Below are 113,667 nucleotides of genomic sequence, written 5' to 3'. Positions count from 1 at the left end.
AGGCGCAAATAATCGTGAATCTCGGTGACGGTGCCGACTGTGCTGCGGGGGTTGTGGCTGGTGGTCTTCTGGTCAATAGAGATGGCTGGAGATAATCCTTCGATGCCGTCCACATCCGGCTTTTCCATCAGGCCGAGGAACTGGCGGGCGTAAGCGCTCAGCGATTCCACATAGCGGCGCTGGCCCTCGGCATAAATGGTGTCGAAGGCCAGCGTACTTTTGCCGCTGCCCGATACACCCGTAATCACGATGAATTGGTCACGGGGAAGCTCTACCGTTACGTTTTTGAGGTTGTGTTCCCGCGCACCACGAACAATCAGGTTCTGCAAGTCGGAAGCTCCTTTGTTTTGACACTTTGAGGGCGGCCAGCACGCGCTTTACGGCAACTGGCAGGTTATGTCGGATGCATAAGGGAGCTGGCCCCCTTCGCTCTAAAACGGGCCATTCTAGCACTTTGGGGCAAGGTGGGGGAATGCCCAACCTCAGGGCTGGGGGTCAGGTGAAGGGGTTGAAGCGGGCCAACAAAAAAGCGCCCCACCCACACAGGGCAGAGGCGCTTTGGGGGAAAAAGCTTAGGCAGCGGCGGGTAGGGGCTGACTCGGCTCGTTGCGGCTTCCGGCTTTTTGCCAGAAGTACACGAGGGCGATCATGCTCAGCGCCCCCACGTTCCAGCTCAGGCTGGTGGGAATGATCAGAATGAACGATGCCACCAGCAGCAAAATAAACTGAACAGGGTTGGTCTTGCGGTGCAGGAAGCGCAGGGTTGCTGCACTGAACGCCACCAGCCCGATGAAGGCAAAGATGATCATGGGCACAGCTTCAGCCCACGGAACAGCACCGAGGGTGGCCTTGCCGTCCACTTCTGCGATCAGCAGCAGCACCGGGTTGAAGAACATCATGTAGGCCAGGAGCGCGGTACGGAGTTCGTACTGGAAGGCCTGAATGCCCGTTTTGAGCGGATCGCCGCCCGAAATGGCCGCTGCCGCGAACGCCGCCAACGCCACTGGCGGCGTACTGTCGGCCATGATGCCGAAGTAGAACACGAACATGTGTACGGGGAGCATCTCAGCGGGATTGCTCGTATCCAGACCCGCGATCTTGGCGATAATCGGCACGATCAGGGCGCTCATGAGGATGTAGTTGGCGGTGGTGGGCAGGCCCATGCCCAGAATAAGAGCGATCAATTGGCCCATGAACAGCACGACCAGAATCCGCAGAAACTCGTTGCTGAACAGGTTGGCGACGTTTTGCACCAGGTCGGCCAGCCCGAAGCCGAGGCCCGTAATGGTCACGATCCCTACGATGATTCCGGCGGCAGCGGTGGCAATGGCGATGCCGATCATGGAACGTGCGCCGCTTTCAAACGCTTCGATCAGTTTCTTGCCCCCGTCCATCAGGCTGCGGGCTGGGCTGCGGCCATCTTTGGTGCCCCAGAATACTTCTTGCAGGAACATCATCACGATCATGATGACGATGGTGGTGAGGGCCACGCGCTCCGGGTTGGCTTCCGGGTTAGAGGTCAGCACGCCGATCAGGTAGCCCAGCGGCACGAGGTAATACCAGCCTTCCAAGAGGGTTTTGCGAACAGGGGGCAACTCGCTTTTGGGCAGGCCCTTCAGGTTCAGTTTCAGCGCCTCGATATGAGACACCACCAGCAGCGCCGCGTAACACAGGAAGGCGGGAATGGCCGCCGCCAAAATCAGGGAGCGGTACTCGATGTTCAGGTTTTGGGCCATGATGAAAGCCGCCGCACCCATGACCGGGGGCATCAGTTGGCCGTTAGAACTGCTGGCGACCTCGATGGCTCCAGCCTTTTCGCGGCTGTATCCTGTGCGGATCATGGTGCCGATGGTGATATTGCCACCCGTGACCACGTTGGACACGGCGCTGCCCGAAATAATCCCGTTCAGGCCGCTGCTGAGGATGCTGGCTTTGGCCGCGCCGCCCCGGTAGCCGCCCAACAAACTCTGGGCCACGCGCATAAACCAGTCGCCTGCGCCCAGTTTGTCGAACACCGCGCCGAACAACACGAACAGGAATACGATTTGGGCACTGACGCCGATGGCCGTGCCGAAAATGCCCTCGGTGTTGGTGGCGAGTTGGCCCATCAGTTGCGGCCACGTGTAGCCGTTATGGAAGGGACTCTGAATAAACGGAATCAGGCCGCGCGATCCCATGAAGGCGAACAAGATGAAGGCCAGCGAGATCAGCGGCATGGCGATACCGAGGGTGCGCCAAGCCGTGAGCAGCAGCATGACCACGAGGGCGCTGCTGGCAATCAGGTCTAAGGGTGCATCGGCACGCAGGCCACCGTTGTTGGCGATGTTGGAATACTCCACAAAAAAGTAGAGTGCTGCAGCCGTCGCGAGGCTTCCCAACACCCAGTCTCCCCAAGGCACTTTGGTTTGAGGATTGCCCGGCGTTTTCCTGAACGGAAAGACCATAAAGGCCAGTGCAAAAGCAAATCCAAGGTGAATAGAGCGCAGCGTCGTCGGCACGATGGTACCCACATAAGCGGCGTACATCTGGAACAGACACCAACCGACTGCGATGACCGTGACCATCTTGGCCTGCCAGCCAAACAGCTTGCGCCCACCTGTCTCGGCGGCTTCCACCATCTCTATGGCGCGGCGTTCGCCTTCGGTCATTTCCTGTCCGGGTGGCGTGAGGCTGGGGTTGCTGCTGATGGGTCTTGTGGGGTCACTCATATTTACCTCATTCTCTTGAAAAAGACAGGGGGCCAGCCGCAGAGAGAGTTGCGACTGGCCCCAACCACTCAGGCCAAGTGACCGGGCCTTATTTGACGTTCAGGCCTTTTTCTTTGAAAAACTTGACCGCTCCGGGGTGCAGGGGCGTGGGCAAGCCCTTAACGGCTTTTTCCAGCGAGTAGTTCAGGCCGAGGCTGGGGTGAAGGGCCTTCAGGTCGGCTTCGCTGCCGAAGGTGGCTTTCATGGCCTTGTACACCGAGTCTTCGCTGACGGCGGTGCTGGTGACCATCACGGCCTGAACCGCCACGCTGGGCACGGTTGCGCCGACGCCCTTGTACGACTTGGCTGGAATGTTGAAGCGCACGTAAAAGGGATACTTCTTAAGCAGGCTGGCAGCTTGGTTGCCGCCCACAGGCACCACGTTCACGTCAACTGTTTGGGCAATCTGAGCAATGGCGCTCGCGCCCACGCCCACCGTGTAGAACAGGGCGTCGGCCCGCTTGTCCTGCATCAGGCTGATGCCCTGTGCCGGAGATACGCGCAGCGTTTGGCCCAGGTCATCAAACTTCAGGCCGTAGGCTTCCAGCACTTGGCGGGCGGTTTGTTCGGTGCCCGAACCCAAATCCCCGATGACCACTTTTTTGCCCTTCAGGTCGGCAATAGAGTTGATCTTGGAATCTTTGCGGGCAATAACGTGCAGCACTTCGGGGTACAGGACAGCCATGCTGCGAATCTTGTTGTTGCCCTTACCCTCGAAGGCGGTGATACCCGTGCCCTTGTAGGCATAGAAGGCGATGTCGTTCTGTGCGATGGCGATGTCAAGCTCGCCGGTGCCGAGGGCGTTCATATTGAACACGCTGCCGCCGGTGCTGCGTGCGTTGGCACGCAGACCTGCGCCTGCATCGTTGATCATTTTGGCCATGCCGGTGGCGACAGGAAAGTACACACCGGTCGTGCTGCCCGACCCGATGGTGAGGATGGTGGTGCCCTGTGCAAAGGCCACAGCGGCGGTGCCGAGAAGCAACAAAGTAGAGACGGTCTTGATGGACTTTTTCATGTGGATTCCTTCCGGTGGCCGACTGAGTGGTCGCCACACGAACGCGTTGAGAATGGCGGAATATTAGCACACTGTAAAAATGCGCCCTCATGCGTCATGCCCATTTGAGATTCAGTCCTTATGTGTGACACGTCACTTTAGGCCGCCTCAACCTCTAGAGACTGTCCGGTGCTCTGAACTTGGCTCACAGCGAACCTTAGCGCACTTTTTGCATAATGTTAAAATATTCCTAGACAAAGTGCAGGCTGGATGCCAGCAGCAAGGCTATACGCCAGAAAATGGTGTAGCCGTCAAGCGTCCCGGCGCAGTTTGCCACAGCGCCACCAGGCCGCCGCACAGAAGGCTGCACTGAGTCCGAAGACGGGGGCGTATCCGGCAGCGTCGGCCAGCAAGCCGCCCAGCACCGGGGCAAACAGCGCCGCGCCCACCAGGGTGTTCAGGGTGCCGATATAGCGGCTTCGGGCATGGGCGGGCGCGATATTCAGCAGATGGTTGGTATGGCCCAGATTGAAGCCCTGCGCGGCCACGCTAGACAGCACAAACACGCCAAGGTAGGCCCAGGAAGTCCAGCCCAGCGCCCCCACCAACAAGGCGTACAGCGGCGCAAGTCCGGCAAAGACGCTGGCATAGCGGATTATTCGGCGCGAGCCTTTGCGCTCTGCCACGCGCTGCCACACGACATTGGACAGCGGGGCGACTCCGGTAAGGGTCATGACAAAAATTCCCAGCGTGGCCGCTGGAAACTGCAACTCACGCAGAGCGTACACGGCGTAAAACGGTTCGGCCATGCTGGCGCCCGCCAACAGCAACCGAACGCTCAGGAAGGCGCGGAAGTGAGGGTCGCGCAGGGTTTCGGGAATGGCCCGCACCTCGGCCCGCACACCTTCGGCGGGGAGCGGCGGGTCGGGCGGTTCGGTCAGGCGGCCAAACAGCCAGTAGCCGATGCTGAACGCGATGGTGCCGAGGGTAAAAATGAGCGCGTAATCATAGGGAAAGGCCAGCCCGGAACCCAGAATCCAGCGCACCAACAGCCCCGCACCAAAGGCCAGCAGCCCGCCGTACAGGTTGCGTGTACCAAAAAATCGTGCCCTGTTTTCGGCGGGAACTGTCTTGCTGACCACTTCCAAAAACGGCAGACCCGACACGCCTGAAGCCAGTGCATTGACCAGCATCGCCAGCACGAACAGCGTGAGGCACAGCGCGGGCGTGTGCCACAGCAGGGCGGCCACCCCAATCATCGAGACGTAGCTGAGGGTACGAATCAGGGCCGCCGAACGGTATACGGGCAGCTTGAACGGCAGGCTGCGAACGCGCGCCGCCACCAGCAATTGCGGCAGCATCCAGCCGCCCCCGGCGATGGCGGGCAGCAGCCCAATAACGGCGTTGGGTGCGCCCAGCCGCGCCGCGAATCCGGCCACGACCACTGTCACATTGAAAAACCCGTCGCCTGTAAAAATAAACCAGCCGTTGAGAATGCCCAGCCGCCCGTTGCGATCCCAGCCGCGAAAAGGATGGATGCCCTTGCTCATGCCGCTGCACTCATATTTTTAGACTAGGCATTTTTAGACTCAGCACTCTAGGCTCCTGGCAATCTCAGCACGCCTTCCAGCGCGGCGTAAGCATCGGGGCGAGCCAAAAACACCAATTCGTCGTCGGTGGTCAGCAGCAGTTCCGGGCGGGGCAGGCGCACAGTGCCGTCCCGCACGATGCCCACGACTTCTACGCCTGGCGGCAACGACAGGATGCTGAGGCGTGCGCCGCGCCAACTGGGAGGCACACCCCGGCGGTACAGTTCGCGCTCGGCTGGCGTAGGGGACGGCATATTTTCGGCATCTGGAGCGTCGTCGGGCTTGGGAGCATCGAAGGGAGTGGCAGGCGCTCCGGCCATGCGGCGCGGAATAAAACGCACGCCTTCGGGCAACAGCGGCACGGTGGCCCCGGCATGAACGGCACTGGCCGCCCGTGACCGTGCCTGCCCCGGCACCAGCCCAGATTCGCCGCTGAGGGCGTGGGCTAATCCTGCGGTCAGGAGCGCGACAGGCAAGATGGCGTCGCCGCCCCACGCCACCGCCAACAGTGCGGCTGCCACCGGCACATTCAGCGTGACCGTGACAAACGCGACCATGCCCACCAGCGCCGCCACTGCCGAATCCACGCCCAGTACGCTGCCCAGCCCCGCGCCAAGCACGCCGCCTATGCCGACCGAGGGCAAGACGCCGCCGCCAAAAGCGATTCGTGCACCGAGTGCCAGCAGCAGCCAGCGCCACAGTCCGCCGCCCAGCGCCTCTGAGCCCAAAAAGCCGGACGCGCCCAGTTGCACCCACCCTGTTCCGTCGCCCAGTACCGCAGGCGTGCCCACCGTGCCGAAGTTGCCCAGTTCCGCCGTACCTGCCCAAGCTACCGCAGCGGTCAGCAGGCCGAACACTGCGCCCAGCACAGGCCGCAGCTGTCCATCCGACCACTGTTCGGGAATGGCGCGGAACGCGAACAAGGACAACCAGCCCAGCAGCGTGACCGCCAAGATGATGCCCATGACCTCTAAAAACTGGGCTGCCGACGGTGCCTGCACATCGGCGATGCTGAAGAGGGGTTGGAACCCGAATGCCAGCCCGTACACCGCGTAGGCCGCCACCGAGGCCAACACGCAGGGCATCAGTACCTCAAATTCAAACTCGAAGCGGCGGTAGAGCACTTCCGCGATCAGGACAGCGGCGGCGAGGGGCGCGTGCAGCACGGCTCCCAGGGCAGCGGCGGCTCCGGCCAGAGTCAGCGTCCGAATTTCTACAGAATCCAGCCGCGTGACCCGGCCCAGCAGACGCGTGCCCAGTTGCCCCACCATCGTAAAGGCCGAATCGCGTCCCACCAGCAGGCCCGCGCCGTAGCCCAGCAACGTTCCGGCCAGCGTGCGAACCTGGATTGCCAGCCCTGGCCACTGCCCCCGCGCATGGTAGCCGCGCACCAGTTGAGTCAGGGGGTCGCCAGATTTGGCTGGAAGAAGCCACGCATAGGCCGCGCCCACCAGCGGGAGGGCCAGCAATCCCCAGGGCAGGGCCGTTCCGAAAGCCATCAGCAGGCCGCCTTCACCGGGCGTACCGGGAGGTGCATATCCGGTAATTTGTGCGCCCAGCCGCAGTAATTCATCTAGCGCCAGCCGCAGCAGGATACACAACCCACCCACCAGGCCGCCCAGCAGCACACTGAGTACCACCACGCGGCCCGTCTCCAAGCGGGTCAGAACAGCACGTGGCAGGGGAGAACGCATCGGCAGCATGCTAACGCAAGGTCACGTGCTGCGGGGCAGGTTGCAGGAAAACGACAGGAGATCAACGGGCCGCCGTCTGCCGAGAGCCTGATGAAGCAAAGGGCCACAAGCTGGACAGTTCCGGCTCCGGTGGGGCAAGCGGCGTTAACAGAGGGGTCAGCGGTGCGCTCCTTGCTGGCCCCATTCCGTCTCCTCTGTGCCCAGAGACTACGGGCTACGGCTTGAGCACTTTTTTATGCGGAATCCTCGCCCTGCATGCGCCGCTGGTATTGCTCCCAGATCAGGTCGCGCATGACCCAACCGCTGCCGGGAAAGCGCAGGCCCAGTCGCAGTTCGCCCAGCAGATATTCGCGCACGTCGTTCAGGGCAAACCCCTGTTCGATCAATTGACCCAAATTGACCTCGCCGTCGAGCGCACGGGCGATGGGATGGATGGAGGCCCGGTTTCCGCCCGGACGCAGGCGCAGGCCGAACCAGGCGTAGCGGTTGGTGGCGTCTACTTTGCCTTCTTTGAGGGCTTCGGCAACCTGCTGCGCCACCTGAAACAGTGGCAGGTCGGCTTGCCTCGCGGCGGCCCGGACGCTGCGGCCCTGCATGTCATTAAACAGCGAAATGTTGCCCTGAAACACCCGGCTGGGGCTGCCGATCACGGCGCAGATCTGCGTCCATTCATCGCTGGCCCGCGCCCAGTCGGTCATAAAGTGATCGTATGGCCCCAGCGCCTTGCCGGTCACAGGCTTCAGCTCAAAGGCGAAGGTGCCGCTGTCGGGCAGCATCGGGCTGGCATGAATGGCGTCCACGCCCATCCAGTCCAGAATGCCGCCTGCCACGACTTCGCCCTGCACGTAGGCGACGGTATAAGGCACTTCGGACTTCACCTCTAGCACGCCCGTTTGACGGGTGCCGTTGATGAGTTCCATCACGCCGATGAGTGGAAGGTCTGAAAGGAGGCCCTGCATGAATGTGCCCAGTGTAGCGGCTGGCGCGGCCCATGCGTGCGGGACGGTTACAGATGGAGCGGTTAAGGCAGTGGGGGGGATGGCGGCAAGGAAACCCCTCCGTTACCTGCGGGCCACCTCTCCTGACCTGGAGGCAAAACGCTTGATTCCCTATCCCTACCTCTAACGGGGGGGTTCGCCTTCCACCACCGCCACCATATCCAACCAAGCCGCGCCCAATTCGCCGCTGACATCGCTGGCGCTGAGGCCGTAGCCATGCCGCGCCCCCGCCCGTTCGCCCGCTCTGGCGTGCAGGGTGACGGCGCACAGGGCGGCGTGTGGCGCACTTAATCCCTGTCCTAGCAGCGCCGCCACCACGCCCGCCAACGTGTCGCCCATGCCCGCGCTGCCCATGCCGGGATGCCCGCCCCGGCTGACCCACAGGCCGCCGCTGTGCGCCACCACGCTGGGGCCACCTTTCAGAATTATTGCGCCACCATACCGCTCTTGCAGGGCGCGGGCCGCTGCCAATGGGTCACGGGCCGCGTCGGCTGTCGTGCAGCCCAGCATCCGGGCCGCTTCGCCGGGATGCGGTGTCCAGACGCAGCTGTCATGTCCTAATCCTGCGAGTTCCGGTTGAAGGGCGTCGGCGTCCAGCACACAGGGTACGCCCCCATTCAGTCCAGCCCAGCCCAAGACAAGGCGGGCCAGAGCGGGCGCGGTTGGCCCCAGGCCCATGCCGATGCACACGGCGTCGGGCAACCCTTGAGCCGCCGCCTTCGCCAATTCACCCGCCAAATCCTCATGCCGCCGGATCATCAGTTCGGGCATCACCAGGGGCACCTCTGCCGCCGAATACACCGTGACCAGGCCCGCCCCGGCCCGCAGCGCCCCCACGCCCGCCAATGCTGCCGCGCCCGCTGTCCCCGGATGGCCGCCCACCACCCAGACCCGGCCCGCCGTGCCTTTGTGGGCGTCGGCAAAGCGCACGGGCAACAATCGCGCCACGTCTGCCCGCGTGGGCCGGGTGGCAAATGCTTCGGCCTGTGCCCAGCCCACCGGTAAACGCAGATTAGCCAGCCTGACCCTTCCAGCCCGGTGCGCGGCGGGGCCGAACAGCAGGGCGGTTTTCAGGCCCGACAGGGTTACCGTCAGCGCGGCCTGAATGGATTCGCCCACCAGATCGGCGCGGGTAGCGTCCAGCCCCGTGGGCAAATCTATCGCCACCACAGGCAGGTCAGATGCATTCACCGCCGCCACGACTTCCGCCAATTCGGGCCACAGCGGGGGCGTAAAGCCTGTTCCCAGCAGGCCATCTACGATCACCGCCGCTGCCCCAGATTCCCGTGCCACTGCCGCCGCACTCAGCGCCGTTGCGCGCACGCCCACCGCGCCCAGCCGTTTCCGGTTGGCCCGCGTCAGGGGATGCCGCGCCGGAGCAGCCAGCACCCGCACTTCCCGGCCCAGCGCCGCCAGATGCCGTGCGGCCACCAGCGCGTCTCCGCCGTTGGCCCCGCCGCCTGCCAGCAGCACCACACGCCCCGCCGGAAAAGTGTTCTGTACGGCGTCGGCTACGGCCCGCCCCGCTTCTTCCATCGCCAGATCCAGCAGGCCTGCCCGCTGCAGCCGTGCATCCAGCGCCTGCACACCAGCGGGCGAGAGGATCGGCTCGGCGGTCAGCGTAGTGTTCGTGTCTTGCACGGTTTACCCCCCAGCACCTCGGAAAATCAGCAGCACGATCAGCACCGCCGCCACCAGCAACACCCAGCGCACCGCCCGCAATTTGGGATTGGCCTTAAATTGCTCGCGCATATCTTCCCGCGTTTCCTGCTGAGACTGGCGCACGCTGAGGCGCTGGGCACGCCGAATAGACCCCACCGATTCGTATACCTTGCCCTGTCGCCGTAGGGCCACCCCCAGGTTGTGGTGCGCTCCCTCGTAGTCGGGGGCCAGCTTCAATACCTCGCGGTAACACACCTCGGCCTCGGCGGGGCGGCCCGCTTCCAGATCCAGATTGCCCAGATTCATCAGCGCCCGGTAATGGCCTGGGTCGGTGCGGCGGGCGTCCTCAAAGGCGCTTCGGGCGGCTTCTGGTTCCTCGCGTAGAGCGTGCAGCACGCCCAGGGCGTTATAGGCCTCGGCCTGCGTCATGGCGTGAGAATGCGCGGGCTTCAGCACCTCGCTCAGTTCGCCCGGATCGGCTATGCCGCTGCCCCCTTCCAGCGCTGCCACCCCTTGCCCCAGCACTTCGGGAGCCACCAGCGATCTCAGCAGCGCCACTTCTCCCACCAAGCCTGCGGCCTCGCCTTCCGTCAGGGCTTGGCTGTAGCCTGCCAGTGCCCGCCGCGCCCCCGGATATTTGCGGGCACGCACATCGTCTTGCGCGGCCACCAACGCGCCCAGTGCCGCCGAAACTTCGGGTCCGGCGGGCAGCAGATGCGCCGCCGCCTGGGCTCTGCGCCACTCGCCGCTGCGGGCAAATGGTTTCCAGTCCAGCGCGGCGGGGGACGGCGGCTGTACAGGTTGGGCTGGCTCCGGGGGCTGGGGCTGCTCCGGTAGGGCTGGCCCAGAGGGTGCGTTACCGTCCGGCACAGCCTTGCCGGGCACAACAGAGAGAACGCCCTTGCGGGCAGGATTGGTCATACGGGCAGTATACTGACGCCGCCCAGCAGACTTTGAGGGTTCCGAGGCGGTCTTTTCAGGCGGCCCGCTCCCGAACTGCTGAACTCCCACACGGCGAGAAGGCCTGCCGCCCGCTGCTCAGTGTGTCTTTCCGGCCCATCGCTTCCCCCATCCTGCCCCCAATGGAGACGTTTTCCCTTGAACAATGACGCCAACCCTGATCTCCCCGAAACAGCCCCCCAGTCTTCCTTACCGCTGTATTCCCCCGCCCGCGTGCGCGAACTGCTGACGCTGCACGGCCTGCGCCCCACCAAAAGCCTCGGCCAGAATTTTTTGATCGACGGCAATATTTTGCGGGCCATTGCCGAGGCGGGCGGGGCCGCGCCCGGCGTGCCTGTGCTGGAAATCGGCCCTGGCCTCGGTGTCCTGACCCGCGAGGTGGCCTCACGCGGGGCAGCGGTGACGGCGCTGGAAAAAGACGAGCGGCTGAAGCCCGTGCTGGCCGACACCCTGGCGGGAACAGGGGTGAACGTGATCTGGGGCGACGCCCTTGATTTCGATTACGCGGGGCTGCCCCTCGGCACCCGCGTTATCGCCAATTTGCCCTACTACATCACGGGTGTGCTGCTGTCACGCTTTATGCAGGCTCCCAACATCCTGTCGGCCACCGTGCTGGTGCAAAAAGAAGTGGCGCAGCGCCTGGCAGCCAAGCCCGGTCAGGACGCCTACGGGTTCCTGAGTGCGTTGGCGGCCCTGTACGGCAGTGTCAAGCACGTGCGCGACGTGCCCAAAGGGGCGTTCCTGCCCGCGCCCGACGTGACCAGCAGCGTGGTGCGCCTCGATTTTGACCGCGACCGGCCCATGCCCGACCCCGCACTGGTGGCTTTTGTCGACGCCGCGCTGCACCACCGCCGCAAAACCCTGCGCAACAATCTGCGTCTGATCGGACACGAGGGTGTGCCTGTAGACGCCGCCATCGCCGGGGCTGGCCTGCGGGCCGACGTGCGGGCCGAAGACGTGGCGCTGAGCGACTTGGAAGCCGTCGCCCGCACGCTAGGCGTGGTACGGTAAAGGCCGTATTACACGCAGGTCTGACCGGGCAAGGGTCTGTTTTTGCCGTTGCGCTTTCCGGTTGGTGTCTGCCGCACACTTTGGCGCACTGTTTAGCCTTTTGCACAGTGTTCCGCACTCTCCATCTATCCTGTTCCAGTCAAGAGGGCCACGTCCCATCCCGGCCCGGAGGTTCTATCCGTGAAGTTCTACGTCATTGGCGACGTTACTGTTGACCACCTGTACCACCTGGATCAGTTGCCCACACCCGGCAGCGAAACCGCCCCCAGCCGCGCCACCATGGAACCCGGCGGCGCGGGCGGCACTATTTCCGTCACGTTGGCCCGGCTCGGCCACAGCGTTATTCTGGCGGCCCGAGTCGGAGACGACCCCTTTGCTGAATACGCGCTAGGCCGCGTGCGCGACAGCGGTGTCTCTGAGGCGGCCATTCAGCGCGACCCTGATCTCCTGACCAGCACCATTACGGTGATGCAGACCCCCGACGGTTTGCGGGCCATGATCAGCGACGGAGCTGCCAACCGCCAACTCGACCCCGCCAAGCTGAAAAAGAAGGACGTGGAAACGAGCGACGCCCTGATCATCTCGGCCTATTCGCTCACCGAAGGGCCGCAGCGCGAGTATTCGCTGAAGGCCATAGAAGCCGCCAAGAATGCCAAAAAGCCTGTGCCGGTCTTCATTGACCTCGGCACCGGGGCCGTGAACAAGGCCGGAACCAAACTGGAACAGGACGTGATCGGCGCGGATTACCTGATGCTGAACCAGCACGAATTGTTGGCGCTCACGGGCACGGGCAGCATCAGTACGGCACTGGCGCAACTCGGCGCAGGTGGGGCGCGGCGAGTCATCGTGAAGGTGGGCAAGATGGGCAGCATCGTCTGGACGCCCGACGAAACCGAACTCGTGGATGCCGTGCCGCCTGAAGGCAACGTCGTAGACAGCACCGGCGCAGGCGATACGTTTACGGCGGCTTTTGCCCACGCTGCGTTGTCCGGTCTTCCTCTGGCCCGCGCCGCCCGCGCTGCCAACGCCGCCGGAGCTTTGGCCGCTACCCGCTTTGGTGCCCAGAGCCGCGAGATTACGCCCGGCGATCTGGAAACGGTGATGTCCAAAAAGTAAGTAGGTTGGAAGCTCCAAGTGGGCCAAAAAACATTGGGTGCGTTCAAAACCTACAAACCCCCCACTGGGCGGAAAGGCTAATGAGGCTTTTCCGCCCTTACTACCAATTTCTGCTCTGTTTGACCCTATCAGCGGGCCGAATCTCACGTTGAGACCGTCATTCTCATGGTTTTCCAGTATTTTGTGACAATTGACCCGCTACACTCCACCTTAGTGAATCTCATTCCATTCAAGTGTCTTTTTTCTTCTGCTCTGAGGCTTTTGCTGGTGCCGTTGGCCCTTGCTGTGCTGGTGCCGCAGGCGTTGGCCGCGCCCCGCATAGGCAGCCACGACGGTTACACCCGGTTGGTCTTCAATCTGCCCAAAGTCGCCACCAGCACAGTCAAGGTAAGCGGCCAGAGTGTCACGGTGCGCCTGAATGTCAGCCTGCCTGCCGAGCAGGGGGCGCTGAACGCTGCTGGTGTCACGGCTTACGCGGTGGCAGGCGGCACGGTCACGGTTACGTTGGCAAAAGGCCATGCCAGCGCCAAAGCCAGTGTCTTGCCCGCCGCTTCCGGGCAGCCCGCCCGCCTGGTTATCGATGTGCCCACCAGCGCCGCCGCTGCACGTGTGCCTGCCACGCCACAGGCCCGCACAACATCCCCAGCACCTCGGTCTACTCCCATCCGCACCACACCAGCCGCTGTGACCCGCCCGGCTGGATCGGGCACGTCCATTCGCCCCCGCGTGGTGCTGGACGCAGGGCACGGCGGCATAGACCCCGGCATGGTCAGCCGTTGGGTCACCGAAAAAGAAGTGACTTTGGCTATTGCTCTGCGTGTCCGGGCCGAACTGGTCAAGCACGGCATAGACGTGGTCATGGTGCGCGAAACAGACCGCCACCTCAGCAGCGATAAGCGCACCGACCTTGAGTCACGTTCCCGACTTGCCACCACTGGAGCCGTCAGCGCCTTCGTGAGCATCCACGTCAATGCGGCCAGCTCCAGCGCACAGGGCATCGAAACCTACTATTTTGGGCAACCGCTGGCCGGAAGTGACCGCAGCCAAGCCGTGCGCGAAAACGGTGGCGGCAGCGTGGGCCAGGAGTTGACCCGGCAGGCCGCCAACAGCGCCCAGAGCCTGTTGGGCGACATTCTGGCTCAGGCCAAGGTGGCGTTCAGCCGTCAGTTGGCCCAAAAAGTGCAGGCCAACCTGATCGCGGCAACGGGGGCCGTGAACCGGGGCGTTCACACCGACACCTTTTACGTGATTCGCAACCCCACCACCGCCGCCATCCTCACCGAAATCGGCTTTGGCTCCAGCCCGGTAGAAGGCCCCCGCCTCGCCAACCCCGCGTACCGTGACCGCATCGCGCAGGCTATTGCACGGGCCATTTTGGATTTCCTCAACACGAAATAACCGTAGGTGGGGAGTGATAAGTGTCAAAAGAGCAGGGCTTCAGCGACGGTTTGGCTGAAGCCCTGCCCGTTCAATTGGACTTACCGCCGCTTCTTCACGTTCCACGCTTCCTCATTGATCCCGCTGCGTTGATTCACGGCGCGGGCCATGATGAACAGCAAATCGGAAACGCGGTTCAGGTAGACCTGAGTGTGAATGTTGGTGTCTTCCTCGTGCATCAGGTGAATCACGTCCCGTTCGGCGCGGCGGGCCACAGTGCGGGCCACCTGCAATGTGGCGGCGGCGGGTGTGCCCCCCGGATGCACGAAGCCCGTAAACGGCGGCGCGTCGGCCTGATAGCGGTCAATCATCGCTTCCAAAAAAGCCACGTCCTCGGCGTCGATTCGGCTCAGGTTCTTTTCATAGATACCGCCCGCACGGGTCGCCAGGTCTGCGCCCAGGTCGAACAGGGCGTTTTGCAGGTATTCCAGATCGGTGTCCAGCGAGGGATCAGGCTTGTGGCTGCGGGTATTGTGCGCCCGCGCCAGCCCCAGCACGCTGTTCAGTTCATCTACCGTGCCGTAGGCCTCCACGCGCACATGCGCCTTACTCACGCGGTCAGCGCCGTACAGCCCAGTCGTGCCGCCATCTCCAGTTTTGGTGTAGAGCTTCATGGCTTACAGGGTAATGGGTTGTGGGCAGCAGGGTGTGGGAAGGGCCAAGATTGGTGGGTTTATCTTCTACCCCAACCTAAAAAGCGGGCTATAGGCACAGGTTTTCCCATATCCTACAGCCCGCGCCCTTCCCCTTCCCTTACGCCAAACGGTTCGTTTCTTCCGTCAGGGCCCGCAACTCTGCCGCCGTTTCGGGCAACAGGTCGCCGCCCCCGTAGCGCCAGGTCCAGTTGTGGTCGCCTGTCGTGCCCGGCAAATTCATGCGGGCTTCGGTGCCCAGATTCAACACATCTTGCAGGGGCACAACCGCCAAATTGGCGCGGCTCTCGAAGGCCATTCGCATCAGCTGGGGCGCGAACGTTTCCTCGCTGGGGTCGCTGCTGGTGTAGGTGCGGAAATTGTGTTTTTCCTGTTCCTCGGCGTGCTGCCACCATCCGCGTGTGGTGTCGTTGTCATGCGTGCCGCTGTACACCACCTGATTTTCTCGCAGGTTTTCGGGCAGGAAGTCGTTCACGCTGAAATCCCCGCCGCCAAAGGCAAATTGCAGCACGGCCATACCGGGAAAGCCGAAATCGTCGCGGAGTTTCTCCACGTCCGGGGTAATCACGCCCAGGTCTTCGGCAATGATGGGCAGCACGCCCAGGGCTTCGCGCACGGCAGCAAACATTTCCTGCCCCATCGCCGGAACCCACTCGCCCTGAATGGCAGTTTCTGCGGGAAACGGAATCTCCCAACTGGCCGCAAAGCCGCGAAAGTGATCAATTCGGACTAAATCGAACAGTTTCAGGCTGCCTTCAAAGCGTTCTATCCACCACTTGAAGCCAGCGGCCTGCATGTTTTTCCAGTTGTACAGCGGATTGCCCCAGAGTTGCCCCGTTGCACTGAAATAGTCGGGCGGCACACCGGCGACCACCGTCGGCTGGCCCTGATCGTCAAAGTAAAACTGATCGCGGTTGCTCCAGACGTCGCTGGAATCCATCGCCACAAAAATGGGGATGTCGCCCACGATCTGCACCTTGCGCTCGGCGGCGTAGGCACGGATGGCCCGCCACTGCTGGAAAAACAAAAACTGAATAAACTTGACGCGTTCGATGGGCGAGGCTAATGCAGCGCGGGCTTTGGCGAGTGCCCCGGCTTCGCGGTCACGGGTGGCGGCTTCCCAGGCGTTCCACGGCAGGCCGCCATGGGCATCCTTGAGGGCCATAAACAGCGCGTAATCGTCGAGCCACGCAGCTTCTTCGGCCTTAAACGCCTCAAATTCCGGCTTAAGGTTTTGCGAGCCGCCATACGCGTAGTGGGCGTAGGCGCGGTCTAACATCTGGTTGCGCCACACATATTGCACCCCGAAATCCACCTTCTTGGGGTCAAATTCAGGAACCACCGTAAAGTCACTGTCTTCCAAGAGGCCGTCTGCGTGCAGGGTTTCCAGATCAATCAGATACGGATTGCCTGCAAACGCACTGAACGCCTGATAGGGGCTGTCCCCGTAGCCTGTCGGCCCCAGCGGCATAACTTGCCAGTAGGCTTGCCCCGCTTCGGCCATCCAATCTACGAATTTCCGTGCCTGAACACCTAGAGCGCCGATGCCGTAGGGGCCGGGCAAACTGGTCGGATGAAGAAGGACTCCGCTGGAACGCTTGATCGTCATGAATCTCCTTTGCAATGCCTGGACTTGGACAACGTGCCTGACCGAACCCAAGTGGAAGTGCTTCCACACTGATCTAAATCTGCATCCCTTGTCTGCGGCCTGTTTAGTTCTGGCCCGATTCTACTGAAGGTCGATGAAAATTGTGCCAAATCCTCAACTCTGTCTGAAGTGGGCTGGACGAGCACCACAATCACTATTCAACCAAAAAATAGAGGCAAGGCACATGGCCCCGCCCCCAGATCAACGCTGAAATTCAGTCGTACTCGACGCTCAGCACCTCAAATTGCATGGTGCCTTTGGGCAACTGTACCGTGACCGAATCTCCCATATGTTTTCCGGCGAGGGCCACACCAATAGGGCTGGCGTCACTGATTCTGCCGTTCAGAACGTCTACTTCGTAGGTGCCGACCACTTCAAACTTGCGCTCCACGCCCTTGGCATCCTTGACCAGCACTTTGGCCCCCAGCCCGATGCCGCCGCTGGCATCTTCGGCCACGATTGTAGAGCGCTCCAACTGATGCTCGATCTCCACGATGCGGCCTTCGTTCTCACTTTGCTGCATGCGGGCTTCATCGTAGGCGGCACTCTCGCGGAGGTCGCCGTCTGCCAGTGCCGACCCCATATACTCGCTGATCTGTTCCCGGCGCGTGGTTTTGAGGTGTTGGAGTGTTTCCTGCAGCTTGTCGTACCCGCGTTGGGTCATGGTGATGCGATCCTTGGTCATAACACCAGAGTATAGAGCGCGGGCGCATGAGTGGGGAGGCGAGCGGTTGCACAGAGGGAATGGCGTGGGCTTTTCCGGCGGGTCACAACTAGAATAGGTCTACCGCCAGACCGTTTTCAGGCCCGCTCCACGACTTCCGACTGCTGTCCTCAGTACGCAAAGCCGGATTTGGTGACCATCAGCTTCAGTTCGTGCGGGCTGCTGGCGTTGTCCATCGCCTCTTCCATCGTGATCAGGTTGTGGCGGTACAGTTCCACCAGGTTCTGATCAAAGGTGTGCATGCCCCGGATATTGTCCTCGATCAGCGCGTCTTTGATGAGGGCCGTTTTCTCCTCTTCCTTGATGTATTCGCGCACCAGTGGCGTTGCCAGCAAAATCTCGGTGCCCAGCACTCGGCCTACGCCATCGGCCCGCTTCAGCAGGCGTTGGCTGACAATACCCACCAGCGACTCGGCCAGCAGCAGCCGGATCTGGTCGCGTTCGTAGGGCGCAAAAAAATCGATGATGCGGTTGACACTTTTTACGGCGTCCTGGGTGTGCAGGGTACTCAGCACCAGATGCCCGGTTTGCGCGGCAGTCAGGGCAGCTTCCACCGTCTCCTTGTCGCGCATCTCGCCAATCATGATCACGTCGGGGTCCTGGCGCATAGAAAACTTCAGGGCCGTGCGGAAGTCGCGGGTATCGCTGCCCACTTCACGCTGCACCACGATGGATTTCTTGTTGCGGTGCAAAATCTCGATCGGATCTTCGATGGTGATGATGTTGTAGGAATAATGGCGGTTGATGTGGTCGATCAAGCTGGCCATCGTGGTACTTTTGCCCGCACCCGTCGGCCCCGTGACCAAAATCAGGCCGCGTGATGCTTCGGCAAAACCTTTCATCACGTCTACAGGCAGACCCAGCGATTCGAAGCCCGGAATAGAGTCTGCGACGATTCGCATGACGATGCCCACCGCGCCGCGTTGCCGGAACACGTTGCAGCGAAATCTGCCCAGCCCCGACACGCTGTAGGCGGTATCGAGTTCGTTTCGGTACTCGAAATCTTCCCACTGGTCGGGCGTCAGGAGCGCCTGCGCCAGCTTCAGCGTATCGGGCGGCATGAGGGACTGGGTGCCGAAGGGCATCAACACGCCGTCGACCCGGCCCATCGGCGGGCTGCCTGCCTGCAAATGTACGTCCGACACGCGCCGGGTCACCATCTCGCGCAGCAGTTCGTCGAGGGTCATGCTTGTGCCTGAGATTCAGACGCCTGAGCCTCCGACGAAAGTGCGGCCATCAGGGGCAAATTGTCGATCAGGCGCACGCCGAACATGCGGGCGGCCAGTAGCACACGGGTCATGTTCCTATTGTCGCCCCCCGTTCTGTCATTCCTGTCACGTTCTGCGTCCTGAACCTCCTGCAGTGAATGCAGCGGATCCACGCTGTCTAGCGGCTGCATTTTCCCGTCCACGATGCTCAGGTAGTCCAGCTCTACGGCTTCATCGGTAGCCAGCACGTCCAGCCCCGCCTGCCGAAGCGTCTGCACCTGCGTTTCGCCGGTGGCGTAGCTATGCTGCACGGCCCGCAGCGCCCTCTGCAGTACGGCGGCCCGCGCTTGCTGCTCTGGTGTCAGATAGGCATTGCGGCTGCTGAGGGCCAACCCACTGGCCGCCCGCACGGTGGGCACGCCGATCACGTCCACATTCACGTTCAGGTCGCGCACCATGCGCCGCAGTACGGCCAATTGCTGCCAGTCTTTTTCTCCCAGATATACCCGGTCAGGGCGCACCAGATTCAGCAGCTTTAAAACTACTGTCGCCACGCCCGTAAAGTGTCCGGGGCGCGAGGCTCCGTCCAGTCCCTCGCTGACCCCCGACACGGTCACGCGGGTGGAAAAGCCGTCGGGGTACATCAGGTCTACGGACGGCGTAAACAGCAAGTCGGCCCCGGCCCCGCCCGCGACGCCCAGATCACGCGGCAGATCGCGGGGATATTTGTTGAGGTCTTCGCCCGCGCCGAATTGCAGCGGATTCACGAAAATGCTGACCACCAACAGGTCGCACTCGGCCCGCGCCTGAGAGATCAGGGTGGCGTGGCCCTCATGCAGGTAACCCATCGTGGGCACAAAGCCGACCCGCCCGCGCCCAGCCAGCACGGAGCGCAGTTCGGCGGGGTCACTTATGATTTGTGGCAGGGTCGTCACGGCGCTGCTCACGCCCGTTTCCCGTCTAGCCCCACAGCCCCAATCACAGCGTCCAGTGCCCAACTGATGACCGCCAGCACGATGGCCCCGATGAACGCCGCGCCAAAGCCTGCCACGTCCAGCACGGTCACGCCCGCCACGATCCACAGCACCACCGCGTTCACCACCAGCGTAAACAGGCCGAGAGTCAGCACATTCACCGGCAGACTAAGTAGCAGCAGCACAGGCCGAATCAGCGCGTTCACGATGCCCAGCACCAACGCGGCCAGAATGACGCCTACCACGTCGGCCCCCGGCGCAAATCGCACGCCGTTGTACACGAGGGTCAGCAGGTACAGCGCCAGTGCATTTACCAGCAAGCGAATTAAGAAGCCCATAGAGACAGCATAAACCGTGCAGGGTGGGGAAGACGCGACAAGAACACGTGGAGAGTGCTTGAACAAGGGTGAAGGGTTGCCGAAATGGTTCGTCCTGTCTTGTCGGGTCAGGTGGCACAACTTCCTCAGCCCCATAAACCTTCTGTCCAATTCTTGAGCGTTGGTACTGAAGGATAGTGGGAGACAGAAAAAGGGCGAAGCAAAAGCAAAAGCTTCTGTTCGCCCTGACTGAATGGCCGCCGTTTACAGCCCAAACCGCCCGTACATATGATCCACATGCCGCAGATAGAACGCCAGATCGAAGGCGGCGTCCAGTTCGGTATCGTTCAGGGGGTTGGCGCCGTCTGCCTTCAATAGATCGCGTAGCCCCTCGCCCGTTTCCCAACTGTGCAGGGCGTTGCGCTGAACGAGTTCGTAGGCGGCTTCACGGCTCATGCCCTTTTCGTCGATCAGGGCGTGCAGCACGCGTTGGCTGAAGACCAGACCGCCGAGGTCATTCATATTCTTCAGCATCCGTTCGGGAAAGACCACCAGATCACGCAGCACCCCAGTCAGGCGGCGGGCGGCGTAACTGGCGGCGGCGGTGGCGTCGGGCAAAATCACGCGCTCGGCGCTGGAATGGCTGATGTCGCGCTCGTGCCAGAGGGCCACGTTCTCCAGTCCGGTGGTCAGGAAGCCGCGCAGCAGACGGGCAAATCCGGTCACGTTTTCGGTCAGGATCGGGTTTTTCTTGTGTGGCATAGAGCTGCTGCCCGTCTGCCCCTTCCCGAACGGCTCCATCGCCTCACGGACTTCGCTGCGTTGCAGATGGCGAATTTCCACAGCGATCCGCTCCAGGGTGGTGCCAAAAATCGCCAGTGCCGACAGGACTTCGGCGTGGCGGTCACGGGCCAGCGTCTGGTTGGTAATCGGCGCGGCTGTCCAGCCCCACGCGGCGGCTACGGCTTCCTCAATTTCAGGACTGACATGGGCATAGGTGCCCACGCTGCCCGACAACATCACCACGCGCACACGCTCACGGGCGGCGGTCAGGCGTTCGGCGTCACGGTCTAACGTTGCCATCCAGTTCAGAAACTTTAGGCCAAAGGTCATCGGTTCGGCGTGAATGCCGTGCGTGCGGCCCACCGTCGGCGTGTATTTGTAAGTCACTGCCTGTATTCGGCACACTTCACGCAATTTGGCGGCGTCGGCCAGAATCACGGTCAGCGCTTCGTCCAGCAACAGATTTTGGGCCGTATCCACCACGTCCGTACTGGTCAGCCCATGATGAATAAAGCGGGCTTCCTCGCCGTAGCGCTCGGTCAGCGCCCGCGTGAACGCCACGATGTCATGGCGGGTCACGGCCTCAATCTCGGCCACGCGCTCGGCAAAAGCCTCATCCAGCGGGTCGGCGGCGGCGCTGGCGGTCAGGGCGGCGTAAGCGTCGGCGGGTACTTCGCCGTGCGCGGCCTGCGCTCCCATCGCGGCCAGTTCCACGCGCAGCCACGCCCGGTATTTGCTGGCTTCGCTCCACAGCGCCTTCATTTCGGGGGTCAGGTAGCGGTCAATCATTGGGCAATCACGCGGGGCAGCGTACCAAGAACAGCGCGTGGGATGTGGGGGAGATGGCGGCGAAGCTAGAAATGACTCCAGATGCCCCAACGCACGCTCGTGCTTTTCCTGCACTCCATTCCCTACACGCCCAACGGCACATCCACGCCCAACTCCGCCAGCACCGTCCGAATCGCCTGCGCGTCTATACCAGAGCGGGCATGCACACTTTCCACGGTGGCATGATCCTGAAACTCGTCGGGAATGCCCAGTACGCGCACGGGTACGCTGAGGCCCATGTCGCTCAGGGCTTCCAGCACCGCACTGCCGAAGCCGCCCAACACGGTGTTGTCTTCCACAGTGACCAGGTTGCGGGCACTCGCGGCCACCTCGCGCAGCATCTCCAGATCCAGCGGCTTCACGAATCGGGCATTGACCACGCCCACGCCCGGCAAGTCGGCGGCGGCTTTCAGGGCGTAGTCCAGCGCCTTGCCGCCCGCCAAAATCACCACGTCCGAACCCGCCTGCACGCGCTCCCAAGTGCCCCATTTCAGGTCAGGCCACGTTCCTTCCGGCACGCGCTCGGTGTTGCCACGTGGGTAGCGGATGGCAAACGGGCCGGGGCTTTCCTGCGCCACCTTAAGCATGCCGCGCAACTCGGAGGCGTCTTTAGGCAGGCCCACGCGCACGTTGGGAATACTCCGCAGATAGCTCAGGTCGAACACACCGTTGTGAGTCGAACCGTCTGCGCCCACGATTCCAGCCCGGTCTATCGCAAACGTCACGTTCAGATTTTCAATCGCCACGTCATGCAGCACCTGATCGTAGGCCCGCTGAAGGAAACTGGAATAGATAGCCACGATGGGCCGCATGCCTTGCAGGGCCATGCCCGCTGCTGTGGTTACGGCCACATCTTCGGCAATCCCTACATCCAGGTACCGCTTGGGGTGCGCCTTGCTGAAGCCCACCAGGCCGCTGCCCTCGCGCATGGCAGGCGTGATCACGAAGGTGCGGGGATCGAGTTTGGCCAGTTCGGTCACGGCGTCGCCAAAGGCCGCACTCCAGGAGTAGGTCGGTTTGCCGCCCGCCGTTTTGGACAGGTCTCCGGTGGCCGGGTCGAATTTGCCGGGGCCGTGCCAGTAGATCGGGTCGGCTTCGGCGTAGCTCAGGCCTTTGCCTTTGCGCGTGACCACATGAAGGATCGTGGGGCCGTCCAGATCAATCAGGCGTTCCATCAGCCACACCAGTTGGCCCACGTTGTGGCCATCCACTGGCCCCACGTAGCGCACGCCCATCGCGGCAAAGGGGTTTACACTGGCGGGGTCGAAGAAGTGGCGAGTGCTGCTCTTGGCACGGCTCATCAGGTCGGCCAGCGGCTTGCTCACGGCCTGCATCGCCTTTTTGCTGGCCCCCTCGCCTTCCTGAAACCACTTCTGCACCTGAAGGCCGCGCATGAATTTGCTCATGGCCCCCACGTTCTCGCTGATGCTCATTTCGTTGTCGTTCAGAACGATCAGCATTTTGCGCTGCACGTCACCGATGGTGTTCAGGGCGGCCAGCGCCATGCCCCCGGTCAGGCTGCCGTCTCCGATCACGGCGGCCACCGTGTAATCCTCGCCCAGCGCGTCGCGGGCCATCGCCATGCCCAGCGCGTTGGCTAAGGACGTGCTGGCGTGGCCCACCGTAATCGCGTCGTGTTCGCTCTCGCTGACCTTGGTAAAGCCCGACAGTCCGCCTTCCTTTTTCACCGTGTGCATCTGGGAACGCCGCCCCGTCAGCATTTTGTGGGCATACGCCTGATGTCCCACATCGAACAGAATTCGGTCACGCGGCGAGTTCAGCACGTAATGCAGCGCCACGATCAGGTCGGTTGCGCCCAGGCTGCTTGCCAGATGCAGCCCACCCACCGAACAGACCCGCGTGATTTCGTCGCGGAGTTCCTGCGACAGCGTGGGCAACTGCTCCCGCGTCAGCCGCTTCAGGTCGGCGGGACTGTTTACGCGGTCTAGCAGCGGCGTGAGGCTGGACGCGGGGGCCACCTCAGCGGGAGCGGGTTGTTCGGGCGTGCGGGTCATGGTTGGCCTCCAGTGGATGGGCTGCTTGCTGGGCTGGCAAAGTTGCGGGCCGTCAGCAGCAGGGCTTCGGGCGTGCGGATATCACCCACAAACGGCGTGAACCAGATTTGCTGCGCCGCTGGGAACAGACTGCCCAACTCGCCCGAAATTTGCCGCGTGATCACCCACACATCAAAACTGCCGCCGGGGGTATTCACGCGCCGCCGATCTTGTACGTCGTAGCGGTAGCGCAGCAAGCCTTCAGACTGCACTTTGCCGTCGTCGCTGCTCACACGGGCAGTGGTCGTGCCTTCCCAGCTCAGGCCCACGCGCCATGCATTCTCGGCGGGCGCTTCTACCCAGGCCGGAGTCAGCGTCACCGTGACTCCAGGTTTGCGGAAGCCCAGCAGCCGGACGCCTGAACTGCTGATCAGCCTGTACCACGTCTGGTCAGCCCCACGCCCGGTCAGTTGGAAGGCCAGCGCGGTCTGACCGCCAAAGATGGTCGGCCCCAACGTGCGCAGCAAATACGGCGCACTGGCAGTACTTTCACCTTCTGGCACATACGTCCAGTTCAGGCCCGTTTCCTGCGGATAAAAGGAGATGCTGGCAGGAACGGTGCTGGACTGCACAGGCGGAGCAACCCGTGCTGGCGCGGGCGCACAGGCACCCAGCATCAACGCCAGCGCGGTCAGGCTCCACGCGGCAGAAAAGCGAATTGGCAAACGGCCAGACATGGCCCCTAGGCTAGAGCTCGGCATTCCACACATTCTGTCAGCATTCATGACGTTCCGTCCTTTGTCGTCCCCCATTGTGTGGCCTGCGTCCGGGTCAGGCGTCCCCCAAAAGCGGGAGGGGTCGGAGCGTGAAGGGTAGGTCAGGTTGGGTGCCTTGGATTCGGGATTGGAGGATGACCGCCCAGTCTGCATCGCAGCCAGCTCCCCTCAAGGGGAGTGCAGGAGCTTTTGTCCTCCGCTCTAAGTGGGGGCGTCGCACAGCAACGGGGAATTCACCGTCCAAGTCAGCGTCCAACAAAGAAGAAAGGCGGCAACATCCATCGTCGCCGCCCCCTTCACATCCTTGATGCTTGCGCCCTATTTTATTCCTGCTCAGTTTTGCTCAAGTTCTGGTTGCCCTGCACTTTAGCCTTCAGGGCCGACATCGCGTCGTCCAGATCCTTGTCGCGGCCCAAGTCTTTCAACTGGGCGTCAAAGTCGTTGTCTTTGCGCAGGTCGCCCATCGCCTTGTTGCGGTCTTCCATGCCCGCCACTTTTTCTTCCATGTCCTCGAAGGCGTCCATTGCGCCGCCTGCTTTGCCAAAGCCCGATACGCGGTCAAGCGTCGCGCCAGCCTGCGCGGTGCTCTGGCGTGCGGCCAGCAAGGTTTTCTTCGATTCCATTTCGTCAATCTTGGCTTCCAGCGCCCGCAGCTGGGTTTTCAGAGCGTCTACGGTGCTGCTCTGCACAGCGACCTGCTCACCAAATCCGGCGGCCAAGTCTTTGTGGTTCTGGGCGCGGCGCAGGGCTTCGCGGGCCAGATCTTCGCTGCCGCCTCGCAGAGCTTCTTCGGCTTTTTTCTCGTACTCGGCGGCCAATTTGCGGTTGGTGCTGGCCTCGCGGTCAAGCTTGGCGTTCTGGCTCATGGCTCCGGCCACTTCGCTGCGGGCGTCGGTGTACGCGGCCCGCATGTCTTGCAGGGCCTGCTCGATAATTTTGGTGGGGTCTTCGGCCTTGCTGATCAGGTCGTTGACGTTGGAGCGGAGCAGACGGGACAAGCGGTCAAGAATAGTCATGGTGGTGCCTCCTGAAGTGGTTGGACGACAAAATGTGGTCAGTAGCCCGGCTATCATTACGCACACACGCCACCTGTGGTTCCATTGGTCGCAGACAACACCAGAGCATCAAGGTAAAGTCAAGGCATGATGAAAGCAGGAGCGGGCAAATCGGGCGGCGGCATGATGCGGGGCCGGGCCGGAATTATCGTGGCCATCACCATTGCCGCGCTGTTGCTGGCCGCCGGAGCAAGGTCAGCGCCCGGCGTCTTCCTGAAACCGATGGAAGTCGGCACCGGCTTCAGCCTGACCACCCTCAGCGCAGCGGTCAGCGTGGGCCTGCTGATGTTCGGCCTCGGCGCACCCCTCAGCGGCTACCTGATGGACAGGCACGGGCCGCGCCGAGTCGCTACGTTTGGCCTGCTGTTGGTCGCCCTGTCGTTCGGCCTCAGCGCCCTGATCCGCACTGAGGCGCATCTGTTTATTCTCTGGGGAGTGCTGAGCGGCCTCGGCACAGGCCTCGTGGGCAGCGTGCTGGGAGCGACTGTGGCGGCCCGCTGGTTTCAGTCGCAGCGCGGTCTGGTCACGGGTGTCTTCGGGGCCGCCACCAGTGCGGGCCAACTGATGTTTATTCCGCTGCTCACTCTGGCCGCCCAGGGAGCCGGGTGGCGTTGGGCCAGTGCAGGCATCGGGCTGCTGGCGCTGCTGCTGACGCCCCTGTTCTGGGCCTTGCTGCGTGACCGTCCGGCAGAAGTGGGCCTTGGTATGGATGGCCGCCCGCTCGATCCTGCCGCCCCGGTGGTTGTGCCTGCCAAACCCGATGGGAGTGTGATGCGCCGGGCGCTGCGTTCGCGGGATTTCTGGTTGCTCAGCATCACTTTTCTGGTCTGTGGAGCCACCAGTAACGGCATCATTGGGACGCATTTCATTGCTTACTGCGGCGACTTGGGCCTCACCGCTGGCTACGCTGCTGGAATGCTGGCCCTAATGGGAGCGTTCAACTTTGTGGGCACGCTGGGCAGCGGCTACCTGACCGACCGGGTCGACCCGCGCCTGCTGCTGGCCGCCTATTACGCGTTCCGGGGCTTGAGTCTGCTGGCACTGCCACTGTTGCCGCCCGGCACAGGTCTGGTGTTTTTTGCCGTGTTGTTCGGGCTGGATTACATCGCCACCGTTCCGCCCACCGTGGCCCTCACCGCCCGTACTTTCGGCACGGCCAACGTGGGCACGGTGTACGGCTGGGTGTTCTTCTCGCACCAGGTGGGCGCGGCTTCTGCTACTGCGCTGGGTGGTCTGGTTCGTGAATCGTTGGGCACCTATGGCCCGGCTTTTCTGGCGGCTGGAGTGCTGGCGATCTTGGCGGCGGGCCTGGCCTTGGGCGTGACCCGGCAGCCGAGCGTACGGGCGGCGGCAGCGTAAACTTCAATGCCGTGAGCTGGGCCGTTTACTTCGCCTGCACCAGATAGCTTTTATCAAGAGTCTGTCAACCCGCCTATGCTCTAAGCTCCGACCATGACGTTTCAACCTGAATTTCCGGTGGCGCGGCGTCCGGTGTATGCGCGGCGCGGCATGGTGGCGACCTCACAACCGCTGGCGGCGCAGGCGGGCCAGAGTGCGCTGGCAGCGGGCGGAAATGCCGTAGATGCAGCCATCGCCACTGCCGCCGCCCTGACGGTGCTGGAGCCGACCAGCAACGGCATCGGCGGCGACCTGTTCGCGTTGGTCTGGGACGCGGGAGAGTTGCACGGCCTGAACGCCAGCGGCGCGGCTCCGGCAGCCCTCAGTCTGGATGCCCTGGAGGAGCGGCACGGGGGCCAGATGCCCAGGCACGGCTGGACGCCCGTGACCGTGCCCGGCGCAGTGCGTGGCTGGGCCGACCTGCACGCCCGCTTTGGCCGCCTGCCTTTTGCGGCGGTGCTGGCCCCTGCTATCGCCTATGCCCGCGAGGGCTATCCGCTGTCGCCTGTGCTGGCGGCGGGTTGGGCGCGGGCCATCCGCCTTTACGGCAGCCTGAATCTGCCCCTGTTAGAAGAATGGTTCCGTACCTTTGCTCCGTCCGGTTTTACACCCACGCCCGGTGCCCTGTGGCGCAGCGAGGCCCACGCCCGCACACTGGAAGCGATTGCCGCCACACACGGCGCGTCGTTTTATGAGGGCGATCTGGCGGCCCAAATAGATGCCCACGCTCGCGCCACAGGCGGGCTCCTCCGCTCCTCCGACCTCGCCGCCCACGAGTCCGAGTGGGTCACGCCCATTTCTGCCGATTACCTGGGCCACCGCGTCCACGAGATTCCGCCCAACGGTCAGGGGATTGCCGCCCTGATCGCGCTGAACGTGCTGGACGGCCTGCCGCTGCCCGACCACTCCGGCGACCCGGCGGGCCTGCATCTGCAGATAGAGGCCATGAAACGCGGATTCCACGACGCCCACGCTTACGTTGGTGATCCGCGCCAAGTGCACATAGACGCCGCCCACCTGCTCTCCAGCGCCAACGCCGCCGCCCACCGCGCCCACATCGGCCCCGCTGCCCACGATCCCAGTACCCACGCGCCCAGCACGGGTGGCACGGTGTACCTCGCCACCGCCGACGAAGAAGGCCAGATGGTCAGCCTGATCCAGAGCAATTACATGGGCTTTGGCAGCGGTGTCGTCATCCCCGGCACGGGCATCGCGTTGCACAACCGGGGCCATAACTTCAGCCTTCAGCCGGGCCATCCCAACGCCCTCGCGCCCGGACGCCGCCCGTACCACACCATCATTCCCGGTTTCCTGAGTCGCACTGACGGCACACCGGTTGGCCCGTTTGGGGTCATGGGCGGATTTATGCAGCCGCAAGGCCAGCTGCAAGTGGTTCTGAATACCGTGCGCTACGGCATGAACCCCCAGCAAGCGCTGGATGCCCCGCGTTGGCAATGGCTGGCGGGCCGCATTGTAGAAGTGGAGCATAGCCTGCCCGCCGCCACCGCCTGCGCTCTGGCTGCACTCGGCCATGACGTGCGTGTGCAGCTCGATTCCGGCTCGTTTGGCCGGGGTCAGATGATCCGCCGCAACCCAGAAACGGGGGTGTTGGAAGGCGGCACGGAGAGCCGGACGGACGGGCATATCGCGGCGTGGTGAGCCGATAGAGCGTGGAAGCGAGGCCGTGTAAAAGGTGTGGTGGCCGCTAGTATACCACTCTGGGAGAAGCTGGAAAAGCCTAAAGCTGTTGGTCGTCAGTACCATCCCTCAGCCGGCCAACACCGCCCCGCCCACATACCGTTCACTCAGCGCCCAAAGCCGTGCCGCCGCGCCGTCATCCAAGGCTTGAGAGGTGGGCAGCGTGTCCCGGCTGTTGCTGTAGTAACGCCCGGTAATGCCGTCGCCCCCCTCTGTTGCCAGATGCACGGTGGTCTTGGCCCCTTCCTCCGGCGAGATGGCAAAGCGGTCTATGACGCCCCACAGCAGGGAAGCCGCGCCGCCGTTGTTGTGGGCAAATCCGCTGCGAACCATGCCGGGGTGCAGGCTGTTGCTGAGCAACTCTGGTTCGCGGCGCGCCAGTTCGCGGGCAAACAGGATATTGGCGAGTTTGCTCTGGCTGTAGGCCGCCCATCCGCTGTAGCCGGTGCGGAACTCGGGGTCTTCAAAGCGGATTCGGCCCATGCCGTGCGCCGCCGACGCCACCGTGATGACCCGTGCGCCCGCCGCGACCCGCAGCAACGGCAAAAGCTCCTGGGTCAGCAAAAACGGGGCCAGATGGTTCAGCGCCCAGGTCAGTTCTATGCCCTCCCGCGATTCCTGCCGCTTGGAGTAAAACGCCCCGGCATTGTTGACCAGCACGTCCAGCGCAGTATTTTTCTCCGCGAACTCGGCGGCGGCGCGGCGCACCTGCTTCAGTTCGCTCAGATCGGCTAAAATCGTGCCCACCGCGTTCACTTCTCGCGCCACCCGCTCGGTTTTGGCGGCGTCGCGCCCCACGATGGTCACCCGTGCGCCCCGGCCCGCCAATTCCCGCGCCGTCACCAGCCCGATGCCGTTGGTGGCCCCCGTGACCAACACTGTTTTGCCTGCCAGATCGCCGTAATTCATAGCAGTAGCATAGGTGGCGCAGACGGCGTGTGGAGCGGGAACCCTGACAATGTGAGGAGAGAGCGAGGCAAACGAGCAGGGCCGTGAACTGAGTAAGAGTTCACGGCCCTGCATCTATCCCGCTTACTTCAACAATTGACGACTGATGATCACGCGCTGAATTTCGTTGGTTCCCTCGTAAATCTGGTTCAGTTTCACGTCGCGCAGCAGTTTTTCTACTGGATATTCGCCCACGTAACCGTAGCCGCCGTGAACCTGAATCGCCTCGTTGGCGGCGTCGAAGGCCATTTCGGAGCAGTAGGCCTTGGCAATGGCGCTCTCGAACCCGTGCGCTTGCCCCTGATCCACCAGCCACGCGGCTTTCTGGTACATCAGGCGGCCCGTTTCTATGCCCATCGCCATTTCCGCGATCTTAAATTGAATGGCCTGAAACGTGGAAATCGGCTTCCCGAAGGCTTCCCGCGCCTTGGCATACTTCACCGATTCATCCAGCGCCCGCCGCGCGATGCCCACCGAACCGGCGGCGACGGGGATGCGGGTCTTGTCCAGCGTCTTCATGGCGATCTTGAAGCCGTCGCCCAATCCACCCAACTGGTTTTCACGTGGCACACGCACATTTTCAAACACCAGTTCGCTGGTCAGGCTGGCCCGCTGGCCCATCTTGTGCTTGATCTTGTTGTAGCTGAAGCCGGGGGCATCTTTGGGCACCACCAGGGCTACGCTGGCTTTATGCCCGCCCTGTCGGTCTGTCGTGGCAAACACTACTGTTACTTCGGCCATGCCGCCATTGCTGATCCACATTTTGGTGCCATTGATGACCCATTCGTCGCCGTCCAGCACAGCCGTCGTGTGCATGGCAGCGGCGTCCGACCCGTTGTTGGGTTCGCTAAGGGCGAAGGCGGCGAGGCTGGCTTTCTCGGTCATCGGCCCCAAAAACCTCGCCTGCTGCTCCTCAGTGCCCCCCACCAGAATCGGCGTAATTCCCAGTTCAGAGGCCATCAGGATGGTGTAGATGCCCATGCAGCCGTAGGCCAATTCCTCACCGATCAGGCATTCGTCGAGCATCCCCAATCCCAGCCCGCCCGCGTGTTCGGGAATGGCCGTGTTCAGCAGGCCCACTTCAAAGGCTTTTTCCACTACCTGCCAGGGCAATTCTTCGCGCTGGTCGTATTCGGCGGCAATCGGAATAATTTCCTTGCGGGCAAAATCGCGGGCAAGTTGTTGCAACTGGCGTTGCTCGTCAGACAAGGTGAAATCCATATACGCTCCTGTAGGTCTGGCTGTATCACGAGATGGGGGAGAAGGTTTTGAACTGAGTTCAATCTATCAGATTCAGGCGTGTGAGAGAGGGGCGTGTGGAGCAGTTGGCACGGAGTTTGGGCTCATGGCAGAGCGCCGTCTTGGAAGTTAGTATGGAATAACAAGTACATAGGCCAATTTATAGGCGAGAGCAGAGGGTTCCGTTCGCTCCTGCCTATAAATTGGCGCTAAGTAGCTCCCGGCCAAAATCATAAAAACATAATTCGGAATAACAGAGAAGAAGCTCCACAAACAAGCATCTCACTGTCACCCGTCACGCCTACAAGCTCAATTGCACCATCAGCCGTTCCATCGTCACATTCGCATCCATCCCGCGCTTCATCGCCAGGTCTGCATCCAGAATCCGGCCCAGATGAGCGCGAATCTTGGTCTCGTTCAGGCGGCGGGCCACGTCCAGTGCCTTCTTCGCCGGGTAGGGTTTCACACCCAAGCGTTGGGCAGCAGCAGCTTCAGTCACTCTGCCTTCCTCCTGCAAAAGCGCCACGCAGCGGGCCACCAGTGCGTATTGCCAGACCACCGCGCCCATCAGCTTAAAAGGGTCTTCCCCCGACGCAATCAAGCGGCGCAGTTGCATCACGGCTTCGCCCGGACGCCCCGCCGTCGCTGCACCCAACATGGCAAAGCTGTCTCCGGGCGGCTCGCGGCCTACCACGCGCTGTACAGCGTCCTTAGCAAATGGCCCGTCTATCAGCGTCAGTTTGGTCAATTCAGACGCGATGCCCGCAAGGTCGGCCCCGAACACTTCGGCCAAATACAGGGCGGCGTCTTTATCGAGCTTGATGCCCATTTTCTTGGCCCGCAGAGTCACCCATCCAGCCACCTCGCCCGCTTTGGCCGGAGCCGCCGACGCGATCTGTTCGCCCACGCTATAAGCCTTCAGGCGCGTGGCAGGCGGAGTTTCATCCAAAATGGCGACGGTCACTTCTGCAGAGGCCAACAATTCCAGCAGCGCCTTATCTGGCTTCACGCCATCAAGATCCACGATCACGCCGCCGTCTCCAAACAGTCCGGGCGACAGGTGGGGGCGCAAAGCTTCAGCAGTCACATCGTCGCCGCCCATTCGAGGCAATTCTCGTGGATTCAGGCCACGCGCGGTCAGGGTGTCGCGCATGGTTTCTTCGGCCAGAAAGCGGTTGCCCGTAAACACCAGCAGGCTCAAGCGGTTTCTCCTACCGTGTCGCCTTGGGTCAGCGCTGTCTCATAAGGCCCACTGACCGAAAAGCCCAACTGCCGCCGAACCGCGCAGAGTTGTTGCAGCATCTCGGCGGCGCTGTTTTGGCGGCCACTGGGGTTACGGTCAAGGGCCGCCAACATCACCGGATGCAGTTCGGGCGGGCCGGGCAAGGCGGCGCGGCGCTCGTGGATGCCCACCAGCCACCCCAGTGCGTCTTCGTAGGGCGGATGTCCGGCCAAACAGTCGAACATCAGCACGGCCACCGAATACAGGTCGCTGCGGGGGTCGCCGCGCACGCCTTTAAACTGTTCTGGAGCCATAAAATGCGGCGTGCCCATCCGGGTGCCGCTGTGAATGTCGAGGGGCAGGCTAAGGGCGTGGCTCATGCCGAAGTCGATGACCCGCACCGAGGCTGCCCGCACTGGCCCGCGCATCAGCAATACATTTTCCGGCTTCAAGTCTTGGTGCGTAACGCCCCGCGAGTGGAGGTGGGCCGTGGCGTGCAGCACGCCCATCGCTACCGCGCTCGCCTCATCTGCTGACATGGGGCCGCAGAGTGCCAGATCCCGCAACGTGCCGCCGGGAATAAAGGGGAACAGCAATTGGGTGGGTGTTCGTGCCAGCAGCGGCACGACCAACGGGTGTTCGAGCATGGCGGCAATCTGGCCCTCATGCTTAAAGCGCTCGCGAACATCAGGATCAGAAGTGAGCAGGGTCTTGACAAAGACACTCTGGCCGCGCCACTCGCCTATTTCGCTCAGGACACCGCCCCGCGCTGCAATAGTGCGCGGGGTTTGGATAGGTTGCGAACCAGATAAATCTAACACTCGTTCTATTTAACCACGAAAAATGTACATGGTAGTAGCACACTGCCCAGTTCAACAGTCTGTACCGCTTTCAACCGTAGGATTGCGGATACACAAGTTCTTGGCAGACCCATCAAGCTCGTTCAGTGAGGAAGATATACGGTCACAAAATGTAGGGTGAACCAAAATTAGAGGATGCGTGAAGCCTACGCCAGAGAGACCGAACTAGCCGCCCCGACGCTGAAGCAGGCCTCGATGCCACACTCAACCTTAGTTGACGCGGATGCTGTTCGCCAGATTCCGCACCACAGCTTCATTTCTACTGTAGTCCTTCACATTGCCGGAAATGGTCACGACGAGCATCCGGCTGCCCGCACTCGTTACCAACAGTTCACGGCGCTGATCGTCACCTTTGCCGGGTGTGGTAAACACGAACTGTGCCCACGACCCACCGCCAAATTGCATCAGGTTGGCTTTCAGCGACTTGATCCCCGTGACCTGAGAGCGAATCACAGCGGGAAACTGCGCGACCAGGCCCTCTATTTCGTTAGCGGCCAGTCGGCTTTCGCGCCATTCAAAGGCCACAGTGACTTTGCGGTCTTCGGTAATAAACACATAGGCCGGGCGGGTGGCCGGATTAGGGAACGTACTCTGGAGGAACGACTGGTTCAGCTCTGCAAGTTTGGCGTTCGGCTCTACCGTTACAGGTAGATTAGGAAGGTTGACGGGCGCGGCGAACGCGAGGCCCATCATCAGGGTCAGGGAGAGGAGCGCGTGCTTCATGTCTCACTACCCTACCCAACCCGGCCAGCCTCCTCATGAATCGCAGGTGAGGAACGTGCGATTGCCATCAAAATTCAGTCAACTGACACCCTGATTCAGCTGTTTTTACCTACAAATTTGGCGGCCCGTGCCCCAATCATCATGCTCGTGGCGTTGGTATTGGCATGAATGATGCGCGGCATCACGGACGCGTCGGCTACCCACAACCCCTGCGTGTCCCGCACTGCCAGCCTCCGGTCGACCACCGCGTCGTCTCCATCCCCCAGCGCCGCTGTTCCCACCGGATGATACAGAGTGGCGCATTCCTGCCGCACATACTCGGCCAACTCTGTATCAGAAGTCGCTGCGTTGCCCGGCAAGACCTCGCCTGTGTTCATCTGCCGCAAGCCCTCACCCGCCCCAATGTCGCGCGCCTGCCGCACGCCTGACACCAGCGCCCGCAGATCGCGCCCATCGCTGAGGTAGCGCGGGTCTATGCGCGGCGCGGCCAACGGGTCAGCACTGATGAGGCCGATGCGCCCACTGCTGTACGGCTCTACCAGCACCGGGCCAACCGAAAAATGCCAGCCGTCTGCCCGCTGAAACCCGTGATCGCGGAAATAGGCCGGGCCGAAGTGATATTGCAAATCGGCGTGTTGCAAGTCCGGCCCAGAACGCACGAACGCACTGGCCTCGGCAACATTGCTGGCGAGCGGCCCGGTGCGGTTCAGCAACCATTGCGCGAAGGCGGCCCCCTCCGAGCCTCCATCCAGCGATTGCACCTTTGACCGGAAGATGACGGGCACGGCCAGATGATCCTGAAGGCCTCCGCCCACGCCCGGCAGATTCACGCGCACACTGATGCCGTGCCGCGTCAGTTCCTCTTTTGGCCCCACGCCCGACAGCATCAGCAGTTGCGGCGTTTGTACCGCGCCCGCCGCCAGCACCACGCCCCCCGCCGGGGCGTCCAGCGTGCGCCCCCGCCAGCGCAAACGCACACCCACCGCCCGCTTGCCTTCCCAGAGCAGTTCCAGCACCCGTGCCCCGGTCAGCACCGTCAGATTCGGATGATTCATCACAGGCCGCAGGAACGCCCGGAACGCACTTTGCCGCTCGCCCCGGTGGTGGTTGCTTTCCAGAATGCCCGCGCCCTCCAGCGTGCCGTGATTGAAACTGGACATGGCTGGCACGCCCAGCACGCCGCTCGCCGCCTGCACGAAGGCGTGGCTCAGGTCATGCGACGCGGCCCGGTGGCCCACCGCCAATTCCCCAGCGTCACCCCGAAACTCACCCGCCTCGCCCGTAAACTTTTCGATGCTGCGGAAGGCGGGCAGCACATCATCCCAGCGCCAGCCTTCGCCCCAGCCGTCAAAATCGGCCTTCGATCCACGAATATAGATGGTGGCATTGATGGCGCTGCTGCCGCCCAGCACCTTGCCACGCGGCCAGTAAAAGCGCCGCCCGCCCGCATGGGGCTGCTCCACGGTGTCGAAGGCCCAGTCCACGCCCGTTTTGAACAGTTTGGGAAAGGCGGCGGGCGCACGGATCAGCAGGCCGGTGCCGGGTTGGGTGTCGGAGCCGCCCGCCTCCAGCAGCAGCACCCGTGCCCCGGCATCCAGCAACCGCCGCGCCAGCACGCAGCCACCCGAACCCGCCCCCACGATAATCACGTCTGCCCGCAAGTCAGTTGCTCCGGTCTGGGTTGTCATGTTGGGGGCGAGTATAGGGCGCGTCAGGGGCGGATTTCTTGGTGACTTGACACGTATGATCGGCCTGTGCAGCTCCCTCACGCTTACGGCTACGTCACCGATCAATTTGTTCTGACTGGGTGAGGTTGGGTATTGATGGTGCGGCTTTCCGACTTAGAGGGCGAAGTGAGCGTCGGAGTTTCGTCCTCTGCGCCAAGTTAGAAACTCGCGGGACGATTATAGTGATGGGGTTAGCGGTTCCGCGCAAGCAAGGCGAGCCTGTGTTTGGCATTGTCATGGCACAACTCCGCAGATACCTTGATTCGCCCCCTGCTTCACCAATACATCTATTTTTCGCAGGATTGATCCCAGGATTGACGATCTGACCAGCCCCCGCAACCGCCCCGCGCCCTTGCTCTACACTCCTTCCCATGCAGTTTCCCAAGGGGTTTCAGGCGGCGGCCATTGCGGCGGGCATCAAGCCGAGTGGCAAAACGGATTTGAGTTGCGTAGTGTCGGACGCAGACTGTGTATGGGCGTTCGCGGGCACGCGCAGTACCACCGCCGCCGCGTGCGTGACGCGCAACCGTGAAGTGTATGCAGCGGGCGGCCCCGTGCGTGCCCTCGTGGTTAATGCCGGAAACGCCAACGCCGCCACAGGCAAACGCGGGGCGGGCGATAATGCCGATATTGCCGACGCGCTCGGCAGCGTGCTGAACGTGGATCAGGACGCCGTGCTGACCGCCAGCACCGGCATCATCGGCCACTTACTGCCGATGGACAAAGTGCTGAGCGGCGTGGAACATCTGCCCGAAGACCTGTCACCGGAAGCCGGTTCCTTTGCCGCCGCCATCATGACCACCGACCTGGTGCCCAAAACGGTGTTGGTCACGCTGTCTACAGGCGCAACCATCGTGGGCACCGCTAAAGGCAGCGGCATGATTCACCCCGATATGGCGACCATGTTCGCGTTCGCGTTCACCGACGCGCAGGTCGACCAAACGGCGCTGCGGACGGCTTTTGGGGGCATCGTGAACCGCACCTTCAATGCCGTGACCGTAGACGGTGACACCAGCACCAACGACATGGCCCTCGTGCTGGCCAACGGGCAAGCCGGGGCGGTAGACAGCGCCGAGTTTCTGGCCGCGCTGGAAGGCGTCATGCGCGATCTCGCCCGCCAGATCGCCGCCGATGGCGAGGGGGCCACCAAGCTGCTGACCGTGCGCGTAACCGGAGCCGGCACCGAAGCCGAAGCCCTCGCCGCCGCCCGTACCTGCTGTGTCAGTCCGCTGCTGAAAAGCGCTCTGCACGGCAACGACCCGAACTGGGGCCGCGTGATTATGGCCGTGGGCCGCAGCGGTGCCGCCGTGAACATAGAAAAAATGGCGGTATCGGTGCAGGGTACGCCCGTCTTCGCAGGCCGCCCACTGCCCTACGACGCGGAAACCGTCAGTGCCAGCATGAAGGCCGATGAAGTGATTTTTGACGTCGACTTGGGCGTGGGCAGCGCGGCAGGAGAAGCATGGGGCTGCGACCTCAGCGCCGAATATGTAAGTATCAACGCCGAATACACGACGTAAGTGGGCGGGGGCCATTATTGAGTCAACACTCACGCGCCCCCACACCAAACCGTCCGGGGAGTAGCTTGGGCTATGTCAGCTCCCGCATCGTCCATGCCGCCTAAATCCGCGTTGGCCCGCCCGATTGACCCGTCTGTGCCTTCCAACCGCTTTGCTGTGGCCGGACTGCTGGTGGGCGTCGTTGCGGCGCGGCTGTCTGGGCGCAGTTGGCCTGCCAGCCTTGGCATTGGCGGAGCCGGATTTACCGCCTGGGCCACCGCCCGCGAGCTTGACCCTGATCATCCTGATACCGCCAACGCTGCCCTACCCCTGGCCGCAGTGGTGGCCCTGTTCGGCGGCTCGGTCAACCCCTTAGCCGGAGTCAGTGTAATGAGCGGCCTGCGTGTGCTGGCGGGCACCACCGGGCAAACACCTACCCCAGCAGACGAGGCGGCCTTGGGTGTGCAGGCGGGTTTGGCCGCCCTGACAGGGGAGAGGTTCTCGGCCTTCGTGCCCGGTTTGGCTTTGCTGCTGTCAGGCAAAGTCCAGCCCCAAGTGGCGGCTCTGACGTTGGCCCCCGCCCTCTCGCCTGCACTGCGACCAGGGCAGGGCCGGAGCGCCGCCGCCGATCTGCTGAGCCTCGCCGCGTTGGGCTTGGCTGCCACCCTCATCGCCCCCGAACGAATTTCCAGCCAGGCCGATCAAGGTGGTCACAAGCTGAACGATGATCAGATTCGATTGACCCGGCAACTGGCAGCGGGTGCGCTGGCGTTGGGCCTGCTGGGGCGGCAATCTCGCTCGTTCGTGCCTTTGGCGGCGGCAGCATTCAGCGTCGGCCTACGCCGCAGCGGGTTCATCAAGATTCCTTAAACTGTCCTTACCCCGAATCTTGCCCTTTCTGACAGCCCCAGACAGTTACTACTGTTTACGATGCGCCCATGACCGGACTTCCCAGACAACTCACACTCTTAGCCGCCACAATTCTGACCCTGGTGATGAATTACCTCAGCAACGCCCTGCCCCTGTTCGGCAACAGCAACGGCGACATCAGCGACAGCCTGCCCAACGCGTTTACGCCCGCTGGCCTGACCTTCGCCATCTGGGGGCACATCTTCCTGGGCTTGCTGGCGTTTGCCGTGTATCAGGCCTTGCCTGCCCAGCGTGGCCTGCGCCATGACCGTTTGTTCTGGCCCTTCCTGCTCGGCAATCTGCTGAACGTAGCGTGGCTGTTTGCCTTCCAGAGCCTGAATTTTGGGCTGAGCGTGGTCATCATGCTGGCGCTGCTGGCGAGCCTGATCTGGCTGTATCTCACAGTGCGCGGCCTGAAACCACAGGGCGCAGAAGTCCTGACGCTTCAACTTCCCACTAGCCTGTATCTGGGCTGGATCAGCGTGGCGACCATTGCCAATATCACTGCCTTCTTGGTCAGCGCAGGTGTTACGCAGGGCGCACTCGGTTTAGGCGCACAGGCGTGGTCAGCAGTCTTGCTGGTCATCGCCGCCCTGATCGGCGTGTTTTTCCTCGCCCGCTTCCGCGATTATGCGTTTGCTGTGGTGCTGCTGTGGGCGTTCTACGGCGTGTACGCGGCCCGCCCAGAAGTGAATACGGTGGTCATAGCAGTAGCGTTGGCTGCGGCGTTGGTGGTCGTGTTGGGCGGCGCGGCTTCTGCACGGCGCGGGCGCAATACGTTGGTTTAAGGCGGAGAAACAGTCTATAAAGCGGCGTTGCTCGTCTGAGTGCGCCGCTCTTTTTTCGCCCCGGTGCCGTACTCTGCACCTATGGCCCGCCGCAACTCCGAATCCACTTGGCCCGAACCTCTCCCCGAAGCCGAACCGTTGGTGTGTGCTCTGTGTCACCGCGAAACGCCTGCGCTGACCCAACACCACCTGATGCCCGTGCTGCAAGGCCGCCGCAAGGGAATGAAGGTGCAGGATTTGCCCACGGTCGGCCTGTGCTCGGCCTGTCACGGCTACGTTCACAGCACCTTTTCCAACGCCGACCTGTCGGGGCCGTACAGCACCCTCGAAGCCCTGAGCGAAAACGAAGGCGTCATCAAATTTGTGAAGTGGGTGAAAAAACAGCCGGTCAGTAAATTGGTGAAGGTGAAGTAGAGCGGTAACAACGAAGAAGAGAGGCGCACCTCATCACGGGTGCGCCTCTCTCTCTTGGTGCCTTACGCCTTTACAGCGTCGGGCCTGATCTTGCGTTTGCGGTTCCATTCTTCAAAGTAGACCACCAGCGGGGCCACGATGTAGATGCTGGAATAGGTGCCGATGAGGATGCCCACCAGCAAGACCATGCTGAAGTCGCGCAGCACGGGGCCGCCGAAAATCAGCAGGCTGACGAGCGGCAGCATGGTGGCCACCGAAGTCATGACGGTGCGCGAAAGCGTCTGGTTGATCGACGTATTCACGATGTCGCGGTAGCTTTTGCCCCGCATTTCGCGGATATTCTCGCGGATTCGGTCAGACACGATGATGGAATCGTTGAGCGAATAGCCGATCAGGGTCAGGAGCGCCGCGACGCTGGCAATCGTAAACTCCAGCCCCAGCAACGAATACAGCCCCATGACGATGGCCACGTCGTGCAGGACGGCCACGATACTGCCCAGACCCATGATGAAGTCGAAGCGGAAGCCCACGTAGATCAGAATCAGGCCGAGGCCCAGCAGCACGGCCTTGATGGTGTTGTCGGTGAGTTCTTTACCTACCGCTGGCCCCACCGTTTCGCTGGACTGCACTTCGCCCTGCGGCAGTTTGACGATGGCCCCGGTGAGGGTCTGCACCTCGGTGCTGGTCAGTTGCGGCACCTTGATGGTGTAGGTTGCGCCGCTGACGCTAGGGGTAATGTCGCGCTGAATGCTGGCATTTTGGGCCGTCACTTTGCCCAGCCCTGCGCCTGCAACGGCGTTGCGAACCTGCTCGGTGGAGGTGGCACTGCTGGTTTTGATGGCCAGTGTGGTGCCGCTGGTAAAGTCCACGCCGTAATTTAAGCCCTTGTTGGCCAGCACGATGCTGCCCGCAATGGCCAACAACACGCTGATAGTGGTAATAATCGGCGCGGCTTTGATGAAGTTGATGTTGGTGGGTTTGATCCACTGCGGCGCGGTCATATTGGGCTTGCGCTTGGCGAGCCATTCCATGCCCCATTTGGCAAACAGCAGGTTAGAGAACGTAGACGCGACCACACCGATCATCAGCGTGACGGCAAAGCCTTTGACTGGCCCGCTGGAATAGTTGTAAAGCGCCAGAGCCGACAGCAAATGCGAGGCGTTGACGTCCAGAATGGTCAGTGTGGAGTGTTCGTAGCCCACTCCGATCGAATTTTTGATGCCTTTGCCTTTGTACAGTTCTTCCTTGATACGCTCGAAGGAAATGACGTTGCCGTCGACTGCCGCGCCGATGGTCAGCACCAGTCCGGCGATACCGGGCAGCGTGAGGGTGGAACCCAGCCCGCCCAGCAGGCCCAGAATGACGATGCTGGAAAACAGCAGGCCCAATGCGCCCACGAGGCCGAACCACAGGCCGTAATAAAAAAACAGCATGACGAACACCAGCCCGATGCCCACCAGCGCGGCAATTGCGCCGCTGCGAATGGCGTCGGCGCCCAGCGTTGGCCCGATGGCGCGTTCGGCTTCGGTTTTGATCTTGATGGGCAGGGCACCTGATTTCAGTACCAGCGCCAACTGGCTGGCTTCTTCAGGCGTAAAGTTGCCGCTGATCTGCACGTCACGGAACAGGCGCTGCTGAATAGTGGCCACACTCTGAATCTGGTCATCCAGCACAACCGCCATCAGGCGTTGCACGTTTTTGCCCGTAAATTCGCCAAAGGTGGCCGCGCCCTTATCGGTGTTCTGGAAGGTGACCAGCCATTGCCCCGACTGAGGATCGGTGGCCGAAGAGGCGTTGGCGATCACTTCGCCCGTGGCCTCGACTGGCCCCAGTTGCGCCAGCGTGTAGCCGCCCGAACGGGGGTTGCTGGCCTGCAATGCGGCGTCGGGCTGTGCGCCCTGCTGCACGATTCGGAATTCTAGGCGGGCGGTGCGCTGAATGATCTCACGGGCACGCTGCTGCACGGCGGGCGTGGCTCCGGGAATCTCCACGACCACGCGCTTGCCGCCGCTGACCGTTACCGTGGGTTCGGCCACGCCCAGCGCATTAATTCGGTTCTCGATCACCGTTTTTACGCGGTCGAGGTCTTCGCGGGTGGCGGTGCCGCTTTCGGGGGCCAGTTCGATTCTCAGGCCGCCTTTCAGGTCGAGGCCCAGCGTAATAAATTGATATTGGTCGTTCCAGACCGTCCAGAGGTTGTTACGGTGTTCCCAGGGCCGCCAGATGTACAGCAAGCTGCCCAGCAGGGCCAGGAGGAGAAGCAGACCCGTCCAGCGGTTCGCGCCGGTAGGGGCCGCCTTCCGTGAATTGGGGCGTTTATTGCGGTTGTTTCGGTTATTGCTGTAAGTCACAGGGAAAACTCCTGATGTGGGTTGTGGAAGGTGGGGTGTGGGTGGTCGGAGAGATTCAACCCGCCCTAACCGCCGTCGGTTTGGCGTCGGCCCAACACAGTCAGGTCGATCCTGTACAGCGGCGCGTCCCACACAGGCAATGCCACGGCCCCGGCATAAGGCGCACGCGGCAGCACCACCGGTTCGGCGGGCGCGGGCGTCAGCGTGGGCGAACCCGGCGACGGCTGAGGCGTGGGGCGCAGTTCCGGCAACACGGGCGCGACACTGCCCGCCGATATTCTGGCTCCGGCCTCGGGCGTGGGCGGCGGCGACCCCAGCAGCACGGCCAATACCGACAGCAACGTCAGCAGTCCCGGCCACGCCAGCACGTGCGACCAGAAATGTTGAGGAAACCCGGAACGTCTCAAAGCGCCGCAGCATATCAAAACAAGTCTGTCGGACTCCTGACCGGGAACGCTTTTAGAGGCAGGCGCATGCCTCCGAACTTTCCTCCTTGTCATTCGCCCCTGTTTAACAGGCCGCCCCCATTATTTGCTCGTGGCCGGGAACAGAGCTTCAGACACACTTCCAGCCGCACCCCCACAGGAGATCACCATGACTAACCGTAAACTGGCCCGCTTTCCCCTGACCGTTCTCGCCGCCCTCTTGCCCCTGACCACCGTTGCCGCTTTTGCCGCCGGAACCACGCCCACCGCCCCCGCTGTACAGACCCAGCGCACCCAGGGCAACCAGCCCCAGCAGACCCGTCCTACTCAGGGCCAGAACAATCAGGCCCGGCCCACCCAGAACAACCAGAATCAGACCCAACAGCCCGGACAACGCGGCGGCCCGCAAGGTGCCCCAACCAACGGCCCCGCGCCGTCATCGATGCCGCCGTTGCCAAAGCCCTCGGTCTGACCGCCGACACCCTGCGCCAGCAGCTCAAAGCCGGGAAAACGGTGGCTGACCTCGCCAAAGCCAAAGGCGTCAGCACGGCCACCCTCCGCGCCTCTGCTCTGGCGGCCCTGAAAACCCAGTTGGCCGGAGAGGTCAAAGCAGGCAAACTGACGCAGGCCAAGGCCGATCAGCGCCTGACCCGCGCTACGGCAGACGCCAAATTTGGTCTGATGGCAGGCGGCCCACGCGGCGGCGCTCACCGAGACGGACGCGGCGGCCCCGACAACGGCCCCCGCAATGGCCCCAATAATGGCCCGGACAACCGCCCCGCCCCTGCTGCTCCCCGTGGAGAAGTGCCCACTGACGGCGCTTAAGCTCTAGAGCAGGTCAATCCAACAAGCAAAGAGAGAGGCGGTGTCCCGGTGGGGATGGCCGCCTCTCTTTTGTGCTACTGGGTCGAGATGTTGATCGCTCTGGCTTACGCCGGAATGACTTCCACCATTTCGCTGGCTTCGATGATGTCGCCTTCCATCACGCCTTCCCAGTCCAGGTTCACTCCGCACTCGAAGCCGTTCTTGACCTCGCGCACATCGTCCTTGAAGCGTTTCAGGCCCACGATAGTGCCCTCGTACACGGTTTCTTTGCCGCGCGTAACTTTGGCTTTGGCGTTGCGCTTAAAGCTGCCGTCGGTAATGTAAGACCCGGCGATGTTGCCGTTCTTGGGGTGACGAATGACCATCCGGACTTCGGCGCGGCCCAGGTATTTCTCCTCGAACACGGGTTCAAGGTTGCCCTTGATCAGGCGGTCTACCTCATCGATCATCTCGTAAATGATCTTGTAGCTCTTGAGGTCGATGCCTTTGTTGTCGGCAATTTTCTTGACACCCGCGGGGGCGGTCACGCTGAAGCACAGGATCGTGGCTTCGGCGGTACTGGCGAGCAGCACGTCGCCTTCAGTGGGTGCGCCGATTCCGGCCAGCATCACGTTCAGCTTCACGGTGTCGGTTTCACGGCGGGCCAAAATGCCCTGAATGGCTTCCACGCTGCCCTGCGAATCGGCCCGCACGATCAGGTTCACGGTGCGGTCTTCGCTCAGTGGCCCCATCATTTCCTCTAGGGTCTTGCGGCGCTGCACACGGGCGTTTTCCACGTCGCGGCGATCCGACTGGCGACTGGCGACCACTTCACGGGCGGCATGCTCGTTCTTGGCGCTCGCCACCTTTTCACCGCTGTTGGGCACGTCGCTGAAGCCCAGAATCTGCACCGGGGTGCTGGGGCCAGCTTCCTTGATGCGTGCGCCGTTGCTGTCGTTCATGGCCTTGATCTTGCCGTAGTTCTCGCCTACCACCAAGAAGTCGCCCACGTGCAGCGTGCCTTCCTGCACCATCACGGTGGTTAGCACGCCCTGCTGACGGTCTACGCGGCCTTCGATGACCACGCCGCCGAAAGCAGCGTTGGGATCGGCCCGCAGGTCTTCAAGTTCCGCCGTCAGGCTGATGTATTCCAGCAGTTCTTCCACGCCGACGCCCGTCTTGGCGCTCACGGGGACAACCACGAGGTCGCCGCCGTACTCTTCGGGCACGAGGTTCAACTGGGTCAAGTCCGTTTTTACGCGGTCAGGATCGGCCTGAGGCAAATCTACCTTGTTGATGGCGATGATCATCGGCACTTTGGCGGCCTGCGCGTGGGCAATCGCCTCGCGGGTCTGGGGCATCAGGCTGTCGTCGGCGGCAATCACGATGATGGCGATGTCAGCGACGTTGGCCCCGCGTGCGCGGATGGTGGTAAAGGCTTCGTGGCCGGGCGTATCGATAAACACGATGCGGCCCTTGCTGGTCTGGGCCTCAAACGCGCCCACATGCTGCGTGATGCCGCCCGCTTCCTTGGCCGCCACCTTGGTCTTGCGGATGTAGTCCAGCAGACTGGTTTTGCCGTGATCGACGTGTCCCATGATGGTCACGACGGGAGCGCGGTGGGGGATTTCGGTAGCAATAGGGGTGGCAGACGCTTCAGCAGGTGCGGACGCGGCGGCAGCGGGCTCAGGAGTTGCGGCGGCTACAGGCGCAACATCGTCGCTGCCTGCTTTGGCGGGGGCTTCCGCTGCCGAAACTGCGAGTGTCGACGCGCTTGGAGTGGCTGCAACGGTGACTTCCGCCGTCACTGCTTCCGGTGCGGTTGCCATACTCTCCGTGCCTTCTTCGGCCAAAATCTGCTTGATCAGGTCTACGGTTTCTTCCTCAATGGTGCTGCTGACGCTCTTATAGGAAACGCCGAGTCCGTCGAGAATTTCCAGCATCCGTTGATTTTCTACGCCAAGGTCTTTGGCGAGGGTATAAATTCGAACTTTCGACATGCTCACCTCCGGTGAGGTTGGTACTAAATGAGATGGGGTCAAGACTGGGGGGGATTCTGGCGTGCTGCAAGCTGTGCGGCCACCTGCACCGCCTGAGTGCCAAACGCCCTCCGCAATTTTTTGTCTTGCCAGCATGCAGGCGAGTCGCTGCACACATACGCGCCGCGCCCGCTGCGTTTGCCGACCTGCACTGCCCATACACCGTCTTGCCGGGTCACGCGCACAAACTCTACTTGCGGGCGTTTGCGGCGGCACGCGACACAACTGCGCTCAGGCGTATGCCTCGGCAGGGTGTCGGTGGTGGGCAGGGCGTCTGGCAAGGCTTATTCTCCGATGTCTTCCGGGCTGGCCGTCGCCACCGACTTGCTGTCCTTAAACAGCGCGTCGAAGGCCGACTGCGCGTTGCCGCTGCTGACGCCGTCCTGCTCGTCTTGCAGGGCCTGCTGCATGGCTGCGTCAAGGTCACTGATGGCCGCCGTTTCGCGTAGGTCGATTTTGAATCCGGTTAACTTGGCCGCCAGACGCACGTTCTGTCCGCCCTTGCCGATGGCCAGAGACAACTGATCGGGCGTGACGGTCACGGTGGATTCGCGGCGATCCTGATGCACTTCGATCAGGCCCACTTTGGCCGGAGACAGCGCGTTGCGGATGAAGTCGCGGGTGTTGGCGTCCCACAAAATCACGTCTACACGCTCGCGGCCCAGTTCGCCAGTGACCGCCTGAATGCGGTTGCCCCGGTGCCCGATGCATGCGCCGATGGGGTCAACGTTGGCGTTGTGGCTGAACACGGCGACCTTGGAACGCTGCCCTGCCTCGCGGCTGATGGCCTTTACTTCCACAATGCCGTTGGCGACTTCGGGAATTTCCTGCTTCAGCAGGTAGTCCAGCAGGCGCTCGTCGGCACGGCTCGCCAGAATGGTCGGGCCTTTGGGCGTTTTCCGCACTTCTTTCAGGTAAATTTTGACGCGGGTGCCGGGCGTCAGTTTCTCGCCGGGAATCTGCTCGCGGGGGGGCAAAATTGCCTCGCCAGCGCCCAGTTCCACGAACCAGTTGCCCTTGTTGTCACTGCGAACCACCTGCGCGGTCAGCACCTGCCCTTCGCGGTCTTTGTATTCGTTGAAGACCACGTTGCGCTCGGTTTCACGCATTTTCTGCGTCAACGTCTGCTTGGCGGCCTGCAACGCGATGCGAGAAAACTTCTCCCGGTCTACTGGGAATTCCATTTCCATGCCGATTTCAACGCCCGGATCGAGTTCCAGCGCGTCGGCGAGGCTGATCTGCATGTGCTCGTCTTCGGCCTTTTCCACGACCTCGCGCACCACCAGCACTTCCAGCTCGCCGCTGCCCGGATCAAGGTGAACCTCGATGCGCTTGTCGGGTTCCACATTGCGCGTGTAGGCCTGTGCCAAAGACTGCTCGAAGGCTTCGATCAACTGCATTTCGTTGATGTTGCGGGCCTGCGCCACTTCACGCAGCGCGTCCGCAAAGTTAAATTCCGGTTGGGTCATATCACGCTTCCTTATTGAACTTGAATGGAGGGTGGCTCATCGGTGACGATCCGGGAACTCGGCGAGGTTGCCCTGAAAAGTGCCCACCTTGAGGGTCACGTCTTCTCCGGACACCTCGAACGTCACCTGATCGCCGTCCACACTCTTGATCGGCGCAGTAAACGCCTGTCCTTCGCCGCGCACACGGGCTTTCAGGCCCAACATGCGTTCGAAGTGTCGGGCCGTAATCAAGGGTCGTTTGGCCCCCGGCGACTCGAATTCCAAGCGGTATTCGCTGGCAATCGGGTCAAGGCGGTCAAACTCCGCTTCGGCGGCGCGGCTCGCCTTCGTCAGATCAGACATGGTCACGGGCTGCTCGTCTAAGCGGTCAATCCTGACCAGCACGATGGGTTGCCCGCCCATGTTCTGCATCTGGACTTCCAAGACCTCTAAGCCCAGATGATCCACCGCTGCCTGTGCGATGGCCTGCAACTTGTGATTGGCTTCCTTCTGACCCGCACTTGCGGGTGCTAAGGGCTGATCGTATGGATTGTCGGCTAAGTGGTCACTGGTGTTGTCGGCTGCGTTGTTATTCATATTGTGTCGGCCAGTGTTGCGGCCTGAAAACCACCCCCTCCACGAAAAAAGGTGGGCAAATCACCCACCCCTCAATCGAGGAATTCTGAAGGCCAGTATACAGGATAGAGGCCGCAGCTCGCAGAAAGGCGTTACAAAGCGCGTGCAGGCCGCTGTGTTCTCGTTATTTTTGCGCGTCTATCACGATCACGCCGTCTTGCAGGCGGGCCAGTTCCGCGCCCTCATGCCCCTCCATGCGCCGCATGTTGCTCAGTGAACTGCCTTCCGGGGCGCGGGCCACCGCGTTCCCAATCCGGATCTGTGGGCTGGCAATCGGCCGCCCCCACACGATGGCTCCCTCGTGGCCGCCGAATCCGGCATGCACCACGCCCCGCAAAGCGCCCATCACGATCACGTCCCCGCCCGCCACGATTTCTACACCTGGATTCACGTCGCCCAGAATCACCACGCTGCCCCGGTATTCGCCCCGGAACCCGGCCCGCAGGTTGTGCGGCACGACTTCGGTGCGGGCCTGTGCGGGGCCAAAGTCTGTGGGTGTGGCGGGATTCGGCCCCGCACCATTCGGCCCAGGCACAGTCACACGCGGCGCACGCACCCGCCCCGGCATTCCGCCTGCTGCCCGGATGGCCGAGAGCGCCGCTACCAGCGCCTCTGGGTCGGCATCACCGTCTACTTCAATGGTCACGCTGGTCGCCAGCAATTCCGCCCGGACGGCCAAAGCCTCGGCCACGTCTGTCCCGGTGTCGCCCGGTTCCAATAAGAGGTTCAATCCACCCAGCGTGCCACGCAACTTCATGATCCTCACTGTAGCGTCAGTTTGCCCCGTGGCGCTCAATTGGTCAGATGTGCCAAATCGGAATGCGGTCTTCACCCATTTGGTGTAAGATGCTTCTCATGCCCTTTCAGGAGTCCAACCTTGGTGCAGCTTGATTCTGGCGCGGTCGCAGAAGGCCGCGTCACACGCGTCACCGATTTCGGTGCGTTTATCCAGTTCGAGAACGGTGAAACTGGTCTTGTGCACATCTCGCAGATCGCCCACTCATTCGTCCGGAACATCCACGATCACGTCCGCGAGGGCGAGAACGTAGAGGTTAAAGTTCTGGGCCGCGACGACCGGGGCCGCCTCGATTTGTCTATCAAAGAACTGCTGGAAGAACCTGAAGAAGTGCCCCGGCCCCGTGCCATTGGCCGTCAGAGTCCTCAGTTCGAAGCCAAGTTACGTTCCTTTATGCGTGATGCTAAAGAGCGCACCACCGCAGGCGGTGGCAAGAAGCCGTCCTCGACCTCCACCAAGCGCAAGAAATAACACTTAGCCGCGCAAAAATTCTCAGATCAGAAGAAGGGCAGCCTAGCGTTGTCCTTCTTTCTTTTGGTGTGTAGGGTCAGGTTGAAGGGTTTAAAGGTCAAGGGTCTAAGGTGTTGGGGCGGGTGCTTCGGTGGGCGGCCCTCCTCCGCAGTTCGGCTAGGGTCTGTAGGCCAAGGGTTGAAATTTGAGGGAATGAGCGTATCTTTTCGTGCTGTGGCGCGAAGAAATCACGGATGAACAGTGGCAACGTCTGGAACCCCTCCTCCCAGCCCGCTTCGGTCTGGGACGTCCTTATTTAGAGCATCGACCCATCGTCAGTGGCATCCTCTGGGTCCTCAGAACAGGTGCGCCGTGGCGCGACGTCCCAGAGCGCTTCGGCAAATGGACCACGATCGCCAGTCGGTTCCGTCGCTGGACTGCCAAAGGCCTTTGGCAGCAGGTCTGGGCCGAATTGCAACGCCAGGCTGACCGGAAAGGTCAGCTTGACTGGTCAATGCATTTTGTCGATGGCACTGTAGTTCGAGCATCCATGTGCTGCAGGCGCACGTGGAGGCCAAGCCGAAGAAGCTCTGGGAAGATCCCGGGGTGGCTTCAGCACCAAGATCCATCTACGTGCAGAAGGGCACGGAAAGCCCATGGCGTTCGTCCTGAGTGGTGGAGAACGGCATGAATCCAAATACCTACAACCTCTGCTGGAGAAGGTGCTGTGGTACGCGCCGGACGGGGCCGCCCGCGGATTCGTCCTGATCGCATCGTGGGCGATCAAGGCTACAGCTACACCACTGTTCGGAAGTATCTGCACAGCCGTGGCATTCGAGTCACGATTCCCAGGCGTAAAGACCAGGGTTCTGATCTGTGCTTCGATCCTGCTGTCTACAAAGAGCGGAACAAAGTGGAGCGCCTGGTCAACCGCTTCAAACACTTTCGCAGGATCGCGACTCGTTATGACAAACGGGCCCGGAGTTATCAAGCATGGCTCCAAGTGGCGGCGATCCTCTTGTGGCTCTGAGATGTGGAGAGCTTGACTGCACCTTCAGTAGCCTGAAAAATTCGGCCGAAGTCTGTCATCGTCAACGCCATGGGTTGTGATCTACGAGCATTTTGAGGTTCGAAAAGACGACGGCTGGAAAAGAATTCAGGTGCTCCCAGATCTGGACTGGGACACGGCCACTCCGGAACAGGAAGAAGCCTACTGGCGCTTGCCGCTGTTTATCGGTCGCGATTACGATCTCTTTGCGATCCTGGGTGGTGTGCGGAACCGAATGAATGTGCGCCCGATCTCCCCGTGCCGTGGGATCCCAGACGACGTGAGTGATGAAGTTCGCGATGCTTGGCGGGCAGCACAGCACTATCCAGAGGTGCACAGTCCATCGTGGCTTTCCCTGCACGAGCTGTTGACGTTTGATTGGGATCCGCCTCTCGTGCGCTTGGAGCCCATTGCTGATCAAGACGCACGAGAGGCTCGGCCGGAGATGGTGACCTACCGTGATGCAGTTGCAGACACGAGGTTTGTGACCGAAGGTTTGACGCAGCTTCAAGCGTTCGTGGACGATCCCCACGATTTGCGAATGGTGTTCTGGTTTGACAGCTGACACAGCTGATGATCCAAACGCAACCCAAAGACGGAGGCGTATCCCTGCCCCTTGGCCTACAGACCCTAGTCCCGCGTGAGGCTGAGGCTTTTGACTTCTCTGCCTCGAAGGCGAGGTGAATGTGGAAGGCGATTGCCCTACTTGGCCCCTCGACCCTTAGACGCCCTTCCCACGCAACCCAAGCCCCACCCTCTTTCATTACGTTCAGGGCAGAACGCGCTATGCTAGTCCCGATGATTGCCGCCCCTGCTCCTACTCTTCACCCGCGTTGCCCTCAGCGGTTCTCCGAATTACAGCCTCACAGGAACTGCACCGGTAAGGCCTCCATTCTCCGCGCCGCTCGGCCAAGTTCACTCTCGTTGCTCGGTCGTCAGGACTGGGAACACCGCCAGTGACGATGACAACTGCCTTGGAAGTCCTGAAATCCGTCTGGGGTTACGATGCTTTCCGGGGGGTGCAAGAAGGCATCGTGCAGACCGTACTGGACGGCGGAAACGCGCTGGTGCTGATGCCTACCGGTGGCGGCAAAAGCCTGTGCTACCAGTTGCCCGCCCTGCTGCGGCCCGGTGTGGGCATTATCGTGTCGCCCCTGATCGCGCTGATGAAAGACCAAGTGGATACGCTGCGGCAACTTGGCGTGCGGGCCGCGTTCCTGAACTCCAGCCTCAGCCTCAGCGAAGTCCGTGATGTGGAATCGGCGCTGATGGCGGGGGAACTCGATCTGCTGTATGCCGCGCCGGAGCGCCTGCTGTTGCCGCACACCCTCGAACTGCTGGAGCGTGTGCAGATCGCCCTGTTTGCAGTAGACGAAGCACACTGCGTGTCTCAGTGGGGGCACGATTTCCGGCCCGAATACCAGCAGTTGTCGGTATTGCCGGGCCGCTTCCCCACCATTCCGCGCCTCGCCCTGACCGCTACTGCCGATGACCGCACCCGCGCCGACATCGTGCAGGTGTTGGGCCTGACCGGCGCGCCTGCGTTTGTCAGTTCCTTCGACCGGCCCAACATTCAGTACCGGGTGGCGGGTAAAGAAAGTCCGAAGTCGCAACTGCTGGATTTTATTCGTGCCGAACACGCCGGAGACGCGGGCATCGTGTACTGCATGAGCCGCAAATCGGTAGAAGAAACCGCCAAATGGCTGGTGGCGCAGGGCATAGACGCCGTGCCCTACCACGCGGGCCTCGCTCCCCGTGAGCGTGAGTACGCCCAGAACCGCTTTCTGAACGAAGAAGGCCTGATTGTGGTGGCAACGGTGGCTTTCGGCATGGGGATAGATAAGCCCAACGTGCGCTTCGTCGCCCATTTAGACCTTCCCAAAAGCATGGAGGGCTACTACCAGGAAACCGGGCGTGCGGGCCGCGACAGCCTGCCCAGCACGGCGTGGATGGTGTACGGCCTGGCCGATGTGGTCAACGTGCGCCGGATGCTGGCCCAAAGTGCCGCGCCCGACGAGGTGCGCCGTGTGGAAGCCGCCAAGTTGGACGCCCTGCTGACTTACTGCGAAACGGCCACCTGCCGCCGCCAGATGTTGCTGGAATACTTTGGTGAAAGCATGGCCGAACCCTGCGGCAACTGCGACATCTGCCTGACGCCGCCGCGCACCCGTGACGCTACCCGTGAGGCGCAGATGGCTCTGTCTGCCGCCATTCGGACCGGAAACCGCTTCGGTGCGGCGCACCTGACCGATGTGCTCCTGGGCCGCGACACCGAAAAAGTACGCGGCATGGGCCACCACCTCCTGCCAACCTACGGCGTGGGCACGGATCACAGCGAAAAAACCTGGCGCAATGTGCTGCGGCAGTTGGTCAGCCTGGGCTACCTGAATACTGATGCCAATGGGCACGGCAGCCTGATCGCCACGGCCAAAGCTCGCCCACTTCTCAAAGGTGAAACCACCCTCAGCCTCCGCGAAGACGTGTTGCGGCCGCGCACCGTCAGCCGTGCCGAACGCCGCCCCAACCGATCGGCCAGCCTCAGTCCTGCCGATCAACCTGTGTTCGATGCGCTGCGGGCCTGGCGACTCGACAAAGCCCGGGAACAGAGCGTGCCGCCATACGTCATCTTCCATGATGCTACCCTGACCGCCATCGCGCAGATGCGCCCTAGCAGTCTGGCGGCCCTGGGCAGCGTGACCGGTGTGGGTGGCCGCAAGCTGGACGCTTACGGAGACGACGTGCTGGCCGTCATTCGTGACCTTGGAAGCGGTTCTCCAACTGGTGGCCCGGCACCAGCTCTCACCCGCCAGCAGGCCGAGGCGGTGCGCGGCATGTCCTCGAACTTGGCCGTCTTGAGTGTTCTGAAGGCTGCACCAGAGACCCCTGCTGCTTCCGCTGTCACGCCCACCACCATCACCAATGCCCTGCGCGAACTCCGCACCAGCCTCAGCCGCGAATCGGGGCACAGCGCGTTCCTGATTTTTCCGAATGCCACGCTAGAAGCCCTGGCCCAGCGCCAACCTCGCAGTATGGCCGATCTGCACGGCATCGCTGGCCTGGGGGAGAAGCGCATTCAGGCCTACGGCGAACGAATTGTGGAAGTGGTTCGTGGCATGACGCCAGATTGATTCTTTGGGATTGGCACTGAACATCATAGGCAGGCCTGGATCGGAGTCTTTACATTGGAATAACTTAGAAGACTAGTAGTTCCAGTATCAAGGTTCAGATTAGATGCCTTCCCCCGGCGTTTTTCGCTGCCGCGCCGTATGGGTGTCTATCTCACGCTGCAAAAAGTAGTTCAGCAGCGTTCGGAGAATAGCAATCGCCGCCAGCTTGCCGATTTCGTCCCAGGTGGGCGCAATGGCCGTCCTAAGAATGTCGGCGGCCAACGTAAATTCCAGCGCTACCGCGAGCCAGCGGGCCAAATCTAGGCGAATTTTTTCTTTGGCAAGGTCAGGCGCGGCGGGGCGGGCGAGGAAAGCCTGTAAAGCCCGCCAGGTAGCGATCAGGGCCGCAATCGTAATGATCAGGGCGGCGGCGGCTTCTACACCCGTCGCCACATATCCTGTCCAGACCTTCACCATGTCTTCCATCTGTTTGTTATAGCGGCCCAAGCGGGCGCGTGATCAGGCGACCTTTGAAGCTCTACAACGTCAGAGCCAGCCGCACGGCTTCTGCCAATCCGCCGTCGTCCACGTGCCCCACGTGGTAGCGGGCGGCCTCACGTGCTGGGGGGTCGGCGTTGCCCATCGCCACCGGATGTCCCACCACACGCAGGGCCGATACGTCGTTTTCTCCGTCTCCGACCATCATCACGCGGTCTAGGGTCAGGCCGTAGCCCGCCGCGATCCGGCGAATGGCGCTGCCTTTGCTGACGCCTGCGCGGGTGGCCGAAATAAACATCACGTCGGGCATCACCGGACTCCCCGAAGGGTGCAGATCCAGTCCGTCATGAGGCTCGCCCACCACTTCTGCCTCCTGCGCTCTGGGCACCACCCACTGCGCCCGAACCCGTGTGCCCACCAACGTTTCGGGTGCACGCGGGGCATACGTCACTCCCAGCAAGGCCGCGTGCCGCTCGGCATAGTCGCCGGGCTGCGTGACTGCCCATTCGGTGTCGGTGTAGACCTCCAGCAGCCGCCCCGTCTGGCGGGCATGGGCGATCAGGTCTTCCAGGGGTTTGTCAGGCATGGGTTCGCTCATGCTTTCGCCGTCTGCAGCATTCACGATGCTCGCTCCGTTCTGAAAAATGTGCCACCCGTCGGCGTCCATGCGCTGGGCATAGGCCAGAGCGTTCCCCACAGCGGGCCGCCCACTGCACAGCGCAATACGGACTCCCTGCGCCCGCGCTCCGGCCAGCGCCGCCCACACATCATCCCGAATCAGGTTGCCAGTTCCCACCAGCGTTCCATCTACATCCACACAGATCAAACCGAGCATATGGCGTGCAGTCTAGGACGTTTTGAGAAGGTGCTGGGTCAGAAATCTAGCAGGGTTGCGGCGTCCACGAGGACCCCACCCCTCCAGCCGCACTGCGTACCCCGTCTGATCGGTGGGGTCTACTCCCGCTTCCAAATCCCTTCTCTATCCAGCACGGCGCAGCCGCCCACATGCACGGCGGTCACGGTCTGTCCGCGCACTTCCACCTCCACTTCCACCTCTCCGGGTGTGCCCAGCGCGTGGCCCTGAAACACCACGCCGCAGGCCCGGTCATGGCGCACCGGCAACTTGCCTTCTGCGGCCAGAAGCGCCATCAACGCGCCCGCCGCGCTACCCGTCACCGGGTCTTCGGGAATGCCCACCGCTGGGGCAAAGTCCCGCGCCGCAAACCGGTTAACCCCCATCGGTGTGTAGGCGTACACACTCACCACGTCCAGCGCCTCCGACAACATCCGAATCTGGGCCAAATCAGGCTCCAGGCCGTCCAGAATTACGCTGTCCAGCAGCGGTACGAACACACTCCAGAGGCCTGTGCTGCTCGCGGCCAGCGGCAAGCCCTTGTGAATCATGCGCACATCTATGCCCAACGCTTCGGCCAAATCGGCGTACAGACTGCGTGGCACGGCCCGCACTTCGGGCAAGCGCTGCCGCATCCATACCCGCGAAGGCACACCTGCGTCACACACCAATTGCAGTGGAATCCGGCCCACCAGCGTTTCCAACACCAAGTCCTGTCCGTCCCAGTGGCCGCTCTGGGCCAGCATCAGTCCCAGCGCCACACTGGCATGGCCGCAAAAATCCACTTCCTGCGTGGGTGTAAAATACCGAACCCGCACCGCGCCGCTCCCCATGCGCGTCACAAACACCGTTTCAGGCGCGTCCAAGAAGGCAGCCAACGCCTGCATTTCCCGCTCCGAGAGGCCGGAAGCGTCCAGCACCACGCCCGCCCGATTGCCGAACCCCGGCGTATCTGTGAATGCACTGACTTCGCTGTACGCGATCATGTCCGGAATCTAGCGTATTCGTGGGTCACGCGTGCGCCACCCAGAAACTGGAGAGAGCGTGGGAGACGGAAAATCTCTGCTGCCTGTGGAATAACTAGATGAGGTTGTACAGCCTATGCCAAGTGTGCCTCCAATAGTTGACTTGGAGGCACACCGTCAGTCTTCAATCCCTATTTCAAGGACGCATCCGCGTCAGCATCCGTGGAAACGGGATCGCCTCACGAATATGGTCGATTCCGGTAATCCAAGCGATCACACGCTCCAGGCCCATGCCGTAGCCCGCGTGTGGCACGCTGCCCACCCGCCGCAGATCCAGGTACCACTCAAAAGCCTCCAGCGGCAACCCCTGCGCTTCAATTCGGCTCTTCAACAACTCGTAATCATGGATGCGTTCGCTGCCGCCAATAATCTCGCCGTAGCCGTCGGGGGCGATCATGTCGTCGCAGAGGGCCAAACGGGGGTCTGCGGGGTCAGGCTGCATATAGAACGCCTTGATCGCCGCCGGATACTTTTCGATCATCACCGGACGGTCAAAGGAACTACCCACAATCGTTTCGTGCGGGGCACCCAGATCGTCGCCCCATTCCACGGGCTGTACATCGGCCTGCACGTTGTCCGGCAAGTCGCCTGCCTCAATTCGGGTGCGAATGATTTCCAGTGCCTTGGTATAGGTCACACGCGGATAGTTGCCTTCCGCTGCGCCCTGCAAGCGGCTTACATCACGGCCCAGCAACTCCAATTCCGTTGTACATTCCGCCAGTACCTGCCGCACAATAAAGCTGATCATCCGTTCCTGCAGGGCCATATTCTGCTCGTGGTTGCTGGGGGCCACTTCCGGCTCAATCATCCAGAATTCCAGCAGGTGGCGGCGCGTTTTGCTCTTTTCAGCTCGGAAGGTCGGGCCGAAGGTATAGACCTTGCCAAACGCCATCGCGCCCGCTTCGGCGTGCAGTTGCCCAGTCTGACTCAGGTAGGCCTTGTCCTCGCCAAACAGGTCAATTTCAAACAGTTCGGTGGTGTCTTCGGCGGCATTGGGGGTAAAAAACGGCGCGTCGAAGCGCACGAATCCCTCGCCATGAAAAAACGTGGTAATGGCCCGCTGCACGCAATCTCGCACCCGCAGTACGGCCCACGGGCGACGGTGCCGCAGCCACAGATGGCGGTTGTCCATCAAAAACTCGATCCCATGTTCCTTGGGCGTAATCGGATATTCCGCGTGGTTCTCGCCAATGGGCGTCACCTCGCGCACGCTGAGTTCCACGCCGCCCGGAGCACGTTCGTCGGCCCGCACTTCGCCCGTGATCCACGCGGCCTGCTCCTGCGTCAGCCGCTTGGCCGCCTCGAACACGTCCTCGGTCACGTCGCCTTTAAACACTGTGCCCTGCACGAAGCCCGTGCCGTCGCGCAGTTTCAGAAACTGAATCTTGCCCTTGCCGCTCTTGTCGGTCAGCCACGCGCCAAGCGTCACGGTCTCGCCGATGTGTAGTTTTAGGTCACGAATAGTGGTGGTTGCAGAGAACTCTAAAGGCATGGCCGGAAGTATAGGCGGGCGGGCTAGACTTCTTCTATGGTTGGCCGATTCGTGTTGCTTCTCCGCGGTGTCAACGTGGGCGGTCACCGCCGCGTGCCTATGGTCGACTTACGCCGCGTGTTGACCGATTTAGGCCTGAGCGACGTGCAAACCTATATCCAAAGTGGCAACGCTGTCTTCAGCAGCGACAGGGGAGAGGCGGAATTGCTGCCCGTCATTTTCATTGCTCTGGAAACGGAATTCGGCTTCCCCATCGTTCTGACCCTCCGCACTGCTGCCGAATGGCAAGCCATGTCAAGTCCTTACCTGGCGGGCAAGCAAACCCATGTAGCCTTCCTGTCTGATCCACCCCAGCCAGAGCGCGTGCTGGCCCTCCAATCTCAAGATTTCGCCCCCGATCTCTGGACGCTCAGTGGGAGAGACCTCCATCTGCATTACCCCAACGGAACTCAGGCGGCGCGGCTGACCCATGCGTTGCTGGAGCGGCGCCTCCATGTGTCTGCAACGGTGCGCAACTGGCAAACGGTGGAAACGTTGAAGGCTCTCATCGGCTGAGGGAACAGACTTTTCACGACTCAGATTTATCGTGAATACTTTCACTTGAAAACTAATCTAGAACCCCGCCAAACCGCAGCGGGGCAGAGACTCAATCTTCCTTACTTCAGAGCGTCATTCATGCCGACGACATCGGCCACTTTCAGGCTTGCGCCGCCCACCAATGCGCCGTTCACATTCGGCTTGGCGCAAATGGACGCAATATTGTCGGGCTTCACGCTGCCGCCGTACAGAATACGGATGCTGTCGGCAGCCTCGCCGTAGAGGGTTCGCAACTCCGCACGAATGGCGGCGGCCAATTCCTCGGCGTCCTCGGCGGTGGCAGTTTTGCCTGTGCCAATGGCCCAAACGGGTTCATAGGCAACCACCACATCGGTGCCTACACCTGCCAGGCTGCCGCGCAACTGGGCAAGCGTGTAAGGCACTTGCTCGCCGCGTTCGCGCACGTCCAGCCCTTCACCCACGCACACAATCGGTGTCAGGCCGCCCGCCTGAGCCTGAGCCGCTTTGGCCGCCACCACTGCGTCGGTTTCGCCGTGATATTCGCGCCGCTCGCTGTGGCCCACCACGGCGTATTTCGCGCCCACATCCTTCAGCATGGCCGCGCTGATCTCGCCCGTATACGCGCCCGATTCGTGGGCCGAGACATCCTGACCGCCGATGGCGACGCCGGAATCTTTCAGAAACCACGACAGGGCTTGCAGGTTGATGGCCGGGGCCATGATCGCCAGTTCGGCGTCCCCCAGCGCCAGCTTGGTCTTCAGTTCCTCGGCCCAAGCGTGGGCTTCCGAGGGCGTTTTGTTCATCTTCCAGTTCAGCGCGAGCAGGTTTTTCATTGGGGCTCCATTCCGTCAAAGACGGGTCTTAAAAAAGTGCGGTCATAGCGGTGCATCAATTCGGGCAATTCTTTGAAGAGGGCTTGACAGACCGGGTCGGCAGCCGACGCTATCCGGTACGTTTCATATGCCGCCAAGCTCGGAAAGGTCAACAGCGCGTAGGCCACGTCGCTCGCGCCCTCGGACGGCATGAAATATCCGTGATGCTGGCCACCGAACCTGCCTACAAGCGTGATCCATTTGCGCCCGTAGACCTCAAAATCAGCTTCGCGCCCAGCCTTGAGTTCGTACCTCAACAAACAAGTAACGGGCGTTATTTCATCGCCTCCACGCCCGGCAGCGCCTTGCCTTCCAGCAGTTCCAGGCTTGCGCCGCCGCCCGTGCTGATGTGGCTCACGCGGTCAGCCTGCCCACTCTTGTTGATGGCGCTCACGCTGTCGCCGCCGCCGATCACGCTGTAGGTATCTGGCCCCAGATCGGCCACGGCTTTGGCAATGGCGTTGGTGCCGCTGGCAAAGGCCGCGAACTCGAACACACCCATCGGGCCGTTCCAGAACACGGTTTTGGCTCCCTGCAAGGCCTCGGTAAACGCCTTCTGGCTGTCCGGGCCGATGTCCATGCCTTCCCAGTCGTCGGGAATATCAGCGGTGGGGACAACGCGGGTGTTGGCCTCCGCGCTAAAGCTGTCGCCCGCGAGCGTATCGGTGGGCAACACGATCTTGTCGCCGTATTTGCCCAGCAATTCACGCGCCTTCTCCAAAAAGTCGTCCTCGTGAATGCTCTTGCCGATCTTGCCGCCCTGCGCCTTGACGAAGGTGTAGGCCATGCCGCCGCCGATCAGCATGCGATCTACCACGGGCAACAGGTTTTCGATGACCAGCAGTTTATCGGACACTTTCGCGCCGCCGATGATGACCACATACGGGCGCTCCGGCTCGTGCAGCAGCTTGCTGAGGGCCACGACTTCGGCGGCCAGCAGGGTTCCGCCCGCGTGCGGCAGGTGCGCCGCCACGCCGCTCACGCTGCTGTGGGCGCGGTGGGCACTCCCGAAGGCGTCCAGCACGAAGGCGTCGCCCAGGCGGGCCAACTTTTCAGACAGGGCCGCGTCGTTCTTCTCCTCGCCTACCTCAAAGCGCACGTTTTCCAGCAGGGCCACGTCGCCGGGCTGCATCTCCTGCACGTCGTTCAGGGTTTCGTCGCTGCTGGGCAGGCTGCCGATAAAACGCACGTCGCGCTTCAACACCTTTTCCAGCGCCTCGGCCACCGGCTTCAGGCTGTATTTGGCTTCTGGCCCGCCCTTGGGACGCCCCAAATGGCTCATCAGCACCACGCTTGCGCCGCCATCCAGCAACGCCTGAATAGTGGGCAGGCTGGAGGTGATCCGGGTGTCGTCTTGCACCACGCCGTCTTTGAGGGGAACGTTGTAATCGACGCGTACCAAGACGCGCTTGCCTGAAACGCTGAGTGAATCGAGTGTTTGCATAGTTGCTCCTTTAAGTTGGGTTGAGCTTTCTGTGATGACTTGCAGCCCGCAGCCGAAAGTCCGTATCAGATCACCAAGCCCGTTTCTGGCCCTTTCGGCTGAAACCGAATGACCCTTCAATACATCCGGCTTTCAATCGTTATGACATGAAAAAAGGGCCACGGGCTAGAGCGTTTCTGCTCAAGGCCCATAGCCCATCCTTCAAGGCTCGTTTAGCCTTTTTCCTGAACGAGTTGGACCAAGTCCGCGATGCGGTTGGAGTAACCCCACTCGTTGTCGTACCACGAGAAGAACTTGATGAGGTTGCCCATGGTCATGGTCAGGCCGCCGTCGATGATGGCGCTGTGGGGGTCGCCCACGATGTCCTGAAGCACGATGGGGTCTTCGGTGTACGAGATGATGCCCTTGTGGCTGCCCTCGGCGGCCTTGCGGAACACGTCGTTCACTTCGGCTACCGTGACTTCACGGCCCACGATGACCACCACGTCGCTGATGGAGCCGACGGGCGTAGGCACGCGCAGAGAGGTGCCGTCGAACTTGCCCTTCAGCGCTGGGTAGACCTGCGACACGGCCTTGGCGGCCCCGGTGCTGGTAGGAATGATGTTCACCGCAGCCGCACGGGCGCGGCGCAGATCGCTGTGAGGCAAATCCAGGATGCGCTGATCGTTGGTGTAGCTGTGAACGGTGGTCATGATGGCCTTCTCGATGCCGAACGCTTCATCAAGCAGCTTCATGGGCGCGCCGAGGCTGTTGGTGGTGCAACTGGCGTTGGAGATGATGTGGTGGTTGGCGGGGTCGTAATCCTGCTCGTTCACGCCCAGCACGATAGAAATGTCTTCGTTCTTGGCAGGCGCGGTGATGATGACTTTCTTTGCGCCGCCCTGAATGTGTTTGCTGGCTCCGGCCCGGTCTGTAAAGATGCCGGTGGACTCGATCACGATGTCTGCGCCCAATTCGCCCCATGGAATTGCGGCGGGGTCGCGCTCGGCCAGTCCTTGAATCTTCTTGCCATTCACGGTCAGGCTGGTGTCGTCATACTCCACGGTGCCGTTAAAGCGTCCGGCGGTGGAGTCGTACTTCAGGAGGGTGGCCAGCGTTTTGTTATCGGTGAGGTCGTTAATGGCGACGACTTCTACGCCGCGTTCTACCAGATTGCGGAAGACCAGACGGCCAATGCGGCCAAACCCGTTGATGCCTACCTTCATACTGCCTCCTTAAAGTTCTACTGAGAAATGTCGAGTGCAACCAGAGTCCGGGCCAGAAGTCCATCATGCTGACCACGCGTGAGCGAGTCTACTCTACCCGGTACGCGGTGGCTTCGTGTCTTCTGGACACCAAGCGATCTTTAGACTGAGTTCAAGCTTGGCTGTTGGTGGTTGTCCGCTCATGTTCGGCCAGCAGCGTATTGGTGGCGTGAAAGCTATAGATTCCTACTGCAAGGTTGATAAACGGCCAGACACTATTTACATCAAGGCTGATGTGGTTAAACACAGAGAAATAAAGCTTGCTAATGATCATGAGAACGGCGACTCCGATCATTACCCGTGCTGCCCAGTTGCTGACGAGCAGCTTTGACCTCTTGGACAATTCCGACAGCAAAACATTGGCAGCGGCTCCGAAGCCAGTCAGGGCGATCAGCAAAATCCACAACAGAAATTCCTCACCGTTCGTTATGAATTTGACCATGACGAGGGCCAAAATCGCGCCGCTACAGCCTAAGCCTGATGGCCTGACACAATTTATGAGAAAGCGTCCCCGGTAGGGGACACTTTCTGTTTGTGAAGACCGAAAATGCCACCGGGGACGCCCCCCGACTGTACCAAGCGATCCTGCCCCACCTCCACCCCGCCCTGTGGAACGACGTCCGCAACGCCCGTACGCTGGCCTGGATGGTCAGCGGCTTGGTGCTGTCCCAGAGCGTTTCCATTCCCTCCTGGCTGCCGCACATCCACTCCCAGGCCACGGTCGCCCAGAGCACCGAACGTCGCTGCCGACGGTGGCTGGAGAATCCAGCCATCGCCCCTGGCAGTGTGTATGGCCCCCTGATTACCCGAGCCTTGCGGGATTGGGGCCCGCATTCCTGACGCTGGCGCTGGACACCAGCATCCTGTTCGGACGCTTCTGTCTGATCCGGGTGGCCGTCCTCTACCGGGGACGCGCGGTACCGCTCGTCTCCCGCGTCCTAGAGCATGCCAGTGCTCAGGTCGGCACCGAACAACTCCTGCCTGTCCTCGCCGAGGTCAAAGGCCTGCTGGATTTTCTTGGGCTGCACGATGTTCGACTCCTGGCGGATCGGGGTTTTTGCGACACGGCCTTGATGGGCTGGCTCCGCGTCTGCGGATGGCACTTCCGCATCCGCATCAAATCGAGCCTGATTCTGGCCGCTCCAGACGGGCAACGGGTCTGCACCATCGGAAATCAAACTCGCAGCGCGAAACGCGCTGCTTCCACAACGTCACGATCACCGGACACCGATTTGGGCCGGTGCATGGCTCTGGGCCGTCCACGGACGGCCCAGAGCAGTGGCAGGTGGTGAGCGATGAACCCACCAGTCGTGCAACGTTTGCTGAGTACGGCGAGCGCTTCCAAATAGAGGAAGGATTCTTGGATGATAAGAGTGGCCTCTTCGGTCTGGAGGACTCCAAACTGCGTGATGCCGCCAGCCTCGAACGCCTGATCCTGGTGATCTCTGTGGCCACGCTCCTGCTCGTCTCCGAAGGACTCCAGCTCGTGCAGCAGGGTGTGCGCAGAACCATTGATCCCCATTGGAACCGCGCCCTGAGCTATTTGAAACTTGGTTTACGCGGCGTCCACTTCGCGCTGAGCCGGGGGCAGGCAGTACTCAACCGCCTGACGCTCCAAGGAGGCGCCGATCCGGCGCCTCCCGGACGTCGCAAGAAATCGCATGTCAGTTCTGTGGACGCTTTAGAAGGCGGCTGGGTGCTCAGATTTCGCTCTCCCTCATAAATTGTGTCAGGCCGTCAGCAGCCTAAGCTCAGCCAGCTCCAAAAACGCTTGTTCGGTGTTGGTAACATGGTCAGATACTAACAGTGCCTGAAGAACTGCTTACGACGAAACCACTACGCCGCCGGCCACCGTGCGGGCGTAGGCGTCCAGGTAACGCGGCACGATCTGGCTAGGATGAAATTTCGTGGTGGCCGCGTTGCGGGCCGCTGCGCCCATGCGCTGATACAATTCACGGTCACGCAGCACCCGCAGCGCGGCGTCGGCCATCGCGTCCACGTCGCCGACCTCGGCCAGAAATCCGGTCACGCCTTCTTCCACCACTTCCGGAATGCCCCCGGCGCGGGTCGCCACCACCGGAACCTCGCAGCTCATAGCTTCCAGCGCAGCCAGCCCGAAGCTTTCATTGCTGCTGGGCAGCAAAAACAGGTCGCTGATGCCCAGCACCGTCTGAACATCGGGGAACGAGCCGAGGAAATGCGTGCGCCCGATAACGCCCAACGTCTTCGCCAACTCAAACGCGCGGGGCCGCTCCGGGCCGTCTCCGATCATCAGCAGGCGGGCCGGAATCTCGGAGGCCACCCGCGCAAAAATCTCGATCACGTCCTCTGCACGCTTCACGGGCCGGAAGTTGCTGACATGCACCAGCAAGGCCTCGTCGGGATGGGCAAAGCGGGCGCGGACGGTGGGGTCGGTAATCCGCACGAACCGCCCCGCGTCCACAAAGTTATGAATAACCTCTATTTCGCGGTCTATGCCGAACAGTTCCCGCGTCTGGTCGGCCAAAAACTGAGACACCGCCGTCACATGGTCACTGCGTTCTATGGCGTGCCGCGTGGTGTGCCGGAAAGCGGGTTCCGCGCCCACCAGCGTGACGTCGGTGCCGTGCAGCGTGGTCATCACCCGCGTTTTGCCCGTAATGCCGCGTGCATGGATGGCCGCCGTCGCGTGCGGAATGGCGTAGTGCGCGTGCGTCAGTTCCACGCCCTTTTCCAAAATGACTTCGGTCAGGGTGTTGGCCGCCGCCAATTCCGGGTAAGGCTGATCGAACAGGGCGTAGGCGAAGCCGCTGACCTGATGAAAAAACGGCCCCTGTACGCCGCCGTGTCCTGACAGCCGGAACGGTTGCGCCGATCCCACGAAATGCACCTCGTGGCCCGCCTGCGCCACCATCAGCCCCAGTTCGGTGGCGACCACGCCCGAGCCGCCCGCGCTGGCATGGCATAACACGGCCACCTTCAACGGCGGCTCCTGCACACGGAACAATCAGAAAAAAATAAGAGAAAGTGGGTCATGGCTGCGGAGTATAGGACTCCCTTCACGTCACAAGCGTGTCAAGCACAGCCTATTCAGGTTTCGAGTTTCTGAAGGAACAGGTTGGGGCGGGGTAAATACCATTGCTGGCACTGCCGCACCCCCCACCCCCACTTCATGATCTCACATTGTCATTATTGCTACTCTTTTCGGCGGGAATCGCACGGACAGCGCCTCAGCGGTTACCTAAGCTCAGCCAGATATGCTCGCTGTTCTCACTGATTCTACATGTGATCTTCACCCAGACACCGCCCGGCAGTTGGGCATTCACACCGTTTCCCTGAGTGTGAACCTGGGCGCACGCTCGCTGCTGGACTGGCAAGAAGTTGACCCCGACGCCGTGTATGACCACTTGCGGGCAGGTGGCAGCGTCAGTACAGAGCCGGTCACCACCGACGCCTTCGAGGCGGCCTACCGAACGCTCCTGCAGACCCACGAGCAGATCATCTCCATTCATATTTCCGGGCAACTCTCAGAAACGGTGAAGCACGCCCGTGAAGCCGCCGAGCGCCTGGGGGCCGCCCAGCGCATTCATATCGTGGATTCGGGCCTCGCTTCTGCGCCGCTGGCCGAAGCCGTGATCGCTGCCCGTGAAACGGTGCAGGCCGGAGGCACAGCCGAAGCCGCCCGCCAGGCTGTAGAAACTGTGGGCCGTGACCTGCACGCCGAATTCACTGTGCCTAGCCTCGAATACCTGCGCCGGGGCGGACGCATTGGCCGCGCTCAGGAATTTTTCGGCAACGTGCTGGGGATGCGGCCTGTGCTGGCCTTCACCAACGGGCAACTGAAGGCCATCCGGCGGGTGCGGGCGACTGGGGCCACGCAGGAGTTGCTGGAAGCCCTCAAAGTCCGTTATGGCACGACGCCCCTGAGTGTGACCATTGCGCACGCAGGACGCGACCCGGTTCGCATTGCCGAACTCCGCGCCGCCATGATCGCCAGTGGCCTGAATGTCGCTAAAGGCCGCGTACAACTGATGGGGCCAGTGGTCGGAGCGCATGTGGGGCCGGGAACCTATGGGTTTATGGCGCGGTCTGTAGAGGCCTGAGGAACGTGGTGGGTAGACCGTAGGAACAGATGAAGGGGGCCGGAGCGCGAATGCTCTGGCCCCCTTCGAATGTGCGCTCTAGCTCTGGCGCGTCAGATAGGCTTTCCCGCCTTCCACATCTGCTTCAAACCCCTCGGCCACGCCGAAGCTCAGGCTGGTCGCCAGCGTTTCCCCGGCGATGAAGTCCTGCCACGCCTCTGCCGCGTCCCGTGGGTCGCCTTCTAGCGCCAGCACCAGCGCAATCCGGTCTTGCACCTGAAAGCCCGCTGCCTTCCGCGCTTCCTGCACGCCGCGCACGAGGTCGCGGGCCAGACCTTCCAGCACCAGTTCCCGCGTCAGGGTGGTGTCGAAAGCCACGAGATACCCGGCACTCTCGGCAGCGGCCACCCCTTCCGGCGAGCGGGCATCGACCAATACGCTGTCGGGCGTCAGTTCAAACTCGCCCACCGTAAAGTTCTGGCCCGCCTGTACCGCCCCAGCCACCGCCGCCGCGTCTGCCGCCGCCAGGGCCGCCTTCAGCGCGGGCAACTGCTTGCCGTACATCTTGCCGATCACGGGCAAATTGGGCCGCAGGCTGTATTCAACCAAGTCGGTCACGGCCTCCAAGAAGGTCACGCCCTTCACGTTCAGTTCCTCGGCAATCTGGCCCTCGAAGCGGCGCAGGGACTCCGTGCGCTCTGGCGTGCCTGCCCGCACCGTCACACCCGCCAGAGGTTGCCGGGTCTTGAGGTTGTGCGCCCCACGCACCGCACGGCCCAAGTCCACGACCTTCATCACTGCGTCCATTTCTGCGGTCAGCACCAAATCCAGCCGCTCTGGGCGCACCTGCGGCCACTGGGTCAGATGCACACTGTCCTGCCCCTGCTTGCCCGTCAGGTTGCGGTACAGCGCATCGGCCAGGAACGGTGTAAATGGCGCGGTGAGTTGCGACACCACCAAGAGTGCCTCGTGCAGCGTGGCATACGCGGCAGTGTCCACCTGCCCGTCCTCGCCCCAGAACCGCGAACGGTTGCGGCGCACATACCAGTTGCTCAGGTCGCCCACAAAGCGTTCCAGCGCCCGCCCGCCTCCACGTGCATCGTAGTTGTCCAGCGCGTTGGTCACGTCCTGCACGGTCTCTTCCAGCCTCGCCAGCAGCCAGCGGTCAATTTCTGGCCGTTCCGCCACAGCGGGCGCACCCTGCAAGTCCGGCTGATCCAGGTTGGCGTACAGCACGAAGAACGAATACACGTTCCAGAGCGTGTTCACGTAACTGCGCTGCGCCTCGCCCACCAACCGCTCGGAAAACCTCTTCTGGTCGCCGGGATCAGACGCCATGAACATGTACCAGCGCACGCTGTCGGCCCCATAGCGGTCAAATACCGGCAGCGGCTCGATCACGTTGCCCTTGCTCTTGGACATCTTCGCGCCCTTCTCATCCACGATATGGCCCAGGCAGATCACGTTTTTGTAGGCAGGCTGACCGTACAGCATCGTAGAAATCGCGTGCAGGCTGTAGAACCACCCACGGGTCTGGTCGATCGCCTCACTGATGAAATCGGCGGGATAGTGCCGCTCGAAGACGTTTTTCTGTTCTTCCGTACCGGGCAAGGCTGCCTCGCCTGCCTTATCCAGCAGCAGATGCCACTGGGCATAGGGCACCGACCCAGAATCGAACCAGACGTCCAGTACTTCCGGCACGCGGCGGTAGCTTTTGCCGCCTTTCTCGAAGGTGATGTCGTCGATATATGGGCGGTGCAGATCCAATTCCGACAGGTCGCGGCCCGCCAGTTCCCCTAGTTCGCCCACGCTGCCCACCACGATCAGGTCGCCGTCGTCGGCCACCCAGAACGGCAGGGGCGTGCCCCAGTAGCGCTCCCGGCTGATGGCCCAGTCCACGTTGCCCTCCAGCCAGTTGCCAAAGCGCCCGTTTTTGATGTGCGCCGGAACCCAGTTGATCTTCTGATTCTCCTCCTGCATGCGCTCGGACACCGTACTGGTGCGGATATACCAGCCCTTCTTGGCGTAATACAGGATCGGGTCGCCCGTGCGGTCATGAAAGGGGTACCTGTGGCGCAGCGTGCCCGACCAGAACATCAGGCCGCGTGCCTTCAGGTCAGCGATCAGGCCCTTGTCGGCGTCCTTGAAGAACTTGCCGCGCTCGCCCGTGACCTGCAAGATGCCGTGATCGTCCACACCGAACATGGGCGGTACGCCGTACTTGCGGGCCAGTTCCAAATCTTCCGCGCCGTAAGCAGGTGCTTCGTGCGCCACGCCGGAGCCGTCAGCGGCATTCACGAAGTCGGCCAGCGTCACAAAATGCATGACCGGGCGGCCTTCAGGCGTGCGCTCGTGCAACGCCTTCACGGCCCCCAATTCCGCCGCTACTTCCGGAAACGGCGGCTCGTACTCCATGCCTTCCAACTCCTGCCCCGAAAACCGCGCCAGCACTTCCAGCGGGGCCAAATCCTTGTGCAGACCGCTCAGGCGCTCCACGGCGTCCTCGGCTACCACTACTACACCACCTTGGCCGCGAGCCGCCACATACGTCAGCCCCGCGTTCACCGCCGCCAGCGTATTGCTCGGGAGTGTCCACGGCGTGGTCGTCCAGACCAACAGGCTCAGGCCCACGCGATCCCCTTCCGGCACGCCTGCCAACGCCGCCCGCGCCGCATCCGGCAGCGTGTCCCAGATCACCGGAAAGCGCACGTACACGCTGGGATCGTCCACCATGCGGTAAGAATCCACCTCGCCCAACTCGGCCCGCGACAGCGTGGTGCTGATGCGCGGACTGAGAGGTACCACCTTGTAATCCTGCTGCACCAGCCCTTTGGCGTGCAGACGGGCCAGCAGGTTCCACACCGACTCGATATAGTCGTTCTTGTACGTCACATAGGCGTTGTCCAAGTCCACCGAATAGCCGAGGCGCTGCGTAAACGTGTTCCAGTCCTGAATGGTTTCCCACACGCTGGTGCGGCACAGGCGGTTAAATTCCTCCAGTTCGGCGCGGCTGGCCCCGTGGTTGCGGCCCTGCAATCCCAGTTTCTTCTCCACGCTGATTTCTACGGGCAGGCCGTGCGTATCCCAACCGCCCTTGCGCGTCACGTGGTACCCCTGCATCACCTTGTAGCGCGGGAACAGATCCTTGAAAGACCGCGCCAGTACGTGATGCAGTGCGGGCTTGCCGTTGGCGGTGGGCGGCCCTTCATAGAACACGAATTCCGGCTGCCTCTCGCGGCGCTCCTGCGTGCGGGCAAACACATTGGTCGCCTGCCAGTGAGCCAAGACTTCGGCCTCCATGTCCTTGAAACTGGGCTGCGAAGGCACGGGCGAGAAGGTGAACGTGGGATGGTCGGTAGGGGGCTTGGTCATGGGATGTCCTTTTGGGTGAGGCGGTAAGTTCCTAGGGGCAGAGTCTAAGGGTGCTGTGTTTAAGGGGCTGAGGGTCTAAGGTGCAGAAAGTTGAGGTCGTGTGGGGTTGCCGTTCCTAGACCCTTAGACCGCCGTCAAATCAGTCCACGATAAACAACCTCGCGCCCACTGTCCCCGTGCTGGAGCGGTGGGCCTCTGCGCCGTCGGCCACCTGATAGCTCATGCCTGTGCGGAGAGTAAAGGTGCGGCCATCTTCAAGCTCGGTCAGCAACTGGCCTTCCAGCACCAGCAGCACGTGGCCTTTGCTGCACCAATGGTCTGCCGTGTAACCGGGGCTGTAGTCCACCATTCGCACCCGCGTCTGATTCTCGGCAGGGCCAAAATACTGCGTGCGCCACGTGGCCGCCCCACGTTCGCCGGGGTGGTGTGTGGCGGCAATGGTGGCCCAGTCGGTCACGCCAAACGGAATATCGGTGAGTTGCATAGGGAAACCTCGCGGAGGAAGAGGGGACGGCGGCACAAAAAAACGGCACGCCACAGCGGAATTGCTGGGACGCGCCGGGCATGCAATCTTGCCATACGGTTGTGCGTGGTACCACCCAACTTCACCCCCCAACTTCGCCAAAAAAAGTGTGGGAGTCTCGTTGCGGCCCTCTGTCGGGGGGTGTCCGGGGCGGTCTAATCGGCCTGTGGGGCCTTTCTTCGCCCAGCGCGGCAGGAGATCTTCGGTGGGTGTGGCTGGCATCAGGCTTTCACCGTCCCTGATTCGCTGTGGCTGCCCTGCACTGCCTACTGGCCCGACGTTCGCTGCATGTTGTGGCCTCAACTCATCTGGGAGCCGGGGCAGTGCTCATGGTAGGGCGGCATGATAGCAGCGGTCAATGTGCCAGATGACAGAGGCTCTCTGTGGGCGTCTCGCGGCGCAATGCCAGACATTCATAGCCCTCCCTTCCCACTTATAGGTATGCTAGGACTTACGGAAGAACAGCAGTGCCGCAATGGTGCCAGAATCTCTGGCCTCCCGCCTCTGTCCCGCTTTCCGGAGCCAGCCTCCTGCCCACGGTGGGCCGCTTTTCGCTACTGACGACTTGGTCATGGATTCCCGAACAAGTTGCGTCTACAATTCCCTACAGGGAGTGAGAACATGAAATTTTTCACATATACAGCGGTATTTTCAAACTGGAGGGCCGCTTCTTTCAACACTACCGGCCCGCGTCGACAGGTGACACGGGAGCAATGTCTATGACGGACGTTCAGTCGCAACCTGCCCTGCCGTTTCACGAGCTTCAGCAAAAGATTTTGCCCGAACTGCACCTGATTGCTGCCGAGTACGGCATTGAAAATTACCGCAAGCTTAAAAAAGACGCCCTGTCGCTGGCCATCATGGAGCGGCAGGCTGACCGTGACGGGCAGGTGCTGGCGCGCGGCATTCTGGAAATCAGCGCCGACGGTTACGGCTTCCTTCAGTCCGATCTGCTTGACCCCGCCTCGCGCTCCGTGCTGGTCACGGCAGGTGTCATCAAGCAGTTTCACCTGCGTACCGGAGACGATGTTATTGGCCGCGCCCGCAGGCCCCGTGAAAACGAGCGTTACGGCTCGCTGATTCAGGTGGAAGCCGTCAACGGCCTTGACCCCGAAGCCGCCCGCCGCCGCCCCCGTTTCGACGACCTCACGCCCACCTTCCCCGACATTCAACTGGTCTTGGAAGAACCCGGCACCGACGACGGCCTGAGCCTGCGCGTCGTGGATCTGCTGGTACCGATTGGCCGGGGTCAACGTGCCCTGATCGTCGCGCCGCCCAAAGCAGGCAAGACCACCCTGCTCAAAAAGATCGCCAACTCCATCACTCGCAACTATCCAGACGTCACCGTGATGGTCTTGCTGGTCGATGAGCGCCCCGAAGAAGTCACCGACTTCCGCGAAAGCGTGCAGGGCGCACAGGTGATCGCGTCCACCTTCGACGAGCCGCCGCAGCACCATGTCCGGGTGGCCGAATTCGTCCATGAACGCGCCCGCCGCATCGTCGAGGAAGGCGGCCACGTCGTCATCTTGCTCGATTCCATCACCCGCCTCGCCCGCGCCAACAACCTCGTGACGCCTCCCACCGGGCGTACCCTGTCGGGCGGCCTCGACTCCAACGCGCTGCACTGGCCCAAGAAATTCCTGGGCGCGGCGCGCAACATCCGCGAGGGCGGCAGCCTGACCATTCTGGCCACGGCCCTGGTCGAAACCGGTAGCCGCATGGACGACGTGATCTTCGAGGAATTCAAAGGCACAGGTAACGCTGAACTCGTTCTCTCGCGCCGCCTCGAAGAACGACGCATCTTTCCGGCCATGGACATCCTGAAATCGGGCACGCGCCGCGAGGAACTGCTGCTGCAACCCGAAGTCCTGAAAAAGATGTGGCTGATGCGCAAAGTCATCAGCGACATGGATCCCGCCGACGCGATGGAAATGCTGTTGGGGCGCATGGGCAAGACCCGCAACAACGTCGAATTCTTGCAGGCCCTGGCAGGCGGCTGACCCTCTGCCTGTGCCCGCCGTTCCTTCTTTCCCGCCGCCTGTTTCCCCTGTGGGCAGGCGGCTACCCCTGACCGGAGTTTGTTAGTGCCTGACCGTTCCCGCCCCAATTCAGCCTCTCTCGCCCTGACCCTGCTCGCGTCGTTGTCCATCTCTGCCCACGCCGCGCCGCTTGTTCCCGATCCCGCCGCACTGCTGTTGCCCGCGCCAGCCGTGCGCCTGGAGCGCGACGAAACCGCACCAACCCTCCTGATCGTGACCGACACCCGCCAGACCTCGGCGGCAGTGGCCCGGCGCTACGGCGTGCCCGCACAGGACGTAGACCTGCTGCCGACCACCGAGCGAGGTGTGCGCGTGCGCCGCGTCACACTGGCCCCGCAGCAGTCTGCCGCCGTCCCAGTGCGGCCCGCGTCGGTCATCGACTACACCGTTCGGCCGGGCGAAACTCTTGATTTGGTGGCCCGCCGTCACCGCCTGACCCTGATTGAACTGCTGGGGGCAAACCTAGAGCGCGAAAGTTTAGATGACCTGAAAGCAGGCGAAATCGTGCGCGTGCCCACCGCCGAGACGGGCGTCCTCGTGCGGATCAAGCCCGGTCAAACCGCCCTGTCCCTGATCGCAGGCTACGGCGCAGACCTTCAGGCCACCGCGCAGGCCAACAGTGTCCTGCCCACCGAACTCCGGGTCGGAGACGAAGTTTTGTTGCCCGGCATTTTGGCCGAAGATTTTCACGAACAACTGGTGGAACGCCGCGAGAACGAGGAAAAAGCCGAGGCCGAGGCCCGGATTCTGGCCCAGTACACCCGCTTCACGCAGTGGAAAAAAGACCGCGAACGTGCCCGCCTGCAGGAAAGGTACGCGAAGCAAGCCAAGTATGAAGCGTACCTTGCCTTCAAACAGAGCCAAGAACGCGCCCGCTTGGAGCAGCGCTACGCCAACCAAGCCAAATACGAGGCGTACCTTGCGTGGAAAACCAGTCCGGAGCGCCAGAGCATCATTGCCGCCTATCAGCGTCAGGTGCAGTTCGAAGCGGCGCAGGCTGCCCGCCGCGCCCGCGAGCGAGAAGCCCAGCAGCAGGCCGCCGCCAACCGCGCCGCTGCGATTACCACTGCCACAAGTTCCAACATAGGCCGGGATGCCAACCGCGTGACGGCGGGCGGCGGCCTCAGCTGGCCCATGCGCTCCTATCGCCTCACCAGCCGCTACGCCGAGCGCGATATTCCCTTCCATCAGCAGGTGTTTCACGGCGGCATCGATCTGGCCGCACCGACGGGCACGCCCATCTACGCGGCGGCCAGCGGGAGCGTCACTCAAAGCGGCTACGGCGCTTACGGCCTGAACGTGTTCACCGACAACGGCAATTCAACGCTGGTCTACGGCCACATGAGCCGCACCGCCGTTTCTGCGGGCCAAACGGTGTCACGCGGCCAACTCATCGGCTACGTGGGCTGCTCCGGCATCTGCACTGGGCCTCACCTGCACTTCGAAATTCGGCTGGGCGGCCAGACGGTTGATCCACTGGCGCTGCTGCCATGACCCAGCCACACGAGGAAAGCGCACCCCTGCACCTGTTGGTCGTGGACGACGAGGCCCAGATTCTGGAATTGCTCGACCTCACCCTGACCATGAGCGGCTTCCTCGTGACCACCGCCCGCAGCGGCCCAGACGCCTTGGCCTTGGCCCAGTCGCAGGCGTTCGACGTGATCGTCCTCGATATCCTGATGACCCCCTGGGACGGTTTCGAAACCGTGCGCCAGTTGCACGCGGCCCTCGGCGCGGCCTTACCCCCGGTTGTCTTTTTGTCCGGCCTCAACCGCGCCGCGCAAGTCCCCGACCTCGGAGACGCCCTGATCGCCGCCTACCTTGTCAAGCCATTTCGCCCTTCTCAACTTGTCGAAGTGATCGGCCAGGTAGCCCGCGCCGCCCGAGACCGCCAGTCAGACTGACCCCATTTGCATCCCTCATCTGGCCCTATCATTGGGGTCAGATTTTCTTTACGCTCTGTTCATGACCGACTCCCAGACTGGCTCTTCTCAAACGGGCACGCAGCAGATCAAGCAAGGCTTTGCCGAGATGTTCAAGGGGGGCGTGATCATGGACGTGGTCACCGCCGATCAGGCCCGAATTGCCGAGGCTGCCGGAGCAACTGCCGTGATGGCCCTGGAGCGCGTGCCCGCCGACATCCGCAAAGACGGTGGCGTGGCCCGCATGAGCGACCCCTCCATGATCAAGGAAATCATCGCCGCAGTTACGATTCCGGTGATGGCCAAGGCCCGCATCGGTCACATCGTGGAAGCGCAGATTTTGCAGGCGCTCGGCGTGGATTTCATCGACGAATCCGAAGTGCTGACCCCCGCCGACGACCAGTTCCATATCCTCAAGCACGGCTTCAAAGTGCCCTTCGTGTGCGGAGCCAAGAACCTCGGAGAAGCCCTGCGCCGCATCGGAGAAGGCGCTTCCATGATCCGCACCAAAGGCGAGGCCGGAACCGGCAACGTGATCGAGGCCGTGCGCCACGCCCGTACCATCCTGGGCGAGATCCGCGCCATCCAGACCCGCCCGCCCGAAGAACTGATGACAGTGGCCCGCGACCTTCAGGCTCCCTACGACCTGATTCAGTACGTCCACGCGCACGGCAAACTGCCCGTCGTCAACTTCGCTGCGGGCGGCATCGCCACCCCCGCCGACGCCGCCCTGATGATGCACCTCGGTCTGGACGGCGTCTTCGTGGGCAGCGGGATCTTCAAGAGCGATAATCCCGAACGCCGCGCCCACGCCATCGTGAAGGCCGTGACCCACTTCGATAACCCCGATATGCTGGCCGAAATCAGCGAAAACCTCGGCGCACCCATGACCGGCATCAATATCGACGACCTGATCCCCGCCGAGCGTCTGGCGTCTCGCGGCTGGTAAGAACATCGCCGTTCAGCCCTGGCTGAACCGAGCAAAGCGAGCAGCGAACAACAGACGTCAGAACAATTACCCCACCATTCACCACCCGAACAGGGGAGACGGCCACCACCGTTCTCCCCGTTCCCATGAGGTTTCTCTATGACTCAGCCCACACTCGGCGTCCTGGCCCTGCAAGGCGCATTCCGCGAACACCGCCAACGCTCAGAAACACTCGGCGCAACTGTCCAAGAAGTTCGCCTGCCCGCCGATTTGCGCGGTCTGTCCGGTCTGATCATTCCCGGCGGCGAAAGCACCACGATGGCCCGCCTGATGACCGATTACGCCCTCTGGCAACCCGTGCGCGACTTCTATGCACGCGGCGGGGCGATCTGGGGCACCTGTGCCGGAGCTATTTTGCTGGCCCGCGACATTCAGGGCGCACCGCCTCAATTTGGTGTGCAGGACAGCCTGAATCTGATGGATATTCAGATTCGCCGCAACGCTTTCGGACGACAGGTGGACTCCTTCACGACGCCGCTGACTGTCACGGGCCTGGTGCAACCCTTTCCAGCAGTGTTCATTCGCGCCCCCGTGATCGAAAGCGTGGGCGAGGGCGTGGAAATTCTGGCCGAGCATAGCGGTCAAGTCGTCCTGGCCCGCCAAGGCCGTCTGCTCGCCAGTTCATTTCACCCCGAATTGACGCCTGACCCCCGCCTACACGAGCTGTTCCTCAGCTTGGTCAACGCAACGGTATTGGAAAACGCCTGATAATCGGACAAATCATTCACGACAAATCTAACTCGTGAATGATTTCACTTTCGTGTTCCCCGCCTTCATCACACCCGTTCCACTGTCCCCGCCAACCGCGCCCGTTCTGCCGCAAAGGCCATCCGGTGCGAATCCAGAGACTCGGCCAGTGGGGTAGGGGGCGCAGACTGGCCCCGCAAAAATGCCAACCATGCGGCCACCAGCCCCACATCCCCGCCGCCGTGATTGCCTGCGGCGTCTACCGTCCAACGTTCCACCTCACCCGTGCGGAAGTCGTGGCGCTCCAGTTCCCCCCGCTCCATCTGCCCGCGCAGTTCGCCGTGCGTGCCCAGGAGCTTCAGCGTGCGCGTGTTGTTGTGCGTCAACGCGCTGACGGTGAGTTGCGCGATGACGCCGTTGGCAAACGTAACGGTCATGGCCTGATGATCGGCCACATTATTCCCGCCGCTATACACGCAGCGGCCATACGGCCCGTGTGCCAAAGCATCAGCCAATGTCACTCCACCCGCCGTCAAGACTGTTACGGGCCACACCACCGGATCACGCCCGCCGTAAATCACGCGGGCATCGTATGGACAGGCCACCACCGGGCACGTCACGCAGCGATCTGAGGCCCCGACCGGAGCTTCTTCAGGCCGGAAATGATGCAGGCCACCCTCACTGGACACCCGCACAGGCGGCGCACCCGCAAACCAGCGCAGCAAGTCCAGATCATGCCCGCTTTTGGCGAGGATAAACGGCGCGGCAGGCGGGCTGGAGCGCCAATTGCCCCGCACAAACGAATGCGCGTAATGCCAATACGCCACATTCTCGGCATGCTGAATACCCACCAATCGCCCCAATCTACCGGAATCCAACACCGCCCGCACTGCCCTAAAAAAGGCAGTGGCCCGCAACACATGGCACACCGTGACCCGTCCAGAAGACGACGCTTCTGCCGCCAGCAACGTTTCTAATTCGACTTCCTGCAGGCAGATGGGCTTTTCCAAAAGTACGTCGTAGCCCAGCGCCAACGCCCGCAAACATGGCTCCACATGCATGTCGTCAGGCGTGGCGATCACCAGCGCATCGGCTACCCGGCCCAGTGCAAAAAACGCATCGGCATCGGCAAAACAGGCGCCTGTGCCCAGCCCATGCCGCACCGCGACTTCGGCCAGGCGTGCAGGTCGGGAGTCGACCAAATGCGTAATGCTTGCGCCCAGCGCGGTCAGATGCCGGGCGTACACATCCGCGCCCCGGTTGCCGCAGCCGAGGATAGCCACCGAAGTCACGCCCGCTCCACGCCCCAGCCCACGCCGCCCGGCCTCTGCACTGTTCCGGCCTGCCAGTCCAGCCCGATATAAGGATCATCAGCTAGCAGCAAGGCCCCGTCCAGGTCGGCCCAGTCGCATGCGCCCGCCAACTGTGCCGCCGCCGCGATGCCCAGTGAGCTTTCGATCATGCAGCCCATCATGACCTGTAGGCCGTGCGTGCGGGCCAGTCTCAGCGCATGTAACGCTTGCAACGGGCCGCCTAATTTTGCCAATTTCAGGTTCACGCCGTCAAAGGCCGCCGCCAACGCGGGCACGTCCGATACATGGTGCAAGCTCTCGTCGGCCACGATGGGCACGTGGGAAACCGCCCGCAGTGCGGCGTGGCCTTCCAGATCACCCGCTACGAGGGGCTGCTCCAAAAGTTCCACGCGGGCCGCGTCCAGCACGCCCAGCATCCGTTTCGCCTGCGGGCGCGTCCACGCGGCGTTGGCATCCACCCGCAGGGCCACGTCGGGCGCTTCCTCGCGCAGGGCCTCCACGATCTGCTGATCCCGGTCTGTTCCCAGCTTGACCTTGAGAATCCCGTGCCCGCGCCCTGCCGCTTCCCGCGCCTGTCGCCGCATATCAGGCAAGTCGGCGAGGCTGACGGTGTAGCTGCTTTCGGGAATGGGGGCGGGGGAGAGGCCCAGCAGCCGCCAGACCGAGAGTCCCACCCGCCGGGCGCACCATTCCAATGCGGCCATTTCCAACGCACATTTGGCGCTTGGATGGTGAAAAGGCATCAACGCCGTGAGCCGGGCATGCAGGCCGTTCCAGTCCCATGGATCAGTCAAGGCCCCGGCCAGCAAGGGCAGCACCGCCTCCACCGTGCCCCGCGTTTCGCCGTAAAAGGCATTGGGCGCGGCCTCGCCCTGCCCGGTCACGCCTTCATGCGTGAGGCTGACGAAGGTACGCGGATATACCGAATGCGTCCAGCGGGCAATCCCGAACGGCTGCGCAGTGTGGAGTTCCAGTGTTTCCCACGAGAGTGTCTCCCAACTGGCCTGCGTACTCAAACCGTCCACCGCCCGAACCCCTTGCAACTCGCCGCCAAGCGCGTGCCGTAGTCGCCCTCCCCAAACGTTTCCACCGTGACCCGCATATGCGTCGCGTTGGCGTGTACCATGCGCCGTTCGTCCAGCATGATGCCCACGTGACCGGGAAAAAACGCCAGATCGCCACGTATCGGCTCAGCCACTGCCGTCAGTTCCACTTGCTGCAAGTCGGCGTCACGCGCCATGGCCCGGCCAAACGCCGCATAGGCCAACTGCGACAGTCCCGAACAATCCAGTCCCCACGCAGAACGCCCGCCCCAAACATACGGAACCTCCAGAAAACGCAGCGCAAAGTCGGCCACATCACCGCCCGCCACAGGCAAAAAGCACACCGCCTGCACCCACGCCGCCGCGCCGTCCGGCAGGAGCACAGGCCGCCATACCCGGCCCCCTTCCGTTACGCTCTCGCCGCTGTCCTGCACCACCACGGCCCCGAAACACAGCTCAGCCACGAGGGGCGCACTGACCTTTGGGCGGGCATACGCATGGGCACGTAAGGCCGTGACTGTCAGTGTTTCTCCGGTAGGAAACCCGTTCAGCACCCCCGCCGCCCGCACCCAGCCCGGATACCTGTCGTGTCCGGTTTTGACCCACGCCCAGCCTGCTTCCCGCCACAGCACCGACACCGCTTCACCCGGCAAGGCCTCGCTGACCTGCTCGGCCCCCTCATCCGGCGCGGCCCGCAGGCTCAGGCGGGCATTCCCGGCCCAGCCCGCTTTTGCCGTCAGCCAACGCCAATCCTCGCCTTCCACCTGGCCCTCCAAACTGGCTTCGGCCAAGCGGCGTTCGGGGTCGTAAGCGTGCAGGCGCGGGTCTAGGGTGGGTGCAGCAGTCATAGCCTCAGCCTAAGGCATTGGGTGGGGTGTGGGCAGTGGATTGTGGGGCAAACAGTCCAGGTCTATGCCAACTCCCGCTTCACAAATACCGCGTCATCCACCGCGCCCAATTCTCCCCCAGAACCCCGCGCCGCACCTCTGCTGGCAGCACGTCCACACTGCCCGGCACATCACGGTAGGAGTCCACCCCTGCCGGACATTTCTCCTGCCCGAATCCGCCGTCCAGATCAGTGCCGAGGGCCACCCGCTCCCACCCGATCAGGCCCGCATAGTGCTGAGCGTGATCCGCCAACCTGCCCAGCGGCGCACGCGGATCGCTGTCCTGCCAGCCGGGCTGCAAGAACTTTGAAGGATAGACCAGTCCGATCACGCCGTCCTTTTCGGCAATGGCCCGCGCCATGTCGTCGGTCAGATGTCTATTGCCCTCCACGATGGAGCGGCTGTTGGCGTGCGTGGCAATCATCCTCGGATGCAACTCTGCCGCGTCCCAGAAACTGGCATCGTCCAGATGCGAGGCGTCCAGTGCGATCCCCAGTGACGCCATTGCTCCCACCAGTTCCCGCCCCGCCGCCGTGAGTGGGCCGGGCGCTTCTGTGCCGCCTGCGTACCGGGTGCGCCCCCACGCTGGCCCAATGACCCGCACGCCCGCCGCCGCCCAGAACGCCAGATCATCCACATCCCGTACCGGGTCAGCGCCTTCCATCAGCAGCACCACTCCGGGCGGCGCGCCCTCCAATGCCACATGCGCCGCCACCTCCGCTCCCGTCCTCAGCAACCGCAAGTGCCCGTCATCTTCCCAGCGCCGGTACTGCTCCAGTTGCCCCAATGCCTGCCGCCGCGCCCCGGCATGGTCGGTGTACCCGTCTGGACTCTGGATAGGATGGTGATCTGTACGCGGCAGGGCAAACAGCGTGCCAAAGCATACGCGCAGGCCCGCCGCCTGCATTTCCGGGAAGGTGACGGTGGCCGTTTCGCCCGCCACCGGGTCGCTGCGCCGCAAGTCCGCCAGCGGTAAGGTCAGGTCTCGTCCCAACGCGGCATTGAAGGCCAAGTCCAGATGTCCGTCGATCAGCATAGGCGGCATTGTAGTAGGCAGCGGTGCAGGCTGGGGCATGGAGGGCTGGGGCCGCCCCCCGACTTCTGCGAACCTTGACCCTCCGCCCCGCCTGACCCCCCGGAACGCTATGCTGCCCCGCGTGCGTTCTCTTCAGTTCCGACATGGTTTAGCCACCCTGCGCTACGACGCGGCAGGCCAGGGTGAACCGATGGTGCTGATTCACGGCCTCAGCGGTTCGGGTCGGTGGTGGCGGCGCAATGTCCCCGTGTTTTCGCAGTCCCACCGTGTCTTTGTCCTCGACCTCGCTGGATACGGCGGCGCACGGCGGCAGCGTTCCCTCGGCGTGCGCGAGGACGCGGCCCTGATTGCCGCGTGGCTGGACAACCAGAACCTGACAGGCGTGACCCTGATCGGCCACAGCATGGGCGGACACATCGCCCTGCGCGTGGCCCAACTGCGCCCACAGCGGGTCAGTCATCTGGTCTTGGCCTGTGCCAGCGGCCTGCTGGACGGTCATCCGGTGCGGGTGGCCCTCAAACTGCCGCGTGCCGTGGTGACCGGGCGCAAATCCTTCGTGCCGCGCATCTTGCTGGACGCCGCCCGCGCAGGCCTGCCCAACATGTGGCGCAGCACCCTGCACCTGCTCGGAGACAACGTGCTGGACGTGTTGCCCGGTCTGAGCGTCAGAACACTGGTGATCTGGGGCGCACGCGACGCACTCGTGCCCCCCAAGCTGGGCCGTGCCCTCGCCGCTGCCATTCCCGGCGCACGCTACGAGGAAATCGCGGGGGCAGGCCACGTGGTCATGGTGGATGCCCCCCGGCAATTCAACTCGCTGGTGCTGAACTTTTTGCGTGAAGGCACGACTCAGTGACCGCGACAGTTGAAACGTTACACCCCGGAACATCCCACTTCACCCGCGTGAACGGCCTGCAGACCCACGCCTGGGTACGCGGCGACGGCCCCCCGCTGGTGCTGGTGCCGGGGCTGGGCTGTGCGTCTTGGATGTATGTCCGGGTGTCGCGTGAGTTGGCCCGCGAGCGCACCGTGTACGTGTACGACCCGCCCGGTCACGGCTTCAGCCAGGGCCAACGCGACTATCCACGCAGGATGGAAGACCTGACCGATCACCTGGCCGAGTGGCTGGTGGCCTGCGGCCTGAACTGTGCGCCGCTGTTCGGGCATTCGCTGGGCGGCGAGGTCATTTTTGATCTGGCGGCCCGCTATCCCACCTGCACCTCGGCCCTGATTGCCTGCGCTCCCACCGGCATTCCCGAAAACCCCAGCGTGACCATGCAAATCCTGCGCCTGCTGCGCGACCTGCCCCGCGAGCGCTTGCCCCTGCTGCTGCCCGCCCTGGGCGCCTATTCCACCAGCGGCTTTGCCCTGATGCTGCGGCTCGCCACCGACCAGAGCCAGCACGACACCGGGCCACTCCTGAAGAAGGTGCGGGTGCCGACTCTGCTGCTCGACGGCGACGCCGACCCGGTCATTCAGTCTTGGACGGTGCAGGAGATTCGCCGCGCCATCCCTGAAGCGTTGGTGCGAACTGTGCCCGGCGGCACCCACGCCCTCACCGATTCGCACCCCAAAACGGTGGCCCGCTACACGCTGGATTTCTTGCGGCAGGTCGAAGAGGGCCAATCTCAGGGGTCAGCTCTTCAGTGTCATCCGTGAATGCCAAGTCAAATCTGCTTTGACGCAATCCTATTGCTTTAACCGACCCGTCTAGGCACTTCAGCGCAACCCTGTTGCTAGACTAAGCCTTCTCAATGCTACACTCAGTCAAATGTTCGAGGATACCCACGACCACCACGTACTCCTGACGCCCGGCCCCACCCCGATTCATCCCCGCGCCCAGAAAGCCCTGATGCGCGGGATGCTCGGCCACATGGATCCCGAAGTGTTCGCCCTGAACCGCGAAATTCAGGCCGACCTGCGCGTGATGTACGGCACGGAACCCGAAGCCTTCACCGCGCTGCTGGCGGGCACGGGCAGCCTCGGTATGGAAGCGGGCTTCGCGAATCTGGTGGAAAAGGGCGACGAAATTCTGGTCTGCGCCAACGGCAGCTTCGGGCGGCGCATGGCCGAGATGGCTGCCCGCTACGGCGCTCATGTGCGGCTGGTCACGGCTCCACTGGGCGAAGCGATCAAGCCCGAAGACGTGGCCGCCCACCTCGACGGTGTGGCGATGGTGGCCGTCGTCCACGGCGAAACCAGTACGGGCGTGCTGAATCCCGTGCCCGAAATCGCTAAGCTGGTACGCGGCAGCGGCGTGTTGCTCACGGTGGACGCCGTGACGACTGCCGGAATGGAACCCTTCCATATGCAGGACTGGGGCGTGGATTACGCCTATACGGGCGCACAAAAATGCCTCTCGGCCCCGCCCGGACTTGCGCCGATTGCCATCAGCGAGCGTGCGTTTGCCCGCTACGCTGCCCGCCGGACACCCACGCCGCTGTGGTACTGCGATTTCGAGGGGCTGCGCGACTACTGGGTGGAGCATACCTACCACCACACCATTCCCGTGAATCTGCACTACGCCTTCCACGCCGCCCTGCAAGCCGCATTGGAAGAAGGCCTGGACGCCCGCAAACTGCGGGTGCAGCAGCTTGGGCAGGTCATCACCCGCACGCTCGCACCGCTGGGATTCTCCCACTATGTGCGCCGCCCCGAAGACCGCCTACCCACCGTGCTGGCCCTGCGGTTGCCCACTGGCATGGATGATTCCGCCGTGCGTCTGGCCCTCCGCGCCCGCGAAATCAGCGTGACAGGCGGCCTCGGCCCCACCGCTGGCGTGATCTGGCGCTTGGGTCTGATGGGAGAAGCCGCCCGCCCCGCACCGTACCGCGCCCTGATGGTGGCCCTTCAAGACCTGATGGGCGCACCCGGCTTGGTGGCCCGCTACGAGGAAGAATTGCAAGTGGCGGGGCTGGTGGGGGAGAAGCAGGGCGTACTGGTCTAAGCAAAGCTCAAAAAGAAAGAGGCATCTGCACACGCGGACGCCTCTTTCTTCTTTTGCACCCTTTCTACATCTTCCCCGTGCGAATCACATCGGCGATCACGGGCGGCAGGTTCCACGCCATGATGTCGAAGGCGCTGGACGCAAAATCGTACGTGACCTTATGCAACGACACTTTGGGTCTGCGGCCCACACAATCCACAATGGCTACATCTGCGCCCGGTTCGTGGTTCAGGCTCAGACCCACGCTGCCGGGGTCAAGAAAGGTGGTGTCTCCGATCACGCGCACAAAGGGCACATGCGAGCCGCCCACCACGATCACGCGGGAGCTGAGGCTGTCGGCCAAGGCTTCGAGCTCCCGCTCCTGCGCCATCAGGTCTATGCGGTCTTCGGGGTTGTGCGGCGAGCCGTGAAAAAAACGCACGCGGCCCACCGGGGTCATGATCCGGCCACCGGGCGGCAGGCGGCGCAGGTAGTCGTTTTGCTCTGGCGTCAGCATTTTGCGCGTCCACGTCAACACCTGATCGGCCACGCCTTTTCGCTCCGAGCGTTCGCCCAATTCCATGGACACGCGCATGTCGCTGCTGCCCAGGCCAGTGACCCAGCCCTCGCGCCTCACAAAGTCAATGACCGGGCCGGGACTCGCGCCGTAACCCACCAGATCACCCACCACGATCACCTGATTGACAATATTCTCCGACAAAAACCGTTTCACGGATGTCAACGCGTGAATGTTGGCATGCAGGTCACTAATAAACGCGATTCTCAAGGTCTGTTTATCCTAGCAGCCAAGCGGCCCAGCGCGGCAGCAAACCCCCCAACGGGGGCGGCCTGAATTGTGGCTTGTGAAGAAGCGGGAAGTCGTGCTAGTCGGTCACGCATGGTTCATAGGCAGTGCGGAACCTTCTGAAGCTCTGCATTCATCAACCCTTGGGCATACCGCGCCGCCGAGCGGTTGTAGCGCGGCAACGTGTGGGCCAGAGCCGTCAGGGCCACCGCCAAGCCCTCGCGTTCGCGGCCCAAATCGGCCAGAGTCAGGGCCATAAAAAGAGCGACTGCCCCGTCTAAAGCATCGGACGGCTGGCCCGTTTCAGCTGTCAACAACGCCAACGCTTCCTCGGCTTGGCCCACATTCCGCAGTGAACTGGCCAGTTGAATCACAGCCCGGCGGCCAGAGCTTCCCGGTATAGTTCGGCAGCCCGCAGCGGGTGTCCAGTGGAATCCTGCCCCGCAGCGCGTTCGAACAACCGAATGGCGCTGGGTAGGTGGGCACTCACAGCGTCCATCCGAACCAGAAAATCACTGTCTTTGACACTTCCCAGCGTTTCCCACAGGGCGGCCAATTCTTCTTCCCAGGCAGCGGTCATGTCCCCAGTGTGACGCACCGCTCATCCGCGCCCGCTTTACAATGCCCGGGTGCGTGCCTCGCCCTCCCTGCCCACCACCCTGCTTGCCGCCCTGCTCGGAGGCCTGCTGGCCCTCTGCGGATTGCCGCTGGGCTGGAGTTTTCTCAGCTTTTTGCCGCTGGCCGCGCTGCTGGCGTTTGCCGCAAGTGGTGCAACGGCCCGCAACGTGGCAGGCCGCGCCTTCTGGGCAGGCACCGCCTATAGCGCCGTCCATCTGTGGTGGCTCACCGCGTTTTTGGGCAAGCTGTTCGGGTTTCCGCCTGCTGGCGTGCTGGCCTTCGCGTTGTTTGCCCTAGAAGGTGCATTTTTGGCGGGCATGGCGTGGCTGGTGGGCCGCTTCCTGCATTCAAAGGGAGCGCGGGTGTGGGGGCTGGCGGGCGGCTGGGTGGTGCTGGAATGGCTGCGCTTCCTCGGCCCGCCCGCCTTTCCGTGGCCCACGCTGGGCTATACGCTGCTGCCCACGCCCGCTATTCAAATTGCCGACCTGGGCGGCGTGCTGCTGGGCAGTGTGCTCATTGCGGCCACAGCTGCGGCGCTGGCCTGCTTTGTGGGTACGGTGCGGCGGCGTGGCGAGGGATGGGGGAGACGCCGCCCGTTGCTGCTGATCGCGGCTGCCTGGGCACTGGCGTGTGTTTACGGCCTGACGCGCACGGCAGGCAGCGGGCCGGAAACGCCGATGCTGCTGCTCAGAACCACCATCGATTCCTTTGACCGCGCCTCCCGCCGCCTGACCGCGCAAGAACAATTTGAGTTGCAGGCTGGCCTGACCCGCATCAACCGCCGACCAAACGAAGTGGTGGTCTGGAGCGAGAGCAGCGTCGGTGATCCCGCCTTGCTGCCCACTGTTCCCGCTGAGGGCATTTACGGCGTCAGCCAGATGGAACCCCGCCGCAATTCAGTTCGCGCCTGGGACGGCGGCAGCGTCACCTCCGAAACCGACAAGGCCCGCCCGGTTCCCTTTGGTGAATACTTTCCGTTCCGGCAAGCCCTCGCCCCTGCCTGGAGCCTGATCGAGCGCACCATCGGCGTTTCGCTGGAAAGTGTGCCGCCTGCCAGAGTCCTCAATACTCTTCAACTGAACGGCGTTCAGTACGGCGCATACGTCTGCTACGACAGTGTGTTTCCGTGGGTCACCCGCGTGCTGGTGGGCAAGGGCGCAGAAATTCTGGTCAATGTCTCCAACGACGGCTGGTACGACGGCTGGGGCGTTCAGCAACATTTCATGATGGGCCGAGTGCGGGCCATAGAAACGCGGCGGTATATCGTCCGCAGCGTGAACTACGGCATCGCCGCCGAGATCAACGACCTGGGTCAGCCCGTGCAAACGCTGGAAGCGGGCCAGGGCGTCCTGCACGCCCGCCCACTGCGCCTGACCGGGCAAACCCTGTTCGTGCGCTTGGGCGATTGGCCTGCGCTAGGGCTGGCTGCGCTGATGGTGGTGTTCGCAGGCCTGATTGATCGGCGCTATCGGCGGCAGCTGTAGACAGAAGCTCTACACCTTGCGCCATGAACTGAGTATCTCGCTGGCACCTGTCAAATCGGTTGGTGTTTTCCCCCTTGACTGTGATTCGGCGGGCCTTCACGGCCTTCCTGTGAGCTTGCCTGATTTATGCCGTGTGGGACGATGTTTATAGCTGTTTACTGCTCATAGCCCAGAATTTACGGTTCTCGCCCTTTTCCCGCCGTTGATAAGGCTTGTTATCATCGGCTGAAATGCCAGACGAACTGTCCACCGCTCCACCGTCCGCCCCCGTCCTGTACTCCGGTGACCGCCTAGCCCAGGCCCGCGCTTTTGCAGGACTGACCGACGAAGCCCTGCGGGTGCGGGCCATTCGCGCGGCCCGCGACAAAGACTTTGAAGACCTGTGGGCACTCACGCTTGCCTGCCTGAGCAGCGATACCAGCGCGGGCGTGCGCGTCAGCCCCCATACCTTGCGGGCCTACAAAACGGGCGTGAAGGTGGTGGTGGAACACGCCAGCGTCCATGCCTGGAACCTGACCCATCCGGGCCGCCGCGAACCCGCGCTATATGTGGCAAGCCTCAGTGCATCGGGTCTGAAGCCTGCCACCGTGCAGGCCCGTGTCGCCGCCGCGTCTGCCCTGTACCGCGCCCTGCGCTGGGCCGGGGCCACCGACGCCGATCCTTTTGGCGACGTGAAGCGCCCCAAAGACCGCACCAAAGGCATCGTGAAAAATCCCCCATACCGCGCCGATTTTGTGCAGGCGATGCTGGCCGAGGCCGACGCGCAGGAAGCCGTGCTGGTGCTGCTGCTCACGCATGCGGGCCTGCGGATTGCCGAAGCTCTGGCGGTGGAATGGGGCAACATAGACTTGCGGCGCAGGCGGTTGCTGGTGGCGCACGGCAAAGGCGACAAGGCAAGAATTGTGCCGCTGAGTGCCAGGCTGCGGGAAGCGCTGGAGGCACTGAAGGCGGAAATGGTTTCCACGCCCACCAGCCGCCTGTTCTCCTTTTCGGCCTATTCCAGCGCCTACGAGCGGCTGCAAAAGCTGGCGCTGAAATGCGGGCGAGAGCATGAATTTCGGGGTTTTCACGCCGGGCGAAAATACGCGGGCACGCAGTTATACGCCGCCGTCAAGGACTTCACACGGGTGGCCGGATTTTTGGGCCACGAACAGGTGGATACCACCCGCCGCTACGTGGAATTGCCCGAGGACGACCTGGATGAAGTGATGGAGGGCTTTGTCTAAGCCGGGTCTTCCCTGTTCAGGCGTGGTGCCGTTTCGCTCCGGTTGTGGGTTTACACTGGCCCCAGCAACCGACAACGCCGTCTCATTTATTCTGGAGGATTTATGACCGCCCATCCCACTCTCAACAAGCAGGCAATGCCCCCCAAATCCGGCGAACCGATCATCAAAGCCGTTGATGTCCACAAGCATTTCGGCAGCTTTCACGCCCTGCGCGGGGTAAATATGTCGGTGCAGTCGGGCGAGGTGGTGGTCATTATCGGGCCATCGGGCAGCGGAAAATCCACTTTTATTCGCACCATCAACCGCCTAGAGGCGCACGATCAGGGCACTATTGTCGTCGACGGGATGGAACTCAAGGATGGGCAGAATTTGGACGCCATTCGCCGGGAAGTGGGCATGGTGTTTCAGAGCTTCAACCTGTTTCCGCACCTGACCGTGCTGCAAAACGTGTCGCTCGCTCCCATTCGGGTACGCAAGCAGCCCAAAGCGCAGGCCGAGGCGCGTGCCATGGAGTTGCTGACACGGGTAGGCATCGAGGAACAGGCCCACAAATACCCGGCCCAATTGTCGGGCGGGCAGCAGCAACGGGTGGCGATTGCCCGCGCGTTGGCGATGGATCCCAAAGTGATGCTGTTCGACGAACCCACCTCGGCCCTAGACCCCGAAATGATCAAAGAAGTGTTGGACGTGATGAAGGGCTTGGCAGGCAGCGGCATGACCATGCTGTGTGTGACGCACGAAATGGGTTTTGCGCGGGAAGTCGCTGACCGTCTGGTGTTCTTCGATCAGGGCAATATCGTGGAAGATACGACGCCGGAGCAGTTCTACAACAACCCCCAGCATGAGCGGGCCAAAGCGTTTTTGAGCAAGGTTTTGGGCCACTGAATCGAGCAAAAGATAACCAGCCGGGGCGTGAATGCTCCGGCTGGTTATCTTTTGTGTTGTCCAGTCACCGCTTTCAGGTATCCAGATCCGCCTTCTTGGCCGCCGTCAGGAACCGGATCGCTCCCGGCAGAATCTTGGCTGTGAAAGGCGTGGTTTCCTCATGCAGTTCGCCGTCGTACTGCAGGGGAAAGGGTTCTTCCGCCACCACGCTGACTTCCTTGGCTTCCACTGTTTCCAAGTTGCCACTGAACAGGGGATCGCCCAGATTCAGCTTGGCCCGCACGGAATCGATCAGGTTGGGCACAAGGCGCATGATGTTTCCCGCCTTCAACAGCACCACGGTAAACCGGCCATCGCTGGGGCTGATGTCGGTGGTGATCGGCAGGCGGTAATTTGCCATGCCGAAGTTAGCGACCATCACGCCGATGCCTTCAAACTCACGCTTTTCGCCGTCTAGGACAAGGTGGAAGGTGGTTTTCTTGGGATTCAGCTGCTTCATGGCGCTCATGACGTAGGCCATCGCGCCAAACTTTTCCTTGAGTTCCTCGGAATCGCGGATCATGGCGGCGTCGGCCCCGGCCCCGGCCAGCATGGCAAAGCCGTGTTGTTCGCCGCGTACTTCCAGTTCGCCCAGATCCACCCGCACGGTATGTGCGCCTGCGACCACTTGCGCCAATGCCAGCGGATCGCGGGGCAAGTCAAGATTCTGCGCGATCAGGTTGGCCGTCCCCGCCGGGTACGCCAGCAGCGGCACATTCTTGTAGCGGCTGGCATACGCGAGGCTGCTCACCGTGCCGTCACCGCCCGCGCCCACCACCACATCAAACGACGCGATGTCCTCCACATAGCTGCTCATGGGTTTTTCGGGCACGAGTTCGCGCTCGGTAACGTCTGCTCCGGCATCCTTCAAAAAGGCGATAAATGCGGGCAAATCGCTGTCGCCCTGGCCGCTTTTTGGATTGAAGACCACCATCACCCGCCTGCCGGCAAGGGGAGCGAGGGTGGCCTGATCTGCGTCAGAAAGTGCGGCAAACGTGGCCGCAGTGGGGGGGGTGATTTGACCGGTCATACGAGGCTCATTAGACTGCCCGCACGGAGGCTCTTTATGGCGCGTTTCTTGGTGGGTTCTTTACTGATGACTGGCCTGTTTCTTGGTTCGCTTTCTTCCTGTGCGCCGCGTCAGCAGGCTGGCACGGAGCGGTTTGTAACGGTTGCGCCTGTGCTCTACAAAGTTTCCGCCCCCGTTGTTCGCGGCGGCACTCTGACTGTTCAGGGACGTTACCTGGGCGGCCCCGCCAGTGCCAAGATTCGGATGGGCGTGGCCTTTGATGGAAGCGGCGGTTTCGACCTGCCAGCCAACGCCATTCAAAGTTGGACGGCAGACGAAATCACCTTCACCGTGCCCTCTGATCTGCCTGCGGGCAGCGGGTACCTCTTTATTATGGTCGGAGCCTCGAAGTCCAACGGCCTGCCTTACAGCGTCGGCCAGTAAGTTCTCTCGCTTGGGGGCGGCCTGCTGGTACGGGGCCGCCCTCTCCCCTGTCCATTGTGTGTGGCTGCGCCATCAGGCCAATCCATTCCCGGCCCGCCGCCCTGTAGACTCCGGGGCGTTATGGCGATTAACCGTCCGAAAGGCACCAATGACCTCTTACCGGAAGGCACTCCGGCCCTCAAAAGTTTTGCTAGCGCGTCGGCTCACACCCATCTGACCACTATCGCCCGCAGTGTGCTGGAGCGCGCTGGGGCGCAATTCATAGCCACACCGATTTTCGAAGAAGCCGAATTGGTCAAGCGTGGCGTGGGCGGCAGCACCGACATTGTCCGGAAAGAGATGTTTACCGTGACCTACTTTGGCGATCACGGCGGCTTTATTTTGCGGCCAGAGGGGACGGCGGGCATTGTCCGCGCCTTCCTGCAAAATGGGCTGAAGCAGTTGCCCGCGCCGCTGAAATTGTGGACGCATGGGCCGATGTTCCGTGCTGAAAATGTGCAGCAGGGACGCTATCGCCAGTTTCATCAGGTGGATTACGAGGTATTGGGCAGCGCTGATGCACTCGTAGACGCCGAAGCGATTGCGCTGATGGTGGATGTGGTGCGGGCGTTGGGGCTGACGGGCGTGCGCGTGAAGCTGGGCAGCATTGGCGATCCGGCAGACCGGGACAACTACAACGAGTACCTGCGCGGGGTGTTCTCGCCTCAGCTGGAGCGCCTCTCGGACGACTCGCGTGACCGTCTGACCCGCAACCCGATGCGGATTCTGGACAGCAAGAGCGCGGAAGATCAGGCCCTGATTCGTGAACTGAGTGTGCGCCCCATGCTGGACTTTTTGGGTGCGGAGGCGGCGGCCCACTTTGCAGAGGTGCAGGCGTATTTAGCCGCGTGGGGCGTGGATTATGACCTTGACCCCAGCATCGTGCGCGGGCTGGATTATTACCGCCGCACGGCCTGGGAACTGCACCACGAGGGCGTCGGCGCAAAGTCGGCCCTCGGTGGGGGCGGGCGCTATGACGGCCTCAGTGCACAGCTCGGCGGGCCAGAAGTGCCGGGCATCGGCTGGGCCTTTGGCATAGAACGGCTGCTGCTGGCGCTGGAAGCCGAGGGTGTGGGCCTGCCGCAGACGCCGGGGCCGCTGCTGTACCTCGCCTCGATGGACGCGGAGAATGTGGGCCTCGCTGCCCAGACTGCGCTGAGTGCACGTGCAGTGGCCCGTGTGGAATTTGCCTACAAGGCCCAGAAACCCGGCAACGCTTTTCGGGACGCCGAGCGCCGCCGCGCCCGATATGCTGCCGTTATCGGCACGGATGAGGCACAGCGCCGCGTCCTGAATCTGAAAAATCTGGCATCGGGTGAACAGCGGGAAGTCGCACTGGATGACCTGAACGCAGTCTTAGCTGAATTGGAGAACGCATGAAACGCACGGCAATGATTGGACAACTGCAAGGTACGCACGCCACCCAGACGGTCACGCTGCAGGGCTGGGTCAACCGCCGCCGCGATCTGGGCGGACTGATTTTCATAGAACTGCGGGATCGCAGCGGCGTCGTGCAGGTGCAGGTGGAGCCCGATTCGGCGGCTTTTGCCGAGGCCAACAGTCTACGCCCCGAATACGTGGCCGAGATCGAGGGCGTGTATCAGATGCGCCCGGAGGCCCAGCGCAAGGGTGGCGCGGCTGATTTTGAAGTCATCGCTTCCCGCGTCAAAGTGCTGAACGCGGCCAAAACGCCTCCCTTTGAGTTGGACAAGGGCGACAGTGTGGCCGAGGATATCCGCCTGAAGTTCCGTTATCTGGATTTGCGCCGACCCGAAATGCAGCGAAATCTGATGCTCCGCAGTAAGGCCGTGGCGTCGGTCACGCGCTTTCTGGATGCAGAAGGGTTTATTGCAGTGGAAACGCCGATGCTCACCAAGTCCACGCCGGAAGGGGCGCGTGACTTCTTGGTGCCCAGCCGCCTGAATCCGGGCGAATTTTATGCGCTGCCGCAGTCGCCTCAGCTGTTCAAGCAACTGCTGATGATCGCGGGCTTTGACCGCTATTACCAGTTGGCCCGCTGCTTCCGCGACGAGGATTTGCGTGCAGACCGTCAGCCCGACTTTACGCAGCTGGATATGGAACTGAGTTTTGTGGAGCAGGACGACGTGCTGGAGCTTCAGGAGCGCTTGATGGCGTCGGTCTTCCGCGATGTGCTGAACGTGGAATTGCCACTGCCGTTTCCACGCCTGTCGTACTTCGAGGCGATGGATAAATACGGATCCGACAAGCCCGACTTGCGATTTGAATCGGCGTTTGTAGATGTGACTGACCTGTTTGCGGGCGGCGCGTTTCAGGCCTTTGCCAGTGCGGGCAGCGTCAAAGTCATCGCCGCGCCGGAGCTGACGCGCAAGCAGATAGATGAGCTGGAGCGGGTCGCCAAGCAGAACGGGGCCAAAGGGTTGGCCTGGCTGAAGTGTGACGGCGATGGATTCACGGGTGGCATCAGCAAGTTCGTGGGTGATCAGGCGGCAGAATTGATCTCGCGCACAGGCGTGGCATCGGGCGGCATCTTGCTGTTTGCGGCGGGCGACTGGCAAAAAGCGGTGACAGCTTTGGGCGCGGTACGTCTGGCTCTGCGCGACCTGTGCGGTCTGGCGGCGGGGGGGCAGTTCCACGTCTCATGGATCACCGAATTTCCTCAGTTGGAATACGACGAGGACAATACCCGCTGGACCTACATGCACCATCCCTTTACGGCTCCGCACCCCGACGATATTCACCTGTTTGGCACCGAGCGGCAGGGCGAGATTCGCGCTCAGGCCTACGATCTGGTGCTCAACGGATTTGAAATTGGCGGCGGCAGTATCCGGATTCATGATCCTGCCGTGCAGGAAAAAATGTTCGCGGCGATTGGATTTACTCCAGTGGAAGCACACGCCCAGTTCGGCTTTTTTCTGGATGCGTTGGCGGCGGGCACGCCCCCGCACGGCGGCATCGCTTGGGGCTTTGATCGTCTGTTGATGGTGATGGCCGGAGCGCAGAGCATCCGTGAAGTTATCGCCTTCCCCAAAAATAATCGCGGCGCGGATTTGATGGCGCTGGCTCCGGCTTCGGTGGATGCAGGGCAGTTGGCGGAGGTGGGCGTTCAGGTGGCGGCGCGGATTGAGTCGGAGTAGAGATTAGGAACTTGTGCGGGGAGAGGCGAGAACGGGGGCCTCTCCCTAATTTGTGTCGAAATAAAGTAAGTGAAATGATTCACGATAAATCTGGGTCGTGAAATTATTGTTTTTTATTGAAAACTCGGTTTATTTTGCCCCTCTAAATGGCTGTCTAAATGGCTGGTCGAGGCGATCATGACCGTCTGCCAGGCCTGCTCTAGCTTCCGCAACTCTGTGACGGCTGTGTTCGCATGTGCGTATCGGCCATCTAACCATGCCTGCTGCACATCTGTGCCCATCAGGTCGGTCAGGAAGGCAATCAGGGAGCCTCCATGAGCGACGACGATTGGAGTTCCAGGTTCGGCCAACACGGGGTGAAGAGCTGCCTTGAATCGCGCCGCCACTTCCGCCAGACTTTCGCCACGGGGAAAGCCGAAGCTGCCGTCTGACCGCACCAGTTCATGCACGTGGGTGTGCATGTCGGCGTAAGCTCTCCCCTGCCAATCGCCGGGGGCAATCTCTTGCAGTCCGTCCAGAGCAATGATCTGGCCGCCTAATGCCTGCGCGATGGCAGTTCCAGTCTGGCGGGCGCGGAGGAAGGAACTGGTATAGATTCGCGGTGATTCCAGGTGCTGGGCGGCGAACCAATCGGCTACCGCTTGGGCCTGCATCTGCCCGAACTCATCCAGAGGGTCATCTGCGCCCCCGGTCAACACCTGCGAGACGTTGCCAGCGGTGCGGCCATGACGAACCAGAAAAAGGCGGTCTGGGGAGGGACGCTGAGCGGGCATGAAGTACAGATTAGCGTCTACGCTGAGCCGCCGTGAGCGGGCATCCGGTTCACTGGGGCATTACGCTCTATGCTAAAGCGTGCATTTTGACGACCTGCCCGTGCTGCCTACCACGCCCGGCGTGTACATTTTTCGCCGCACCGGAACGCCCATTTATATCGGCAAGGCCAACAACCTGCGTTCGCGGGTGGGCCAGCATTTCAAGGCGGGCGGCAAGAGCGGCAAATTCACGTCGCTGGCCGATACGCTCGAATTTATTACGGCCCGCAACGAGGTCGAGGCGCTGGTGCTGGAAGCCAACCTGATCAAGCAGCACCGCCCGCATTACAACGTGATGCTGAAGGACGACAAGCATTACCCGTTCCTGAAGCTGACGAATGAAAAGTTTCCGATGCTGCTGGTGACGCGGCGAGTCATCAAGGACGGGGCCAATTATTATGGGCCGTACCCGGATGCTTCGGCGGTGCGGCGGGTGAAACACCTGATCGACACGATGTTTCCGCTGAGGAAGAACAGTGGGCTGCCGCTGCAAAAAAAGCCGCGCCCGTGCCTGAATTTTCATATGGGGCGCTGCCTGGGGCCGTGCGTGGATAAAGCCGACCCTGCCGAATATTCGCGGATCGTGGAAGACGTGAAGGGGCTGCTGGAAGGCCGCGCCGCGCCCGTGATTGCCCGCCTGCGCGACGATATGGCCGTTGCTGCACGCGGGCGGGATTTTGAGCAGGCCGCCCGCGTGCGTGACCGGGTGCAGGCCGTTGAAAAACTGTTCGGCACCGAGCAGCACGCCTTTGTGAGTGATGAAACCGATCTGGATTTCCTGGGTGTGGCGCGTGCGGGCGAGTACGCGATGGTGCAACTGTTCCGGATGCGGGCGGGTCGGGTGGTGGGCCGCGACAAACGCTTCCTGACCGACGCGGAAGGCGACGGCAGCGGCGGCGAGGGCGAGATCGTGGAAGCCTTCGTGCAGGACTACTATACGCAGGCCACTCATGTGCCGGGGCTGATCCTGCTTCCGGCAGACTTCGAGGCCGCGCCTGTGTGGAGCGAGTTTCTGACCGAAAAGGCGGGCCGTAAGATTGAAATGAGGACGCCCAAACGCGGCGACAAGGTTGACCTGATCGAGATGGCCCAGCGCAATGCGATAAACGGACTGGAATCGGAAATGGCCCTGCTGGAGCGGCGCGGCGACCATCCGGGACTGGACGCCCTGCGTGAAGTGCTGGCATTGCCGGAGCGTCCCTGGCGCATCGAGGGGTACGACAACTCCAACCTGTTCGGCAGCAATATCGTGTCGGGCATGGTGGTGTTCGAGGGCGGGCGCAGTCGCCGGGGCGAGCACCGACGGTTTAAGGTCAAGGGGCTGGATCACCCGGACGATTACACCTCTATGAAGCAGACGATTGTGCGGCGGTTTACAGGAAGCTTGGCCGACAAGTTGCCGCTGCCCGACCTGTTGCTGATCGACGGCGGGCGGGGGCAGGTGAATGCCGCGCTGGACGCCTTGAAAGAGGCCGATATTCGGGTTCCAGTCGTGGGCCTCGCCAAACGAGAAGAACGCCTGATTTTGCCGGGACGATTCGGGGCGCAGTGGTGGCTGACCGAAGGGACGGAAGTCGGCGTAGAGCGGGAATTGTTGCTGCCGCAGACGCATCCGGCCCTTCGCATGATGATCGGGGTGCGCGATGAGGTTCACAACTATGCCGTGTCGTATCACCGGAAATTGCGTGGACAGGACATGCTCCGCAGCGTGTTCGACGACTTGCCGGGCATTGGGCAAAAGCGCCGGGACGCCTTGCTGGAACACTTTACGAGTTTGGAGGATCTGGCGAGTGCGCCTGTAGAGCATATTGCGCGTGTACCGGGCATGAACGCACGGGCGGCCCAGAGCGTGAAAGACTTTTTGGTGCAGCGGGAAGCGAACGCAGCACCGTTGTAGACAACGCCGTTGTCATGTCCCTCTAGACTGGCCTATGCCCCAAGTCTTCATTCGCCGTGCACGCTACAGCGATCTGCCCGAGTTGCAAATTCTTTACAAGCAACTCAGTCCCACGTCACCCCAGTTGAGTCCAGAAAGAGCAGATCCCATTTGGCAGGTCATGCTGAACGATTCTAAAATTCATGTGCTCGTGGCTGAGCAAGGCGGCTTGTGGGGAACGGCCACGCTGGTGGTGATGCCCAATCTCACGCAGAATGGGCGGCCCTACGCGCTCATTGAGAATGTGGTGACCCATGTGGAGAAGCGCGGGCAAGGGATCGGAAAGGCGGTGATGGCCGCTGCGATGGCTTTGGCACGATCCCTGGGGGCCTATAAGGTCATGCTGGTCACAGGCCGCCAAGCGCCAGAAGTACACCGGTTGTATGCAGGCAGTGGCCTTAGGTCTGACGCCGTCGCCTATTTCACACGTTTGGAACCGGACACCGTTACATGAAATGTGTTACAGGAATCAGATGAATCCTGTACTCGCGCTGATCGAAGCTTAGTTTGGTTCGGCGTGTGCACTACACCAAAAAAATAGCCCCCTCAATTTCCGAGGGGGTTGTGTTGCTGCAGGCTGAGGCGCTGGAGGCGACTTGCTTCACGCGGGGTGGACTGGAGCAGCAAAGAGGCGCTGGAAGAGGGCGTGGAAGCTGAAGCTTGGGCGTTGTGGTTGGCCTTGCCGGGCGGCGCGGGCCTGGGCTTCACGTCTGGCTTCGGCGCGGAGGGCTTCGGCGTGCAGGGCGTTGATTTCGGCGGTCAGGAAATGCATGGTGTTCCTCTTGGGGCGCGGCCTGTGGGTGGCCCGGTGGTGCGCCTTTCTTGTGCTTTATGGTGCGCTTTGGTGAGGGTGCGGCGCATGACGCAAGTGGCGCAGAGGTGACTGAGCCGGGTGGCTTATGCTGATCTGTTTTGTTATTCAGACTTTAAGTGTCCCTGCCGTTTGTTTGTATCCTTTTGACTTAGTTATTCCCATTTAACTTCCCGCACTGGAAGATGCTGCTGAGGGCTGGACTGCTGGCGGGCGCATTGGTTTGGAATGGCTCTATCTGGGTGGCCGGAACTATTTTTTGGATGATGGCAAATAAGGAAGTTGCCCGTCCAGCCCCCGCCAGAAGCTGCCTGAGCCATTGCTTTAGGCTTGCGCTGACCTGCGGTGGACAATGCTTTAATGCCCCCTATGTCTGGGCTGCATCTGAAGTGGCACTTCACACGCCGGGAATTGTGGGCGTTTTTAAAGGCCAATTGGCGGGCGTTAGTGCTGCTGCTGATCGGCGTCTTGGCTCCACTCCTACTGTTTTTGGAATTGGCCGAGGATGTCTTTCGTGACGGCGGTTTTCCCTGGGACAGTTCTATTTTGGCGTGGTACCGCGCTCAGCGCACGCCGGAGCTGACGGCCGTCGCCAACGCTTTAGCCGTACTGGGCGGCTTCGCGGTACTGCCGGTGGTCACGGCCCTGATCGCTTTTATGCTGGCACGCGGCGGAGCCAAGGCACACGGCTGGTTTTTGATCTTGGCTTTGGCGGGAGCGGCACTCTTAAATGGAGCCGCCAAACTGTTCTTCCAACGTGCCAGACCAGATATTTTGGAGGCGTTGGTGCGCGAGCCGGGGTTCAGTTTTCCCAGTGGACACGCCATGAGCAACGCCGCGTTCGGCTTCGCGCTGATCGTGGTGTTCTGGCGCTCACGGGCGGGCTGGCCGGTGGCAGTGGTAGCCGGGCTGTGGGCCGTGGCAGTCGGGGCCAGCCGCAATTATCTGGGCGTGCATTACCCATCGGATGTGTTGGCAGGCTTTCTGGCGTCGTCGGCGTGGGTGGCCGGGCTATATCTGCTGATGGGACGACGCTGGCCGGGGCTGAGGAAGTCTCCGAAAGGGGAACGGGATACACGGTGAGGGGTTAAAAATGACAGAGGGCGAACTGGAGTGACTCCAAATTCGCCCTCTTTGTTGTGGTTGAGTTGGTGCAGTGTTCTAGCCGTTCTCGACAATGCTCAGAGGGGTACTCATTGGGCCACCACGCCTTTCCTGCCACCCAGCTTTACACTCTGCTTGCCACTTCCTGCAGTGCAAACGCCCCGTGCACCGCCCGCGTCGCGTGTTCCACCTGTGCATCTTCTACGGCCACGCTGATGTTCAGCTCGCTGCTGCCCTGGCTGATCATCAGAATGTTCACGTCGTCGCCTGCGAGCGCCCCGAACAATTTGGCGGCTACGCCTTTTTGCCCGCGCATGCCGCTACCCACGATGGCGAGGACGGCCACGCCGGGTTGTTCCTCTACCTTCAGTTCGCCGCTCACCGCCGCACGCAGGGCCAAGACGGTGCGCTCGGCGTACACGCTCTGCACAGCCAATGACACGTTGCTCATAGAACTGCTCTGAGACACCATCAGCAGGGTAATGTTTTCTCGGGCGATGGCGCTGAACAGGCTGGCGACGACTTCGGGCACGCCCAGCACGCCTGCCCCGGTCACGTTGATGATGCTGACGTTACGAATGGCAGTCACGGCTTTGACCGGATGACGGGCGTCGTCGTGAGGTTCGGCCTGCACCAGCGTTCCGGGGAAATCGGGGTCGGCGGCGCTCTTGACACGCAGGGGAATGCCGCTCTCTTGCAATGGGGTTACGGCCAGCGGGTGCAGCACTTTGGCCCCAAAGTAGGCCAGTTCCATCACCTCGCCGTAGCTCAGGATTTCGATGTTGCGGGCGTCTTTCACGACTCTGGGGTCGGCACTCATCACGCCGTCTACATCTTTCCACGCCCAGACTTCGGTGGCTCCCAGCGCCTTGCCGATAATCGTGGCGCTGAAATCGGTGCCGCCGCGCCCCAGCGTGGTCAGTGCGCCCTGTTCGGTCTCGCCCATGAATCCGGCCACAACAGGCGTTACGCCCGCGTTCAGCAGGCCGCTCAGCCGGTCTTTGATGCGGGCGTAGGCAGAGGGCAGGGGCCGCGCATTGCCGAAGTGCGTGTCGGTGACGATGCCTGCCTCGCCGCCGGTAACGTGGTGGGCACGAACGCCCGACTGTTCAAGGGCCAGCGTCATCAGGGGCGCAGACAACCTCTCACCGAAGGCCACGATCAGGTCACGGCTGCGGGGCGTCAGTTCGCGCAGCAGGTACACGCCGTACACCGCCTGACGCAGTGTTTCGTGCATCTCGCGGATTTCGCGCACGGCGTCGCTGTCGGGGGCCGCGCCGAGTTCCTGTGCCGCTGTGAAGTGACGGGTTCGCATGGCGGCAATTTCGTCGTTGGCCGCGGCAATATCGCCCGTCTGGGCGGCGTCGGCCAGCCCTAACAGTTGGTTGGTCACGCCCGCCATAGCCGACACCACCACCACCACGCGCACCCCCTCCCGCACGCTGCGGCCTGCCAGAGAGGCGCTGTGGCGAATGGCGCGGGCAGCGCCCATGTTGGTGCCGCCGAATTTCATGACGAGTAAGGTGGGAGCGTCTGACATACCCAGCAGTATGAAGCCCCCGGCCAGTCAGGGCAGCGGGGGCGTCTGGGCAAGCGGGGCTGGAAGAGGAGGTAGGCGTTGGCCTTTGAACCCTAAATCGTATCGCCTGTTCAATGCCCTAGGTCTTTTCTCAGTCCCTGAGACCCTCGACCCTGAGACGCCCTCCCCTATTCCACATCCCACTCAATGCCCTTCCATGTTCATCTGCCCCGACTCATGCGTTGGCGGCGGCGTTTCGGACAGGGTAGCGGTGACGGCCAGCACACCCACCAGCAGGGTCAATTCCAGCGCCAACTGGGGCCGAATCCCCAGAGCGCGGGCAAAGGCGCGGCGGGCCAGCAGTGCGGCCAGCAGCGCCAGAGCAACCACACCCAGTTTGACCATCAGCGTCACGCCGTAGCTGCTGTTCCAGACGCCCCAGAGCGTTCCGGCGTGTTCCAGTGTGGCAAACGTTCCGGTGAGGGCGAGAGCGAAGACGCAGGCAGTGGCTACCGGCGTAAAGCGGGCGGCGTGTTGGGGGCCAGCCCCGCGCAGGGTTAGGAGGGCCAGCACGCCGCCCACCCAAATGCACATCGCCCCGGCATGAACCACATGCAGCAGGCGAACGGTCGGGCCGTGCGTCGCGCCGTGTCCGACTCCGGCCAGTCCCCAGAGAGTCAGGGCGGCGGCAGCGGCCGTGAGGGGGCGGGGCCACTGCCCCAATTCGGCGGCCAGCAGCAACAGCCCACCGATCAGGAGCAGCGTCAGGGCACGGCCCGCTCCGGTCTGGGTCAGGTAATCGAGGTAGTCGGCAGGAGCGGTGAAGCCCACCACGGCCAGCGTGCCCAGTAACGTCAGGAATACCCCAACCAGCAGCAGCAGGCCGCCCACGCCCAGGATTCGGCGGGCAGGATGAGCGGGCGTCAGCTCTCGGCGGGTGAAAATGCCGCCTACCAGCAAAACGACGCCCGCGTACAGCAGTCCTTTAGCGAGGATCAGGAGCGGAATCACCGGACGCGGAACAAGCTTTGGCCAGTGACCGGGTGGCCGTCCTCAGATAAAATCGCCCACGCGATCAGGTATGGGCCTGCTTTCAGATTGGGCTTGAGGGACAAGCTGAGTTTGGCCGCCATGCCGCTGGGAACGGGGCCAGTATTGACCAACTGTGGAGAACCGGGCTTCAGCGCCAGCGCCAGCCTGGTGGCCTCAGCAGGGGTTTTTCCGGCGGGCATCGGCAATACACGGAAGGTGGCAAACCGCAGGTTTACCGGTTCTGCAAAGCTCAGCTGTACGGCTTTGGGGGCCGACGCGGGCAGGGTGGACGTGGGGCTGACCACGGTGACTTCGGTGTGGGCAGAGGCCGTGCCGAGGGCAGCGGCCAAGAGCAAGGCAAAGAGACGGGTCAAGGGAAAACCTCCGGGGCGAATGGGGCGGAAGGCTGAAACGATAGGCCTTCCGCCCGGTGAACGGGAACGCTCTCAGCCTGTCAGATCAGGCTCACAGGCGTTTGATCGGCGGTGACGACTACTTGACGGCGGTTTTGCTGGCGGGCGCTTTATCGGGGTCACTGTCATCCCACGCGACCACCGAACCGTCACTGTATTTCTGGTATACCTTCCAATTCAGTGTTCCGGCCTCGGCAGGATTGCGGGCGCTGAACAGGAAGCGGGCAAATTCCATCGGGGCGATGCGGCCCTTCCAGACGACTTCGGTCACGAGTCCGGCGGCGTTTGTGGTCAGGGTGCGGGTAAAGCCGGGCATGGTCTGAAAACGGGTGATGGTCAGGCCCGCCGGAACCATCAGCCGGACTTCGGTGGTGCTGATTTCTTTTTCGGTGGGCACGTTCAGGCGGTAGCTCTCGCTCGCGCCTACCTTGCTTTCGCTCAGCCCCGCTTCGGTTCTGACGGTGGCGTGGGCGGCGGCAACGGGGAGAGCAGCGAGCATGACGGTCAGGATCAGTGGTTTGAACATAAGAGACCTCCGGCTGGAAAGAACGTTGTTCGGAATACAGAGCGGCAACACAGTGGGCAGCAAGACGGCTCCTACTCACGGGGAATGCAGGGTGTGGTTCTGTTGGCTCAGCTCAGGCGCGGGAGGGTGGCGCACGGGCATCGGCATGGCGCAGTGCGGCGGCGCGGGACTGCACCACAAGGGGTGAGGCCGGAGTGAGGTGAATGACTGGCGCGGGTGGCGGCGCGGCGGATTCGGCGGTAAGCGCAAAGGCCCCGGTCAGGCAGAACAGACAGTGGGCTTGATGGTGCTGACTGTTGTGGGATTCGCGGCGTTCAGCGCGAGTCATGTCCCCGGCAGGCTGCCCGTGCATGTGGCCCGGCGCTGCTCCCATTTGTAGTTGTGGGCCAAGCGGTACGAACTCCGATGACATCAGCGGGCCACGGAGTGGGAAGACGAAGGCAGCCAGAAGGGTCAGCAGGGCCGCCCACCAGCGTTTGGTTGTGTGCCACCTTCTGCGCTGCATCGTGTCGGCAGTGTAGCGACAGGGAGAAGAGGGATGTCCCTCCTAAGGACAAATGGTCATAGTTATTCCAGTATAATTATAAATGACCTGTAGTTGATGTTTCAAAGTAGAGTAATATTCAGACTCAGTCAGCTTCATCTCATTTCATTCACTGACCACCCTTCACCATACAGACATGAATCAACCCTCAAGCTTGCGCTGGTTGTCAATTCCTGCTCTTGTAGCCGGCCTGCTGGGGGCTGCCACTGCTGCCACCGTTCCCTACACCGCAGCGGGCGGCACCGCCACCTTTGAACACAAAGTGCGGTTCATCAATGTAAAAGGCAATATGACCGATGTCACCAGCACTGTGCAGCTTGATCTGGTGGATTTGGCCGCCACCAAAGGCACCGTGACCGTTCCGGTGGTCAAGCTCAAAACAGGCATCGGACTGCGCGACGACCATGCCAAAAGCGACGTGGCGCTTAATGCGGCCAAGTTTCCCAACGCGGTATTTACGCTGGACAAGCTGACGGGCGGCAAGCTGGTGCAGGGGCAAACGCTGTCTACGACGGCCACAGGCAAGCTGACCATCAAAGGCAAGACCCTGCCGATCACTGCCCCCGTCAAAGCCACCCTCGACGGCAACAAAGTCAATGTCAGTACCCAATTTAAGATCAACCCCAAAGATTTTGAAGTCAATTATCCGGGCAGCAGTGATTCTGCGACGCTGAACGTGACGTTCACGCTTGTGCCGCGCTGATCCCAGGAAGCATTAATTGGGTCAGGCGGGGTGGACGTAGTATCTCTGCGCTGAGCAACGAGAGGAACGTAAAAGACCGTCCCATAAAGCATGATCCGAACACTCCATGAGAGCCACTGACTCTGTTTGGTCGAGAGAATGGTTGACCACTGCTCTAAGTCAACGAGAAATCGGCCAGATGCAAGACCAGATCATGCGCCCGGACGCCCAAGACCAGGGGTGAGCCGGGCGCAGTCAATTCGCCGCTCGCCGTATACCACAGGCCGCTTTCCGGGACGCTGATGGGGGTCAGAGCTGTCGCGTCGGTGCTGGACAGCAGGCACAGGGGAAACACGTCCGCGCTGCTGTACGGTGTTGCCAGACACAAGCTGAACTGCCAGTGCCGAGCGCCGGGCGGTGTAGGCAGATGCAGCCGGAATTCGGGTGGGCGGTGGCCGCGTGCGCCGAGCCGCAAGACGGTCAGGAGGTGCGGGGACAGATGCAGGCGGTAGCCACCGGGCAAGGACACGGTGGTTTCTGGACGGCCAGAAAATGCCGAGCGAGATGGAGCAGCCTGGACGGCGAAAGGAACGATGCTGGGACAGACCCCGCTGGGTGGAGGTGTTTCCGCGCTGCTTTGGCGCAGGTTGGCCCGCAATGCAGAATCCAGCGTTCCGGCCAATGCCGCACGTTGCAGCTCGCTCCGGAAAGCCAGGGGGTGATCGCCGTCTGGTACGCTGAATTGACCACTGGGCCACACCACGTCAAGGTGCGCTGGAACACGCTCCAGCAGGCCCGCTTGCAGGGCGCGTTCCAACGCTTGATGTATCCCCGGCGCTCAATCTGCTGGGCCGCGGCAGCGCGGATTTGAGCCTGCCTGATCCGGCACAGGACTCCACAAGCGAGCCTCAGGCCCAGCGTTCATCTTGGGGCATAAACGCTGGAGCGCAGGGCAACGCCATTTACCGCCAGACGGACGGGGCCGGGTCGGCCGTGCCCAACAGCTATACGGGTGCGGGCTACGTGGGAGTCGGTGCCGCACAGGGTCGGCTGGCGGGGTACGCCGGACTGCTGGCCCGCATCGGCACGGCGACCCAACAGGCGGCAACCGAATTCCGGGCGGTGGCGCAGTTTACGGTCAATCCTAATCTGGTGGTCTACGGCGCATGGAATGCCAGCCCAAACGGCAACGATCCGGGGTTTGCCTCGTCTGGCTTCCGGGGGGTAGCGGTTTCCGCGCGGGGCGGCTTTACGCGCCAGCTTGATGAGCTGATCATCGAATTACCCGTAGAAGCAGAAATCGAAGTCACCGTCAATCTGAAAAGAATCCGGGCCTTTCGGGCCACCGCCGGGTCGTTCACGCTGCGTAACATTCCGCTCAGCGGCTCTGGCCCCAGCCGTGTTGTGGTGTACATCACCGACGAGAGCGGCACACGGCAAGTGACCACCGATGTGCCCGGCAATCTGCGGGCGCTGCCCGCCGGGGCCTATCTGGCCAGCGCACAGGCGGGGGTCTCCAACGGTACCTTCTCGGGTTACGGAGCAGTTCAACTGGGTCTGACGAACGCTTGGACAGTCAGTGGTCAGGCCTCTGCCCAGCGTGCTCCGTCGGCAGACACCAGCTTTTCTGTACGGGCCAGCGCGACCTACAGTCAAGACCGCTTTAGCTTTGCAGGGGCACTAGAAGCGGCGCGGGCCACCACTTCGGCGGGACAAGTCAGCCAGGGATTCACGGCCAACCTGAATGCCGGAACGAGTCTCGGAGCCGGACAGGTGCAGGGCTTTGCCGTTCTGCCCTTCCATGATTTGCGGAGCAGCGTCGTGGGGGCCAAAGCCTCGTATTCCAGCCTCAACTGGCTGGTGGGAGCCAGTGGTTCCACCGGATTTCAATCCCAGACTTGGCAGGCAGGCGCTTCGGCCACCTATTTTTTTGGTCAGCGTGGCAGTGTTTCAGCCCAAGCCGATGTGTTGCCCGGCAGCTACCGGATCGGTCTGAGTGCGTCGTTCGTGCCTACGCCCAACCTGCAAGTGGCCGCGCAGGTGTCGTCTGCGCCCACGGGCAGCCAACTCAGTGGCAGCTTGGGCTACCAACTCGGCCCGACTCAGGCCGTACGCCTCAACGTGTCCTCTGATGATGCCGCGCTCTCCTACGCCTTTAGCCGCGAAGTGAATGTGCAGGCAACCGTGGCGCTGCATGGCGCGTCGGCTCAGGCCACAGGTGCGTTGATCTTGACCAACGGAACGATACAAATAAAGCCTGTTTTGGCCCAGAAAGCCCTCTTGATCCAGACTGGTATACCCAATGTGCGCCTGTTGGTGGCTGGGACGGAGGTTGCGGTCACCGACGCCCGTGGCGAGGCGCTCATCACCGATCTGCCACTCGGAGAAGTCGTGTCGGTGCGGGTCGATCTCGCGTCGCTGCCATTTGGTGTGGCCCTGGGCGCAGAGCAGCGAGAAGTGGTTCCGCCCCTCAGCGGCGTCACAGTCGTGGACTGGCGCGAAAACTTCAGAGCGTTCCGCTTTGTACGGTTCTTCTGGTCAGAGCAGGAAGTTGCCAGGGGAACCGACGTCATTATTGATGGCGAGCGCGTGTTGGTCGACGACGAAGGCTACGGCCTCACCCCCAGTTCTTCAGGAGTGCTTCGGGGAGAGATTCGCAGCAACACCAGCGCCAGACGGTGTCAGGTCACTATCCAGCCGGGAGACGAACGGGCATTCTGTTTCCCCAGCTCAGCGGCCTCGGATCAGCTTTTACAGGATCAGTAGAAGGCCAGTACTCCTGCGTGCTGCTCTGCTTGGTCGGCGTTGGCTGCCGCAGCGAAGACATAACGGTTCAGTGTTCCGCCCTCACCCACATCAGCGGCCCGTATCTCCACCAGAGCCAACGGTTGCGGAGGCAATTGGCCCAGTAAAGCGGGCAGGGTGCGCGGGTCTGCCGGGCTGAAATCTCTGGTGCAGCGCAGCGTGACGCCTGCAGCATCCTGCTCCTGAATTTTGCAGGTGCCGACCACCGTGACCGTGAATCTGATGGTCGTCTGTGCTGCCGACGCAGCGCAGGCCACCGACAGTACCGCAGCGGCACTGGCATGGAGCAGTTGTTTGAACTGTGGCTGGAACATAGAGCCTCCCCGGTGGAGGTGTTGCGCTACATCCAGCAGCGGTCAGCCCTCACCTCATTCGGCCCAGCGTAGGCGGCGGCTTCTCACGGGCTTCTCTCCAAAGGCGAGATCAATCCAGAATTTTCGGCACGTCAGCACAAAGGGCGTGAACTAAAGCACGCCCGGAGTGTTGTGGATGTGTTGTGCTGGACTCAGCGGCCTAAATTCAGAGATACGGACGCAGTTTCCAGGTAAGGCGAGACTTTCACGGCGCGGCCTACATCGACCAGAAACACGTTCCAGCCACGTTTCAGGGTCGCCTCGTAGCCCCGGTTGGCTTTTACGGTCACGTCGGTACCGACCCACGCTACGAAGACGCTGCTGCTCCCCGAATTCAGCGTAACTTCGTTCAGCGGTTCGTTGTCGTCGCGCTGGCCACTGCGGTTGGTATCGCGGTAGGTAAAGAATTTGACTTCTGCCGTTTGCACTGGGGCGCTGACGGTCACGGGGTCAATGACGCCGGGCCAGCTGACATTCTGAGCGCTGAGGGTCGTTTGGGCACGGGCGCTGGGCGCAATGGCGGGCAACTCCAGTCGGAATTTGCTGTTGTTGATGGGCACACTCACTATTTCTTGCACGGCCTGACCACTGGGGGTCACAGCCCACCCGCTGACCCGCATGCCCTCGGCAACGCTGCCAGTCACCGTGCCCGCGATGCCTTGCGCGGACGCCGGGGCCAGCGTTCCGAGTCCCAGCAGGGTCAAAGTGGCGAGGGAGCGAGCAGAGAGGTTCATACCCATAGTCTACTCGCGGGCCTGACGGTCATGTGACGACGGATGACGATTCCTTTACGTCTGCGGGGGCAAATCGGGCACAAGAAAGAGGCCAGAGCATCTGCCCCGGCCTCTCCCCTATTTTCTTGGTTCTTCTGCCATCAGTTCTGGATATTCAGCGCTTTCTTGACCATGTCCATGATCTGGGGCATGGTGTCGGCCACCGGTACGTTCACGGCGGCAAAAGCGGCCAGCTTGCTTTCGGGCGTACCCACGTTGCCCATGATGATGGCTCCGGCGTGGCCCATGCGCTTGCCAGCAGGAGCGCTGCGGCCTGAAATGAAGGCGATGACGGGCTTTTTCATGTGCTTGCCGATGTACTCGGCGGCGGCTTCTTCGTCGGCTCCACCGATTTCACCGATGAGCACGACGGCGTCGGTATCGGGGTCGGCTTCGAACATGGGCAGCACGTCGGCAAAGGTGGTGCCGATCACGGGGTCGCCGCCGATGCCCACCGTCGTCGACGTTCCGAGACCCGCGTCGCTGAGCAGCTTGGCGGCTTCGTAGGTCAGGGTACCGGAGCGGCTGATCAGGCCAATGCGGCCTTTTTCGCTGTAAATCTTGTTGGGCATGATGCCTACCTTGCACTCACCGCTGGTCACGAGGCCGGGGCAGTTGCCACCGATCAGACGCACACCCTCGCCACCGTTTGCACGGCTGATGGCGTCGAGCGCCTTCACTTCCTGCACGGCCCGCATCATGTCGATGGTGGGCACGCCCTCAGTGATCAGGATGATCAGGGGCATTCCGGCGTGCGCTGCTTCCAGCACGGCGTCGGCGGCTCCGGCGGGGGGCACGAAGATGATGGACACGTTCGCGCCGTGTGCGGCCTTGGCCTCCGCGACGCTGTTGTACACGGGCCAGCCCTCAAAGTCGCTACCGCCCTTGCCGGGGGTCACGCCTGCGACGACTTGGGTGCCGAATTCTTTCATGGCGCGGCTGTGGCTCGCGCCCTCGCGCCCGGTCATGCCCTGCACGATGACCTTGCTGTCTTTGTTGACTAGGATGCCCATGACTTATTTCGCCTCCCCAGCTGAGTTTGCGTCTCTAGAGGCCGCTTCCGCCGCCTGAAACATATCGGGGTACATCTGGATCAGGGGGCTGTTGACTTCGGCCAGCAGCGCCTTGGCTTCTTCTTCGGCGGTTCCGGCAATCCGCATGCGCACGGGCTTGGTCAGAATGCCTTCCTTGAGGGCCTGAATCACGCCTTTGGCCACCTCGTCGGCGCGGGTAATGCCGCCGAAGATGTTGATGAAAATGGCCTTCACGTCGGTGTCTTTGGAGACCAACTTGACCGCGTTGTACACGATTTCAGCCTTTGCACCGCCGCCGATGTCGAGGAAGTTGGCGGGTTTGGCTCCGGCGCGGTTCACCACGTCGAGGCTGGTCATCACAATGCCCGCGCCGTTGCCCAGCACGCCCACGTTGCCGTCGTCGAGCTTCACGTAGGCAAAGCCGTACTTGCTGGCCTCGATTTCGAGGGGATGCTCGGCTTCCAGTTCGCGCCAGTCCAGCAGATCCTTGTGGCGGTACATGGCGTTGTCGTCGATCTCGAATTTGGTGTCCAGCGCCAGCGGCGTACCGTCGGCGTCAATGAACAGCGGGTTGATTTCGACCAGCACGGCGTCGCGGGCCAGTGCAGCCTGGCTCATCTTCACCATCATGTCGGCAATCTTGTTCAGGTTGCCCTTGAATCCGGCGCGGATGGCGACTTCACGGGCCTCGTAGGGGCGTAGGCCGGTAATGGGGTCGACACGGTGGCGAATGATGGCTTCGGGGCGCTCGGCGGCGAGTTCCTCGATTTCCATGCCGCCCTCGGCGCAGGCCATCAGCGTAAAGCTCTGCACGTTGCGGTCGACGATCATGCCCACGTAGTACTCGGTTCCGGCGTCGATGTCCACGGCTTTGGTCACCAGCACCTTGTTCACCGTCAGACCCTTGATGTCCATGCCCAGGATTTTCTCGGCATTTTCGAAGGCCTTGTCGATGGTGGGGCTGAACTTCACGCCGCCCGCTTTGCCGCGCCCGCCCACATGCACCTGGGCCTTGACGACCACAGCTTGCCCGTACTCACGCGCGATGGTGCGCACTTCATCGGGGGTGTAGGCGACTTTGCCGTCTTGCACGTTCACGCCAAATTGGCGCAGCAGTTCCTTGCCCTGATACTCGTGAAGTTTCACGGTTTCTCCTCTTTGGTTCCCACGCGGGAACAGTCTGTCTTGTGTTGACCCGCCCATCATCAGATGTCAGGCCGCCGTCTTTTCGTCCCGAAGAAGTATAAGCGCCGGGGAGTGGGGAGAGGCGAATGTCCCTGTAGTGGGGACAGCCACAGTCCGTTTGGGACTCCACATCCCGCAGCCGTCTGTTCTGTTACCTTGGCGGGCATGACACAACTCGCAGACTTGAGGCAGGCGGTGCGGCAGGCGGGCATAGACGCGCTGTGGGTCAGTAATCCAGCCAATGTGCGGGCGCTGACGGGCTTTACCAGCGGCGCAGACGGCAAGGTGTTGGTGGGGCCGGGCGACGCGGTGACGCTGTACACCGACGCCCGCTACACCGTGCAGGCAGGGGAAGAATCGCGGGTAGACGTGTACATTGCCCGACCGCCGGAAACCTACCAGCACGCTGCAGACGCCGTAAAGGGCCTGCGCGTGGGCATAGAGGCTGACCATCTGACGGTAGCGGGACTGGAAGACCTGGGCGAGCACTGGGAAGCCACGCTGACGCCGGTGCGCGGGCTGATCGAGGGCCTGCGCGCCATCAAATCGCCGGAAGAAGTGCAGGCCATTCGGGAAGCGCAGGCCTTGGCAGACCGCGTGTTTGCCGAGGTGCGTCCCATGATCCGGGCTGGGGTACGCGAATTGGACGTAGCGCTGGAACTGGAACTGGGCCTGCGCAGGGCCGGAGCCGAAGTGGGCTTTGACGTGATCGTGGCGAGCGGGCCACGCGGAGCCATGCCGCACGGCGCCGCCTCGGAGCGCGTGATAGAGGACGGCGACCTCGTGACCATCGATTTTGGCGCGAGGCTGCACGGCTACCATTCCGACATGACACGAACGCTGGCGGTGGGCACGCCGTCGGATGAAATGCGGCGGGTGTACGGAGCGGTGCTGGAAGCCGAGGAAGCCGCGGTTGCTGCCGTGAAACCGGGCGTGAAGTGTGCCGATCTGGACGCTCTGGCACGTGGCATCCTGGAGCGGCACGGCCTGGGCGAAGCCTTCGCGCATTCGCTGGGGCACGGCGTGGGCCTAAATATCCACGAGGCTCCCGGCCTCCGCAAAACCAGCGAAGAGGTGCTGGCGGCGGGCATGGTGATTACCATCGAACCGGGCGCGTACCTGCCGGGCGTGGGCGGCGTGCGGATCGAGGATTTGCTGTTGGTGACGGAAGACGGCTACGAGGTGCTGAGTTTGACGCCTAAGGAAGTGTTGTTAGGAGAGGGGATATGAAGCGGTTGCTCCTGCTTTCGCTTGTCTTTCTCGGCACGGCCTCTGCCGAACGGGTTTACCGCGTGCAGCCCGGCGATACGCTGTGGAAACTGGCCCAGCAAAACGGTGTCACGGTGGCGGCCTTGCAGCGAATGAATGACCTACCGGGCCAACTGTTGGAAGTCGGGCAAGTGCTGAAGCTTCCCGGCGGCACGGATACGGCGCGGGTGGTGAATCAGGACGCCCCTGTGTTTCAGCGGGGAACGGCGGTGTATTACGGCGGGCGGGGCAACAGCCAAACGTCTATGACCGCCGCGCACCTGACCTTGCCGTTTGGAACCTGGGTGCGCGTGACCCACAGCAGTACAGGCCGCAGCGTCGACGTGATGATCAATGACCGGGGGCCGTTTGGTGTGCCCAGCCGCATTATCGACATTTCCAACGAGGCGGCGGCGGTGCTGGGGATTTTGTCGCAGGGCGTGGCTCCGGTCACGCTGACGATCCTTTCTCGGCCTTAAGAGTGGACCGCTGACCGACCCCCGGCTGCATGAAGACCTTTCCTACCGCGTAGGCATCGGCGGGAGTGTTAGAATCTCACGGGTTTCAACCACACAAGCTTTAGTCTCAACCTGTTTGTGTTTCACCCCACCGAGGAGGATGGTTTTAATGACGATGGAAACGGCACTACTCACGCTGGACACGCTCGCAAAATACCTGAAGGAAAAAGAAGTTCAGCTGGATATGGAAGAGAACAACGGCCAGCGCTTCATTCGCATGGGCTGGCGCTTCGAGATGGGCGACGCCGCCGTATTGGTCAGCGTCAACGACGGCCCCAATAACACCAGCCGTTTGGAAGTCACCTGCGTGACCCAGAAGCAGTACCCCGGACGCCGCGCCGAGATCGTGACGATGCTGAACGACCGCAATCGCGAACGCGCCTTTGCCCGCAGCATCGACGCCGACGGCAACGTGTGGCTGGAGTACGTCGGCTTTTACCCCACGCTGGCCGAAATGCCTCAGGAAACCTTCGACACGCTGTTCGGCGGCGTGCTGATGCACTTTCAGGACGACTACGCGACGTTGGAAGGCTACGTGCCCGACGCCAACGGCCCGCAGTTGCAGATGCCTCAGGCATAAGCCTCCGGGTATTGAAGCGGGGCGGGGTCATTCCCGCCTTTGCTAACTCGTATCAAGTGAAATGATTCACGATTAATCTAGCTCGTGAGGACTTTGTTCATTGCATAGGGCATGTCTAAGAGTTCAAGGTCTGAGGGTCTAAGGAAGAGCAAGAGCCGCCGTTGGTGAGCCTGTGTTGCAACTATGTGATGAGGGTGAACAACCTGAACCACACTTAGCACTCGTCAACATCGGTAAAAGAACACGGACGCGGCTGGAGTAGCCGCGTCCGTGTTCACGAAAAATTCAATTCAGTACATCATTCACACTTTATTTGCTGAAGCTTTCCGCTCGCGCAACAATTCCTCCAACCTGTCCACGTATCCGGCCAGCGTGCGGAAGGTGGCCTGCACCGGCTCGGGCGAGAGCATGTCCACGCCCGCTGCTTTTAGGGCGTCAATGGGATCGAGGCTGCCGCCCGACTTCAGGAATGTCAGGTAACGCTCGCGGGCGATGTCCGGGTCGGCGTCGAACTGGGTCAGAAGTTGGTGGGCCGCGCTGATGCCTGTAGCGTACTGGTAAGCGTAAAAGTTGGCGTACAGGTGGGTGGAAAACTGCGCCCACAGGATGCCGCTTCGGTCACGGTTCATGGTCACGCCCTCGCCGTATCCCTCGGCCAGCAGGTCAGCAGTGAGGGTATTCAGGTCGGGGGCGCTGAGGCTGCCCCCTCCTTCTACGCGGCGGTAGGCTTCCAATTCAAAGGCGGCCAGCGTAGGCATGATGAAAAAGTAGCGGTGAAAGTTGCCCAGCGCTTCTTCGATCAGCGCGACTTCCAAATTCTTATCGCCCGCCGCACGCGCCCGCTTCAGCAAATGCTGGCGCACCATCGCCTGATTGAAATTGCTGGCCACCTCGGCATGAAACAACGTGTAGCGCGGCACGCTGAAGGGATGCTCGCGGGCCGAGAGGAGCGAGTGCATCGAGTGGCCGATTTCGTGGGCCAGCGTGGAATAGCTGGCGAGCGTGCCGTTCCAGGTCATGAAGATGTACGGCTTGACGCGCCCGCCGCCGCTGGAATACGCACCCTGACGTTTGCCGTCGTTCTCGGCGTAGTCCACCCAACGCTCGGTGGTCAGGCCCGCCCGCATCTCGGTCACGTAGTCGGGGCCAAGCGGGGCCATCCCTTCGGCCAGCCACTCCACGGCCTGCGCGTAGTCCACGGGCACGGGCGGCACCAGCGAGGCTTTCACGTCGTATTCGCGGAGTTCGGGCAGATTCAGCCACTCGCGGCGCACCTTCCAGTAGCGGTGCCAGGTCGGGGTGTGGGCACGGTAGGTGTCCAGCAGGGTCGTGACCACCGCTGTAGGAATCTGGTCGGGCGCGAGGGTGGCGGTGATCGCGTCGGGGTAGCGGCGGGCGCGGGCCAGAAACACGTTCTGGCGCACATTGGTGGAGTAAGCCGCAGCCTGAGCATGCTGCACGGCCAGGTGTGCGTCGGCGTAGCCTTCCCACGCCTGGCGGCGCACCTCGCGGTCAGGGTCGGTGGTCAGGCGGTCTACGTTGCCCTGCGTCACGGGCGTGCCACCTGCCGTGCCAAAGCGCAAATCCATGTTCACCAGCGCGGGGTGAATGCCGCGTTCCGAGGCGAAAGGAGCCTGCACCGCGCCCAGCAGTTCCTCGACTTCAGCGCTACGGACATGGGGTTTCTGGCGCAAAATCCGCTCCAGACGGATGCGGAAGGGTTGCAGTTCGGACTGCGCGATCCAGCCTTCCAACTCGGATTCATCCAGCGCCAGCAGTTCGGGGCGGGCAAAAGCCGTGACGCTGCCGTAACGGGCGGCGATTCCACTGGCCCGGTCACGGCGGGCGGCGGCTTCGGCATCACGGCCATCAACGCTGGCGTTCATGCTGGCATAGGAAAAGAAGCGTGTCAGGCGCAGTTCCAGTTCCGATTCGGCCTTCAGGTACGTCAGCAATGCATCTGCACTCTGGCCCAGCGTGCCCGCGTAGGCTCCCAGCGCGTCAATATCGTCGGGCAGCGCGGCGGCGTCGGCTTCCCACGCATCAGGCGTCGCGTACATGGCTTCTATGTCCCACGTCTGGTCGCGGGGCACTTCATGGCGCTTGGGGAGGCTCACAACGGGTTGAATTGTGGTCATGGCGGGAAGGTTAACACGGCGAGGGGGCCAAGTCTGAAGGTCGAGGGTCTAAGGTGCTGGGGCGGGTTCGGTTGCGGGATGCCCCACCAACAGAGAGAGGTGAGCAAGCGTCAGCGATTGCCCTCCTCAGACCCTTCGACCGCCCTTGCCCGTCCCCGGCACTCCACCGCGCCCACTTAACGGAAGTCTCCCGGCTCGCTGACCAACGCTTCCAGCAGGCGGATCGCTTCTTCCATGCGGTGACTCTGAATTCGTGCGGAAGCGCGGGCCTGACGCCATTCGAAGCGCACGCGGGCGAGGCTGAGGGGATCGCCGCCATTGGACTTGAGGTGGACGGCGCGGGTTTCCAGAGCCTCCACGGTCTGGGCCAACTGACGCAGGGCCGTCTGATGCGTGCGGGCGGCGTCCAGGGTGGCGTGAAGTTGCGCCCCGGCTTCAGCTTCGGCCTGAGCCAGAATGCGGCGGGCATCAGCCACGGCGGGGGCCTGGTTGGCCTGTTCTCCAGCTTGCCACTGGGCATAGTTGAGGGTATGGCGGGCGCGAAGCACGTTGGGATGCAGCGGCACACCCAGCGAAAAGCGGGCATTGTCGAGGTTCATATCCAGCATGGTCAGGGGCGTGTCGGCGTCTTCTTCGGCCACCAGCGGCGCAAAGGCGTCCAGGAAGGATGTGGTTTGGATCAGCATCAGGCGGCTGTGGGCCAACTGCGCGGGAGTGGCCTGCTCGCGGCCTTTACCGCCTTCCAGTTCCGACACGCGCAAAAAGAGCAGTTCGGCCTAAGCGCGGGAGGCGGCCACCTGATCGGCCACTTCCACACGGGCATGGTCGGCCCGCAAATTGGTCAGCATGTCCTCTGTTTCCCAGCGGCGTACCTCGGCCTGGGTGGCCTGCACATCCCATTCGGCGGCAGTTTCCAGGGCCGACAGGTCTGGATTAGAGCGGATGGCCCCGAGACTCCGCATGCCAGTTTCGGCGTGAGAGCGGGCCAGCAGCAAGGCCAGATCGTGAGCGCGGCGACCTCAGCGCAGGGCACGCGGCGCACTTTCGGTAAAGGCGGGCGTGACGGTGGGCACGGGAACTGTTTCTGCCAATTGCGCCAGATCCGTCGAGGCCACTTCCAGCCATTTGTCGGCACGGCCCTCGCCCACCTGATCGCGCATGACGCGGTACACGTTTTGCAGCACAGCCACCACATCGCGGGGGCCAAGTGCCCGAACCGCCGTCCAGCCCCGGCGCTGAACCGCGCCCTGAATGGTCATTTCGGCTTCACGCACGCCCATTTCTTGCCCTGCCGTGGCCGCAGCCAGTCTCGGTAGGGGTCGTTGGACGGAGCAGGCACAGGAGGGGGATTGGTCATGGTGATACCTCGGTTGGGGGCTGAGTGGGCTGGGATTGGGAGAATTGGGACTGGTTACGAAGACTGCGGCGTTGGCGCACGCATTCGAACAGCACCAGTGCAGCGGCGGTCGACACGTTCAGGCTATCGGCCCCGCCGGGTGCGGCGTGCATGGGAATGCCGACACTGAGGCTGGAGGAACTGCGGGAAATGCGCCATTCTTCGGGCAGGCCCTCATGTTCGGTGCCCAGCAGCAGGGCCACGCGGCCAGTCAGGGAAGCGTCCCAGTAAGCCTGGGGCGCGTCGGGCGTGCAGGCTACAGTGGTAAAGCCGTGCTGAAGCAGCCACGCCCACGCTCCTTCTTCGGTCAGGACGGCGGTGGGCACACGGAACACGCTGCCCTGAGAGGCCCGGATTACGTTGGGGCCGTAGGGATCTGCGCCGCGCCCCAGCACCAGCACCGCGTGTGCGCCCGCGGCGTCGGCGCTGCGCAGAATCGCGCCCACGTTGCCGGGTTTTTCCAGGCCGTGCAGCACGATCACTGTTGCCTGTTCGGGTGGGTCAGGCAGCCTGGGCACAGGCGTAGGCGCAAGCATCAGCAGGCCGTCTGGGTTTTCACGGCCACTGACCTTTTCGAAGGCGGTGCGCGACAGTTCTACGCGCTCGCCGGGCAGCGTGTGAGCGACAGCCAACGCTTCAGGGCTATACAGCGGCGGACAGGTCACGGTCAGGCTGGGGTGCACGCCGGAAGCCAGCGCCCGTGTGGTTTCTCTGGCTCCCTCAATCACGATTACGCTGTCCAGCTCGCGCTCCCTGCGGGTACGCAGGCGAACCAGCCGCTTGACGAGGGCATTTTGAAGAGAAGTAATTACGTCCGGCGCGGTCATCGGGCCTCATTATGCCCGCCCGGTGGCCTGTGCTAGGGCCTTCCCCTGCTTGCTCGGCAGGGAATGGGTACAGGAGGCAGAGTGGGCCACACAAAACACCGTCCGGATGCTTCTTCCTGCCTGTTGTTGATCAGTGTGTAGATTGTGCGGCCACCCCGCGTTTGGTAATGACCCCTCCCTACTGACCACTTACCGAACGCCCTGCCCCTGCACTACCTTGACGTTATGCCGCTCGCCTATCCGCCGTTCAAGTCTTGCCCGTGTGGGTCGGGCCGCAGCTACGGCGCGTGCTGCGGGCCTGCCCACGACGGCTCCCGGCCCCCCGCCACGCCCGAAGCCCTGATGAGAGCGCGGTATACGGCCTACGCTCTGGGAAATGTGCCGTTTGTGCTGCACACCTGGCACGCCAGCACCCGCCCCAGTCACCTCGATCTGAACGACGGCACGCGCTACATGGGTCTGCGCGTGCATACGGCGGCGGATGAGACGGTGGAGTTCACAGCTTCTCTAAAATTGCCGGGCGGCGAACGCTACAGCCTGCGCGAACGCAGCCGCTTCGAGCAGGTGGGCGGGGCCTGGGTGTACGTGGACGGGAAGGAAGTGGAGGGGTAAAGGCGGGATAGACAATTTATCTTGGCTGACACAGCAGTTGGCGACGCCCACAGGAACTTCTGCCAGAACGCTGGACTAAGCTCAAGCTTGCAACCTTGCTCGCCCGTTCCGCGTACACAGGCATATGACCGACAACCCCTCGCCGGGCAATACGGCGGAGAACGAAGCGACCAGCACGCCCAAAAATTCCCGCCCTTTTCTCAAGATGGGCAATGACGCGCCTGTAGCACGCAAGCCCCCTTCTCGCCGCTTGCTGTGGACGGTCGGCGGTGTGGTGGCGGCTGCTCTGCTGATCGGCCAGAGTTTCAAGGTGATTCCGGCGGGGTATGTCGGCGTGGTCTTTAGTGCCCTCAGCGGCGTGAAACCGGGCGTGATTCAGGAAGGTGTGCATTTTGTGACGCCGTTTGTAGACCGCGTGAACCTGTATGACGCCCGCCTGCAAGAAATTACGTTGGCCCACACCGATGAAGACGGCGGCGAGTCCGGTGCGATTCGGGCACGCAGCAAAGAAGGACTGGACATCACGGCAGACGTGACCGTGCAGTTCCGAATTGACCGCAGCAAGGCCGCTATTTTGCACAAGGAACTGGGGCGCGGCTACGTGCAGACCGTGATCAGCCCGCAAATTCGCTCCAAGGTGCGCGACGCCATCGGGCAATTTAGCGCCGCCG

110 protein-coding genes and 2 pseudogenes (2 of these 112 only partly in view) are annotated in these 113,667 nt (G+C 62.2%); 45 read left to right on the top strand and 67 right to left on the bottom strand.

The annotated features are described in order from the left end of the window. From uvrA to M1R55_RS14830, 6 genes are all read right to left on the bottom strand, one after another. Positions 1 to 329, bottom strand: the beginning of a protein-coding gene (gene uvrA, locus M1R55_RS14855) for an excinuclease ABC subunit UvrA (protein ID WP_249392499.1). 2,800 nt of this gene lie to the left of the window's left edge; 329 of the gene's 3,129 nt are visible here — the first part of the coding sequence; it begins with the start codon at positions 327 to 329; its stop codon lies beyond the left edge, outside the window. 243 nt (positions 330 to 572) lie between these two features. Further along, positions 573 to 2,708 carry a TRAP transporter permease gene (locus M1R55_RS14850; RefSeq protein ID WP_249392498.1) on the bottom strand — a complete coding sequence of 712 codons (2,136 nt, stop codon included), beginning with the start codon at positions 2,706 to 2,708 and terminating at the stop codon, positions 573 to 575. Positions 2,709 to 2,796: 88 nt separating this feature from the next. After that, positions 2,797 to 3,765, bottom strand: coding sequence for a TAXI family TRAP transporter solute-binding subunit (locus tag M1R55_RS14845; protein WP_249392497.1), 969 nt, complete (start codon positions 3,763 to 3,765; stop codon positions 2,797 to 2,799). A gap of 290 nt (positions 3,766 to 4,055) precedes the next feature. Next, positions 4,056 to 5,294, bottom strand: coding sequence for an MFS transporter (locus tag M1R55_RS14840; RefSeq protein ID WP_249392496.1), 1,239 nt, complete (start codon positions 5,292 to 5,294; stop codon positions 4,056 to 4,058). A gap of 47 nt (positions 5,295 to 5,341) precedes the next feature. Then, a complete protein-coding gene (locus M1R55_RS14835) occupies positions 5,342 to 7,027 on the bottom strand; it encodes a chloride channel protein (RefSeq protein ID WP_249392495.1) in 1,686 nt (561 codons plus the stop codon). A gap of 233 nt (positions 7,028 to 7,260) precedes the next feature. Continuing rightward, on the bottom strand, positions 7,261 to 7,986 hold the full coding sequence (locus M1R55_RS14830) for a DUF4388 domain-containing protein (RefSeq protein WP_249392494.1): 726 nt from the start codon (positions 7,984 to 7,986) through the stop codon (positions 7,261 to 7,263). Between M1R55_RS14830 and M1R55_RS14825 the strand changes: the two genes are divergently transcribed. Beyond that, positions 7,985 to 8,152 (top strand): hypothetical protein, encoded by a 168-nt coding sequence (locus tag M1R55_RS14825; protein ID WP_249392493.1) that lies wholly within the window; start codon positions 7,985 to 7,987, stop codon positions 8,150 to 8,152. The two genes, M1R55_RS14830 and M1R55_RS14825, sit on opposite strands and share 2 nt — an antisense overlap. On the opposite strand, the gene M1R55_RS14820 is transcribed toward M1R55_RS14825, so the two are convergent. Together M1R55_RS14820 and M1R55_RS14815 are read right to left on the bottom strand one after the other, a co-directional pair. Then, positions 8,149 to 9,561 carry an NAD(P)H-hydrate dehydratase gene (locus tag M1R55_RS14820; protein ID WP_249394231.1) on the bottom strand — a complete coding sequence of 471 codons (1,413 nt, stop codon included), beginning with the start codon at positions 9,559 to 9,561 and terminating at the stop codon, positions 8,149 to 8,151. The two genes, M1R55_RS14825 and M1R55_RS14820, sit on opposite strands and share 4 nt — an antisense overlap. A 108-nt stretch (positions 9,562 to 9,669) precedes the next feature. Beyond that, on the bottom strand, positions 9,670 to 10,608 hold the full coding sequence (locus tag M1R55_RS14815) for a tetratricopeptide repeat protein (RefSeq protein WP_249392492.1): 939 nt from the start codon (positions 10,606 to 10,608) through the stop codon (positions 9,670 to 9,672). 177 nt (positions 10,609 to 10,785) lie between these two features. Here M1R55_RS14815 and rsmA point away from each other — a divergent pair, with 177 nt between their 5' ends. From rsmA to M1R55_RS14800, 3 genes are all read left to right on the top strand, one after another. Beyond that, complete coding sequence (rsmA, locus tag M1R55_RS14810) at positions 10,786 to 11,658, top strand: 16S rRNA (adenine(1518)-N(6)/adenine(1519)-N(6))-dimethyltransferase RsmA (RefSeq protein WP_249392491.1); 873 nt, start codon at positions 10,786 to 10,788, stop codon at positions 11,656 to 11,658. A gap of 180 nt (positions 11,659 to 11,838) precedes the next feature. Next, positions 11,839 to 12,774 (top strand): carbohydrate kinase family protein, encoded by a 936-nt coding sequence (locus tag M1R55_RS14805; RefSeq protein ID WP_249392490.1) that lies wholly within the window; start codon positions 11,839 to 11,841, stop codon positions 12,772 to 12,774. 213 nt (positions 12,775 to 12,987) lie between these two features. Beyond that, positions 12,988 to 14,172: an N-acetylmuramoyl-L-alanine amidase gene (locus M1R55_RS14800; RefSeq protein WP_249392489.1), complete on the top strand. Its 1,185-nt coding sequence runs from the start codon at positions 12,988 to 12,990 to the stop codon at positions 14,170 to 14,172. 80 nt (positions 14,173 to 14,252) lie between these two features. Here M1R55_RS14800 and M1R55_RS14795 read toward each other — a convergent pair whose 3' ends face one another. The 10 genes from M1R55_RS14795 to M1R55_RS14750 form a co-directional block, all read right to left on the bottom strand. Beyond that, positions 14,253 to 14,825, bottom strand: coding sequence for a cob(I)yrinic acid a,c-diamide adenosyltransferase (locus M1R55_RS14795; RefSeq protein WP_249392488.1), 573 nt, complete (start codon positions 14,823 to 14,825; stop codon positions 14,253 to 14,255). Between the two features lie 139 nt (positions 14,826 to 14,964). Then, the gene (malQ, locus tag M1R55_RS14790; RefSeq protein ID WP_249392487.1) at positions 14,965 to 16,473 is read right to left on the bottom strand and encodes a 4-alpha-glucanotransferase; all 1,509 of its coding nucleotides are present in this window, start codon (positions 16,471 to 16,473) and stop codon (positions 14,965 to 14,967) included. A 253-nt stretch (positions 16,474 to 16,726) separates the two neighbouring features. After that, positions 16,727 to 17,197 carry a transcription elongation factor GreA gene (greA, locus tag M1R55_RS14785; RefSeq protein ID WP_249392486.1) on the bottom strand — a complete coding sequence of 157 codons (471 nt, stop codon included), beginning with the start codon at positions 17,195 to 17,197 and terminating at the stop codon, positions 16,727 to 16,729. 149 nt (positions 17,198 to 17,346) lie between these two features. Continuing rightward, on the bottom strand, positions 17,347 to 18,423 hold the full coding sequence (locus M1R55_RS14780) for a PilT/PilU family type 4a pilus ATPase (RefSeq protein WP_249392485.1): 1,077 nt from the start codon (positions 18,421 to 18,423) through the stop codon (positions 17,347 to 17,349). Continuing rightward, entirely contained in the window at positions 18,420 to 19,379 is a 960-nt protein-coding gene (panC, locus tag M1R55_RS14775; RefSeq protein ID WP_371827117.1) for a pantoate--beta-alanine ligase, read from the bottom strand. The genes M1R55_RS14780 and panC overlap by 4 nt, the downstream gene beginning before the upstream one ends. Before the next feature lie 8 nt (positions 19,380 to 19,387). Next, the gene (locus tag M1R55_RS14770) at positions 19,388 to 19,756 is read right to left on the bottom strand and encodes a phage holin family protein (protein WP_064014614.1); all 369 of its coding nucleotides are present in this window, start codon (positions 19,754 to 19,756) and stop codon (positions 19,388 to 19,390) included. A 243-nt stretch (positions 19,757 to 19,999) separates the two neighbouring features. Beyond that, a complete protein-coding gene (purB, locus tag M1R55_RS14765) occupies positions 20,000 to 21,307 on the bottom strand; it encodes an adenylosuccinate lyase (RefSeq protein WP_249392484.1) in 1,308 nt (435 codons plus the stop codon). A 122-nt stretch (positions 21,308 to 21,429) separates the two neighbouring features. Then, entirely contained in the window at positions 21,430 to 23,361 is a 1,932-nt protein-coding gene (gene dxs, locus M1R55_RS14760; RefSeq protein ID WP_249392483.1) for a 1-deoxy-D-xylulose-5-phosphate synthase, read from the bottom strand. Next, entirely contained in the window at positions 23,358 to 24,077 is a 720-nt protein-coding gene (locus tag M1R55_RS14755; RefSeq protein WP_249392482.1) for a hypothetical protein, read from the bottom strand. The genes dxs and M1R55_RS14755 overlap by 4 nt, the downstream gene beginning before the upstream one ends. 362 nt (positions 24,078 to 24,439) lie before the next feature. Next, positions 24,440 to 25,132: a PspA/IM30 family protein gene (locus M1R55_RS14750; RefSeq protein ID WP_249392481.1), complete on the bottom strand. Its 693-nt coding sequence runs from the start codon at positions 25,130 to 25,132 to the stop codon at positions 24,440 to 24,442. 126 nt (positions 25,133 to 25,258) lie between these two features. On the opposite strand from M1R55_RS14750, the gene M1R55_RS14745 reads away from it, so the two are divergent. Continuing rightward, positions 25,259 to 26,530, top strand: coding sequence for an MFS transporter (locus tag M1R55_RS14745; RefSeq protein ID WP_249392480.1), 1,272 nt, complete (start codon positions 25,259 to 25,261; stop codon positions 26,528 to 26,530). A 93-nt stretch (positions 26,531 to 26,623) separates the two neighbouring features. Continuing rightward, entirely contained in the window at positions 26,624 to 28,228 is a 1,605-nt protein-coding gene (locus M1R55_RS14740) for a gamma-glutamyltransferase family protein (protein ID WP_249392479.1), read from the top strand. Positions 28,229 to 28,336: 108 nt separating this feature from the next. Here M1R55_RS14740 and M1R55_RS14735 read toward each other — a convergent pair whose 3' ends face one another. The 6 genes from M1R55_RS14735 to M1R55_RS14710 form a co-directional block, all read right to left on the bottom strand. Further along, on the bottom strand, positions 28,337 to 29,176 hold the full coding sequence (locus M1R55_RS14735; RefSeq protein ID WP_249392478.1) for an SDR family oxidoreductase: 840 nt from the start codon (positions 29,174 to 29,176) through the stop codon (positions 28,337 to 28,339). Positions 29,177 to 29,299: 123 nt separating this feature from the next. Then, complete coding sequence (locus M1R55_RS14730; protein WP_249392477.1) at positions 29,300 to 30,436, bottom strand: acyl-CoA dehydrogenase family protein; 1,137 nt, start codon at positions 30,434 to 30,436, stop codon at positions 29,300 to 29,302. A gap of 319 nt (positions 30,437 to 30,755) precedes the next feature. Beyond that, a complete protein-coding gene (gene holA / locus M1R55_RS14725; protein ID WP_249392476.1) occupies positions 30,756 to 31,655 on the bottom strand; it encodes a DNA polymerase III subunit delta in 900 nt (299 codons plus the stop codon). Continuing rightward, positions 31,652 to 32,497, bottom strand: a complete 846-nt coding sequence (locus tag M1R55_RS14720) for a serine/threonine-protein kinase (RefSeq protein WP_371827116.1) — start codon at positions 32,495 to 32,497, stop codon at positions 31,652 to 31,654. The genes holA and M1R55_RS14720 overlap by 4 nt, the downstream gene beginning before the upstream one ends. Before the next feature lie 249 nt (positions 32,498 to 32,746). Continuing rightward, complete coding sequence (locus M1R55_RS14715; protein ID WP_249392475.1) at positions 32,747 to 33,259, bottom strand: hypothetical protein; 513 nt, start codon at positions 33,257 to 33,259, stop codon at positions 32,747 to 32,749. 95 nt (positions 33,260 to 33,354) lie between these two features. Continuing rightward, positions 33,355 to 34,947 carry a GMC family oxidoreductase gene (locus M1R55_RS14710; RefSeq protein WP_249392474.1) on the bottom strand — a complete coding sequence of 531 codons (1,593 nt, stop codon included), beginning with the start codon at positions 34,945 to 34,947 and terminating at the stop codon, positions 33,355 to 33,357. A 410-nt stretch (positions 34,948 to 35,357) separates the two neighbouring features. Between M1R55_RS14710 and argJ the strand changes: the two genes are divergently transcribed. From argJ to M1R55_RS14690, 4 genes are all read left to right on the top strand, one after another. Further along, entirely contained in the window at positions 35,358 to 36,506 is a 1,149-nt protein-coding gene (gene argJ, locus M1R55_RS14705; RefSeq protein ID WP_249392473.1) for a bifunctional glutamate N-acetyltransferase/amino-acid acetyltransferase ArgJ, read from the top strand. Between the two features lie 72 nt (positions 36,507 to 36,578). Beyond that, positions 36,579 to 37,355 (top strand): hypothetical protein, encoded by a 777-nt coding sequence (locus M1R55_RS14700; RefSeq protein WP_249392472.1) that lies wholly within the window; start codon positions 36,579 to 36,581, stop codon positions 37,353 to 37,355. 68 nt (positions 37,356 to 37,423) lie between these two features. Further along, positions 37,424 to 38,182, top strand: a complete 759-nt coding sequence (locus M1R55_RS14695; RefSeq protein WP_249392471.1) for a tryptophan-rich sensory protein — start codon at positions 37,424 to 37,426, stop codon at positions 38,180 to 38,182. Between the two features lie 81 nt (positions 38,183 to 38,263). Next, positions 38,264 to 38,596, top strand: coding sequence for an HNH endonuclease (locus M1R55_RS14690; RefSeq protein WP_249392470.1), 333 nt, complete (start codon positions 38,264 to 38,266; stop codon positions 38,594 to 38,596). Positions 38,597 to 38,658: 62 nt separating this feature from the next. Here M1R55_RS14690 and secD read toward each other — a convergent pair whose 3' ends face one another. Together secD and M1R55_RS14680 are read right to left on the bottom strand one after the other, a co-directional pair. After that, positions 38,659 to 40,947 (bottom strand): protein translocase subunit SecD, encoded by a 2,289-nt coding sequence (gene secD, locus M1R55_RS14685; RefSeq protein ID WP_249392469.1) that lies wholly within the window; start codon positions 40,945 to 40,947, stop codon positions 38,659 to 38,661. Positions 40,948 to 41,012: 65 nt separating this feature from the next. Next, positions 41,013 to 41,354, bottom strand: coding sequence for a hypothetical protein (locus M1R55_RS14680; protein WP_249392468.1), 342 nt, complete (start codon positions 41,352 to 41,354; stop codon positions 41,013 to 41,015). 187 nt (positions 41,355 to 41,541) lie between these two features. On the opposite strand from M1R55_RS14680, the gene M1R55_RS14675 reads away from it, so the two are divergent. Together M1R55_RS14675 and M1R55_RS14670 are read left to right on the top strand one after the other, a co-directional pair. After that, complete coding sequence (locus M1R55_RS14675; RefSeq protein WP_249392467.1) at positions 41,542 to 41,844, top strand: hypothetical protein; 303 nt, start codon at positions 41,542 to 41,544, stop codon at positions 41,842 to 41,844. Positions 41,845 to 41,885: 41 nt separating this feature from the next. Then, positions 41,886 to 42,197, top strand: a complete 312-nt coding sequence (locus M1R55_RS14670) for a hypothetical protein (RefSeq protein WP_249392466.1) — start codon at positions 41,886 to 41,888, stop codon at positions 42,195 to 42,197. Between the two features lie 104 nt (positions 42,198 to 42,301). On the opposite strand, the gene infB is transcribed toward M1R55_RS14670, so the two are convergent. The 5 genes from infB to M1R55_RS14645 all read right to left on the bottom strand — a co-directional run bounded on the left by infB (position 42,302) and on the right by M1R55_RS14645 (position 47,056). After that, entirely contained in the window at positions 42,302 to 44,176 is a 1,875-nt protein-coding gene (infB, locus tag M1R55_RS14665; protein ID WP_249392465.1) for a translation initiation factor IF-2, read from the bottom strand. Positions 44,177 to 44,214: 38 nt separating this feature from the next. Continuing rightward, positions 44,215 to 44,496: a YlxR family protein gene (locus tag M1R55_RS14660; protein ID WP_249392464.1), complete on the bottom strand. Its 282-nt coding sequence runs from the start codon at positions 44,494 to 44,496 to the stop codon at positions 44,215 to 44,217. Positions 44,497 to 44,499: 3 nt separating this feature from the next. Next, complete coding sequence (gene nusA, locus M1R55_RS14655) at positions 44,500 to 45,684, bottom strand: transcription termination factor NusA (RefSeq protein ID WP_064014632.1); 1,185 nt, start codon at positions 45,682 to 45,684, stop codon at positions 44,500 to 44,502. A 36-nt stretch (positions 45,685 to 45,720) separates the two neighbouring features. Beyond that, the gene (gene rimP, locus M1R55_RS14650) at positions 45,721 to 46,260 is read right to left on the bottom strand and encodes a ribosome maturation factor RimP (protein ID WP_249392463.1); all 540 of its coding nucleotides are present in this window, start codon (positions 46,258 to 46,260) and stop codon (positions 45,721 to 45,723) included. 163 nt (positions 46,261 to 46,423) lie between these two features. Continuing rightward, positions 46,424 to 47,056, bottom strand: coding sequence for a septum site-determining protein MinC (locus M1R55_RS14645; protein WP_249392462.1), 633 nt, complete (start codon positions 47,054 to 47,056; stop codon positions 46,424 to 46,426). A gap of 120 nt (positions 47,057 to 47,176) precedes the next feature. On the opposite strand from M1R55_RS14645, the gene M1R55_RS14640 reads away from it, so the two are divergent. From M1R55_RS14640 to recQ, 4 genes and pseudogenes are all read left to right on the top strand, one after another. Then, positions 47,177 to 47,566 (top strand): S1 RNA-binding domain-containing protein, encoded by a 390-nt coding sequence (locus M1R55_RS14640; protein ID WP_019008756.1) that lies wholly within the window; start codon positions 47,177 to 47,179, stop codon positions 47,564 to 47,566. Between the two features lie 211 nt (positions 47,567 to 47,777). Beyond that, positions 47,778 to 48,575: pseudogene (locus M1R55_RS14635) on the top strand (IS5 family transposase). A gap of 76 nt (positions 48,576 to 48,651) precedes the next feature. After that, positions 48,652 to 49,158 (top strand): hypothetical protein, encoded by a 507-nt coding sequence (locus tag M1R55_RS14630; RefSeq protein ID WP_249392461.1) that lies wholly within the window; start codon positions 48,652 to 48,654, stop codon positions 49,156 to 49,158. A gap of 397 nt (positions 49,159 to 49,555) precedes the next feature. Then, a complete protein-coding gene (gene recQ / locus M1R55_RS14625) occupies positions 49,556 to 51,721 on the top strand; it encodes a DNA helicase RecQ (RefSeq protein WP_249392460.1) in 2,166 nt (721 codons plus the stop codon). A 99-nt stretch (positions 51,722 to 51,820) separates the two neighbouring features. On the opposite strand, the gene M1R55_RS14620 is transcribed toward recQ, so the two are convergent. The 4 genes from M1R55_RS14620 to asnS form a co-directional block, all read right to left on the bottom strand. After that, on the bottom strand, positions 51,821 to 52,186 hold the full coding sequence (locus M1R55_RS14620; RefSeq protein WP_249392459.1) for a DUF1622 domain-containing protein: 366 nt from the start codon (positions 52,184 to 52,186) through the stop codon (positions 51,821 to 51,823). Positions 52,187 to 52,238: 52 nt separating this feature from the next. After that, entirely contained in the window at positions 52,239 to 53,033 is a 795-nt protein-coding gene (locus M1R55_RS14615) for a Cof-type HAD-IIB family hydrolase (protein WP_249392458.1), read from the bottom strand. Between the two features lie 119 nt (positions 53,034 to 53,152). Beyond that, complete coding sequence (locus M1R55_RS14610; protein ID WP_249392457.1) at positions 53,153 to 54,037, bottom strand: PhzF family phenazine biosynthesis isomerase; 885 nt, start codon at positions 54,035 to 54,037, stop codon at positions 53,153 to 53,155. Between the two features lie 175 nt (positions 54,038 to 54,212). After that, positions 54,213 to 55,568 (bottom strand): asparagine--tRNA ligase, encoded by a 1,356-nt coding sequence (gene asnS, locus M1R55_RS14605; protein WP_249392456.1) that lies wholly within the window; start codon positions 55,566 to 55,568, stop codon positions 54,213 to 54,215. 36 nt (positions 55,569 to 55,604) lie between these two features. On the opposite strand from asnS, the gene M1R55_RS14600 reads away from it, so the two are divergent. Beyond that, positions 55,605 to 56,123, top strand: coding sequence for a DUF1697 domain-containing protein (locus tag M1R55_RS14600; RefSeq protein WP_249392455.1), 519 nt, complete (start codon positions 55,605 to 55,607; stop codon positions 56,121 to 56,123). Between the two features lie 101 nt (positions 56,124 to 56,224). On the opposite strand, the gene tpiA is transcribed toward M1R55_RS14600, so the two are convergent. From tpiA to M1R55_RS14575, 5 genes are all read right to left on the bottom strand, one after another. Further along, a complete protein-coding gene (tpiA, locus tag M1R55_RS14595) occupies positions 56,225 to 56,959 on the bottom strand; it encodes a triose-phosphate isomerase (protein ID WP_249392454.1) in 735 nt (244 codons plus the stop codon). Beyond that, complete coding sequence (locus M1R55_RS14590) at positions 56,956 to 57,255, bottom strand: NIPSNAP family protein (RefSeq protein ID WP_249392453.1); 300 nt, start codon at positions 57,253 to 57,255, stop codon at positions 56,956 to 56,958. The genes tpiA and M1R55_RS14590 overlap by 4 nt, the downstream gene beginning before the upstream one ends. Positions 57,256 to 57,272: 17 nt before the next feature. Beyond that, positions 57,273 to 58,442: a phosphoglycerate kinase gene (pgk, locus tag M1R55_RS14585; protein WP_249392452.1), complete on the bottom strand. Its 1,170-nt coding sequence runs from the start codon at positions 58,440 to 58,442 to the stop codon at positions 57,273 to 57,275. A gap of 212 nt (positions 58,443 to 58,654) precedes the next feature. Continuing rightward, entirely contained in the window at positions 58,655 to 59,647 is a 993-nt protein-coding gene (gene gap, locus M1R55_RS14580) for a type I glyceraldehyde-3-phosphate dehydrogenase (protein ID WP_064014643.1), read from the bottom strand. Between the two features lie 151 nt (positions 59,648 to 59,798). Beyond that, a complete protein-coding gene (locus M1R55_RS14575) occupies positions 59,799 to 60,140 on the bottom strand; it encodes a hypothetical protein (protein ID WP_249392451.1) in 342 nt (113 codons plus the stop codon). 80 nt (positions 60,141 to 60,220) lie between these two features. On the opposite strand from M1R55_RS14575, the gene M1R55_RS14570 reads away from it, so the two are divergent. Genes M1R55_RS14570 through M1R55_RS14560 form a run of 3 tightly spaced genes read left to right on the top strand, consistent with a single transcriptional unit; the run spans position 60,221 to position 61,409 of the window. After that, entirely contained in the window at positions 60,221 to 60,526 is a 306-nt protein-coding gene (locus M1R55_RS14570; protein WP_249391321.1) for a hypothetical protein, read from the top strand. After that, entirely contained in the window at positions 60,508 to 60,978 is a 471-nt protein-coding gene (locus tag M1R55_RS14565) for a hypothetical protein (RefSeq protein WP_249392450.1), read from the top strand. Before M1R55_RS14570 ends, M1R55_RS14565 begins: the two co-directional genes overlap by 19 nt. Next, a complete protein-coding gene (locus tag M1R55_RS14560; protein ID WP_249391324.1) occupies positions 60,975 to 61,409 on the top strand; it encodes a hypothetical protein in 435 nt (144 codons plus the stop codon). Before M1R55_RS14565 ends, M1R55_RS14560 begins: the two co-directional genes overlap by 4 nt. A 99-nt stretch (positions 61,410 to 61,508) precedes the next feature. Here the strand turns inward: M1R55_RS14560 and bshA are convergent, their stop codons facing one another. Beyond that, positions 61,509 to 62,663, bottom strand: a complete 1,155-nt coding sequence (gene bshA / locus M1R55_RS14555) for an N-acetyl-alpha-D-glucosaminyl L-malate synthase BshA (RefSeq protein WP_249394228.1) — start codon at positions 62,661 to 62,663, stop codon at positions 61,509 to 61,511. A gap of 259 nt (positions 62,664 to 62,922) precedes the next feature. Between bshA and M1R55_RS14550 the strand changes: the two genes are divergently transcribed. Further along, entirely contained in the window at positions 62,923 to 63,768 is an 846-nt protein-coding gene (locus M1R55_RS14550; protein ID WP_249392449.1) for a DegV family protein, read from the top strand. Between the two features lie 78 nt (positions 63,769 to 63,846). On the opposite strand, the gene ileS is transcribed toward M1R55_RS14550, so the two are convergent. Both ileS and M1R55_RS14540 read right to left on the bottom strand, forming a co-directional pair. After that, positions 63,847 to 67,119 (bottom strand): isoleucine--tRNA ligase, encoded by a 3,273-nt coding sequence (gene ileS, locus M1R55_RS14545; RefSeq protein ID WP_249392448.1) that lies wholly within the window; start codon positions 67,117 to 67,119, stop codon positions 63,847 to 63,849. A 139-nt stretch (positions 67,120 to 67,258) separates the two neighbouring features. Continuing rightward, positions 67,259 to 67,603: a DHCW motif cupin fold protein gene (locus M1R55_RS14540; RefSeq protein ID WP_249392447.1), complete on the bottom strand. Its 345-nt coding sequence runs from the start codon at positions 67,601 to 67,603 to the stop codon at positions 67,259 to 67,261. A gap of 758 nt (positions 67,604 to 68,361) precedes the next feature. On the opposite strand from M1R55_RS14540, the gene rho reads away from it, so the two are divergent. The 5 genes from rho to pdxT all read left to right on the top strand — a co-directional run bounded on the left by rho (position 68,362) and on the right by pdxT (position 73,299). Beyond that, positions 68,362 to 69,642: a transcription termination factor Rho gene (gene rho, locus M1R55_RS14535; RefSeq protein ID WP_249392446.1), complete on the top strand. Its 1,281-nt coding sequence runs from the start codon at positions 68,362 to 68,364 to the stop codon at positions 69,640 to 69,642. An 84-nt stretch (positions 69,643 to 69,726) separates the two neighbouring features. Then, entirely contained in the window at positions 69,727 to 71,175 is a 1,449-nt protein-coding gene (locus M1R55_RS14530; protein ID WP_249392445.1) for a peptidoglycan DD-metalloendopeptidase family protein, read from the top strand. Next, entirely contained in the window at positions 71,172 to 71,585 is a 414-nt protein-coding gene (locus M1R55_RS14525; RefSeq protein WP_249392444.1) for a response regulator, read from the top strand. The genes M1R55_RS14530 and M1R55_RS14525 overlap by 4 nt, the downstream gene beginning before the upstream one ends. A gap of 61 nt (positions 71,586 to 71,646) precedes the next feature. Further along, positions 71,647 to 72,552 carry a pyridoxal 5'-phosphate synthase lyase subunit PdxS gene (gene pdxS / locus M1R55_RS14520; protein WP_249392443.1) on the top strand — a complete coding sequence of 302 codons (906 nt, stop codon included), beginning with the start codon at positions 71,647 to 71,649 and terminating at the stop codon, positions 72,550 to 72,552. A gap of 138 nt (positions 72,553 to 72,690) precedes the next feature. Then, a complete protein-coding gene (gene pdxT / locus M1R55_RS14515; protein ID WP_249392442.1) occupies positions 72,691 to 73,299 on the top strand; it encodes a pyridoxal 5'-phosphate synthase glutaminase subunit PdxT in 609 nt (202 codons plus the stop codon). Between the two features lie 68 nt (positions 73,300 to 73,367). Here the strand turns inward: pdxT and M1R55_RS14510 are convergent, their stop codons facing one another. From M1R55_RS14510 to M1R55_RS14495, 4 genes are all read right to left on the bottom strand, one after another. Next, positions 73,368 to 74,570: a Gfo/Idh/MocA family protein gene (locus tag M1R55_RS14510; protein WP_249392441.1), complete on the bottom strand. Its 1,203-nt coding sequence runs from the start codon at positions 74,568 to 74,570 to the stop codon at positions 73,368 to 73,370. Next, complete coding sequence (locus tag M1R55_RS14505; RefSeq protein ID WP_249392440.1) at positions 74,567 to 75,616, bottom strand: dipeptide epimerase; 1,050 nt, start codon at positions 75,614 to 75,616, stop codon at positions 74,567 to 74,569. Before M1R55_RS14505 ends, M1R55_RS14510 begins: the two co-directional genes overlap by 4 nt. Beyond that, positions 75,604 to 76,482 carry an NlpC/P60 family protein gene (locus tag M1R55_RS14500; RefSeq protein ID WP_249392439.1) on the bottom strand — a complete coding sequence of 293 codons (879 nt, stop codon included), beginning with the start codon at positions 76,480 to 76,482 and terminating at the stop codon, positions 75,604 to 75,606. The genes M1R55_RS14505 and M1R55_RS14500 overlap by 13 nt, the downstream gene beginning before the upstream one ends. 79 nt (positions 76,483 to 76,561) lie before the next feature. After that, positions 76,562 to 77,557: a dipeptidase gene (locus M1R55_RS14495; RefSeq protein WP_249392438.1), complete on the bottom strand. Its 996-nt coding sequence runs from the start codon at positions 77,555 to 77,557 to the stop codon at positions 76,562 to 76,564. Positions 77,558 to 77,666: 109 nt separating this feature from the next. Here M1R55_RS14495 and M1R55_RS14490 point away from each other — a divergent pair, with 109 nt between their 5' ends. The 3 genes from M1R55_RS14490 (at position 77,667) to M1R55_RS14480 (ending at position 80,504) form a co-directional block, all read left to right on the top strand. After that, the gene (locus M1R55_RS14490) at positions 77,667 to 78,413 is read left to right on the top strand and encodes an alpha/beta fold hydrolase (protein WP_249392437.1); all 747 of its coding nucleotides are present in this window, start codon (positions 77,667 to 77,669) and stop codon (positions 78,411 to 78,413) included. Next, entirely contained in the window at positions 78,410 to 79,216 is an 807-nt protein-coding gene (locus M1R55_RS14485; RefSeq protein WP_249392436.1) for an alpha/beta fold hydrolase, read from the top strand. Before M1R55_RS14490 ends, M1R55_RS14485 begins: the two co-directional genes overlap by 4 nt. Before the next feature lie 112 nt (positions 79,217 to 79,328). Beyond that, positions 79,329 to 80,504: an alanine--glyoxylate aminotransferase family protein gene (locus M1R55_RS14480; protein WP_249392435.1), complete on the top strand. Its 1,176-nt coding sequence runs from the start codon at positions 79,329 to 79,331 to the stop codon at positions 80,502 to 80,504. Positions 80,505 to 80,568: 64 nt separating this feature from the next. On the opposite strand, the gene M1R55_RS14475 is transcribed toward M1R55_RS14480, so the two are convergent. Next, the gene (locus M1R55_RS14475; protein WP_249392434.1) at positions 80,569 to 81,270 is read right to left on the bottom strand and encodes a metallophosphoesterase; all 702 of its coding nucleotides are present in this window, start codon (positions 81,268 to 81,270) and stop codon (positions 80,569 to 80,571) included. Between the two features lie 116 nt (positions 81,271 to 81,386). Then, positions 81,387 to 81,787 (bottom strand): annotated as a pseudogene (locus M1R55_RS14470) (tetratricopeptide repeat protein). Between the two features lie 130 nt (positions 81,788 to 81,917). On the opposite strand from M1R55_RS14470, the gene lnt reads away from it, so the two are divergent. The 3 genes from lnt to M1R55_RS14455 all read left to right on the top strand — a co-directional run bounded on the left by lnt (position 81,918) and on the right by M1R55_RS14455 (position 85,501). After that, a complete protein-coding gene (gene lnt / locus M1R55_RS14465; RefSeq protein ID WP_249392433.1) occupies positions 81,918 to 83,390 on the top strand; it encodes an apolipoprotein N-acyltransferase in 1,473 nt (490 codons plus the stop codon). Between the two features lie 230 nt (positions 83,391 to 83,620). Further along, positions 83,621 to 84,616, top strand: a complete 996-nt coding sequence (locus tag M1R55_RS14460) for a site-specific integrase (protein WP_249392432.1) — start codon at positions 83,621 to 83,623, stop codon at positions 84,614 to 84,616. 102 nt (positions 84,617 to 84,718) lie between these two features. Continuing rightward, the gene (locus M1R55_RS14455) at positions 84,719 to 85,501 is read left to right on the top strand and encodes an amino acid ABC transporter ATP-binding protein (protein WP_305880268.1); all 783 of its coding nucleotides are present in this window, start codon (positions 84,719 to 84,721) and stop codon (positions 85,499 to 85,501) included. 73 nt (positions 85,502 to 85,574) lie between these two features. Here M1R55_RS14455 and M1R55_RS14450 read toward each other — a convergent pair whose 3' ends face one another. Then, positions 85,575 to 86,570, bottom strand: a complete 996-nt coding sequence (locus M1R55_RS14450; protein ID WP_249392431.1) for a diacylglycerol kinase family protein — start codon at positions 86,568 to 86,570, stop codon at positions 85,575 to 85,577. 36 nt (positions 86,571 to 86,606) lie between these two features. Here M1R55_RS14450 and M1R55_RS14445 point away from each other — a divergent pair, with 36 nt between their 5' ends. From M1R55_RS14445 to aspS, 3 genes are all read left to right on the top strand, one after another. After that, entirely contained in the window at positions 86,607 to 86,993 is a 387-nt protein-coding gene (locus M1R55_RS14445; protein WP_249392430.1) for a cell surface protein, read from the top strand. A 120-nt stretch (positions 86,994 to 87,113) separates the two neighbouring features. Then, positions 87,114 to 88,412 carry a histidine--tRNA ligase gene (hisS, locus tag M1R55_RS14440; protein ID WP_249392429.1) on the top strand — a complete coding sequence of 433 codons (1,299 nt, stop codon included), beginning with the start codon at positions 87,114 to 87,116 and terminating at the stop codon, positions 88,410 to 88,412. Next, on the top strand, positions 88,409 to 90,148 hold the full coding sequence (gene aspS, locus M1R55_RS14435) for an aspartate--tRNA ligase (protein ID WP_249392428.1): 1,740 nt from the start codon (positions 88,409 to 88,411) through the stop codon (positions 90,146 to 90,148). Before hisS ends, aspS begins: the two co-directional genes overlap by 4 nt. A 113-nt stretch (positions 90,149 to 90,261) precedes the next feature. Here the strand turns inward: aspS and M1R55_RS14430 are convergent, their stop codons facing one another. After that, positions 90,262 to 90,921 (bottom strand): histidine phosphatase family protein, encoded by a 660-nt coding sequence (locus M1R55_RS14430; protein ID WP_249392427.1) that lies wholly within the window; start codon positions 90,919 to 90,921, stop codon positions 90,262 to 90,264. Between the two features lie 79 nt (positions 90,922 to 91,000). Here M1R55_RS14430 and uvrC point away from each other — a divergent pair, with 79 nt between their 5' ends. Both uvrC and M1R55_RS14420 read left to right on the top strand, forming a co-directional pair. Then, complete coding sequence (gene uvrC / locus M1R55_RS14425) at positions 91,001 to 92,857, top strand: excinuclease ABC subunit UvrC (protein ID WP_249392426.1); 1,857 nt, start codon at positions 91,001 to 91,003, stop codon at positions 92,855 to 92,857. 34 nt (positions 92,858 to 92,891) lie between these two features. After that, entirely contained in the window at positions 92,892 to 93,350 is a 459-nt protein-coding gene (locus M1R55_RS14420) for a GNAT family N-acetyltransferase (protein ID WP_249392425.1), read from the top strand. 147 nt (positions 93,351 to 93,497) lie between these two features. Here the strand turns inward: M1R55_RS14420 and M1R55_RS14415 are convergent, their stop codons facing one another. Continuing rightward, positions 93,498 to 93,668, bottom strand: a complete 171-nt coding sequence (locus M1R55_RS14415) for a hypothetical protein (protein ID WP_249392424.1) — start codon at positions 93,666 to 93,668, stop codon at positions 93,498 to 93,500. Between the two features lie 408 nt (positions 93,669 to 94,076). On the opposite strand from M1R55_RS14415, the gene M1R55_RS14410 reads away from it, so the two are divergent. Continuing rightward, positions 94,077 to 94,790 (top strand): phosphatase PAP2 family protein, encoded by a 714-nt coding sequence (locus M1R55_RS14410; RefSeq protein WP_249392423.1) that lies wholly within the window; start codon positions 94,077 to 94,079, stop codon positions 94,788 to 94,790. Positions 94,791 to 94,935: 145 nt separating this feature from the next. Here M1R55_RS14410 and M1R55_RS14405 read toward each other — a convergent pair whose 3' ends face one another. The 5 genes from M1R55_RS14405 to M1R55_RS14385 form a co-directional block, all read right to left on the bottom strand. Continuing rightward, positions 94,936 to 96,351 carry an aspartate kinase gene (locus M1R55_RS14405; RefSeq protein ID WP_249392422.1) on the bottom strand — a complete coding sequence of 472 codons (1,416 nt, stop codon included), beginning with the start codon at positions 96,349 to 96,351 and terminating at the stop codon, positions 94,936 to 94,938. Positions 96,352 to 96,534: 183 nt separating this feature from the next. Beyond that, on the bottom strand, positions 96,535 to 97,341 hold the full coding sequence (locus tag M1R55_RS14400; protein ID WP_249392421.1) for a CopD family protein: 807 nt from the start codon (positions 97,339 to 97,341) through the stop codon (positions 96,535 to 96,537). Then, positions 97,338 to 97,736, bottom strand: coding sequence for a copper resistance CopC family protein (locus M1R55_RS14395; protein WP_249392420.1), 399 nt, complete (start codon positions 97,734 to 97,736; stop codon positions 97,338 to 97,340). The genes M1R55_RS14400 and M1R55_RS14395 overlap by 4 nt, the downstream gene beginning before the upstream one ends. Positions 97,737 to 97,854: 118 nt before the next feature. Continuing rightward, positions 97,855 to 98,301 (bottom strand): DUF1775 domain-containing protein, encoded by a 447-nt coding sequence (locus M1R55_RS14390; protein ID WP_249392419.1) that lies wholly within the window; start codon positions 98,299 to 98,301, stop codon positions 97,855 to 97,857. Positions 98,302 to 98,413: 112 nt separating this feature from the next. Further along, on the bottom strand, positions 98,414 to 98,713 hold the full coding sequence (locus tag M1R55_RS14385; RefSeq protein WP_249394226.1) for a DUF2946 family protein: 300 nt from the start codon (positions 98,711 to 98,713) through the stop codon (positions 98,414 to 98,416). Between the two features lie 268 nt (positions 98,714 to 98,981). Here M1R55_RS14385 and M1R55_RS14380 point away from each other — a divergent pair, with 268 nt between their 5' ends. After that, positions 98,982 to 99,548, top strand: coding sequence for a YceI family protein (locus tag M1R55_RS14380; protein WP_249392418.1), 567 nt, complete (start codon positions 98,982 to 98,984; stop codon positions 99,546 to 99,548). Between the two features lie 154 nt (positions 99,549 to 99,702). On the opposite strand, the gene M1R55_RS14375 is transcribed toward M1R55_RS14380, so the two are convergent. Further along, a complete protein-coding gene (locus tag M1R55_RS14375) occupies positions 99,703 to 100,344 on the bottom strand; it encodes a hypothetical protein (protein WP_249392417.1) in 642 nt (213 codons plus the stop codon). A 50-nt stretch (positions 100,345 to 100,394) separates the two neighbouring features. On the opposite strand from M1R55_RS14375, the gene M1R55_RS14370 reads away from it, so the two are divergent. Further along, positions 100,395 to 102,293, top strand: coding sequence for a hypothetical protein (locus tag M1R55_RS14370; RefSeq protein WP_249392416.1), 1,899 nt, complete (start codon positions 100,395 to 100,397; stop codon positions 102,291 to 102,293). Here the strand turns inward: M1R55_RS14370 and M1R55_RS14365 are convergent. The 4 genes from M1R55_RS14365 to sucC form a co-directional block, all read right to left on the bottom strand. Then, positions 102,287 to 102,646, bottom strand: coding sequence for a hypothetical protein (locus M1R55_RS14365; protein ID WP_249392415.1), 360 nt, complete (start codon positions 102,644 to 102,646; stop codon positions 102,287 to 102,289). The two genes, M1R55_RS14370 and M1R55_RS14365, sit on opposite strands and share 7 nt — an antisense overlap. Positions 102,647 to 102,837: 191 nt before the next feature. After that, positions 102,838 to 103,419: a hypothetical protein gene (locus M1R55_RS14360; protein WP_249392414.1), complete on the bottom strand. Its 582-nt coding sequence runs from the start codon at positions 103,417 to 103,419 to the stop codon at positions 102,838 to 102,840. Positions 103,420 to 103,559: 140 nt separating this feature from the next. Beyond that, positions 103,560 to 104,471, bottom strand: coding sequence for a succinate--CoA ligase subunit alpha (gene sucD / locus M1R55_RS14355; protein WP_249392413.1), 912 nt, complete (start codon positions 104,469 to 104,471; stop codon positions 103,560 to 103,562). Positions 104,472 to 104,474: 3 nt separating this feature from the next. Next, positions 104,475 to 105,638 carry an ADP-forming succinate--CoA ligase subunit beta gene (sucC, locus tag M1R55_RS14350; protein WP_249392412.1) on the bottom strand — a complete coding sequence of 388 codons (1,164 nt, stop codon included), beginning with the start codon at positions 105,636 to 105,638 and terminating at the stop codon, positions 104,475 to 104,477. A 204-nt stretch (positions 105,639 to 105,842) separates the two neighbouring features. On the opposite strand from sucC, the gene M1R55_RS14345 reads away from it, so the two are divergent. The 3 genes from M1R55_RS14345 (at position 105,843) to M1R55_RS14335 (ending at position 108,023) form a co-directional block, all read left to right on the top strand. Then, the gene (locus M1R55_RS14345; protein WP_249392411.1) at positions 105,843 to 106,907 is read left to right on the top strand and encodes a Xaa-Pro peptidase family protein; all 1,065 of its coding nucleotides are present in this window, start codon (positions 105,843 to 105,845) and stop codon (positions 106,905 to 106,907) included. Further along, a complete protein-coding gene (locus M1R55_RS14340) occupies positions 106,904 to 107,404 on the top strand; it encodes an RlpA-like double-psi beta-barrel domain-containing protein (RefSeq protein ID WP_249392410.1) in 501 nt (166 codons plus the stop codon). The genes M1R55_RS14345 and M1R55_RS14340 overlap by 4 nt, the downstream gene beginning before the upstream one ends. A 148-nt stretch (positions 107,405 to 107,552) precedes the next feature. Further along, positions 107,553 to 108,023, top strand: a complete 471-nt coding sequence (locus M1R55_RS14335) for a YbjN domain-containing protein (RefSeq protein ID WP_249392409.1) — start codon at positions 107,553 to 107,555, stop codon at positions 108,021 to 108,023. 302 nt (positions 108,024 to 108,325) lie between these two features. Here the strand turns inward: M1R55_RS14335 and pepF are convergent, their stop codons facing one another. From pepF to M1R55_RS14310, 5 genes are all read right to left on the bottom strand, one after another. Then, complete coding sequence (gene pepF, locus M1R55_RS14330; protein ID WP_249392408.1) at positions 108,326 to 110,161, bottom strand: oligoendopeptidase F; 1,836 nt, start codon at positions 110,159 to 110,161, stop codon at positions 108,326 to 108,328. Between the two features lie 176 nt (positions 110,162 to 110,337). Continuing rightward, positions 110,338 to 110,916: a hypothetical protein gene (locus M1R55_RS14325; protein ID WP_249392407.1), complete on the bottom strand. Its 579-nt coding sequence runs from the start codon at positions 110,914 to 110,916 to the stop codon at positions 110,338 to 110,340. Between the two features lie 21 nt (positions 110,917 to 110,937). Next, the gene (locus M1R55_RS14320) at positions 110,938 to 111,156 is read right to left on the bottom strand and encodes a hypothetical protein (protein WP_249392406.1); all 219 of its coding nucleotides are present in this window, start codon (positions 111,154 to 111,156) and stop codon (positions 110,938 to 110,940) included. 24 nt (positions 111,157 to 111,180) lie between these two features. Then, positions 111,181 to 111,441 (bottom strand): hypothetical protein, encoded by a 261-nt coding sequence (locus tag M1R55_RS14315; protein ID WP_249392405.1) that lies wholly within the window; start codon positions 111,439 to 111,441, stop codon positions 111,181 to 111,183. A gap of 73 nt (positions 111,442 to 111,514) precedes the next feature. Next, positions 111,515 to 112,384 carry an RNA methyltransferase gene (locus M1R55_RS14310; protein ID WP_249392404.1) on the bottom strand — a complete coding sequence of 290 codons (870 nt, stop codon included), beginning with the start codon at positions 112,382 to 112,384 and terminating at the stop codon, positions 111,515 to 111,517. 225 nt (positions 112,385 to 112,609) lie between these two features. Between M1R55_RS14310 and M1R55_RS14305 the strand changes: the two genes are divergently transcribed. Further along, positions 112,610 to 112,996 (top strand): YchJ family protein, encoded by a 387-nt coding sequence (locus tag M1R55_RS14305; protein ID WP_249392403.1) that lies wholly within the window; start codon positions 112,610 to 112,612, stop codon positions 112,994 to 112,996. A gap of 124 nt (positions 112,997 to 113,120) precedes the next feature. Further along, positions 113,121 to 113,667: the 5' portion of a prohibitin family protein gene (locus M1R55_RS14300; RefSeq protein ID WP_249392402.1), read on the top strand. The gene runs 449 nt beyond the window's last position; 547 of the gene's 996 nt are visible here — the first part of the coding sequence; it begins with the start codon at positions 113,121 to 113,123; its stop codon lies off the right edge, out of view.

Source organism: Deinococcus sp. QL22, from assembly GCF_023370075.1.
In the GTDB taxonomy this organism is placed as follows: domain Bacteria; phylum Deinococcota; class Deinococci; order Deinococcales; family Deinococcaceae; genus Deinococcus.
Note: the sequence above shows the minus strand (reverse complement) of the source record. Positions and strands in the feature narration are given on the sequence as shown.

Excerpts from the sequence above, each read along its gene's own strand:
- M1R55_RS14455 (WP_305880268.1), top strand. The coding sequence starts at position 84,719 with ATGACCGCCCATCCCACTCTCAACAAGCAGGCAATGCCCCCCAAATCC.
- M1R55_RS14540 (WP_249392447.1), bottom strand. The coding sequence starts at position 67,603 with ATGCAACTCACCGATATTCCGTTTGGCGTGACCGACTGGGCCACCATT.
- rho (WP_249392446.1), top strand. The coding sequence starts at position 68,362 with ATGACGGACGTTCAGTCGCAACCTGCCCTGCCGTTTCACGAGCTTCAG.
- M1R55_RS14340 (WP_249392410.1), top strand. The coding sequence starts at position 106,904 with ATGAAGCGGTTGCTCCTGCTTTCGCTTGTCTTTCTCGGCACGGCCTCT.
- M1R55_RS14845 (WP_249392497.1), bottom strand. The coding sequence starts at position 3,765 with ATGAAAAAGTCCATCAAGACCGTCTCTACTTTGTTGCTTCTCGGCACC.
- greA (WP_249392486.1), bottom strand. The coding sequence starts at position 17,197 with ATGACCAAGGATCGCATCACCATGACCCAACGCGGGTACGACAAGCTG.
- pdxT (WP_249392442.1), top strand. The coding sequence starts at position 72,691 with ATGACTCAGCCCACACTCGGCGTCCTGGCCCTGCAAGGCGCATTCCGC.
- M1R55_RS14430 (WP_249392427.1), bottom strand. The coding sequence starts at position 90,921 with ATGCCCGCTCAGCGTCCCTCCCCAGACCGCCTTTTTCTGGTTCGTCAT.
- M1R55_RS14385 (WP_249394226.1), bottom strand. The coding sequence starts at position 98,713 with ATGTCATCGGAGTTCGTACCGCTTGGCCCACAACTACAAATGGGAGCA.
- M1R55_RS14410 (WP_249392423.1), top strand. The coding sequence starts at position 94,077 with ATGTCTGGGCTGCATCTGAAGTGGCACTTCACACGCCGGGAATTGTGG.
- M1R55_RS14735 (WP_249392478.1), bottom strand. The coding sequence starts at position 29,176 with ATGAATTACGGCGATCTGGCAGGCAAAACAGTGTTGGTCACGGGGGCC.
- pdxS (WP_249392443.1), top strand. The coding sequence starts at position 71,647 with ATGACCGACTCCCAGACTGGCTCTTCTCAAACGGGCACGCAGCAGATC.
- M1R55_RS14830 (WP_249392494.1), bottom strand. The coding sequence starts at position 7,986 with ATGCAGGGCCTCCTTTCAGACCTTCCACTCATCGGCGTGATGGAACTC.
- M1R55_RS14695 (WP_249392471.1), top strand. The coding sequence starts at position 37,424 with ATGACCGGACTTCCCAGACAACTCACACTCTTAGCCGCCACAATTCTG.
- ileS (WP_249392448.1), bottom strand. The coding sequence starts at position 67,119 with ATGACCAAGCCCCCTACCGACCATCCCACGTTCACCTTCTCGCCCGTG.
- M1R55_RS14495 (WP_249392438.1), bottom strand. The coding sequence starts at position 77,557 with ATGCTGATCGACGGACATCTGGACTTGGCCTTCAATGCCGCGTTGGGA.
- M1R55_RS14420 (WP_249392425.1), top strand. The coding sequence starts at position 92,892 with ATGCCCCAAGTCTTCATTCGCCGTGCACGCTACAGCGATCTGCCCGAG.
- M1R55_RS14450 (WP_249392431.1), bottom strand. The coding sequence starts at position 86,570 with ATGACCGGTCAAATCACCCCCCCCACTGCGGCCACGTTTGCCGCACTT.
- M1R55_RS14390 (WP_249392419.1), bottom strand. The coding sequence starts at position 98,301 with ATGTTCAAACCACTGATCCTGACCGTCATGCTCGCTGCTCTCCCCGTT.
- recQ (WP_249392460.1), top strand. The coding sequence starts at position 49,556 with ATGACAACTGCCTTGGAAGTCCTGAAATCCGTCTGGGGTTACGATGCT.
- M1R55_RS14345 (WP_249392411.1), top strand. The coding sequence starts at position 105,843 with ATGACACAACTCGCAGACTTGAGGCAGGCGGTGCGGCAGGCGGGCATA.
- M1R55_RS14460 (WP_249392432.1), top strand. The coding sequence starts at position 83,621 with ATGCCAGACGAACTGTCCACCGCTCCACCGTCCGCCCCCGTCCTGTAC.
- M1R55_RS14525 (WP_249392444.1), top strand. The coding sequence starts at position 71,172 with ATGACCCAGCCACACGAGGAAAGCGCACCCCTGCACCTGTTGGTCGTG.
- M1R55_RS14835 (WP_249392495.1), bottom strand. The coding sequence starts at position 7,027 with ATGCGTTCTCCCCTGCCACGTGCTGTTCTGACCCGCTTGGAGACGGGC.
- M1R55_RS14645 (WP_249392462.1), bottom strand. The coding sequence starts at position 47,056 with ATGAAGTTGCGTGGCACGCTGGGTGGATTGAACCTCTTATTGGAACCG.
- M1R55_RS14740 (WP_249392479.1), top strand. The coding sequence starts at position 26,624 with ATGACGTTTCAACCTGAATTTCCGGTGGCGCGGCGTCCGGTGTATGCG.
- M1R55_RS14550 (WP_249392449.1), top strand. The coding sequence starts at position 62,923 with ATGCTCGCTGTTCTCACTGATTCTACATGTGATCTTCACCCAGACACC.
- M1R55_RS14360 (WP_249392414.1), bottom strand. The coding sequence starts at position 103,419 with ATGAACCTCTCTGCTCGCTCCCTCGCCACTTTGACCCTGCTGGGACTC.
- M1R55_RS14770 (WP_064014614.1), bottom strand. The coding sequence starts at position 19,756 with ATGGGCTTCTTAATTCGCTTGCTGGTAAATGCACTGGCGCTGTACCTG.
- M1R55_RS14795 (WP_249392488.1), bottom strand. The coding sequence starts at position 14,825 with ATGAAGCTCTACACCAAAACTGGAGATGGCGGCACGACTGGGCTGTAC.
- M1R55_RS14850 (WP_249392498.1), bottom strand. The coding sequence starts at position 2,708 with ATGAGTGACCCCACAAGACCCATCAGCAGCAACCCCAGCCTCACGCCA.
- M1R55_RS14840 (WP_249392496.1), bottom strand. The coding sequence starts at position 5,294 with ATGAGCAAGGGCATCCATCCTTTTCGCGGCTGGGATCGCAACGGGCGG.
- M1R55_RS14335 (WP_249392409.1), top strand. The coding sequence starts at position 107,553 with ATGACGATGGAAACGGCACTACTCACGCTGGACACGCTCGCAAAATAC.
- aspS (WP_249392428.1), top strand. The coding sequence starts at position 88,409 with ATGAAACGCACGGCAATGATTGGACAACTGCAAGGTACGCACGCCACC.
- M1R55_RS14445 (WP_249392430.1), top strand. The coding sequence starts at position 86,607 with ATGGCGCGTTTCTTGGTGGGTTCTTTACTGATGACTGGCCTGTTTCTT.
- M1R55_RS14600 (WP_249392455.1), top strand. The coding sequence starts at position 55,605 with ATGGTTGGCCGATTCGTGTTGCTTCTCCGCGGTGTCAACGTGGGCGGT.
- M1R55_RS14745 (WP_249392480.1), top strand. The coding sequence starts at position 25,259 with ATGATGAAAGCAGGAGCGGGCAAATCGGGCGGCGGCATGATGCGGGGC.
- gap (WP_064014643.1), bottom strand. The coding sequence starts at position 59,647 with ATGAAGGTAGGCATCAACGGGTTTGGCCGCATTGGCCGTCTGGTCTTC.
- M1R55_RS14305 (WP_249392403.1), top strand. The coding sequence starts at position 112,610 with ATGCCGCTCGCCTATCCGCCGTTCAAGTCTTGCCCGTGTGGGTCGGGC.
- M1R55_RS14415 (WP_249392424.1), bottom strand. The coding sequence starts at position 93,668 with ATGCATTTCCTGACCGCCGAAATCAACGCCCTGCACGCCGAAGCCCTC.
- nusA (WP_064014632.1), bottom strand. The coding sequence starts at position 45,684 with ATGACCCAACCGGAATTTAACTTTGCGGACGCGCTGCGTGAAGTGGCG.
- M1R55_RS14780 (WP_249392485.1), bottom strand. The coding sequence starts at position 18,423 with ATGACCCTCGACGAACTGCTGCGCGAGATGGTGACCCGGCGCGTGTCG.
- tpiA (WP_249392454.1), bottom strand. The coding sequence starts at position 56,959 with ATGAAAAACCTGCTCGCGCTGAACTGGAAGATGAACAAAACGCCCTCG.
- purB (WP_249392484.1), bottom strand. The coding sequence starts at position 21,307 with ATGATTGACCGCTACCTGACCCCCGAAATGAAGGCGCTGTGGAGCGAA.
- M1R55_RS14480 (WP_249392435.1), top strand. The coding sequence starts at position 79,329 with ATGTTCGAGGATACCCACGACCACCACGTACTCCTGACGCCCGGCCCC.
- M1R55_RS14750 (WP_249392481.1), bottom strand. The coding sequence starts at position 25,132 with ATGACTATTCTTGACCGCTTGTCCCGTCTGCTCCGCTCCAACGTCAAC.
- argJ (WP_249392473.1), top strand. The coding sequence starts at position 35,358 with ATGCAGTTTCCCAAGGGGTTTCAGGCGGCGGCCATTGCGGCGGGCATC.
- M1R55_RS14820 (WP_249394231.1), bottom strand. The coding sequence starts at position 9,561 with ATGGAAGAAGCGGGGCGGGCCGTAGCCGACGCCGTACAGAACACTTTT.
- M1R55_RS14490 (WP_249392437.1), top strand. The coding sequence starts at position 77,667 with ATGCTGCCCCGCGTGCGTTCTCTTCAGTTCCGACATGGTTTAGCCACC.
- pgk (WP_249392452.1), bottom strand. The coding sequence starts at position 58,442 with ATGCAAACACTCGATTCACTCAGCGTTTCAGGCAAGCGCGTCTTGGTA.
- M1R55_RS14690 (WP_249392470.1), top strand. The coding sequence starts at position 38,264 with ATGGCCCGCCGCAACTCCGAATCCACTTGGCCCGAACCTCTCCCCGAA.
- M1R55_RS14755 (WP_249392482.1), bottom strand. The coding sequence starts at position 24,077 with ATGTCTGGCCGTTTGCCAATTCGCTTTTCTGCCGCGTGGAGCCTGACC.
- M1R55_RS14715 (WP_249392475.1), bottom strand. The coding sequence starts at position 33,259 with ATGAAGCACGCGCTCCTCTCCCTGACCCTGATGATGGGCCTCGCGTTC.
- infB (WP_249392465.1), bottom strand. The coding sequence starts at position 44,176 with ATGTCGAAAGTTCGAATTTATACCCTCGCCAAAGACCTTGGCGTAGAA.
- M1R55_RS14500 (WP_249392439.1), bottom strand. The coding sequence starts at position 76,482 with ATGACTGCTGCACCCACCCTAGACCCGCGCCTGCACGCTTACGACCCC.
- M1R55_RS14825 (WP_249392493.1), top strand. The coding sequence starts at position 7,985 with ATGAATGTGCCCAGTGTAGCGGCTGGCGCGGCCCATGCGTGCGGGACG.
- dxs (WP_249392483.1), bottom strand. The coding sequence starts at position 23,361 with ATGACCCGCACGCCCGAACAACCCGCTCCCGCTGAGGTGGCCCCCGCG.
- M1R55_RS14610 (WP_249392457.1), bottom strand. The coding sequence starts at position 54,037 with ATGATCGCGTACAGCGAAGTCAGTGCATTCACAGATACGCCGGGGTTC.
- pepF (WP_249392408.1), bottom strand. The coding sequence starts at position 110,161 with ATGACCACAATTCAACCCGTTGTGAGCCTCCCCAAGCGCCATGAAGTG.
- M1R55_RS14700 (WP_249392472.1), top strand. The coding sequence starts at position 36,579 with ATGTCAGCTCCCGCATCGTCCATGCCGCCTAAATCCGCGTTGGCCCGC.
- M1R55_RS14380 (WP_249392418.1), top strand. The coding sequence starts at position 98,982 with ATGAATCAACCCTCAAGCTTGCGCTGGTTGTCAATTCCTGCTCTTGTA.
- hisS (WP_249392429.1), top strand. The coding sequence starts at position 87,114 with ATGGCGATTAACCGTCCGAAAGGCACCAATGACCTCTTACCGGAAGGC.
- rimP (WP_249392463.1), bottom strand. The coding sequence starts at position 46,260 with ATGAATAACAACGCAGCCGACAACACCAGTGACCACTTAGCCGACAAT.
- M1R55_RS14620 (WP_249392459.1), bottom strand. The coding sequence starts at position 52,186 with ATGGAAGACATGGTGAAGGTCTGGACAGGATATGTGGCGACGGGTGTA.
- M1R55_RS14615 (WP_249392458.1), bottom strand. The coding sequence starts at position 53,033 with ATGCTCGGTTTGATCTGTGTGGATGTAGATGGAACGCTGGTGGGAACT.
- asnS (WP_249392456.1), bottom strand. The coding sequence starts at position 55,568 with ATGCCTTTAGAGTTCTCTGCAACCACCACTATTCGTGACCTAAAACTA.
- malQ (WP_249392487.1), bottom strand. The coding sequence starts at position 16,473 with ATGACGATCAAGCGTTCCAGCGGAGTCCTTCTTCATCCGACCAGTTTG.
- M1R55_RS14315 (WP_249392405.1), bottom strand. The coding sequence starts at position 111,441 with ATGGGCGTGCGTGAAGCCGAAATGACCATTCAGGGCGCGGTTCAGCGC.
- M1R55_RS14365 (WP_249392415.1), bottom strand. The coding sequence starts at position 102,646 with ATGTTCCAGCCACAGTTCAAACAACTGCTCCATGCCAGTGCCGCTGCG.
- M1R55_RS14675 (WP_249392467.1), top strand. The coding sequence starts at position 41,542 with ATGACTAACCGTAAACTGGCCCGCTTTCCCCTGACCGTTCTCGCCGCC.
- M1R55_RS14730 (WP_249392477.1), bottom strand. The coding sequence starts at position 30,436 with ATGGATTTCACCTTGTCTGACGAGCAACGCCAGTTGCAACAACTTGCC.
- M1R55_RS14405 (WP_249392422.1), bottom strand. The coding sequence starts at position 96,351 with ATGTCAGACGCTCCCACCTTACTCGTCATGAAATTCGGCGGCACCAAC.
- M1R55_RS14310 (WP_249392404.1), bottom strand. The coding sequence starts at position 112,384 with ATGACCGCGCCGGACGTAATTACTTCTCTTCAAAATGCCCTCGTCAAG.
- M1R55_RS14815 (WP_249392492.1), bottom strand. The coding sequence starts at position 10,608 with ATGACCAATCCTGCCCGCAAGGGCGTTCTCTCTGTTGTGCCCGGCAAG.
- M1R55_RS14710 (WP_249392474.1), bottom strand. The coding sequence starts at position 34,947 with ATGACAACCCAGACCGGAGCAACTGACTTGCGGGCAGACGTGATTATC.
- sucD (WP_249392413.1), bottom strand. The coding sequence starts at position 104,471 with ATGGGCATCCTAGTCAACAAAGACAGCAAGGTCATCGTGCAGGGCATG.